Raw genomic sequence first — 115,343 nt, forward strand, 5'->3', positions numbered from 1 at the left:
ATCTCATTTAATCAAATTCTCCAATTTAATAAAGCTATTTATGAACCAGAAGAATATCCATATCTAAAGGAATTTTACAGCATAATTATACAAAATCAAAAGATTAATTTATTATTAAAAAATATTAGGTAATGGTAAAATTAATTGGTTTTATTTTATTCTTTTTATCTTCATTATCAGGCTTTACACAAGATAATTATGATTCGGATTTAATTCCTTCAACGCTTAAAAATCGGGCAAATGCAGTTATTAGAAATGAAGAAACTATGGTTGATATGCGTTCTACCGATAATGTTTTACGCTCTGTTAAGCAAGCAATTACCGTACTAAATAAAAATGGGGAAGATAATGCCAGGTTAGTGTTGTTTTATGATAGAAATACAGCGATAAAAAGTATTAAAGGAGAGGTTTATAATGCATCTGGAATATTAACCAAAAAATTTTCTCAAAGTAATTTCAGAGATGAAAGCACTGCAGATGGATTTTCGCTTTTTGTAGATAGTAGGGTGAAGCATTACCTTCCTAACGAGAGCACTTACCCCTACACTGTTGTATATACGTATGAAATTAAATACAAACAAAATTTAATTATTCCCGATTGGGTTCCGAAAACTGCAGATGACATATCTGTAGAAAAAAGTACCTATACATTTATTTGCAAACCTGGTGATGAGCTAAGAATTAAAACTCAAAGTTATACCGGTAAGCCCGAAGAAATTATAAATGATAAGCAAAAAACAATTTTTTGGAAAGTGAATAATTTACTTGCTGTAAAATCCGAACCCTATAGTCCGAATGCAGAAACTTACCAAACAAATGTTAAAATAGCACCAAAACAGTTTGATTATTACAATTACAAGGGAAGTTATACAAATTGGAATCAATTGGGTAAATGGGTTTATGATGATTTACTTAAAGGACGTTCTGCTCTAAGCCATTCAACAATAGAAACGATTAAAGAGTTGGTTAAAAATGAAACTACCGCCAAAGCCAAGGCAAAAAAGATTTATGAATACATGCAAAATAAAACCCGATACATCAGTGTTCAAATTGGTATCGGAGGGTTTCAGCCTGTAACTGCAGCAGAAGTAGATCGACTTGGTTACGGAGATTGCAAAGCTCTAGTAAACTACACACAAAGTTTATTAAGTGTAGCCGGAATAGAATCTTATTATTGCGTTGTACAGGCTGGTAGTGAAAAAATAAGCCTCGATCCTAGTTTTGCCAGTATGATACAAGGTAATCATGTAATTTTGTGTATGCCATTAAAAGGTGATACCACCTGGCTTGAATGTACAAGTCAAAAAATACCCTTTGGTTTTTTAAGTGATTTTACTGATGATAGAATTGTTCTTGCTTGTACAGCTGAAGGTGGGAAATTATTAAGAACGCCTAAATTATCAAGTCAAGATAATCGTCAAATTCGTTATGCAGAACTAACAATTCTATCAAACGGAGATGCAAATGGTAAAATAAAAACGGTTTTTTCAGGATTACAATACAATACTAATGAAGATATTATTGGCAAGCCTCTTGCCGAGCAGCAAAAACTATTAAATAATATCTATAATGTTGATAACATTAATTTTAGCTCTGTTGATTATGTTCAAAAGAAAGGTATTTATCCTGAAATTGATGAAAATATTACATTAAATATAAGAAGTTATGCATCAATTAATAACCATAAAATGCTGTTACAACTTAATGCTTTTAATGTAAAAAGTAGCATATCAGAATTAAGAAACAGAATACAACCCGTTTACATCAATCGGGGCTTTGTTGAAGAAGACACAATTACTTACAATCTTCCTGAAGAGATTTTAACAGATTTGCTTCCTGAAAACGATAAAAATATAAAAACTCCTTTTGGCGAATATATTTGTAAAACAACCTTAAATGGAAAGAAATTAACCTATTATCGAAAATTTATTATTAATGACGGTACTTTTCCGCCGCAGGCTTATTCAAATTTTTCTAAGTTTATTAATGATGTAAACTCAGCAGATAATTACAAAGTGATACTTAGCTTAAAAAAATAATACCGAGGGTTATTCCTACAATCATTATTAAATACATTAAAATTTCTGTAGAGGCAAAGCGTTTGTACTTTGTCCAAAACGAATAATCTTTATCTTGATTGGGCATGATTTAAAGTTGATGCACAAAAATAGGAATTTAGATTTAAATATTTTGTTGTTTAAAGGTTGTGATTTGTTTCGCCATACCTTTAAAAAGAACAATATGGAATGGCCACATTGCATACCAGTACATTCTGCCCCATAAACCTTTCGGTCTGAATGTGGCAATTTGCGATAAAAATGCTTTGCCGTGAAGCTCTACCAATTTTAGTTCCAGCCATGCTTCGCCAGGAACCTTCATTTCAGCAAACAAAAGCAACCTTTTATTTTTTTTATCGGCTAAAAGTACACGCCAGAAATCGAGTACATCACCTGCCTGAATATCTACATTACTTGTTCTTCCACGCCTTGCACCTACACCACCAAACATTTTATCTAAAAAGCCTCTAAAATGCCAGAGCCAGTCCATATAATACCATCCTCTATTGCCGCCGATACTCCAGATATTTTCAAAAACCTCTTCTGCTTTACGCTCAAAAGGCATTTTTACTTTATATTCTAATGTTCCATTTTGAGGAACTTTTATTTGATCCATAAAATTCGTATCCAAGTAGCCACGATTTAATGCATCTTTCCAACTTGAAACAATAGAATTTTGGTCAATTTTTTCGAAAGCCAAATGCAGCGATTCTGCATAAGTTAAGCACTCGCGAGGAACAACATCATGTATTCTATCATCTTTACACACCACCTCATTCTTCATGCTGTCAACTAAGCTTCGTGCCAGCGAATAAGGAACAGGCGTTATCATATTAAGCCATAAGGAAGATAATCTTGGTGTTAAAACAGGTACAGTAAAAATCCATCTTTTTAAAGCACGCTCTTTAGCATAGCCCATCATCATTTCCCGGTAAGTTAAAATATCAGGCCCACCGATATCGAAGGTTTCATCGTATGCTTTCTCATTATGTAGAACGCCTATTAAATAAGCTAATACATCACGAATAGCAATTGGCTGGCATCTTGTTTTTACCCATTTCGGCGTGATCATAACAGGTATTTTTTCTGTTAAATCCCTAATAATTTCAAAAGAAGCACTCCCAGACCCAATAATTATTGCAGCACGCAGAATAGTGCATGAAATTTCTGATAATTTTAACTGTTCCTCAACAGCCAGTCTAGAACCTAAATGTTTGGATAAGTGTTCATCATTTGCAATTCCCGTAAGGTAAATGATTTGCTTACAGTTTGTATTTTTTAATGTTGAAGAAAAATTTTCTGAAGATTTCTTCTCCATATCATCAAAGCCCGAACCACTTGAAGACATAGAGTGAACAAGGTAATATGCAGCATCAATATCGTTAGGAATTTCATTTAGGCTTTCGGCATCTAAGAGATTGCCAGTTATTATGGTAACCTGCCCACTCAAATCTGATTGATTAATAAATCGTCTTTTATCGCGAACCATACATACAACCTCATGATTTTGCTCTAAAAGGAGTGGTAATAATCTAGTTCCGATATAGCCGTTTGCTCCAGTTAATAATACTTTCATTTTTAATGATATTGATAGTAACAGATATGTGCTGTGCTTTGTTGTAAGTTAAGCGTAAATGATTTATTATCAATACTTCAGCAAGCTATAAAACTCAGCAAAAGTGTCATATTACTGTAAAGGGATATGGCAATAATTACTATGTAACCGCCACGTTACAATAATAATCATATTTGAGCGTAAATATTCTTGATATTCAAATAAACATCCCTGAATGAAAAAAAATATAATGGGCTTTGTTATGACCTTAATATTAGGAATTAGCATAGTTGGAACGGGCTTTAAAGTGGTGGAGCATCCACAAAAAAACCAAACATTTTTTATTAAAAATAATTCTGATACTGATAGTTTGTACACGCAGTATATATCTGAAATTTATCGCAGCATTCACTTAGATTCTGTAGGATTAAATTTCAATGTTTTTGAGAAAGCATTGACCGGTTACTACAACATTAAATCTCAAGGATTGTTAAATACAAAATCTATATTAACAATTGCCGATTTTGACCAGGAAAGCATCAAAAAGCGACTTTACATTATCGATTTAAATAAAAAAGAATTGATTTTGAATACTTGGGTTGCACACGGACAAAATAGTGGTGGAGATAAACCAGATTATTTTTCTAACGCTGTAAATTCCAATACCAGCAGTTTGGGTTTCTATTTAACCGGCGAAGTTTATTTCGGTAAACATGGCCGCTCTTTAAAATTGGATGGTATGGATTTTGGATTTAACAATAATGCCCGCGAACGTGCTATTGTGGTGCATGGTGCAGATTATGTATGCCAAAACAGTATAAACCAATTGGGCAGATTAGGTAGAAGTCAGGGTTGCCCTGCAGTTGCAACTAAACTTGCAAATACCGTTATTAATGCAATTGCTGATAAAACAATTTTATTTATCAATAGCACTGCTCAACCCTATACTTCTCAATATTTAAACGAAACATTGGCCGCCGGCATTGCGCTAAATCAGAACCAGTTTTTTGCTTCTAATTTTAATTTATTGGATTAAACGCAGGTTTCAACGTTTTTGAAATAGGCATTGATTAAAGAAATCGTTGTTTACGTTTTTATTGATTTGGAAATGAGTGCTTCGGTAATACTTGGGGAGCTGTAGTCCTGCTGTACCTCCAAGCCCGATGAAAAATCGGGGCTTTCCGTCCCATCAGGTTTAGAAATTAAATTTGATGCTTTTGGGAAAATCATTAGAAAACAGAAAATTGTTCATGATTTACGAATGCTAATTCAGGTTTTTAAGTTTCTTTTTCCTAAATTTTTGGGAAATATCCATATTGTAAAATTAACGAAGCGTCCAACAAAATCCCAAAGCCATCGATTGCTATCTAAATGTTTCTCTCCGCAGTCGATTATTTCAGCTCGTTCGATGCCTTTTTGAACAAGCTTTTTTATCCACGATATATTGATATGCTTCTTTATTACCAATCCAATATAATCACTAAAGATATGAGCCCAAATTTCTACAACGAATGATTTGTTGTTAATATCTAATGATTTACCAATGACTTCTTTATAATCGGCCTTAATAGTTTCAACAAGTTTAAATGTTCTTAATTTAACATCTTCGTTTAAATAATTCCATAGATTTTTATCGCTATACAAACGCACAATACCTTTATCAAGGCTAACTTTAATTTCGAAGTTTTCTAAATTGTAAATCTTATCCATTTGATAATTAATGATTGTTAGACAAATAAGTTGTATAAATGTTAGTTTTCGATTTGAATTTTTATATAACAATGCAATCCCTTCGGAATTTTTGTGAATAATTTTTTAAACGCTGCTCGAATAATTTTAATCATCTTTGAGGTTTTAAAAGCTAAACCTATTAATGAAAATTGTTATTGCAGAAAAGCCATCTGTTGGTCGCGAACTTGCCAAAGTTTTTGGAGCAACCACCAGAAAAGACGGATATATAGAAGGAAAAGGATATTCTTTTACCTGGGCTTTCGGGCATTTGCTGCAATTGGCACCACCACAAGATTATGGTTTTATTGGCTGGCGAAAACAGCATTTACCCATGTTGCCTGCTAAATTTAAACTCGCCATTAGAAAGATAAAAACGAAAGATGGTTTTGTTGAAGATCCTGCCGTTAGAAAGCAGCTTGATACCATTAAAAAACTTTTTGATGAAGCTACGGAAATCATCGTAGCTACCGATGCGGGACGAGAGGGCGAATTAATCTTTAGGTATATTTATTACTATTTAAAATGTAAAAAGCCTTTTAAACGCCTTTGGATTTCATCGCAAACAGATGAAGCCATTAAAGATGGATTTAGGAATTTAAAACCAGGGACAGATTACGATACATTATTTAATTCAGCACACTGCCGCTCAGAGTCTGATTGGCTAGTGGGTATGAATGCAACACAAGCGCTCAGTATATCTGCGGGAAACAGAACTGTGCTATCGCTTGGTCGGGTGCAAACGCCTACCCTAGCCATGATATGTGCTCGCTTTTTGGAGATAAAGAATTTTGTACCACAAACGTATTTTCAAATTAGCATACAACTTATTAAAGATGAGCAGACCTTTAAAGCAGTTTCTGTAACAAATTACAAAGATAAAAGCGAAGTTGAGGGTATTTTTAAACTCGTTGAAGATGTCGCATCAGGTTTTCCTATTGGCGGAAATATTATTGCGGTTGAGGCAAAACCAAGAAAAGAGCCACCACCCCTTTTGCATGATTTAAGTTCATTGCAACAAGAAGCAAATAAGAAAAAAGGTTTTACTGCCGATCAAACTTTAAATATTTTACAAAATCTTTATGAGAGTAAATTGGTTTCCTATCCGCGTACAGGAAGCCGATACATTGGCGATGATGTTTTTGCCGGTGTACCAGCGCTGATAGATAAATTTATAAATCATCCTGAATTTGGTAAACAAGCTCAGTTTTTACAAACTGTATCCTTAAATAAAAGGAGTGTAAATGCTAAGAAAGTAACCGATCACCATGCTGTTCTTCCTACTGGCGAAGAAGCTTATGGTTTAAACGCCGACAAACAAGCTGTTTATGATATGGTTGTAGGTAGGATGCTCGAAGCTTTTCATCAGGAGTGTTTAAAAGAAGTAACAAAAATCACCATTCAATCTGCAACTACTTTTATGGCCAATGGAACTGTAATTCGATCGGCAGGTTGGCGTTCTGTTTACAACGAAACAGAAGATGATAAAAAAGATGAAGACAACGTTGCTTTACCAAAAGTTGCTGTTGGCGAACAATTGCCAATCGTTGAAAAAACACTTTTAGAAAAACAAACTAAGCCTAAATCAATGTTTAATGAAGCTTCTTTACTTAAAGCACTTGAAACTTCAGGTAAAGAAATAGAAGATGAAGAATTGCGTTATGCAATGAAAGATAGTGGCTTAGGAACTCCTGCCACCAGGGCATCGATTATTGAAACATTAATTGCAAGAGAATATATTATCCGTGAAAAGAGAAATCTGCTACCAACAAATAAAGGCCTTGCCGTTTACGAAGTGGTTAAGAATAAGCAAATAGCGCAACCAGAATTAACAGGGCAATGGGAGAAACGTTTGGAAGAAATCCGTACGGGGGCTTCTGTTAAAGATTTTAAGGCAGAAATAACGGAATATACAAAAGCAATTACGAGCGAGCTACTAATTGCGGGTGCAGGTATTTTAGGAAAGCTAGAAGAAAGAAAACCTGAGAAAGTTAGTTAGAGCAGGGTTTCGATAATTTCTTTTGCGTAAGTATTCATGTGCTCATCTTTTTGTATAAAGCCAATTGCCCCTGCAGCTAAATATGCAGGTCCTAAAGTTTTTTTATCATTTCCACTAAACATTATAATCTTTAAGCTGGGGTGTTCTTTAATAAAATCAATAATCGTTTGAGGGGAACTATCACCATTAGGCATATTTATATCTAGCAAAAGTAAATCAAATTTTTCTTCGCGAAGTAAGTTTTGAGTATCTAATAGATTGGTAGTTTGCTTGATATGCGGGCTAACTAAATACTTTACAAAAAAGCCTCGCATTACCATTCGCATTAATTCATTGTCGTCGGCAATTAGAATTTTAAGATTTTCTTTCATTCAGGGGATGATTTTTGAGTCTTTGTTTAAAATCATTTAACTATTATCAAACACCAATTCAATATTAATAAACAAAATTAATAATGCAAATAGTATTGTGTTAAATATTAACAAGATATAAGAATGGGATGATTAATCAAAAATAGTAAATTTATTCTGTTCAGGATAAAAAAGGAATAATGTTAACGAATTTGCTTTTAAGTTTCTATAAATTCCCATGCGCTGTGGTAAGCATTAAAGTCTTCAGCGTATTTCATAAAATCATTGTAAAATACAGACCTGGATAATGTGCTACCGTCGCCAATGATAACAAGCTTCTTTTTAGCCCTGGTCATGGCTACATTCATTCTGCGAATATCTTGTAAAAACCCAATAATACCATCTGTATTGCTCCTGGTTAAACTGATATAAACAATATCTCTTTCCTGACCCTGAAAACTATCAATGGTATTAATTGAAATTTTATCTGCTTGCTTTATTAAATCAGGATTAGCAAGCATCAATTCTTTGAGCAGATGAACCTGTTGTTTGTAAGGAGAAATTACGGCAATGCTAGGGAATTTATTTAAAGAAGCATTATTTTGTATATTTTCTACAAGTGTATTTAGGTGTTTTAATAAAAAAACAGCTTCTTCAGGATTTGTTGTACTTGTTCCGTCAGCTTTCTCATCAAACCCACATCCCGATGTATCTATAAACATCAATGGTGCTTCGCCGCTAAATAACACTCGATTGGTAACAGCAGAATTCGCAATTAATTTATTGCCATAAAAAACCTTAGATGAATAACCCATAATCTGACAATTCATTCGGTATTGCTCATTTAGTAAAATAACTGCTTCAGGATGAAGATTAATCATTTTTTCTAATAAAGTTGTGCCTAAACCCGATTTTGCTGCCTCATTTGATTTTATTGTTGGAGATAATTGAAAATGATCTCCGGCAAAAATCACTTTTTCTGCTTTTAAAATAGGAATCCAACAGGCTGGTTCTAATGCCTGACCTGCTTCATCAATAACAACTGTATTATAATTTAAATTTTTAACAGTATAATGATTTGAGCCAACAAGTGTTGCTGTTATAATCTGTGCGCTATTAAATAAATTATTAATAATATATTGCTCAGAATTTTCTATCTCCCGTCCAATTTTATGTGCTTCATCGAACAATGCTTTTCTTTGGTCGCGTTCTGCTTTACCAAAACTTCGCTTGTATTTATGAGCCATATTTTTATACTCATTTGCTTGTTTTTTTAAAGCTTTAATAGATTTCATTTCAGGATGCTCAGCCATTTTAAAATCGAGCGTAGCATGAACCAATCTTTCGGATACACGAGCAGGATTACCTACACGAATAACATTTAGTCCTTCCTCTGATAATTTTTCAGTTAATAAATCCACGGCGGTATTACTTGGTGCAACAACCAATATTTTCTGTCCATCTTGTTTACTCAAAGCCTTTATCGCTTGTACAAGAGTAGTTGTTTTTCCGGTTCCGGGTGGGCCATGAATAACTGCAAGTTGCTTCGCTGAAAGAATTTTATTAACGGCTTCCTGCTGAGAAGAATTTAATTCACTGGATGTAAAATCTACGCTGTTGTTAAACTCAGGTTTTTCTCCTGAAGTTAAAACCCCGATTAATTTATTTGCAGAATCGTTTTCAGAAAGCAAAACAGCCTGCTTTAAAGCATTTTGCATTTCATCATAACTATTATTATCAAAAAGTAAATCGATGCCTAGTTTACCATTTCTTGTCCAATCTGGTAATTCATCCAACCGCAAGCTAATTTTCATTTTATTGCGATTTAAATGTGTTATAACCCCATCTATCCTATCGGCTTTTGCATCATGATTGGAAAATAAAACAACCGAAGAACCAAAACGAAATTGTTGAGATAAATCCTGATGCGTTGTTCTTTCTACCTCAATAGTAAGATAATCTCCCCTTCCCATTTCAGTATTTCTTATTGCAATAGGATACCATGTTAAACCTAAAGTACGTCTATCAGCGGCAGAGGTATTTTCAGTTAATTTTAAATAAGCTTGATGATCAGCTTTACGTTCGATATTAAGTAAATCCTGAAGTTTTTTGAAATAATCTTTTATCAATGAATGAGCATGTTAGTTAGGTAATTTTTATTAGAAAGTTGTACCATTAAAGTACCAGTTGTTGAAATAATTTTAAAAGTGTTTGCTCCGCGTTTAAGCAAAAACCCGGATGTACTTTTGAACATTGAATAACTGTACTTCTGGTAGCGGTTAGCCATCGAAAGCGTGAGGCCATATCATATTGTCCGATAGTACCTGAACCTTTTGAACCTGAACTAATTTTTTCAAAGGCAACTAAATTTTCTTTAACAACCTCTATATCCAAATCAGATGAAAAAGTATTTATTCGATTTTTATTTAGTTCAAAAACACACTTTAAAAAGTTCTGTTTTGCGCAATATAAAACAATACCAACATTAATAAACTCCTCGCGTTCTACCCTTGGCATAACACGAATTACAGCATACTCAAATAAGAATGTCTCTCGCATGCTGTGCTTCTTTTAAAAATATTTCTGAATGCGCTAACCTGGTTTCTAAAAACTTAACATAAGCCTGACGATGTTCTTTTTTTGTATCAAAAACATCGTCTCCCTCTAACCATTCATCAGGAATTAATGATACAATTAAATGAAAATCTTCAGGTTTTAAAATTGAACGAAATTCTTTATCTACCATTTCCAGTTCGGTTGCCCAAGGTAATAAAACGTGATCTTTAATTAGAAAGAAAGGCTTCTTTGCCTGCTCTTCCCAGTTTTGCCATGAATGATGAAAATATAAAGCAGCACCATGATCTATTAACCAAAGCTCTTTATGCCATAAAAGCATATTCGTATTGCGACAAGTTCTATCCATGTTGGTTAACAAACAATCTAACCAAACAATTTGTGAAGCTAACTTTGAATCAACATTGGTAACTGTTGGGTCAAATGTTATTGCACCAGAAAGGTAATGCAGCGCTAGGTTTAACCCAACACTTGCCTTCAATAAGTCTTGAATCTCCTCATCAGGCTCTGTGCGACCAAAGGCTTCATCTAAATTTGCAAAAACCAATTCAGGAACGCGAAAACCTAAAATCCTTGCAATTTCACCACCAATTAATTCAGCAATTAATGCTCTTGGACCTTGGCCAGCCCCACGGAATTTTAATACATATAAAAAACCATCATCAGCCTCTGCGATGGCTGGCATAGAACCTCCTTCTCGTAAGGGTGTAACATACCTAGTTACATTAACTGTTCTGAGTTGAATATTGTTCATAAATTATACTGACAAATTTAGAAGAATTATGTCATATAATTGGATTAAGAAAATTATGTATAGATTACCTTTTGTATTGAATTATTAAGATTAGTTTGAAATTCAAACATTTTCAAATACCATACCAGCCTAAAAAGAATTTCGATTAATCCTTATCGTATTCATTCAAAAAGTTCATACCTAAGTTTGTAATAGACGATGACCATTGCACAGCTTCACGATTTATTTTAATGTAGCCAAGGTTTTCAAGATCTTCATATTTTTCGTCCATTCCACCAAGAATTGCTGAACTAACCTGTTGATCAATAACCTCTAATAGAGATTTTATTTCTGCTCTTTCCATTATAAAATAGTTTATTCTTTTAAACATTTACCTATTAATAATGTTTTAATCTATTGTTAACCATTAATTTACAATACTTTAGGTTAAAACCTTTAATTGATTTATCGGTTATAAAGATATCTTTTATACTTAATCTATGATTAATCATATTTACTACATATTTATTTTGGCTTTACCGGTTGCCTGCATAGCATGGACGGTTACCAAAGAAGAGATTTTTAAAGAAGCAAGGGAATTTTGTGTAAATAAATCAAATCATTGTAACCACTTAGTAAAAAGGAAATTCTTTTACGTTTTTACATGTGAATATTGTTTTAGCCATTATGTTACTATCCTTGTACTTACAATAACAAACTTTACTTTAATTTATCCAGATTGGCGTGGTTACATTATTGCAGGTTTTTCTATTGTGTGGATTGCAAATGTTTATATGAGTTTATATAGCCTAATTAGAATTGACTTAAAAAAAGAAAAAATAAGGATAGCAAAAGAAGAATCTGAATTAGAAGCTTAAACAATTTTGATTGTTTAATTTTGGAAGAAGCAGAAATAAATTTATTATTAATCAAAAAAAAGTAAAGAAATTACTAAAAATTTTCTAATTATCAGAACTAAGTATATATTTGCCCTTGAGAGCGTTAATTTAGATGCGGGTATACGACGAAAGTTGTATGCCCGTTTTTTGTTTTAAGATAAAAATCGTGCTTCTATAACCATTTCGAGGCATATTTTAAGCCAAGGAGTAAATAAATCGGGGCTATTTTTAATTTGAAATTTGAGTGCTTCTATGCTTATATATTTATAAGATTCAACCTCTAACTTATTTATTTCAGGAAGTTTATCAGAAAAGCCAAAAAAAACATGATCGAATTCGTGCTCTACTAGGCCTTCGGCAAATTCTGCTTTATAGGTAAAACTGAAACCATATTGCAGTTTGCAATCCATTCCCATTTCTTCTTTTAGTCTTCTGGTTGCTGCATCTAAGTTATTTTCACCCCATCGTGGATGGCTGCAGCAAGTATTAGTCCACAATCCCCCCGAATGGTATTTACTTTTTGCTCTTTGCTGCAAAAGCAATTCATCATTAGAATTAAAAATAAAAACAGAAAAAGCACGATGAAGTACCCCTTTTTCATGGGCTTCCATTTTTTCCATTTGCCCGGTTGGCAAATCGTTATCATCTACAAGTATTACTTGCTCATTCATTACTGTTTAAAGTCTATGGAAACAATGTATTTTATGAAAATAGTATACGTTTTATATTGCATTTAGTTTATAACGAATCAAAGTATCGAACATTAAGCCAATTTTTCTATGATTTGAAATTCTTATACGTTCATTCATTATACGTTCAGCAGTTAAACCTTTTATTTTAGTAAAAAGTTTCTTATAATAAATGTATGAAAGGTAAACACCATTTCTTGATGATAATGGTAACATTTTTATGCCAACCAATGCCTGTTTAAATTCCTCCTCTATCTCAGCCTCAATAGCCTGTTTTTGTTTATCGCAAAATTGAGCAAGATTAACATTTGGAAAATAGCTTCGATTCAAAGCCTGGTGATCTGCTTTTAAATCTCTTAAAAAATTAACTTTCTGAAATGCAGAACCCAATTTCATAGCAAACGGCTTTAGTCGTTGATATTCAGCTTCATCGCCATTAACAAATACCTTTAAACACATTAAACCAACAACTTCCGCAGAACCTAATATATAAGTATCATAAAGTTCTGACGTGTATTTTTGTTCTTCCAAATCCATCTCCATGCTATTCAGAAATAAATGAATTAAATCATGGCTTATTTGATATTCATTTACAATTTTCTGAAAAGAATTGAGTACCGGATTTAAGCTAATGCCAAAGTCAATGGCTTCAAAAGTGTCTGCTCTAAATTTATTTAAAAGATATTTTTTATCAAATTCATGAAAACTATCAACAATTTCGTCGGCCAATCTAACAAAACCATAAATGGAGTAAATGGGCATTCGAAGGCTTTTATTTAAAAAATATATACCAAAAGAAAAACTAGTGCTATACATTTTAGTGGTGACTTTACTACAATCAGCGGATAATTTGTCAAATATTTCTTTCATTTGGATGTATTTTTAATATTATCTTCAAACTCTTCTAAAGAGTTAAATCTATTTGTGTTTTTACTTAATATTAGTTGATCGATAATCTGATTATTACCAGCTATGTGAATATTAATTTTTTTACAAATTTTTTGTAAATCATCAATATATTTTTGAGCGACTTTCAATGGTCTAGGTTTTATCATAAAAAATAGAACATTGTCAATTTTAATATCATTAAGTACCTTTTCTATAGATTCCAGCGGAACTTTAGTACCTAAGAATATGACTTTATTATTATTTACCTTTAAAACATAGTGAGCAAACATTAATCCAATATCATGCTCTTCATCCTCAGGTAAAAATAGAAGCCATGTTTTATCATTTGAGTCGTGGTATAAATCTAAAGAATCAATTGCAGTGAATATCTTTCTTCTAATAATATTGGATAGGAAATGCTCTTGTGCCGGGCAAATATCATCTTTACGCCACATTAAACCCAATCGAATTAAGATTGGATACATTATATTTTTGTAAAGCTCAATAATTCCGAACTTTTCAATGCAAGCTGATAATAATAATTCAAAAGAAAATTCATCGTAAGATAACCCGAATTTTAATAATTGGTTTACGTAATAATCGAATTTTGCGACACGAGGAATTTCTTGTATTTCTTTTTCCAGCAACTTATCTACATCTTGCTCTGAAAGACTGCATATTTTAGAAATTTTTAATCCTGTTTGATTGAGACTAACAATATTTAAAAGTCTAACTAGCTGCTTATCATCATAAAAACGAGTATTCCCTTCAGACCTCATTGGTTTTAAAGCATTGTATCTCTGCTCCCAAATTCTTATGGTATGAGACTGAACGCCCGATAATTGTTCGAGATCTGATATAGAATAAATCATTTTGTTTAAATATATTAAATAAAATTTAAACAAGAATACAATTAAAAAGTTTTTCTTCAAAAAATTATGATTCTTTAATTAAAAAATAAGTAAAGCAGAACATACAATTCTGCACGGTTTTAATATATTTTACCCTATTTAGTTGAAGAAAATTGTATGATATAAAGCTATATAATTATACAAACAAAGTAAAAACCGTTACCAACGATACTAAAACCTTTACGGAAACATTTTTTTTCTTAATTTAGATATGTTGACTTAGTTTTGCAGTCGTTTTAGCCGCTACCAAATATGAAATTTACGTGTATTGTTATTGATGATGAAATCCATGCTATAAATGGTATAAAATCTTATATAAATACACTAAGCAATTTAGAATTGGTAAAAGTTTATTCTGATCCACTACAAGCACTCACAGAAATTGGGTCTGGCCCAGATGTAGATATTATTTTTATGGATGTTGATATGCCGATGATATCAGGCATAGAACTCGCGAAGGCTTTGCGTCATAAAACTGATAAGCTTATTTTTACAACTTCCCACAGTAAGTATGCGTATGAGGCGTTTGAAATTTTCGCAGGTGCCTTTTTATTGAAGCCATATACTTTCGCACGTTTTGCAGAAACAATTAACCGATTATTTCCGAAATCAACAAATTTGCCGAGTGTTAATATAAAAAAGGAAGAAGATTATTTTTTTATACGCAATAAAAACGAAAATAATAACCTGATAAAAGTTCGATATCATAGTATTATTGCTGTTGAAAGCTTACAAAACTATGTACGTATTTACACACAACAGGAAATAATCGTTTCCTATATTGGACTTGCTGAGATCAGAGAGATTTTGAAAGAAAATTCCAACTTTACTCAGGCACATCGATCCTTTATTATTTCTAAAAACCATATAGAAAAAGTAGAAGCAAATACGTTGAAAATGACTAATAATCTGATTGTAAATTTGGGCAATAATTATCGTGATGAAATACTTGCATACATAAAAGATAAAACAATTAAAACAGGTCGTTCTTAACAAGATTAATTTTTATGCTCTCAAAAAATGATATCAGAAATAGATAATAATTACCCTCAACAAAATAAAATTTTGAGGTGGTTATCAATAAATAAATACCACTTTATAGGATGGGCCGCTTTTTTGTTTTATGAAATTATAGTTGTTGGCTTTTATACAGGAAAATTTGGTGTGCTTGGTGCTTATATTTTTCATTATGCGCTTAATATCTCCATTTTTTATGTTCATTCACTGCTAGTTTTAAGGTATGGATTAATTTGTAAAAAGCAAATTATCTGGAGAATACCATTGTTTTTAATATTGGAAATAGCTGTTTACTTATTTATAATGTATTTTGCCTATGCGTTTATAAATAAGGATACGCACATTATAAACACTAAAGAACCGTTAATCGACTTACCATTTTTTTTGGGCGGGATTTTCAGGGCAGGTTATTTTATAATTTTTGGCACAGCATATTATTTTCTAATAACTTTTATTAAGGAGCGGAAAAAAACTGAAGGATTAGAACAACAAAGGTTAAATAACATTATTCAAATTGCTAAATCAGAAAATGCTTTTTTGAGAGCACAAATTCAACCACATCTTCTTTTCAATACACTTGATTTTATATATCAAAACGCAAAAGAAAATTCTCCTGTTGCTGCCGAAACAATAATAGCGATTTCAGCTATGATGAGATATGCTGTTGATAGTAAACACAAAGAAGAATTTATTGAGCTTGGCGATGAAATAGATCAGGTTGAAAATTTATTAAACTTACATCAACTAAGGGCAAACCATACTTTACAAATACGTTTTTGGTATGATGATGAAGTGAGATCAGAAAAAATTATACCTATGATTTTAATAACCTTAGTTGAAAACATATTTAAACATGGAAATTTAACCGAACAATCTAAACCTGCTAATATAACTGTTGCTATACACGAAAATACTTTTATAATTGAAACAAGTAATGCTTATAAAATTAACAATTCGGTAATTAAGCGAGCGGGTACTGGAATTGAAAATATTAAAAAAAGATTAGAGTACAGTTATGGCACTAGCGCCGAACTAAAATACTATTTCGATGATAATGAACACTTTAATGTAAAAATTACTATAAAAAAGTAAATTTATCTGAAAGATATTAGCTAAATTAGCTCAATATATTTTCAGAAAAAGCAGCAAAAATTCTTTGTGAGCAAAAGCAATTCAGGAATAATCTTGTAATCTTTTTACAAAGGCCAATAATTTAAATTACAAATCTCAAAACCCTACATATGCCGATTAATTGTATAGCTATAGATGATGATCAAAATTCTTTGGAGAATCTAAATGCCTATTTAACCAAATTGCCCGATTTGCAATTAGTTAAAAGCTTTACAGATCCGTTAAAAGCACTTACTCATATCTCTGTTTCTGAAAAAGTTGATATCATTTTCATGGACATAGAAATGCCTGCGCTTTCAGGAATCGAGTTAGCTTCTTTATTAAGACAAAAAACCAAACACCTCATTTTTACAACTGCGCATCCTAAATATGCTATTGATGCATTTGGAGTTGATGCCGATGCTTATCTGTTAAAGCCATATTCTATGTTGCACTTCACAAAAACGATAAGTAATCTTTATCCTAGTGAAGGTTTAGATAATAGTTGTATTGAGGAAGATTTTTTCTTCGTACCACTTAATGATGAACCCAATGATTTAGTGAAAATAGAATTCAGCGATTTAGTACTATTTGAGCAAATAAATGAAATGGTTTATTTCAGAACTATGAAGCAAAATTACGTAAACTTTAAACTGAGTTTTGGTAAGATATCTAATATGCTAAAAAAACATCCTGCTTTTATTCAGGTTAATTCATCAGCAATTATTTCAAAATTGCATATTAAAAGCTTTTTGGGTGATCAAATTGTATTAACTGGAGGATTATCAATCCAGCTTGCGAATAAATATAAAAATTCGTTTCTCTTATTTTTGAAAGAAAACCTTTTAAAAAGCAATTTTGTTAACGATAACTAGATTAAAATTAATTTTAATGCAATAGAAAGGCTTTGGTAGAAAAATTACTAAAGCCTTTTTATATCAACTAGCTTCTAGAGTTATACTTTTAATAATTAATCTATTCTGTGTTTCTTTCTTATTTGCTTTAAAAATGATATATAAATTGTGGAACTTTTTATCTGTTATGGCTTCATTTAGCATAATAGATTTGGATTCATTTAAATTGCCTATTAACTGGCCATCTACCTTATCTAGCCTTAATTCAACATCACAATCATTATTCAAGTATGGCGTTATATTCATTGATTTTATATCTGTTAAATCAATTGAATTTAGCTTTAGCCAACCTAAATTTTTTGATAATTCAAACGAATTATTTGATTTACGGATAAACCCTAAAAATTCTTTGATATCCTCAGAGTTGATAATATTGCCTCGTAAATTGTAGGTATTTGTAGTGGTTAATGGTCTTAGACCTTTTGCCCCCAAATCGGTATAACTGGCTTTTAAAGTAAGTACGGGTTTATTTTTATTAATATTTTCTGGAGGTGTTATGGTTCCAACAGTGGGTAAAGAAGCAGTAGCACTTCCCTTTGCAGAGAGACTTAAAACCCATTCAACAATTTGTTTAACTTCCGATTCTTTCATTGATGGATGGGCCGGCATTGGAACTTCTCCCCAAACACCGCTACTACCCTTAATTACTTTGGAAGCTAAATATTCTATTGCTTTTGGATCTTGCTGATACTTAGCAGATATTTTATCAAAAGCTGGTCCGATGGAAGTCGAAGAAACTTTGTGGCAGGTGCTGCAATCAGAATTTGCCATTAATGTTTTCCCTACCATTGTTTGCGCTGCTTGTTGATGGCCAAGCTGCGCTCCAGCCAAATCACTTCCTTCTGTGTAAGCACTAGAAATATAAATTTGCTCTTTATTTACAATGGCTCCCTTATCTGAAACCAAAACCTTATAATTAATTGCCTTACCAGGGAAATAAAAGAATTTGTTGCCAGTAAAAACGACATCCACTTTAGGATGCTCATTGCCAGCAAAAACGGAAATAACCTGACTTTTTGATGCTGCCTTCTCGCTATCTATCACCTGAACACTTATCGGATATTCACCAATTTTTGTAAAAGTATACTGTATTTCTGGTACTGTAGTTGTTTTCTTTAAACCACCACCTAAATTCCAAATGTAGGTTAGTTTTCCCCCATCAGCATCAGTTGCTTTAACTTTGGCAATCATTTTATATGGAAGTAACCCACTTGGCTTTTCTATTTCTAAACTAGAAACCACTGGTGGTCGGTTACCTTTTAAATAATCAATTCTTACAATTCCGGCATCAGGATTTTTCGAAAACCAACCTTTTCCATATTCCAGGATATAGATTTTACCATCAGGGCCAAGTTCCATATCAATTGGTGCAGCTAGTGAAATGTTTGGCATAAAAGGCTCCATGCTTACATAATCACCATTCGGCGCCATTGTAACAGCTTTTACCCAACCACGCACCCATTCATAAATTATCAGTTTGCCGTTGTAATATGCTGGGTAAGGCGATGTACTTGCAGCAGTGTATAAAACAGGGCCAGCCATAGCGGTTCTTCCACCAGAGCCTACTTGAGGAAAATCTTTAGATTCTCCATAAGGATACCAAATAAAAGCAGGCTGTGCAGCCGGGACGGTGCCTAAACCGGTATTGTTAGGTGAATTATTTGTTGCACCAGCAGGGTCAAACGCTGGTCCGTTGGTTCCATTAGTAAAATCATAAGCCTTGTACGGATAGTTATTGCCAATAAAATATGGCCACCCAAAATTGCCTGCACTTCTGGCTTGATTTACTTCATCATAACCTCTGGGCCCTCTTAGTTCATCATCATTTGATGCATCTGGTCCAACTTCACCCCAATACAAAAAGCCTGTTTTCTTATCAACTGATATTCGGTATGGATTTCTATTACCCATTACATATATCTCTGGTTTGGTTTTAGCTGTTCCTTTTGGAAACAAATTGCCATCAGGTATGGTGTAGGTTCCATTTTCTTCAATTTTGATACGAAGCACTTTACCCCTTAAATCGTTGGTATTACCAGCTGATCTTCTCGAGTCATATTGCTCTAAACCAGGTCGATTATCTAACGGCGCATAACCCTTATTTACGAATTGCTGTTTTGGAACATTAAAAGGTGTAGAATTGTCTCCTGTAGAAATATATAAAAGTTTATCTGCACCGAAAGCAAGCGAACCACCTGTATGACAGCATATTTCGCGTTGTGAATAAAATTCTAGAATTATTTTTTCGGATGACATGCTTAACATATCATTTACCATTTTAAATCTCGATAATCGATTTACTGACTTTCCGGTTGGACTGTAAAAAAGATAAACATATTGATTTGATGCATATTGCGGGTCGATAGTTAAACCTAACAAACCTTCTTCGGCATTAATATCGGCAACGCTGGTTTTCGAATAAACATCTAGCTTGGCAACCTGAACCAGTTTTTTGGTTTGACTTTTATAAAGCATCAACTCTCCTCTTCTTTGCGCAACTAAAATATCAAGATTTGGCAATACCGACATTTCGGTTGGCTCTGTAAATTCTCCCTGAACCAAATTAACTTTTACAAATCGATCTTGATCTGGTGTATCTATTTTTAAAATTTTATCGTTACTTAAATTTACTTTATCAGTTGAATTTAAATCATTATTAAAAAAAATTGAGGATAGAAATAATGTGAATGCAATGCCCGAAAGCAATATGGTGGAAACGGTTTTCATTAGTTTTGGTTAGGACTTTATTATTTTATAAATATAAACGATTGTTTTATAAAGCATAAACATCAATCAATTTTTTAAAGTAATATTATTATTGATGTTATTCATTTAATTTTTAACAGGAGATTAACAGTATTTCATTATCTGCTTTCCTATATTTGAAGCAAAATCATTCCAAAATGAAAAAATTATTTCTGATTATCTGCCTGTTAACATTGGGCTTCTTTGCTAAAAGTCAAACTTTAGTTTTGGCTAAAGATGTTGCTCAATACGTTGGTAAAAATGTTACGGTTTGCGATTCTGTTTTTAGTACTAAAGCTTTAGAAAAATTAACGCTAATCAATCTTGGAGGTGTATATCCAAAAGAACTTTTAACAGTAGTTATTAATAAAGAAGATGTTATAAAGTTTTCTTCAGAGCCTGCAAGTATGTTTTTAGGCAATAATTTATATGTAACAGGAACAATTACAGAATTTAAAGGGAAATTTCAAATTATTGTTTCAGAGCCAAAACAAATTGTTGTAAAGTAAAATAATTTAGTTAAATAAATAATCAGTAAGCAAAACACCCTTTTCACCACTACTCGTTTCAATTGTATGAATGTGTTTGTAGGAATGAGAAAACCTGTCATACGCTCTTTTAACTGAACTAACCATTACGTCTTTTAAAGGATAGCTATTATTATTTTGCATACAAAGCAAAAACTTTTCTCCTATTAAAAGAAAGTCGAAGTTATACCCCTTATCGTGTAACTCAATAACTTTTTTGGTCATAGATTCATTTACTTCTAATTTTCCTTTTTGATAATTCATAAAAAATAAATTAAGGTAATTAACAACACAATTTAATGAGAACATCCATTAGTACCGATTAACATAAGTAATTAACTATATTACAATTAATTACATAAAAAGTTTTACAACTTATTGATTTGTATCTTAATAAGATTTTAAAGTTTTTTAAAAACAACAACAATTTAAGACGATAAACATTAAAAATTAATTCTTCATTATTTTATTTCACTTTTTAACTTTCAAGACTTGTCTCCATACCATAGATCGGCAAACTTTTCAGGATGTCTTTTGAATTGTAAACGAACACAAGGGCAAACTGGAACAAATTTTAATGAATGCTTTCGGGAATAATCAACCCCTGCATCTAAAAACTTTCCTACAAAACCTTGTGTTTCGGGTCGATATGCAACTTAGGCATGATATACGGTTAGCTTTGTAGGCGATAAACCAAAAACCATCTCGGCTACCCTTTCCTCACCTTCCTTTATAAAAAACATGTCTTCCTTTTCTTCATTTACTGATAATTGGATTCAGTCTTATTACTTCTAATAATATTAAATTGTTTATTCAATGTTAATAAATCAGATGAGAAATTACGAGTAATTTTGAAATCATTTTAACCCTTCCTTTTTCGGGAAGGGTGAAATGATGAGCGTGATAGACGTAAGGGCCGTAACGATTTAATTGATTTATATTTTAGCTATAAATAATTTGGTTGCTTTAGCAGTCGACAAGGAGGTAGCCCTGCCGACTGTTTAAGCTTAGATTTCCTATAATCTGATTCGAAGATTGTAAACGAATTATATATCTCCTAATAACTTACACAGAAAGCCATAAATCCGTGATAGAAAGGTTAATTTCCGTGATGAAAGTATAACTTAAAAAGATTTTAGTTTTCTCAACTTTTTTAAGATGAATTTGTTTTTAATTTGAATTAAATCTACCATTCATAAAAATGGCCAAAGCCAACAAATCTATTTACAGTGCATTAGCAGCAAATCTTCTTATAGCTATAACTAAATTTATAGCGGGAGCTTTTACAAATAGCTCGTCAATGATAGCAGAAGGAATTCACTCAGCAGTTGATACAAGCAATCAGTTATTATTACTTTATGGATTAAAAAGAAGTAAAAAACCAGCTGATAAATATCATCCGTTTGGGTATGGAAAAGAACTTTATTTTTGGTCGTTTATAGTTTCCATAATGATTTTTGGTTTAGGCGGTTTACTTTCAATTTCACAGGGTATTATAAATATGCGCAATCCCGAAGAATTGCAAAATCCTGGCTGGAATTACTTAGTTCTTACATTATCATTTGTCTTTGAAGGCGCATCTCTAATTATAGCCATTAAAGAATTTAATAAAACAAGAAACGGAATTAGCTGGTGGAAAGCAATTATTAAGAGTAAAGACCCTTCGGGATTTTTAGTTCTATTTGAAGATGGAGCCGCGGTTTTAGGACTATTAATCGTTTTCATTTTGATGATTTTTAGTCATAATTTTAACATGCCATCTCTTGACGGTTTAGCTTCAATTTTGGTTGGATTGTTATTAGTTTTCGTTTCATTTATATTAGCTAGGGAAAGTAGAAGTTTGCTTATGGGTGAAGGATTTACACTTGAAACGCAACAAAAAATACTAACTTTTGTAGGGCAAGATAAGGATGTAGTAAGCCTGATAAGCCAAATGTCAACCTACCAATCACCCAAAGAAGTATTATTAATGTTAATTATAGAGTTTAAAGAAGAACTAAATACAAAAGATATTACTTCAGCAATTGAGCGTTTAAGCGAAAATATAAAAATAGTATTTCCATTAGTTAAATTCGTAATAATACAACCTCAGCAAATAGGTAAAATACAAAAAATTTAATCAGAATTTAATTGCCTTATATATGTTTTTTTTAGTTTTGATTTTCTTTTAAAGATTATAAATAAAATGTCTAAAAATTTGAGGTTTTTAATTTTACTGCTCGCTACATTTTTAATAAGTTTCACAATACTCAGCATATTTATTGCTCATCATCCTATTCTTCCTTTCGATATTAAGATTTCATTAGCCATTCAGAAATATCATTCAGAATGGCTAGATAAATTAATGTTAGCGATAAGTTTTTTTGGTGAACTGCCTTGGTCGCTATTGTGCGTTTTGATTGTATCCACAATTTTTTATTTTAACAAATTTAAAAGAGAGGCTTACTTTATTGCCCTTGTATTATTTTCAGGTTTGATAATTCTTGGAGTAAAAAATATAATTAACAGACCAAGACCAACAACTTTTTACGTTCGCCTTGTCGAAGTTAACAGATTTCAAAGCTATCCGAGCGGGCACGTTTTATCTTATGTATTGTTTTTCGGTTTCTTGATAATTATAATTAACAACCTGAAAACCATAACTCCAGTCTGGAGGAATATTATAACATACCTCTCTATTTTCTTAATTATTATGATTGCACCATCTAGGATTTATCTTGGGGCACATTGGTTTACTGATACTTTAGGCGGATTTTTGTTAGGTTTAATTTGCCTGTTCCCACTTAGTTATTTCTATTTTAAAAGGAAGGGAATGTAAATTGATTTGCCAAGATAAAAAATGTTAGTACAGACTAATTTATCTCAATAATGAATCAACAATAATTAGTTTTTATGAACAAAAAATTTAGTACATAAATTAGAACACGATTATTATCAATGGTAGAAAAAAGATAATTATAAAATTTTCACCTTATGATAAACTACTTATTCTACAACGTATAAATACTTAATTTATAAATCAATTTATGGTAAATCAACTTAGGTTTATAGCTTAATTTATTTTAATGGCTATTTATGAACCGTAGTTAAAATTAGTCCATTCCCATTAAAAATTAACCATGGTATAGGTTTTGTTAAAATAATTTCGACATCATAATCCTATTAACATGACAACATTTGAATTTAATCACTTAATTAATTCCCATTCAGTTTCATTGAAATCACATGCATTGAAATTTACAAATGATGTAGAAGATGCAAATGATTTGGTTCAGGATACTCTTGTAAAAGCTATCAGGTTTTACGAGAATTTTCAAGAAGGAACAAATATTAAAGGCTGGTTATTTGTTATAATGAGAAATACTTTTATTAATAACTATCGCAAACTTGCAAAAACCAGAACTTTAATTATACAAACTGATGAAATTTCTGCTGTAAATCTAATGCATAGTGCAACAAGAAATCAAGCGGAGGAAAAATTTGTAATTGGTGATATTGGCAAAGCACTTGCAAGTTTACCTGAAGCCTATCACACACCATTTATTCGCTATTTTGAAGGTTATAAGTATCATGAAATTGCCGAAATACTTCATATTCCTTTAGGAACAGTTAAAACTAGAATATTTGTTGCCAGAGAAATGTTAAAGAAATATTTAAAAACTTATGCTAAAGATAATAATCTAGAATAAATCATTTTCTAATTTCTATAGCTTTTTCTGATACAACATATTTAAAAAGCATATCCATTCCAATGTTCTTTAATTTAATATAGTCACTCTATAAATTTAATCCTTTCGGGGTTTACACCTTGTATTATTATTATCACTTGGTGTGAATCCCTTTTTTTTGCTTTGAGTTTATTTTTAGCATAAGTATATTATATCTAAAACCATTAAAAATTTTATCGGTCTTTTCAAATTTCATATCAAGGTGAAAGATTTTTTCTGGAGTTTTCTATCATCTTCATACTTTTTATCTTTCCAAAGCAATAAATAAGTATAAGAGTTTTTTACATTTACGTTTTAAAATTAATTATGCAATTTATACCAAAAGCCTTAATTTTCGACCTCAATGGTACCATGATTGATGACATGGAATTTCATAATAAAGCCTGGCATATTATATTAAATGATTTGGGTGCAAAAATTAGTTATGCTGACGTTAAAAAGCAGATGTATGGTAAAAACGAGGAGCTGCTAGTAAGAGTTTTTGGAGAAGGATATTTTATTCAAAAACAGATGGATGAAATATCAATTGAAAAGGAAAAAATTTATCAAAAAGACTATCTTCCGCATCTAAAATTGGTGGCAGGATTAGATAAAATTTTAAAAATAGCTAACAAATCAAATATCCCGATGGCTATCGGTTCAGCAGCAATTCCTTTTAATATAGATTATGTATTAGATGGTTTAAACATTCGTAATTATTTTAAAGCAATTGTAAGCGCAAATGATGTAAAAACAAGCAAGCCAAATCCTGAAACATTTTTAAAGGGAGCAAAAATTATTGGCATAGATCCTACAGAATGTTTAGTTTTTGAAGATGCTCCAAAAGGTGTAGAAGCTGCTCTAAATGCTAATATGCCTTGTATCGTTTTAAATACAACGCATCATGCTGAAGATTTCAATAACTACCCCAATGTTATAAAGGTAGTTTCTGATTACAACGACCCAATTTTTGATAATCTTATTAGATAATTAAAATTACTTTGGTAACGGCTTAATGACATTCTTTTAAATTTACGGTAAGCAATTAACTTTGCTGAATATTTAAAATACATATGAATTATCGTTTCCCTATCGCAACATTAACCATTATAGTCTGTTTAATTTTAATTTCCTGGGGTTATACAGGACACAGAACTATAGGCCAGTTAACAGAAAATTATTTAAGTCCAAATGCTAAGGCTTCGGTTAAAGAATTATTAGGCGATACCAGTATTGCAGAAGCTTGCACCTGGGCAGACGAGGCAAGAAAATATCCAGAACTTAAAGAAACCGCTAACTGGCATTTTCTAAACGTACCATTAGGATTGAGTTTTAAAGAATTTAAAAACATGGTAGATACTTTAAAGCAAGCCAACGTTTACAGCGCATTGTTAAAAGCAGAGGAAACACTTAAGCAAAAAAGCATAACTAAAAAGCAAAAGACTGAAGCTTTAAAATTTTTGCTTCATTTTGTTGGTGATATACACCAGCCAATGCATGTTAGCAGAGCGGAAGATAAAGGTGGTAACACGATACAATTAAACTATGAAGGTAAAGGAACAAACCTACACAGCCTTATCGACACCAAATTACTAGAACATGGTGGGTTAAAATTTGATAGCCTTGCTTTAAAATTCAGTAAAATATCTAAACGAAAAGTTAGAAGATGGCAGCGAGACGAACCTATTATTTGGGCTTGGGAAAGTTATAAAATAAGTTCAGAACTTTATGCAGAAGTAGATGAGATGAAAACACGTAATATTGGTGATGAATATTATCAAAAGCATATCTCAATGATAGAATTAAGGATTCAACAAGCATCGATTCGGTTAGCAGGAGTTTTAAATGAAATTTTTAAAGATGTTAACTCAAATGAATTATCAAAATGAGCATTTATTAAAACTTATGATTTAGACTAAAATGAAAGTTATTAACACTTTTCCACAGGTGTTTATAAATATTTTAGGTAAAAAACCTTTCATTGCATAACTTGTTATCATTAAAAGAAACAACCGAAAAATAAGTCCTGTGAGTGGGGAATCCGCGAAGGGCAGGCACACCATAACAAATTAGAAATTAAACCAAAAAGGAAAACCATACAAAAGTAGGGTTTTCCTTTTTTTATGAAAAATTATTTAGCAATAAAAATAGTTCCGTCGTTCTTTAATTTATAAAAATATTGCTTTTTCCCTCTTGCACATATAATTTGTATTTTAACAACTTCGCCAGATTTTCCATTAGGCTGTCTGATTGTATCTCCCTCACGAATATTATCTAACTCGTGAATAGATGTATTTTGATTAACTTCTTTCATGTTAGTTGAGATGCTAATAATTAACAAAGTTGATTATAGAATAATCATGTTTAGAATATAAAAAATTGCAGGTCACTAAATAACCTGCAATCCTCTAAATTAATCATTGCTATCAATCCTGATAAGCTACTTATGATTTAAGCCAAATTAAGTAAAATGAAAAAATTATTCGCCTTCTGAATAAAGTGAATAGATTTAAAAAGTAATTGTGAATAATTATTTCGGAAAAATGAATAAGAAAATAATCTGATTGTATGAGCGGCTGGCTGTGTAAAAAACCATTTTATATATGCTAACCAGCAGAATTAGTTAAAATTAAGCTAATATCAAATAACATCTTTGAAAAGTAAATTAAAAGAAATTTTTTCTTTTATTAAATAGCTGTAAGAAAAATTGAAAACACTTGCATTTTATTTTGGAATTTCAATGTAAAAGGTACTTCCTTGATGTTCTACGCTATTAAACCATATTTTGCCATGATGCAATTCTATTATGGTTTTAATAATAGACATTCCTAAGCCCCAGGAATGTTCCCCATGCAAACCTTCTCTCATTGCAATGCTAAATCGTTCAAAAAGATATGGCTGAAGATGCTGTGGGATACCAATACCATTATCACTCACACAAATTAAAACAGTATTACCCCTATCCTGAACCTCTATTTTAATGGATCCGTTTGCAGGTGTAAATTTAATCGAGTTGGATATGAGGTTATTAATTACCTGCATAAATTTCATGCTATCAATCATAGCATAAAGCTTCTTTTCGCTACTAATAAATTCAAAACTTCTAAAAAGATTTAACTCTGCATATTGGTAAAAACCAATTACATCTTTAATCTCGCATATTAAATCAGCCCTTTCTTTTCTAATTTCTATTTCAGAAGAGCTTAGAAATTCATGGTTAATTAAGTTTCTGATAAGCAAAACATTACGCTCACACATATCTTTAATAAATGTTAACGATTTTAAAATTCTATCCTGACCATCGAACAAACTGTTGCTTAATAAATCAGAGACGGCAAGACCAATCATTGCTAATGGTTCTTTCAAATCATGAGATACAATTTCAAGCGTTGTATTTTTACGGGCATTAATTTTTTCAATATGGAAATTATTGGTTTTAGCGATGCTAACGTCCTCAACTATACCTGTTAGCTGTTTTAAATTCCCTTGTGATAAAACAGGATAAACACTAACTCTAATGTATTTAATAAATTCATCTTTACAAACAATTCTAAACTCATACTTACGGGCTATTTTTTTGCCAGTACATTCTTTAAAGCAGTTGATAACAAGCCCTTTATCTTCGCTATGAACACAATTTAATAATAAATTTGGGTTATTCAGAACTGATTCTGCACTCAATTCAAAAACATCTTCGAACGAAGAATTTAAATATTTAAAGGTTTGTTCTTCAAAGTTGTAAACAAAGTAAACATCTTTGGATTGATTGCCAATTTGATAGAAAATATCATTATTTAGTTCGGTGGTCATTTTTTTTTGTAGAAATTATTATTTACTATCGTTTACTTCAAGCCAATGCCCATCAATATCCTTAAAGTAAATTTGTTTTACACCATCAATCCTTAAATTTACCTCACCTTCTTTACCTGCCCAATCTTCAAAAATGATATTTTTTGATTTTAACTTGTTTATGAAAACATCAATTGATGGAACGCTAAAGCATAAATGTTCATTCTTATCGTACAATTCTTTTGATTTTGCACCCTGAATTAAATGTAGCTGCCCAGCATTACCAAGACTAAACCAAGTATGTTTTCCATCATGGAAAGGTTCAGGAATTTGAGGTAAATTGAAAATACTTTCATAAAAATCAGTGGCAACTTTTAAATCTGCAACATAAACAGCAATATGATTTAAAACAGCGGGCCTTTGTTTCTCATTGGTTTGTGCCATAGATTTCTGAAAAGGATTTAAAGCAATTAAGCTTATAATAAACAATGCAAATATTCTCATAATGATTTACTATTTAAAACAATGCAAAATGAATAAAATTATCAAATTATTCTACGCTTAATTTAAAAGGAAGCATTTATTCGCTTTAAGAACTTTTACGTTCATTTTAAAATAATTTTATAATTAAACTACTCTGCGAGTAAAGCAAGTTTTGTTTCTGTTAATTTTTCTTGCTCATTTTCTTCTAAAACGGGGAATTTAAGGTTTAAACTCTTTAGTTTATCCTCAATAATTTCGCTTATTGCCAAACGGGCAAACCATTTTTTATCCGCAGGGATAATGTGCCAAGGCGAATTTGTTGTCGATGTTTCATTTATTGCGTCTTCATAAGCTTTCATATAATCGTCCCATAAAGCTCTTTCTTTAATATCACCAGAAGAAAATTTCCAGTTTTTTGTAGTGTCTCCTATTCTTTCCAGAAATCGCTGTTTTTGTTCATCTTTACTAACATTTAAAAAGAATTTCAAGATTACAGTTCCATTTGCAGTTAAATGCTCTTCAAAATTGCGAATGCTTTGATAACGTTGCTTCCAAAAATCTTTATTTATTTTTTTTTCATTAGCAAAACCAGGAATTTTCTCACTCAAAATATATTCAGGATGAACCTTACAAACTAAAACATTTTCATAATGCGAACGGTTATGAATACCTATTCTACCTCTTTCTGGTAAGGCTTTATAATGGCGCCACAAAAAATCATGTGCATATTCTTCTGAAGTGGGCACTTTAAAATTAAAAACCTGGCAACCTTGAGGATTTAAACCACTCATTACGTGTTCTATTGCGCTGTCTTTCCCTGCGGCATCCATTGCCTGAAAAATAATTAATAATGAATATGTGCCTGATGCATAAAGTTTTTCTTGTAAATGGTCTATTTCAATTTTAGAATTTATTAGTGCATCCTTTGCTTTTTCCTTGTTATACACTCCAATATAATCAGTTTTAGTATTTTTTATCGAAAATTTTTTATCTCCTTGTATTATCAAGCTTTTAAATTCGTTCTTCATATTTGTAATGTATGCTATAAATCCAGTAATCAATTAGTTAAATATAGACTAAAAAATAAGTAAATTAAATACGTTAATTTGCATTTAGAGTTTTTTATATTTAGCGTCAAAGCATTTACCAAATACATCATCTTAACCAATATGTTTAAAGAGATAAAAAACAAGTACTTACGTTATTCTGCAATTAGTATTTTTTTTATAATAATATTCTTCTCTGCACTTCAACTTAACTTTTTATGGCTATTTGGTTATTCGCCAAGTTATCATGACATTAAAATTCCAACATTAAGAGTAGGTTCAGAACTATATACTTCTGATGGAAAGTTAATTGGAAGGTATTTTAAAGAAAATAGAACACCAGTTAATTACAATGAAATTTCTCCCAGTGTTTTAAATGCTTTAGTTGCTACAGAAGATGTTCGTTTTTATAAACATTGGGGAATCGATCTTCAGGCAGTTGGCCGTGCGGTTATCGGTTTCGGTAAAGATGGCGGAGCAAGCACAATTACACAGCAATTAGCTAAGAATTTATATCGTACACGTTACAATAAATCGCAAGGGTTTTTAGTGAAAATTCCGCTGGTTAGAACCTTAATTGTGAAGCTAAAAGAGTGGATGACAGCTGTTAAGTTAGAATCTAATTATTCTAAAAACGATATTATAACTATGTATTTAAACACCGTATCATTCGGAAATAATACCTATGGTATAAAAACAGCAAGCAGAATTTATTTTGATAAAGAAGCTAAAGACTTATCAACTACAGATGGCGCACTACTTGTTGGAATGCTTAAAGGTACCACGCTTTACAACCCGACTAAGAATCCTGAAAAGGCCTTAGTGCGGAGAAATACGGTATTAAGCCAAATGAATAAGTATAAATATTTAAGTAAAGATAGTCTGGAGGAATTATCAAAAGAGCCAATAAAACTAAAGGAAGGTAAGTTAGAAGATGGAAGCGATGGCGATTCTTACTTACGCGCTGCCGTATCTAAATATCTTGAAAAATGGTGCAAAGATAATGGGTACGATTTATACGAAGACGGTTTGAAAATTTATACAACAATTGATTCAAAACTTCAGAAATATGCAGAAGAAGCCGTTCAGGAGCAGATGAAAACTTTGCAACGTAGGTTTTACAGTGTATGGGGAAATGAAGATCCATGGTACGATTCTGAGAAAAACAAAGTAGATTATCCAGATAGGGCAATGAAAAATTTGCCAATTTACAGTTTGCTTCAAAAGAAATTTGTAAATAATCCTGATTCTGTTACTGCTTACTTTAATAAAAAGAAAAAGATGCAAATCTTCGCCTACAAAGGCGATAGAGATACATTATTTTCTACTTTAGATTCCATCCGCTATTATGGAAAAATCATGAATACGGGTATGATGACTATGGAACCTGCAAGTGGAAAAATTAAAGTTTGGGTTGGTGGTATTGATCATAAATTTTTCAAGTACGACCATGTAAATCAATCGAAACGCCAGGCTGGTTCTACCTTTAAACCATTCGCATATTTAACTGCACTTGAACAAGGCATGAGTCCATGCGATAAGTTTACTGATAAACCTGTAAAAATTGCTTATCAGGATAAAGGCGAAACCAAATACTGGGAACCTAAAAATGCAGATTATAGCGTTACTTATCGGGAAATGAGTTTGCGTTGGGCAATGGCAAAATCGGTAAATACGATTACTGCTCAGGTTACCGAAAAAGTTGGTTGGGATAATGTTGTTAAATGGGCACACGAATGCGGTATTGATAGTCATTTAGAATCTGTTCCTTCTGTAAGTTTAGGCTCTAACGATGTTTCTGTTTTCGAAATGGTTAAGGCATACAGCACTTTCTTGAATAAAGGTGTTAAAACCGATCCTATTTTAGTTGAAAAAATTACAGATCAGGATAATAATGTTATCGATGATTTTAAACCCAAAATAAAAAGAGTATTAACTGAAGAAATTGCCTGGTTAATGTTATACATGTTCCGTGGTGGTATGGAAGAACCGGGTGGTACTTCTCAGGCTTTATGGGAATGGGATTTATGGAAAAAGAACAATCAAATTGGTGGTAAAACCGGTACTTCATCTGATTATGTTGATGCTTGGTATATGGGTATCACCAAAGATTTAGTTACAGGTGTTTGGGTAGGTTGCGATGAACGCACAGCTCATTTTAAAAATGGCGAACAGGGTGAAGGTTCAAGAACTGCACTACCTATTTTTGCCAAATTTATGGAGAAAGTTTATCATGATCCTAATTCTGGATATACTTATGGTCCTTTTCCTAAAGCTACGGTAGAAATTACCAGAACAATTAATTGTCCGAGCCCAAGAATTGTTGAAGATACCACTTCAACGGATAGTGTTTTAATAGATTCTACTGATATTGCAGATCCAATGAGTCCTGAAACAACAACGCCAACAACCACTACAGAATCTGAGATAAAAAAAGAAGAGAAAAAAACTGAACCTATACCTATTCAGCCTGCGGTAGTTGCCCCATTAACCAAGAAAGAAGAGCGAGAGCTTAAAAGAAAACAACGACAAGAAGAACGAGAAAAGAATAAAAATGGCAATAACTAATTAACATTTATTCTTTTAAAAAATATTTACTACTAAAACCAAACGTATGAAAATAAGCTCTACTATTTTAAAGCAGTTTTTACCAGCTTTGCTTCTAATCATATTATCTTTTTCTGCTCAGGCACAGTACTTCGGCCAAAACAAAGTAAGGTATAAAAATCTTGATTTTAAGGTTTTACAAACACCTCATTTCGAAATCTACTATTACATCAAAAATGAAAGTTTATTGAAGAAATTTTCTCAGGATGCAGAAACCTGGTATAAAATGCATCAGGAAGTTTTTAGAGACACATTTATGAAGAAAAACCCAATAATTCTTTATAATAATCATCCTGATTTTCAACAAACTACAGCACTTAACGGTGAAATTGGCATAGGAACCGGTGGTGTTACTGAAGCTTTAAAAAATCGCGTAATTATGCCTATAATGGAACTAAATAGCCAAACAAGGCATGTGTTAGGTCATGAGTTGGTTCACGCTTTTCAGTATCATTTATTGCTAGAAAAAGATTCTATCAGTTTAGAAAACGTTGGGCAAACCCCATTGTGGATGGTTGAAGGAATGGCTGAATATTTATCTATCGGTAAACGGGATGCATTTACATCAATGTGGATGCGTGATGCAATGCTAAATCGCGATATACCATCTTTAAAAGATCTAACTAACTCAAACAAGTATTTCCCTTATCGCTACGGACAAGCATTTTGGACTTATATTGGCTCTCAATATGGCGATACTACAATTGTACCCCTATTTAAAAACACGGCAAAGTATGGTTATGAAAATGCCATAAGATATACGTTTGGCTATGATGATAAAACATTATCGGGTTTATGGAAAAATGCAATTGATGGCCATTATAAACCCATGTTAAAGGCAGATAGCTCTCAAATAAAAATTACTGGAACAAAAATAATCGACAATAAAAATGCAGGGAATATGAACGTTGCTCCTGCTATCAGTCCTGACGGGAAATTTGTGGCCTTCATGTCGGAAAAAGATTTGTTTGGAATCGACTTATTTCTTGCCGATGCTAAAACTGGCAGAATAATTAGAAAGCTAACAAGTCAAATTTCAAACGGACATATTGACGACTTTAACTTTATAGAATCGGCAGGTGCATGGTCGCCTGATAGTAAACAATTTGCATTTAGTATTTTTAGTCATGGTAAAAATCAAATGTTAATAATTGATGTAGCTAATGGCTCTACTATTTCGCAAACAGCCATGGGCGATGTTTCGCAATTCGGCAATTTAACATGGGCTCCAAACGGAAAAGATATTGCGTTCTCAGGAATGGTTGAAGGGCAAAGTGATATATTTTCTTACAACTTAGATACTAAACAGGTTACCCAAATTACAAACGATATTTTTTCTGATTACGCACCAAGTTACTCGCCGGATGGAAAAAAATTAGTTTTCTCATCGGATAGAGGCGCAATTCAGAACAAAAATATAGCTGCAGTAAATCCGATAAATCTTGCAATTTTCGATATTGTATCTAAAACTGTGAACAATATAGATGTTTTTTCAGGTGCAAATAACTTAAATGCACAATTCTCTCCAGATAGCAAAAACATATATTTCTTATCCAACAGAGATGGTTTTAGAAATTTATATAAATATACTTTTGATGATAATTCTGTTGATCAATTAACAGATTATTTTACAGGAATAAGTGGTATTACTGAATTTTCTCCTGCCATTTCAGTGTCTAAAACTAATGATATCGTTTACAGCTATTATCGCTACCAGCGATATACTTTATATAATGCAAATCTTAACAGCTTCAAGCCAAAAAGAATCAGCAATCAAGATGAAAATTTTGATGCAGCAATTCTTCCTCCAATGGAAAATATTGGTGTTAATATTATAAATTCAAACTTAAATAATTTCGACAGGTTTGAGAAGATAATTGCAGATTCAATGAAAACTGTTCCTTATAAACCTAAATTTCGATTAGATTATTTGGCGAATAGTGGTGTTGGGGTTTCTACAAGTAGATTTGGAACAGGTGTACAAGGTGGCATTATTGGAATGTTTAGTGATATTTTGGGTACAAATCAAATTATCGCAAACTTATCTGTTAACGGAGAAATTTACGATTTCGGCGGTCTTGTAGGTTATATCAATCAAAAAAGCAGAATAAACTGGGGTGCAGCAGTATCTCATATACCTTATGTTTCAGGCTTCAGCTCTTACGGCTTTGAAAAAATTCCAAGTGGAAATACAACAATTGACGCAATTAATTATCGCACTGATATTATAAGAACATTTGAAGATCAATTTCAATTGTTTGGTTCTTATCCATTCAGCAAAATTCATCGTTTTGAATTAGGGGGTGCATTTTCACATTACAGCTACCGAATTGACCGTTACAGTAATTATTACAGTACAGATGGTTATTACCTAGGCTCAGACAGAAGCAAAGTTTCAAATGAACAAGCTTCTACAGACTATGGTGTACCGTTTAATTCATTTACTTTATACCAATTAAATGCAGGTTTTATAGGTGATAATTCGATTTTTGGTTTAACAGCTCCATTAGATGGTTTCAGGTATCGCGTAAGTGGAGAGCTATATTTCGGAACCTATAAGTTTTATGGTATTACTGCAGACTTACGTAAATACTGGAGGATTAAGCCAATCACCTTGGCAGCACGTTCTTATAATATATTGAGAATTGGAACAGATGCTGATAGATTATATCCAATGTATGTTGGTTATCCATATTTAATAAGAGGTTACGAAGCTAATTCTATTTATAAAAATAGTTCTGCTACCATTGGTGATAACTATAATATTAATCAATTAAGTGGTAGCAAATTGGCAGTTTTTAATTTCGAGGTTCGTTTACCTTTTACTGGTCCAAAGAAATTAACTGCAATTCCCTCTAAATTTTTATTTACAGATTTAAACTTATTCTTTGATGCAGGTGTTGCATGGACGAACAACACTAATGTTGTATTTAAAAAAGAACCAACGTATACCACTACACCAATTTTAGATGAAAATGGACAAGTTGTTGGAGCCAATCAAACAACAAATGAAAGAGTTCCGGTAATGAGTGTTGGTATTTCTTTGCGTGTAAATGTATTTAACTACTTTGTGCTAGAACCATATTATGCAATTCCATTTCAACGTAAAGATGTTAAAACTGGCGTATTTGGGTTAACATTTGCACCTGGTTGGTAAAAGAATAATTTTTTAAATGATAGAGTGTTGTTATAATAACATTCTATCATTTAAAAAGGGTCAACATTTATGATCATAATAAATCAATTTTAATAAATTAAGATAGGCTGCTGAATGATAATTTAACCTGGTTGGTTAAATTTCTATGAAGTAAGATATTTTCAAAATCCAATCCTACAGTCAAGTCTATCCAATCTGGATTGCATGATCTTACTAAACGCTCTTTTTGCATACGGGTAAATCTGCTAACCAATTTAAAGCGACTTAATGCTTGTGCTTCAGTTTTAAATTCTTCAAAATAAACTAAACGGGTTAACTGCTTTCCATTATCAAAAAACAAGTTTGGCATCTGCTTGTAAAAATCTAATGTTTTAATTAAATCAGAACTCATGCCAACATGCATGCTTGTACGATTTCTGTCGGTAACGATGTAAACAAACTTTTTCATAATAACGCATTTAAAATTTAAACTAAACTATTTAGTATACCTTCTTGCAAATCAAAATAATATTACTAACTTTATGAGCATAAAATTACTAACTATTTTAGTAATTCCAAATTTATTTTAAAATTTATTTTTATGTCAAATATTTCAAATAATTTAAAGTACCTAAGGAAGAAAAAAGGCCATACACAGCAGGCATTTGCATATGTAATGGAAATAAAGAGATCTCTTATTGGTGCTTATGAGGAAGACAGAGCCGAACCAAAGTATGATTTGCTAAAAAAAATAGCTGAATATTTTGATTTAACTATCGATGAGTTCATCAATGAAAAAATATCAGATAGTTGGAAGCCTAAACTAAAAAGTTCGGGTTCTAATTTAAGGGTACTAAGTATTTCTGTGGATACAAATGACAGAGAAAATATAGAATTAGTTCCTGTTAAGGCAAGTGCTGGTTATTTAAATGGTTTTTCAGATCCGCAGTATATAAGCGACCTCCCTAAATTTCAACTACCTATCCCCGCTTTACGCCAGGGAACTTTTCGTGCTTTTGAAATTATGGGCGATAGTATGTTGCCGGTTCAACCAGGAAGTGTAATTATTGGCGAATACTTAGATAATTGGAACGAGGTTAAAACAGGAGAAACGTATGTTGTTATCAGCAAGAATGAAGGTGTGGTGTATAAAAGAGCAGGTAATCGTTTCAGGGAAAACAAAAATTTGAAATTGATTTCGGATAATAAAGTTTATGATGCCTACACAATTGCCGCAGATGATATTTTAGAAATTTGGAAAGCAAAGGCATATATATCTACATCATTACCCGAACCAACGCCCGATCCAACTATGGAAACCTTGACACAAATGATGTCTCAAATGCAGAAATCAATTTCTCAATTAAATAAGAATTAACATATTTTAACAAACCTAGATTAAACCCATTAGCCATTTTCATATCTATTAGTTAAAAACACATACATAAGATGAAAAAACTAATTTTAACAATGGCAATTGCAGTAATGGGTTTTACTGCAGTATTTGCACAAGATTCTACTAAGAGAGCAAAAAGACAAATGCCTAAACTTACAGCAGAACAAAGAGCTGAAAAAACAACAGGCATGATGGAAAAAAAATTAAACTTAACTGCGGATCAGAAGCAAAAAATTTATGCAATAGAATTGGATAAAGCTAAAAAGATGGATGCTTTTCGTACAGAAGATAGAGCTGCAATAAAAGGAAAGATGAAAGATAGAAAAGCAGATTTAGAAAAAAGTAAAGCCGACCTTGATAAAATTTTAACCACCGACCAAAAAAGCAAGCTGGATGCATTTAGAGCAGAAGCTAAAGAAAAAGGTGGCAAAATGAGAAAAGGCATGGGAAGAGGCAAACAAGATAAAGCTCCAGTAGTTTCTAACCCGCCGGCACAGGGTTAAACTTAAATTATTTGAAATATTTAGAAAGCGTTCCAATTATTGGGACGCTTTCTTTATTTTTGGCTTAATGAATAATGTAGAACAATTTATTACAGATAAGCTGAAGGCAAGAAAACAAGATCTTTCTATACGAAACTTAAGTACATGCTTCCCTCCTGTTGATTTTTGTTCAAATGATTATTTAGGTTTTGCTCTTTCGGTAGAGCTTAAAAAGCTTATTGAAGATTATCTTTACCAAGTAAATGATTATAAAAATGGCTCTGGTGGCTCGCGTTTATTAAGTGGCAATACTACTTATATAGAAGAAACTGAACAATACATTGCCGATTTTCATAAGGCTGAAAGTGGGTTGATTTTTAATTCAGGATATGATGCCAACGTTGGTTTACTTTCAAGCATGCCGCAGCGTGGTGATACAATTATTACAGATGAACTGATCCATGCAAGTTTAATTGATGGCTGCAGGTTAAGTTATGCAACTAGATATAAATTTCTTCACAACAATTTACAAGATTTAGAAAATAAACTAAAAATATCCAAAGGAAACACTTTTGTTGTGGTAGAAAGTGTATATTCTATGGATGGTGATTTAGCACCTTTATCTGAAATTTCATTGTTATGTGAAAAATATAATGCTGCGCTGATAATTGATGAAGCTCATGCAACGGGTATTTTTGGAGAACATGGCAAGGGTTTGGTTAACCAACTTAATTTAGAAAAGAAGGTTTTTGCAAGAATTATAACTTTTGGTAAAGCGCTTGGTACTCATGGAGCCATTATTTTGGGCAGTAAAAACCTTCGCCACTATTTAATAAATTTTGCTCGTTCATTTATTTACACAACCGCAGCTCCTATTCATAACATCATCTCAGTAAAGTGTGCATACCTACTAATAGGCAAAATAAATCCATCAACAATATTAAATAAGATTGAACTTTTCAGAAGTTTAGTTAAACAAAATGACATTACAGCCTTAGATAGCAAAAGTGCCATTCAGGGTGTTTTATTTTCATCGAATGTAGAAACTAAAAATGCTGCTTCTTTATTGCAGTTGAATGGATTTGATGTAAGGGCAATTTTAAGTCCAACAGTCTCCGTAGGAAAAGAGCGTTTGAGAATATGCCTTCACAGCTACAATACTGATGAAGAAATTATATTACTAGTTAAAAATTTAAAAAATATACAGAAAAATGGCTAAATATTTTGTTGCAGGAATTGGAACGGGAATTGGCAAAACTTTAGTTAGTGCAGTGCTTACTGAAAAACTTAATGCCGATTACTGGAAGCCAATTCAATCTGGTGACTTAGACGTTAGCGATAGCCTTACGATAAAAAATTTAATTAGCAATAAGAAAACATTTATTCATCCGGAAAGCTATCGCTTAACAAATCCTTTATCACCCCATTTATCAGCAAAGTTAGATAATGTAGAAATCAACCTTAACCAAATCAAAATACCTGCTACCGAAAATAATCTGATTATTGAAGGTGCCGGAGGCTTGATGGTTCCTTTAAATGAAAAGCAACTTTTGATAGATTTGATAAAAGATTTTAATATTGAAGTAATTCTAGCTTCTCAAAATTATTTAGGAAGCATAAACCACACATTACTTTCAATTAATCTACTTCAACAATATCAAATTAAAATCAAAGGTATAATTTTTAATGGCGATGAAAATCATGAAACGCAAAGCTATATTCTACAATATTCTAAAGTAAAATACCTAGGAAATATCCCTCAAATGGAAATTATAAATAAGGAAAGTGTTAAACAAGCTGGCAAATTTCTATCACTTTAAATAATCATTTGCCTTAAGATATTCGGCCCAAACTTTATAACCTTGTGGGATGAGGTGCAAACCATCTTTAGTGAGTTCGGCTTTTAAACGTTTGTTATCATCAACGAAAACTGGATATAAGTCTACAACAGTTACTTTTTTCGATTCGAACTTTCTGATTTCATCATTTAACCAAAGGATGTGATTATCCTTACCATAATGGTTTTTAAATTTTTCAAAGGTGCTGTTAACAGGTAAAAGCGTGGTGAAATAGATATGTGTTTTTTTCGACCCTTGATTAATCCTGCTGATCATTAATTTATAATTACGCAAAATTATGCTATCAGGGATATTTCTTGAGACATCATTTATACCAATTAAAATAAAGACTTTATCCGGTTTCCTATCAATAACCTCCTGTAATCTTTCTAAAACACCGAAGGTTATATCACCAGAAATACCTCTGTTTTTTGCCTGAGGTAAATTTAAAAGTTTAGCCCAATCGGTGCCTGCAGTAATGCTATTGCCTAAAAATATGAAATCTTTCTTCGATTTTGGGTCAGCCTTAAATTTTTCAACTTGCTCAACATATTTAGCAGGTCGATAAGTACTATCCCACTTTACAATTTGAGCATTAGTATTGGATAAACTTAGCGATACAGTTAAGCAGGTTAGTAAGAAGATTTTGTTAAGAAAAGGCTTCATATCTTATATTTTAGTTAAAGATAATTATTTTGATTGAACCAGTATATCAGGATAATCAGAAATAATACCATCTACGCCTAATGCTCTCAAAGCATTCATATCTTCTAACTTATTTGCTGTCCATGGGATAACTTTTACATTATCTGAATGTGCTTTTTTAATTAATTCTTCATTAACCATTTGCCAAACCGGACTTAAAATAAAAGGCTTATAACCTAAATCAGCAATGTTTTCTTCGTAAGTTTTCTTGTTTGCCACCAAAAATGAAGTTTTTACATTTGGATATTTCTCATGTATGATTTGAATAGTCCTTTTGTCGAAAGATTGGATAACAACATAGGGCATTATCTTTTTCTTTTCGATGATATCCATCAACAATTTAACAAAAATAGCAGGTTCAGGATTTACTATTCCATCACCTTTTGCATCGCATTTAGTTTCAATATTATAAAAGAATTGTTTTGTTTTATTAACTTTAATATCCTTTTGAACGGCATCAATTAAATCTTCAAGTAATGAAATATGGGTTTTAATTTTCTGCTGATGGGGAAATCCTTCTAATGGTTTTGTACCTAAATCAAAAGCTTTTACATCCTTATAATCCATTTGGAAAATTGGATATTTTTTGGAATCTGTGGCAGGAATTTCTTTTCCATCCGGCGTAAGCATAAAACCCGGACTTAAATAATCATCGTGGGTTACCACAACTTTACCATCTTTAGTAATATGCGTATCCATTTCAAGCGTTGTAATGCCATCAATTTTCATGGCGTTTTGCATAGCTAAGATGGTGTTTTCCGGCCATAAACCTCTCCCACCGCGATGAGCTTCGGCACTAAAAGCTGGGAATTTTGCAACCTGAGCATTTGCGTGAAATGTAATTGCAGTCATAAAAATCACAACTAAGTATTTTGAAATCTTCATAATTTATTTTTTAATTTAAGCAGTAAAATTAGCCTCAAATTTTTCACCAAATCTATCAGTTGCTACAACTTTTACCTTTTTAGTTGATGGTTCGAAATGTGCAACAAATAGATGATCAGTTTTACTTGGCTCCGGAAATGTTCTTCCCGTCGGCAAGGTATCACCCTTATATAAACTTACTGATAAGGGATCGTAACCTTTTTGCTGCTCTAAAATCCCCATGGCTTTACCATCCAGAAAATATTCTATTTTCCACATTGGATCCCAGTTCCAAACATTAGCAATTAGCCTTTTTTGGTTAGTCAATTCATCAACATAAATATGAATTTGTTCCTTTTTAGATAATCCAGTTGGCTGATAGAACCACTTCAATTCAGTTCCATTTACCTCATAAACGCCATAACCACGTGGAGTTCCATCTTCGCAGATTGGGCCAGTCCACCAGGCACCGCATACTGCACCATGATTATGTTCAAATATATTATCAGTAATTACATTTCTGTTGTAATGCGTATGGCCAGACATGATGTGAACATTCGAAAACCCATTTAAAATAGCATAAAAATCTGTATTGTTTTTTACAGCGTTATGTACCGGAATGTGAAGATTGATGATAAGCAAACCATCTTTTGCTACAAATTTTAAATCTTTTGCTAACCAATCTAATTGAGTCTGTGAAATAAATCCGTCATAATTTCTTTCGGTACCTAAATATCGAACATCATCTAAAACCACATAATGTGCTTTTCCACGATTAAATGAATAATATGTTGGACCATAGTGTTCCTGGAAAGTTTTGTCTGATGTCTCATCACCACCCATTCTGTAATCCATATCGTGATTTCCCAGAGCCTGGAAAAAAGGGATAGACATTTTAGCAACAGCTGTGTTATAATCTGTAAACAATTCGTGGTTATCCCAAACTATATCACCAACTGTAATTCCATGCACAGGAATTTTTGGATCCATCGATTTAATCATTTTAATGGTATCAGGAACTGAGGTTTCCATCATTTGGACTACATCCTTTTTATTTTTTACCTGAGGATCTGCCCAAATGATAAAATTATGCCGATTATCATTTTGCTTCAAAGCCATTAATTCGAAATTCAAATTAGTTTTACCAATTGCACTTTCATAGTGTTTAGCTATATGACTTTCGGTTTTAAACTCAAAACCCGAAGGCGTGCTAATCCATACAAACTTGGCTAGCGGATTTATTTCAATGATATAATTTCCTGATTTATCCGTTTGAACGACATTATAACCATCAGAGACTACAACATTAGCAACTCCTTTTCCTTTACTGGTTATTTTGCCAGAAACTTTATTATCTAACAGGCTGGTAAACGAAAACGATTTTAAACTTACGAAAAGTGTTGTTCCTAGTAAAGTTGATTTTTGAATAAATGATCTTCTATTCATTTTTTTGGCTGAAGGATGATTTGAATTGATTAAATAATAAGCTTGTCGAGTTTATTCGACAAGCTTAAAATAACATATGTTGTAATTTAATTAACTATTGTTGTAAAACCTGCTGGCGTTTCAATAACTGATAGCGGAGAAGTTGGCGTTAGCGTAATAAATTGAGCTACTCTGCCTGTACTCCATAATCCTGTTTTAGCATCGTAAACACCACCAAGGATGGTAAACATGCCTGTTGTACTTGGAAATCCGAATTTGCTTGTATTGGTGCCTGCACCATAAAATGCTACAGTTTTCCGATTTTGAATGGTGCTATATTTATCAGTATTTGTAATTCTATATCCCGCTTCTGGAGGCCCTGCAGAATAAACGGCGCCATTACCACCATACATAATTACATCTAATGGAACACTATTACCATCTACCTTAATACCTTCAAATACGGCAACACCAGCTACATTTCCACTATTTGCTAATAAATTAGCAGTTGCAGTACCAAAATCGACACTATTTACATTTGAATATTGTGTACTACTTATCCAAACCGCAGAACTAATATTCGTCGACCCAGCACCCCAAATGTTTTTAGTACCGCCAACATAACAGAACTGACCTTTTCTCACCGTACCAGAAGTAATGTTTATTTTGTAGGTTCTAACGCCACCTAAAGCCCAGCCAGTTGCTGGCGCAGCTAAAATACCTGCGTTATTACAAGTAACAATCGAATAAGGAGTTGCAGCAAAATCAATATCCCTTGTCGCTTTAAACTGGATGTATTCATAATTATTGTCAGCACCAGTTGGATCGGTTAAGTAACCTGTAATTACTAAGGCCGAAGGCTTAATTACTGCCAGCGGAAAAATATCATCAAAGGTTCGTGGCCAAACCTGCGGTCCAGTTGCTGTTGTAAAAACAATTCCGGTAAAATCTGCAAATTGGGTCAAATCTTGATTGGCAAAAGTGGCACCTGCTTCTGTATGCACAATAGCGGAACCAAAACCATCATTTATAGTTTTGTTACCGACTACTTTTTCACCCGTTGCTGGAACCGGATCTACATTTCCTTTGCTAATAGTAATCAATGTACTTTCGTAAAATTGCGGTCTGCTGGTTAATGAAGCAGTGTTAACAGCTCTGATTATTATATTTCTTCCAGTTGCTTTCTTCTCTATATTAGTTGGAGAAACGCCTGTTATTTGCAAAATTCCACTAATTCTCGTTAATGTAGAACCCGAAACTTTTACATGTACAGAATCACCAGGAATGTATTTTGAAGCCTCAGAACCAATATTAATTGCTATTCCTCGTAACGAATCAATTCCGCTACCAGCAATACGACTATTTTGAATTATCAATAAACCTGCAGGTGTATTACTACCAGTGTAATTAGAAATTACGACACCTTTAATAAAATCGGCACCACCTAGATTTTCGGTATTAAGAGATAAATCGGCGTTTTTAAAAAGCTTACGCAAATCGAAATTGGAAATGTAAGGGCTTACTGATACTTTAACATAATCAGATTCGCGTTTACATCCTAACCAAATGCTGCAAAATAAAATCAGCGCACTGGTATAAATAAGTATCTTTTTCATATTATTTTTAGATATGATTAAGGTTTTTGCCACCAAACTAATGTGTTAATATCATCTGCACCTTGTGAGGCAACAGCATTTTTATAACTAGTTGGGTTGGTTGATTGTGTAACTAAAGGGTAATTTAAACGAGCAGGCATTCTGCCACCATTTGCCAAGCCGGTTCCTTTCGGTAGAAAAGGATGACCCGTTCTACGATATTCAATCCACTGCTGTAAATCGACTAAGAACATAGCGTAATATTTTTGCAAATGGATTAATTGCATTTTACTTGCAGCATTATTCGTAGTATTTTCTAAAGGGAGATTGTTATTCCAGTTAATATCTGCTGCAACAACATAACTCGCTAAAGCAGGATCTGATACAGAGGTAAATCTTGTTGGCAACCAATAATTGATGGCATCAGCAATTCCTTTTAAATAATAACTTTCGCCAGTACCTGTAATCCATCCTTTAGCTGCTGCTTCTGCTAAAATGAAATCTACCTCCGCACAGTTCATTATTATGCCGGTGTTAGGATCCGTTTGCAAAGTAATGCCGGCATTTTGCGCATCTGAATAAAAATAAGATTGTTTGGTTATAGAAGTTCCCGCATCGTAGCCACTTGGTACACCAATTAATCCGGCTGGCCCAGGTGCAATTCCAAATCTACTTACCCCATTAACCCCGAAAGTTGTATTAACACGAGGATCAGCCCAATTTGCCAGGTTACCAAGAAAGAAACTTGTTATAGCAGGTGTCCTAAAATCAACAGCCCTTACACTTATCATAAATGGTGAAGAATACACAGCTGTACTGCTATTTGTACCATTCCACAATATTTTAGCGGTATGGGTATTGTTTTCCATTATAGGATAAGTTGCCTTATTGGTATCAGCTATTTCTTTAATTTTTGCAATAACCTGAGTACTAACATCGGCTTTGCCTGAAATACGCATTAACAATCTTAAATATAATGAATTGCCAAATCTACGCCACTTACTAATATCACCTTGATAAACTGGGTCGCTGCTTACAACTATAGATTTTCCTTCGGCTAATAACTTATTTGCTTCCTCAAGTTTGGTAAACAAATCCAGATAAATATCTTTTTGCTTATCAAATACCGGCTCGTAAACACCATCTTTTCCTTGATTGGCCTGAGTGTAAGGTACATCTCCATAAACATCGGTAAGCAATTGGAATATCCAAGCCTGTGCAATTAGTGAAATGCCTTTGTATGATGCATTTAATGATTCTGGTTTATTGGCTATCGTATAAATATCACGGAAATTAGTTAATTCCGGGTACCATGCATTCCAGGTGTAATCTGCCAAGTTTCGTCTTAAATCGTATCTAAAAACTTTTCCTTCCGAATCGCTAATATCAACAGTTACCTGCATCAACTCATTATTGAAATTTCGGTTTCGAACTAAGTTTGCACTTAATACATTAACTAAAGCTGGTGCCAAAAGCTGACTAGCATTAACAGAAGATTTACCTATTGGATCGGTATTTACTTCATTAAAATCTTTTTTGCAGGAGAATGTCGAAACGCTCACAACTGCTAATAATATATAGTTGGTTATTTTCTTTATCGTTTTCATATTTTACTCTTTTATAACCCCACAACTAAACGTACACCATAAGTTCTGGTAGATGGTAACTGCCCGGTTTCAAAACCCTGCACAATATCAGATCCTGATAAAGTACCGAATTCTGGATCGAAGGCCGGCCAAGGCGACCATATAAATAAATTACGCCCATAAGCACCAATGGTTACTTTTGTAAAACCAATTCGCTTTAAAAAATTTTGTCCGAATGCAAAGGTTACGTTAGCTTCTCTAAACTTTAAATAATCTGTACGAAAAACACTTCCTTCTGCTTGGTCTGAACCATAAAGCGATGTGTAAAAGCTTTCTAGATTTGTAGCAACCACATCATTTGGGCGGTAAGTTCCATTGGTATTTTGAACAACACCATCACCTATAACGCCATTGTATCGGCCAGGTAATGTCAAATCAAGCTTACCTAAGGAAGCCATTCTAGAGAACGTTAACGAATGCGCCACAGCACCAAGTTGAGCATCGAACAATCCATTTATGCTAACCCGTCCATAAGTTAATGTGGTACCGAAACTAAATCTGAATTTAGGCATAGTGTTACCCAAGTAAACCAGACTTGTTGATGTTTTGGCATTACCTGTAACTGCATCATAAACAATCTGACCATCTGGTGAACGCAAATATCCATTTCCATATAAATCGCCCATGCTACCACCAACATTTGCCACAATTTGGCCACCACCTAAAGCACCTGTTCTTAATACTACAGAACTATCGGCCAACTCAACAATTTTATTTCGGTTAGCAGAGAATGTTCCTGTTAATTCCCATTTAAATTTTCCGGCTTGTATTGGTGTTCCATTTACGGCCAACTCTATACCTCTGTTTTCTACTTTACCCACGTTAAATACAGCAACATTGTAACCTGTTGCTCTATCTACAATACGGCTTAAAATTTGATTTTTCGTGTTACCTAAATATGCAGCGAAATCAAAATTTAAACGGTTTTTAAATAAACGTAATTCCGTTCCAACCTCTATAGTTGTCGTTTTAAGTGGTTTTAAATTTGGGTTTGGTAATACCGTTGGATTAGACATTGCACTATCTGGATAAATCCCATTTGAAGCCAAATTATAATTGTAAGCCGTACGATAAGGTGTTGTACCACCGCTACCAACTTGCGAAACCGAAGCCCTTAATTTTAAGAAACTGATTTGAGATGGCAATTTCCAAAAATCTGAAAGAATAAATGAAGCACTTGCCGATGGATAGAAAAAGCCAACATTATCCGTTCTAAATGGTGTAGCCAAAGTACTGCTCCAATCCTGTCTACCGGTTAAATCAAGGTATAAATAATTTTTAAAGCTAAATGAAATTGCAGTGTAGAAACTATTAATTCTATACCGAGCTGTATCTGGTACAGAAACTAAAGGACTAGCATTATTGGTTAAGCTATAAACAGCAGGCACTACCAATCCATCAGCACGAAGTTCTGATTTACTGTATTGATTGCGCATTTGGCTACCACCAACATTGGCAGTCATTCTGAAAGATTCGGTTATTTTTTTATCATAACGCAATAAGAAATCAGCATTTACTTCGTAAGAATTAATATCCTGAATGCGGTAAGAACCTTGGGCAAATTTATTTCCGGCAGCATCCCATGGACGCTGCGTTTCACGAATATCGTGATTGTAATCTATCGATCCACGAACCAGCAAGCTAAGCTCATCAGTAAACTTATAATTGGCTTGTAAACTACTTAGAACACCATTTCTGCGTTGCTTATTTAGGTATTGCTCTGAAATGGCATACGGACTTTCAGGATTCGTTGTAGTAATGTTCACAAACTGCCTGTTTACTAATCCTGGTGCCCAATAATCTCGGTACCAATCTGTATTAACATTGGGTTGAGCAAACATGAACCAATACATTAAAGATTGATTGCCGTAACCTGTTGCAGGTAAATTATCGCTAAACCTATTATTATATGTTGCTTTAAAGGCAATATTTAATTTCTTGGTAACATCTGCATTGGCAGAAAATGAAGCTGATGTTCTTTCTAAACCTGTATTTGGAACAATCCAATCGTTATTGCCGTGACTTGCAGAAAAGCGCATTGCAACTTTTTTGTAAGCTCCATCTAAACTAATCGAGTTAGAGGATTCAAAACCGGTTTTAAAAAATGCATCAACCGGGTTTTCATAAGCCATCCATGGTGTTCTGGTTAAACCTCTTGTTTTGGTAACCGGGTCGTATTGATAAAACATACCACCATTGCTAAATGGAGCACCCCAGCTTGCACTTGTTCCGTTTGTACTTGGTCCATCTTCAGTTGTTCCGTAAGAGAAATATGAAACACCAAACTGACCTTGACCATATTGATTTTGCACAGCTGGCCCTCTGCTTATTTCCTCCCAGGTACTATTTGATGTGAATGTTATATTTAATTTCTTGCTGGTTTTGCTTCCTGATTTTGTAGTGATGATAACTGCACCATTTGCACCCCGCTGACCATAAAGTGCTGATGCACCAGGGCCTTTTAGTACGGTCACACTTTCTATATCATCAGGACTTAAGTCGTTTAATGCAGAACCAAAATCTGTAGGCAAAATATCTCCTGAAGTACCATAAACCCCACCTGAAGCCCCTGCTGTACGACGGGCAGAACTACTGGCTACTACCCCATCAATTACGATTAATGCTTCGTTATCGCCTGTTAGGTTATTCTCACCACGTAAAATAATTTTATTAGAAGCAGCCGGCCCGCTATTGCGAACTAAATTTAAACCGGCTACTTTTCCCGATAGTGCATCAGTCCAGTTGCTAGATACTGCATTTGTAAATGCACTACTATCTACTTTGGTAGTGGCATAACCTAATGATTTTTCTTCACGCTTAATACCTAAAGCCGTAACTACCACATCGTTTAATTGGCTTGAAGAAGATTTTAAACGGATAGCGATATTGTTCTCACTTTTATCAAAAACTCTACTAATGGCGGTGTATCCTAGCATATTAAAAACAACAGTAGTACCCTTCGGTACAGAAATTGAGTAGTTACCATCGTTGTTGGTTACACCTAATATTTTTTTATTAATATCAGTAATTGTTATTCCGATTAAAGGTTGGTTGTCATCTTCGTCTAAAACCGTTCCTTTTACAGTAATGCTTTGAGCAGGTTGCTGAGCGAATGCATTTTTAGCATATAATGGTAAAGCCAAAAATATCATTACAAAAACCTTAATCCAATTAACAGTGGGAATTAAATTTTTAATTTTCTTTCGATGATTATCAGGGTTGTTTTCATTTACTGGCCACACGCACTGAAATCCGAATTTCTGTTGGGTAGAAATTTTATTCATAGTTGTTTATATCCGGTTAGTATTATAGGAAATAGTTAAATTTTATTTTGTTCCGGAATACCGGCAAAATAACTCTGTCCATATTAAATCTATATTAACTAATCGTTAAAATTATGAAAGCAAGGCAAACATGATTTCGATTTATTATTTTTATATTGTTTAATATTTCGTTAAATAAAATTAGCAAAACAAATCGAAAGTAAAAACAATTTAAATCAGTCAATACACTGATTGATTAGTTTGGGATATTGATTAAACAAAATTGAAGCAAATTTTACTCAAAAGCATATATAGTATGCCCTTAAGGCACATTATAATGGTATAAAGGAATTTTATTAATGGATTTATTTTGCAGTAATAATGTTGTTACCACAAATTAAAAAATATAAATACGATTTGAGTATGCTTATGTAACAATAATACATTCATATCAAACCGAAAGGTAAAGAAACATTAACTGTTAATATTGTGGTGCTTTAAAACGTATTTTAAGTATAAATCACTTAATGAAAATGCTCTTTCCAAAAAGATTAAAAGCAATACGGGGATGATTAAAAATTCTAAAATATTAAATTCATAAAAAATATAACCAAAAACTAGAATTAGTCTGAAGCATTCTAGGTAGTAAATCCATTTACGTTGCTCCAATAAAGCTCCAATATTTATCAATGTTAATAGAAGAAAAATAGTAATTGCAATACTAGTACCATTCGAAATTGAGGTAAAAAACATAGTAATAAATGTTAATATTGCAACCACCAACACAAACTGAAAATTTAGATATCCTTTAAATTTAATTTCACTAGTATGGCCTTTTTCTTGAAAATATTTCTTTTCTAATTCAGGGCGGATATTTTGATTCATCAAAGCAGGGCTACCAAACAATGCATTCCATTTATCTTTGATTGTGTTCGCTCTTTTGTAAGCCTCTCTTATTTCCAAATAATAATGAAAATGCTGCCATAAGAAACTATAACTTTTAATAGGATGAGTTAAACCGTATTTTGGAGCCTCTTCTTCGCTTTGAAAAGTGCCAAAAATTTTATCCCAAAAAACAAAAACATCACCATAGTTTTTATCAAGATATTTATCATCAGAGGCATGATGAACACCATGAAGCGAAGGTGTAATAAACACATGCTCTAGCCAACCTATTTTTCCAATCAATTGCGTATGTGTAAAGAAAGAATATGCACCATGAACAAGTAGAATCGTAATTATCATATTTGGATGAAAACCAAGTAATGGTAATGCACACCAAAACACGTTTCTAAAAACCGCTTGTATAGTTGTAATTCTGGCAGCTGCCGATAGATTAAATTCTTCACTTTGATGATGTACAATATGAGCAGCCCAAAGAAAATTAATCTCATGTCCTAATCTATGGTACCAGTACCATACAAAATCGGTAGTAAGTAGTAACAATAGCCATATATACCATTTATTGGGGATATCAAACAAAGCATAATTTTGATAAACCCAATTGTAAACTTGATAGAAACTTGCTGCTATGAATAAATTCAGCAATCTTTCGGCAATTCCTACACTAAAATTAGCAATAGAGCTTTCATATTTAAATACATCTGATCTATTTCTATTCTGTGCAAATTTATACTCTACAAATACGAAAAGGAAAAAAGCAGGAATAGCAAATGCAAGGTAATTTATATCAGTCATAGCAAATTTTATTAGGATAGCGGGGCAAATTTAAAAATATTCTATTAAATACATAGATTATATAGTTTAAATTATTACACATTTATTACTTCCATATTCATTTTGTGTTTGTTGTTTTAATTTATTTGTAGAACTTCGATCCTTTAAAAAGTATAATTATGGCAACAAAGAAACAAGCTGAAAATACCAATGTTTTATCAATAGATATTGGCGGTACTAGTATTAAGACGGTTCTTTTAGATGAAGATGGTAACATGCTATCTGAATATTTAAAGTTAAAAACGCCAGAAGGTGCAACACCAAAAGATATTGTTTCAGGAATTGTTGAGTTGATAAAGCCTTTTCCGCTAACTTATGATAGAGTTTCGGTAGGATTTCCAGGTTATGTTAAAAATGGTATAGTTAAGACCGCACCAAATCTTGCTAAAAATAAATGGGAAGATATTGATTTAGGCCAACGTATTGCTGATGCTTTAGATAAATCTGTTCGTTTGGTAAATGATGCAGACCAACAAGGCTTGGGTGTTGTAGCGGGTAAAGGCTTTGAAATTGTATTCACCGTTGGTACAGGTTTCGGAACAGCACTTTTATTTGATGGCGTTTTACTTCCACATTTAGAACTAGCACACTTCCCTATTAGTAAAGAGGAAGATTACGATGACTACATTGGCAATAAGACCTATGAAAAAATTGGTTCTGAACGCTGGAATAAGCGTTTAAAGAAAGTTATTGAAATTTATAAAACAGTATTTAATTACGACACCTTATATATTGGTGGCGGAAATTCAAAACAAATTGATTTTAAATTGGAAGATAACATTAAAGTGGTTTCGAACAGAGATGGAATTAAAGGTGGTGCAAAACTTTGGAAACTATCTGATGGGAACAACATAACAACCATTAAACCAAAAAAATAGACTTATCATTGGCATTTTATTACAATGATTTAACACCCTACAGTGATATATTAATTTGTAAATCCTAATTTTGGATGTACATTAAAAAACAAAAAATGGCAAATAACGATTCGAATCAATATAAATTGGGGATGATTGGTTTAGGCACAATGGGTCGCAACCTTTTATTAAACATGGCTGATAAAGGCTTTTCAGTAACAGGTTATGATAAAGATCATAAAATGATTGCAAAGCTCGAAGAAGAAGGCAAAAATCATAATCTTAAAGGTTTTGATAATATAAATGATTTTATTAACAGCCTTGCAACCCCGAGAACTTTAGTAATGTTAGTCCCTGCAGGTCCTATTGTTGATAGCGTTATTGCCGAATTGAAGCCGCTTTTAAGCAAAGGTGATATTATAATCGATAGTGGAAATTCACATTTTACAGATACAAATCGTAGAGTTGATGAGTTAGAAAAAGATGGTTTACACTTCTTTGGAATGGGAATTTCGGGTGGCGAAGAAGGTGCACGATTTGGCCCAAGTATGATGCCTGGTGGCGATAAACAGGCATACAATGTTGTAAAAGATATTTTTGATGCAATTGCCGCAAAGGTTAATAACGATCCTTGCGTAACTTATATTGGTCCTGGTGCTTCAGGCCACTTCGTTAAAATGGTACATAATGGTATTGAATATGCCATTATGGAACTTATTGCTGAAGTTTATGGAATCCTTAAAAATGGACTTGGTTATTCTAATGATGATATTTACAAAGTATTTAAAAAATGGAATGATGGCAAACTGCAATCTTTCCTTTTAGAAATTACCACAGAGATTTTTGTTTTTAAAGATGGTGATACAAATATTGATTTATTAGACCAGATTAAAGATGAAGCTCGCTCTAAAGGAACTGGAAAATGGACTTCAGAAGTTTCTATGGAATTACAATTACCAATTCCAACAATTAATGAAGCTGTTTCTAACCGAGATTTATCAAAATTTAAGCAATTAAGGGTTTCCCTTGAAGATGCATTCGGTAAAAAAGATACTAAAATTGAGGTTACAATTGAAGAATTAGAAAATGCATTTTATTTCTCCATGATAAGTGCTTATGCACAAGGAATGCATTTATTGGTTCAGGCTTCAAAAGAATATCAATATGATTTAAAATTGCAGGAAATTGCCAAAATATGGCGTGGTGGCTGTATTATCAGAGCTAAATTTTTGGAAGATATTTATCAAGCTTACGAAAAAAATAATAGTCTTGAGCATCTTTTCGGAGATTCAGGCATTCAAAAAATTATTACAAGCACATTAAGTGGCATACGCAAAACAGTTTCAGCATGTGTAAATGCTGGCTTAGGAATACCAGCTTTTGCTTCTACCCTAACCTATTTTGATACCATTACCACAGGTCGCATGCCATCGAACTTAATTCAGGCGCAAAGAGATTTCTTTGGTGCGCACACTTTCGAACGCATTGATCAGGAAGGCGTATTCCATGCCGATTGGAATAAATTATCGTAAATAAATCGATTTTTAAAAAAAAATAAATGAAATCAAATACCGCATTAAATCCAACAATATTTGTAATATTTGGAGGTACAGGCGATTTAAATAAACGTAAGCTTGCTCCTGCACTTTACAACCTATTTGTTGAAGGCTATATGCCAGAAAAATTTGCTATTATTGGTACTGGAAGAACAGAATTTACTGACGAAAGCTACAAATCAGCCTTGGAAGGCGCTGTAAATGAATTTTCTCGTTCAGGCAAGGTTAAAAAAGAAAAATGGGCGGATTTTGGAAATACTATTCATTATTGCCCAACAGATTTTGCTCAACCTAAAACTTTCGAAAACTTAAAAGCTGCAGTAGAAAAATATCAAAAAGAATACGGAGCCAATACACAAGTTATTTTCTACCTAGCCGTTGCGCCAAACTTTTTCCCAATTATTGCAGAATGTTTGCAAAAATATAAGCTAACACAAAACGAAGATAATAGTCGTATTGTAATTGAGAAACCTTTCGGACATGATTTAGAATCTGCTAAAGAGTTAAATAAACTTTTAAGCACAATCTTCACAGAGAAACAAATTTATCGTATAGATCATTATTTAGGTAAAGAAACCGTTCAAAATATGATGGCCTTCCGTTTCGCAAATTCATTATTCGAACCTTTATGGAATAGATCTTATATCGACCACGTTCAAATATCGGTTACCGAGCAATTAGGTGTCCAAGATCGTGGAGGTTATTATGAAGGTGCTGGTGCACTAAGAGATATGATTCAAAATCATTTATTGCAGTTGCTTTGCTTAATTGGCATGGAAGCACCAATAACTTTTGATGCTGATGAAATCAGGAATAGAAAAGTTGAAGTCTTAAAAGCAATGCGACCTTTTTCTTCAGAAGATATTCGTTTTGGAACCGTTCGCGGCCAATACAGTAAAGGTTGGGTTGAAGGTAAAGAAGTACCGGGATATCGCCAGGAAAAAGGTGTTGATAAACACTCAAATACAGAAACATTTGCTGCAGTTAAATTCCATATTGATAATTGGAGATGGCAGGGAATTCCTTTCTATCTAAGAACAGGCAAAAGATTAAATCAAACTTCATCATTAATTACCATTCAATTCAGAGACGTACCTCACCAGATATTTTCATCTGATGTGACTGAAAATTGGGTACAAAACAGATTGGTAATTAGCATACAGCCGGAAATGAGTATCCGTTTACAAGTACAGGCAAAAAGACCTGGTTTAGATATGGTATTAAATCCTGTTGACATGGTTTTTGATTACAAGGGTACTTATGATGGTGATACACCAGAAGCTTACGAAACTTTATTGCTTGATACCATGATGGGCGATCAAACTTTATTTATGCGTGGCGACCAGGTAGAAACAGCCTGGGAATTGGTTATGCCAATTTTAAATACTTGGGAAAGTAAAAAATCAATTAACTTCCCTAACTACCCTGCAGATAGCTGGGGACCTGAAGAAGCTGAAGCACTAATTGCAAGAGATGGTTTTCACTGGTTTAATTTGCCGTTGAAGAATAAAGAATAATTAAACTTTTATCGTTATGGCTTCGTACCTAGCAATTACGATTAATTAAAAAAAAATGAATCTACTAATTTACAAAACGCTCGAAGAATTAAATCAAGATTTGGCTGATTATGTTATCAAAATTGCAGAAATGGCAATTGAAGATAACGATCGTTTTAACTTCGTTTTAACTGGAGGTAATTCTCCAAAAGAGTTATACAAAATTTTATCAACCAATTGTAAAGATAGAATTGATTGGGAGAAAGTTTATTTCTTTTTTGGTGATGAGCGTAATGTTCCGTCGGATGATGAAAATTACAATGGTTTAATGGCAAAGAAAAATTTCTTTGATAACTTAAACGTTGCCGCTGATCATATCTTTTATGTTGACACAACATTAGCACCAGAAAAGGCAGCTATAGAATACAAAAAAGCTATAGATGAACATTTTAAAGGCAATGATATTGTTTTTGATTTAATTTTGCTAGGTATGGGTGATGATGCACATACAGCTTCAATTTTCCCGCATACAACATTAGTTAAAAACCAACAAGTTGATGTAGACTCTGTTTTTGTAGAAAAATTAAACACTTATCGCATCAGCTTAACAGCACCATTAATAAACAAAGCTGAAAATGTAGCATTTATTGCCTTTGGAGAGAATAAAGCAGAAGCTTTAAAGCATGTTATTGGCGATGAAAAAAAGAATTTTGATACTTACCCTGCGCAATTAATTAACCCGGTTGATGGAAAATTAACCTGGTTTGTTGACGAAGCTGCAGTAAAATTACTTAAGAATAAAAAATATGTCTAAAATGCAAATAACAGACTTTTTAAATAAAAAAACGGACTATACTCTTGAGTTATTCCTTTTTTTTATTGATGAATTTAATGAGATTGGTGAGGTAGAATTGCGTCCCTTAAAATCGATGATAGCAATACAAAGCAATCATAATTTGGCTTACATCACTCAGCTTGGGGAAAACTTTGTTCACATTGTATTTCCTTTCAATCAGCCTTTTAATGATAATTTCTGCTTTACTAAAATAGCACAGGTTCCTGGTATAAGTCAATATAATCACCATCTACGTCTTTATTATAAAGAAGATATAAATGATGAAGTTAGAAGTTTTATGAAGATGGCTTATCAAGCTAAAAACTAATCAAGTTTTTCTTCAATAAGTAATTTGATAATCCCGTCAGCCATACCAACTTTTGGCACGTAAATCTGCTTTATTCCGGTCCACTTCATCAATGTTAAATAAATCTCGCAAGCTGGGATAATAACATCTGCCCTATCGGGATTTAAACCTAAAACATGAATACGTTCTTTTAAAGAATAACTCGTTAATTTATTATATAAAGAATTTAACTTCTGTAATGACATTGGTGCATTTTCTTTCTCATCAGCCATGCGGAAAAGCTTGTTAATATTACCACCGGTTCCAATACCTGCCAGGCTTTTATAAGCTTTTGTATTATCCTTAACCCAGGTTTTCATTTCTTCCCATGTTTCTTCTTTATCCTGATTATCAAGCATTCGTATAGTACCAATATTGAAAGATTTGGATGCTTCGGGTGCTCCGTTAACAAAAACAGAAAGCTCAGTACTACCGCCACCAACATCTATGTATAAATATGTTTTACTTTGATCTAAATCCTGTTCAATGTGGTTTGCATAAATGATATTCGCCTCCCTTTGACCTTCAATAATTTCTAACGTAAGGTTAGTTTCATCCTTAATTAGCTTAACAATTTCTTCTCCATTTTCAGCCTCACGCATAGCAGATGTTGCGCAAGCTAAGTATTCTGTAACGTGGTAAACATCCATTAAATTTTTAAAAGCAGTCATCGTTTTAACCAAATCACCAACTTTTTTAGGAGATATTTTTTGGTCTAAGAACGCATCATCGCCCAAACGCAAAGGCACACGAATAAGGGTATTTTTTTTATACTTGTATAAACCATCTTGTTTACTAATATCTGCGATAAGTAACCTAACCGCGTTTGAGCCGATATCTATTGCTGCGTATCTTAACATGTTATTGATGCTTGGTTTTCAAATAATTATAAATATCTACTTGTGCCCTGGTTTTTTTAGTTAATCTGTTTTTATGATATTTATTATTATTCAATGCATTAATTTGCCTAGCTTTTGTATTATCCTGAAGCTGCAAATCAATCATATCCTGAATTTCCTGCTTAACATCAGGATCTAAAACCGGAAAACCAACTTCAACCCGATGCTCAAAATTCCTGCTCATTAAATCAGCAGAAGATAGATACATATCGTTTTTACCGTTATTGCTAAAAATATAAACCCTAGCGTGTTCTAAAAACTTATCAATAATACTAATTGCTGTAATATTTTCACTAAAACCCTTAACACCAGGCACTAAGCAACAAATGCCACGAATAATTAATTGTATTTTTACGCCTGCATTACTTGCTTCATATAATTTGGTTATAATACCTTCATCAGCTAAGCTATTAACTTTTAACAGAATATAGGCTAGTTTTCCTGCCTTGGCATTTCTAATTTCTCGGTTTATAAAATTGGTAAGTTTAGACCTGCTTTCTAAAGGAGATACGATTAAATGTTTGAAACCTTTAGTTACCGTTCTTTTACTTAAGGCATCAAAAAGTTTAACTAAATCGTTGGTAATTTCTTTTTTAGATGTAAAAATACTATGATCGCAATATAAACCAGCTGTTTTTTCGTTGAAATTTCCTGTTGCTAAGTTGGCATAATAAACAGGCTTTTCTTTTTCAATTCGTTTAATCAAACAAATTTTAGAGTGAACTTTATAATCTGTTAAACCATAATTAACCTTTACACCTTCTTCCATTAACCTGCTTGTCCAGAAAATATTAGCCTGTTCATCAAATCTAGCTTTCAATTCTAATAAAACAGATACATTTTTGCCGTTTTTAGCTGCATTTATTAAAGCGTTTATAACTTTAGAATTTTCTGCAAGGCGATATAAAGTAATTTGAATATCAGTAACTTTTGGATCAATTGCTGCCTCACGAAGGAAGAGAATGATGTAATCATAAGATTGATAAGGTAGATTTACCAAATAATCTCTGTTTGCAATTTTAGCAAATACACTTTCCGTCCGATGCAAATTGTGAACCTTTAATGGCACATTTGGTGCATATTCTAATTCCTTTTTTCCAACATTAGGAAAAGCAATAAAATCTCCAAATTTATGATAACGATTGCCTGGAATTAAACTTTCTGCTTCGAGCTTTAATTTATTTACTAAAACTGTAAGCATATTTAGCGGCATTGCCGAATCATAAAGCAAACGCATCGGTTTACCTTTTTTACGCTTTTCTAAACTGCTTTTTAAGTCTTCAATAAATTTATCGTTAATATTTTTATCAATATCCAATTCTGCATCGCGAGTAAGCTGAATAGAATAAGCCTCTAAATTATCGTAGGTAAAAACATAAAAAATATCATCAAGGCAATACCTGATAATATCTTCAGCAAGAATAATAAACTTTAAATCATTAGTTTCTGGGAGTACAAGAAAACGTGATAAATTAGGTGGTATTTCGATTAAGGCATATTTCTCTCTTATTTTTGTATCCTTTTTAGATAGCTTAACGAAAAAGTACAAAAATCTATCCCTTAACTCTGGAAATGGTTTATCCATATCGAGCATAATGGGTACTACGTTCGATAAAATTTTGTCTCTGAAATGATTTTTAACAAACTCACCCCTACTTACATTCAATTGAGTATCATTTAAAATGAAGATTCTATTTTGAGCGAGTTCGTTAATTAGCGTTGCCTGGAAAAGTTGATCAAATTTTCGTTCTTGTTTTACTACAATATTTTTAATCTCATTAAGGATTTTTTTAGGATTAAAACCTAAAAGTGCCTTTGCTTTTTCATTAAGGTTGGTTAGCCTTGTCATAGTTGCTACCCTAACCCTATAAAACTCTTCCAGATTTGAAGAAAATATAGATAAAAATTTTATGCGCTCAATTAATGGAACAGTTTCGTCGGCTGCTTCCTGAAGTACGCGTTCATTAAAATATAACCAGCTGATTTCTCGATTTAAAAAAGGTATCTTCTTCTTGCTCATTTAAAAAAGTAAAAAATCCCTGCAAAGCAGGGAAGCTCAAAACTGCAAATTAATTTGTTAAGTCGATGTTAATTCGTTACGATATTAATGTTAACAAATTATTTAGTCGTTGTAGTTTTGGTTATTTTTTTTACCGCAGGTGTTGCTTTTTTTGCAACAGTCGAAGCAGTTTTTGTAACAACAGCTTTGGCTGGTGCAGCTTTAGTTTCAATAGCCTCAATGGCCTTCGTTGCAGCCTTTTTAACTGGAGCAGTTTTAGCAGCTGCAGAAACTACATTTTTTTTAACTTCATTAGCAGCCTTCTTCACGTCAATAACTGTTTTAGTTATTGCTTTTTCTGCTTTTTCTTCAGTAGCAATTGTACCTACCTTTACACTCTGAACTACTGGTTTAGCTTTTGATACCGCTTTTTTAACAACTTTCTCTGCTTTGGCAGCAGCTTTAGAAATAGGCTTTTTTAGCTCTTCTTTTACTTTTTTATTAGATTTTACGAGCTCCTCTATCTTATGTCCAACATCTGCTTTTATAACGGTGAACTTTTTCGTTAGTTTTTTAGCCACACGCTTACTCGCTTTTCCTACTTCTGCACTAATCTCAGAAACATCGTGACCTAAACTTTTTATTACTTCTAAAAATTTATCAGTTATAGATTCTTCTAACTGTTTCTTAACTTCTTTTTTAGTTGTTTTTTTTAGCGACTTTGGTTTAGTGGTTTTCATATTATTTTTCGTTTTTTTGTGGTGTAAGATAATTTCAATTAAATCTACTTATTTTTTTACTTTAAAGCTAAAACCATGCCTTCTTTTGATATAGTAAGTAAAGTTGATGCGCAAACTTTAGATAATGCGATTAACAACGCCAAAAAAGAAATTTTAAACCGTTTCGATTTTAATGGCTCAAAAAGCACCATCGATTTGGATAAAAAAACCAATGTTGTAACCATTGTTACTGAAGATGATATGCGTTTAAAAGCAATCGAAGGTTCTATAATTTCAAGAATGATGAAACAGAATTTAGACCCAAAAAGTTTAGATTTTGGCGACGAACATCAAGCATCAGGTAATATGATTCGTAAAGAAATTACCATTAAGGAAGGTTTGGATAAAGAAGCTGCTAAAAAAGTGGTTGCAAAAATTAAAGCAAGTGGTTTAAAAGTACAAGCATCAATAATGGATGACCAGGTTAGGGTTACTGCAAAAAAAATTGATGATTTACAGGCCGTCATCAGTTTTTGCAGAGGTGAAGATTTCGGACAACCACTACAATACATCAATATGCGTAATTAATTTTAAAGGTTAGTTGGTTAAGGGGTTAGTTGTTTTTTATTATCTGCAATTCACTCATGCTATCATTCAAATTCAATCATTATTAACATGGAAATAAGTGAAAACGGATTTATATTCTCTGATAATAAGAACCTTATAAAAACAGGTGCTGTTCATTATTATTTAAGCACTGAATCTTATTGGGCAAAAAACATCCCGTTAAAAACGGTAGCAAAATCTATTAAAAATTCGCTTTGCTTTGGTATTTATAAAAACAATAACCAAGTAGGTTTCGCCCGTTGGGTAACCGATAAAGCAACTTTTGCTTATTTATGTGATGTTTATGTAGAACAAGAATATCGTGGATTGGGTTTATCTAAAAAACTGATTTCTTTTATGATTTTTCACCCTGATTTGCAAGGATTGAGACGTTACCAATTAGCAACTTTAGATGCTCATGAATTGTATCGTCAATTCGGCTTTACAGAATTAAAAAATCCAGAAAGGCAAATGGCGATTGTAATAGAAAATATCTAAACCTCCAAAAGCAATTAAAGTTAAGTTTTATGAGAAAAAAACCTTTTGCAAACTTTCTTGTTTTCTAATCAATAAAATAAAAAACAAATGAAAAAAATATTTTTAGGTTTAGCCATTTATGCAACAATTACTTTTCAGTCATGTCAAAGTGCAGATAAGAAATCATCAACAATGAAAGATAGTGTTTCTGGCGATACCACAATGGTTAATGGAAATCACGTTACAGGAGCCGAAAGTACAGAATCATCCGTTGATGAAGAAGGTGCAACATTTTTGAAGAAAGCCGTTGTTGGTGGAATTATTCAAATTGAAGCTGCAAAAATTGCTATTGAAAATGCAAAAAGTACTGAAGTTAAAAACTTCGCGCAACAAATGTTAACTGACCATGTTAAGGCTTTAAAAGAAATAAAAGATTTAGCAATTAAAAAGAAAATTATTACGCCTGATGCATTACCAGCAGAGGAACAAATACATATTGATGCAATGAAAAAAATTACAGGTAGTGAATTCGACAAACATTATATTGATATGATGGTTAACGATCACGATAAGGTAGTTACGATATTTAAACAAGGTGAACAAAACAAAGATTCTGATTTAAAGAAATTGGCTAATAAAACTTTATCAGTAATTGAAGGCCATACTGAAAAAGCAAAGGAAATAGCACTAAAGATTAAATAAAAAATAAGAAAATAATAGAAAGCAGAATTCAATTAAAACGAATTCTGCTTTTTCATTTGAGAAATTTTAAAACTGTTAATAAAACATTTTTAATTTCAACTTTCCATTAAAGAAAATTAAACTTATATTTTGCCGTTAATTAAAAAAACATAAATGAATACGAATAGAATTTTTAAAAAATTACTGAATATCGCAGTAATAAGTTCAATACCTTTTCTTGCCAATGCTCAAAAAGCAAACTGGCAAAATCTCGATTTAAAAGCAGATTCTGTATTTGGAATTGGAACCGAAAAAGCATATAAAGAGCTATTGAAAGGTAAGAAATCAACCAGGGTTATTGTTGCAGTTAACGATGGCGGTGTAGATGCTGAACATGAAGATTTAAAACGAATAATGTGGATGAATAGGAATGAGGTTGCTGGAAATGGAAAAGATGATGATAAAAATGGCTATGCAGATGATATTCATGGATGGAACTTTATTGGTGGCTTAAAGGGTTCAGTTGACCATGAAACTTTAGAATTAACCCGTTTAGTTCGTCGTGATCAAGTAAGGTTCGCAAACACGACTGATGCAAATGTAACGGAGAAAGACAAAAAAGATTATGAAGCTTTTAAAGTTGAGCGTTCTGATTTAGAAAAGCAATTAGGAGAAGCTAATGCAAATTTAGCAGGATTAATGGGCTTTAAAAATGCATTAGATGCCGTAATAAAAAAAATTGGTAAAGAAAATCCAACTTTAGAGGATATCGCAAGTTTTAAGCCGGCAACAAACGCCGATGTTCGCATTCAAGAAATTTTAGGAGAAGAGTTAAAAAAAGGAAGCTTTACAAATTTTTATGCTGAACAAATTACTGAAGGAGTTAAATATTACAGTGAGCAGGTTAATTATAACTTAAATTTAGAATATAATCCTCGGGATATAGTTGGCGACGACCCAAACAATGATAAAGAAAAGTTTTATGGCAATAATGATGTAGCTGGTCCGGATGCAATGCATGGCTCTCACGTAGCAGGTATTATCGCTGCTGATAGAACAAATAAATTAGGCATTATGGGTGTTGCAGATAATGTGGTAATTATGGGCGTTCGTTGTACACCAAATGGCGATGAACGAGACAAAGATGTTGCAAACTCTATTCGCTATGCAGTTGATAATGGTGCAAAAGTAATTAACATGAGCTTTGGTAAGGCATACAGCTGGGATAAAACAATTGTTAATGAGGCTATGAAATATGCTGCATCGAAAGATGTATTAATTGTACAAGCTGCAGGAAATGAGAATAAAGACATTGATACTGAAAATAACTTTCCCAACCATAAAGATTTAGATGAAAAAACCATCGCATCATGGATTACAGTCGGTGCTTCAGGCCCAAAAGATGATGAATCGTTAAAAGCGAGTTTCTCGAACTTTGGCAAAACTCAGGTTGATGTTTTTGCACCTGGTGTTCAAATTTATTCCACAATACCTGGCTCTAAATATAAGAATCTAGATGGAACAAGCATGGCCTCACCTGTAGTTGCTGGTTTAGCCGGATTAATTCGTTCTTATTATCCAAAATTAACAGCTGCGCAGGTTAAAGAAATTATTGTGAAATCGGTAGTTAAGGTTAATCACAACGTTTCCTACAAAAAAGGAGAAGGTGAAGATGCACCTAAAGTATCTGTTCCATTCTCTGACTTATCTATCAGTGGTGGAATTGTTAATGCTTATAATGCATTAAAGTTAGCCGCTACATACGATGGCAAATCTGCAGCTAATTAATTCAGTTTTCAGTTTATATAAAATGCCGAATTTCAAATTGAAATTCGGCATTTTTATTTCTTTAAGTATCGTAAAGCAAGCCTTATATTGAATTTATTTCAGCGCCTTTTAACTAGTTGCCAAAATCTTATCTGGCGTAATCGGTAATGTTCTAATCCTTTTACCAGTAGCATTAAAAACGGCATTTGCCACTGCCGCTGAAAAACCAATTAAGGCAATTTCTCCCATACCTTTCGCGCCCATTGGATTGATATAAGGATCTGGCTTGTTTATAAAATGGACTTCAATTTCTGGAATGTCTGCATTCACCGGAACATGGTAATCGGCAAAATTATTATTGATATATCTTCCGTAACGATGGTCTAAAATTGATTCTTCTGTTAAAGCCATTCCTACTCCACCAACTGCACCTCCAACCATTTGGCTTCGGGCAGTTTTCGGACTAACAATCGTACCTGAATCTCCAACAGATACAATTTTATCAACTTTAACAACTCCGGTTAAACTATGCACTTTAACTTTCACAAAGTGGATAGAAAATGAATACATAGAATAATCATCCCTTTCTTTCCCTGCCTGACTTTGTTTGGTTACTTCAATTGATGGCAGGTTATTTTTTTTCAAAACATCAATAAAATTTGAAGTAGCATCCATATTTGAATTCGCCGCCAGCTCAGCGATGGTAGACTTTAATGAAACACAAACGTCGTTTACAGCCGAACCTACAGTAGACAATGTGGCCGAACCACCTTGACTTGGTGCAGGTGGCAGAGAAGAATCTCCCAATTCAAACTTAATTTTATTTACAGGAATACCTAATAATTTACTGGCAATCAATGTCATACCTGTTCCTGTTCCAGGGCCAATATCGCTCGTTGCACTTTGCAAAATCAGACTTCCATCGGCTTTTAATGTTCCTTTTACACTTGCTCTGCCTCTATTTGCATTAAAAACGCCAATACTTACACCATAGCCAGTTTTCAATTGGCCATCAACCAAACTTCCCGGCTTATTTTTACGCTCGCTCCAACCAATTTTTTGAGAACCTACACGATAAGCTTCCTTAATATTTTTATCTGAAAATGGTTTATTTCGCTGCTGATCTCTTTCAGGGTCATTTTTAATCCTGAATTCTAAAGGATCCATGTTTAAGGCGTGAGCCATTTCATCAATTGCACTTTCCAGTGCAAATGCCCCGGTTGCTTCTCCTGGTCCACGCATCCAAATCGGCACACCTAAATCAACAGGAACAACAGTATATTGCGTGTTCACATTATCGCATTGATACATAAACTTAGCCATGTTTACAACACCTTCCGTAAAGTTCTCGTAAACAGAAGTTTCGCCAAAAGCTCTGTGTGTTATGCCTGTTAAGGTTCCGTCTTTATTTGCGCCTAAACCAATAGTTTGTATAGCAGCCGGTCGATTACCAACCATAGTAAACATCTGCATTCTGGTAATCATAATCTTTACCGGCTTACCAATATGTTTCGATGCCATAACTGTAGCAATTTCTAAAGGCCAAGTCCTCAACGCCATACCAAACCCGCCTCCAACAAACTCAGACTTTACTTGAATATTTTCAATAGGGATTTTAAAAACATTTGCAATAGTACCTTGAGTAGCTTTTACACCCTGGGTTTTTGCATATACAGTAACCTGATTATTTGGATGCCAATCGGCAATAATGCCATGCAATTCCATCGGATTATGTGTTTCTATTGGCAAATGATATTTTTGTTCAACAACGACCTCAGCAGTTTTATAGGCATTTTCTACACCTCGTTTATAATCGGGCTGACCTTGCAATTTCTTTGATTCTGTATCATTTACTGCTTTTTCAAAATCGGTATTAAATTCTTCCTTTGCGTAAGTTGCCTTAACTAATGATGCTGCATAAGTTGCCCTTTCAAAAGTATTGGCAACAACTATAGCTATTGGTTGACCGTTAAAAAATATTTTATCGGTATAAAAAATCTTCATTGCTGGTCCGCCTTCTTGCTCGTAAGCAGGTGCAGAAGGTTTGTTTAAATGTGATAACACAGAAATTACTCCAGGTGCCTTTTCTGCGGCTTTTGTATCTAATGATAAAATTTTCCCTTTTGTAATTGTACTGGTTACCAAAACACCATAAGTTAATCCAGGCAATTCATATTCAGCAAAATACTTAGCTTTTCCGGTAACCTTGTAAACACCATCTACACGGTCGTTTTCATCTTTTAAAATTTGATTATTCATGATTACGCTTTAGATTTTGCAACATTTAACGCCTCTATAATTGTGTTTGGAGCCATTTGAAGCTTAAAGTTATTCTCTCCGTAACCTTTAGCATCTGCCATGGCTAATTTTGCAGCTTGCTCAAAGTTTTCTATTGTAGCTTTTTTTCCTTTAAGGAAATTTTCTGATGCAGTTAATCTCCATGGCTTATGCGCTACCCCACCCATTGCCAAACGAATATCAGTGATTTTATTATTTGAAATTTCCATTCCGGCAGCCACAGATACTAATGCAAAAGCGTAAGATGCCCTATCCCTTACTTTTAAATAATGAGAATTTTTAGCTAAATTATTAACAGGTATTTCTAAACGAATTATCATTTCATCTGCCTTTAAGTTGTTATCTAACTGTGGAGTATCTCCTGCCAGACGATGAAAATCTTTAAATGATATTTTGCGTTCGCCTTTCGAATTTGCCAGAACAACTACCGCATCTAAAGCAACTAGTGCAATGCACATATCACTTGGGTGAACAGCAATACACTTATCTGACGTTCCAAAGATTGCATGCATTCTGTTAAAACCACCAACAGCGCCGCAACCCGAACCAGGCTGGCGTTTATTGCACGGCATTTCGGTATCGTAAAAATAGCCACAACGGGTACGCTGCATCATATTTCCACCAACAGTAGCCACATTTCGAAGTTGAGCAGACGCTCCTGCATTTAATGCCATTGCTAATAAAGGAAGTTTGTCTTTTATTAAAGCATTTTCTGCAACAGCCGTATTTGATGCTAAAGCACCGATAACTATATTATTCCCTACAAGTTCGATTTGCTTAAGCGGAACATGATTAATATCTATAAGTTTTTCAGGTGCCGAAACGCCCCTTTTCATTAAATCGATAAGGTTTGTTCCACCAGCAATAAACTTAGAATTTTTATCTTTTAACAATAAAGCTATTGCTGATTTTACCGATGTTGTTCGGAGGTATTGGAAATTTATCATGCTTCGGTTCCTCCTTTCGATACTTCAACTATTGCATCAACTATATTTGGGTAAGCACCACATCTACAAATATTTCCACTCATATATTCACTAATCTCTCCTCTTGAATTTGTATGTCCTTCGTTTACGCAAGCCACTGCCGACATGATTTGTCCTGGTGTACAGTAACCGCATTGGAAACCATCGTGTTTGATGAAGGCAGCCTGCATGGCATGCAATTCATCACCATTAGATAAGCCTTCAATTGTGGTGATTTTCTTACCCTCATTCATCACCGCTAAACTCAAACACGAGTTTACCCTTTCTCCATTAACATGAACAGTACAAGCTCCACACTGTCCATGGTCACAGCCTTTTTTAGTTCCTGTTAGATGAAGTTCTTCACGCAGGTAATCTAAAAGTGTAACTCTTGGCTCGATAGAAGTTTTACATGCTTTATTATTAACCGTAAGATTTAGTGGTATTTTTTCGAAAAGTTCGGCAAAACGTTCATCGGCTTGGTTTTCTGCAGCTTTAACGGCAACAGATGGAGTTAAAGCGATGGCAGTTATCAGCGAGCTTTTCTTAAGAAAATCCCTTCTGCTGTCGCTCTGATTAGTTTTCTTATCAGATGATTGCATAAATATGTCTTGATGATTTTATACCTAAAGTTCGTTAATCTAAACCTTAAAATACAGTGATTTGGAAATTTAGAATAATTCTAATGAGCTGGAAGTTGAAGGTTTAGCATAATACAGGCCTTGAAAATTTTTAAGATTTCTACCTGCGTGAAAATGACGACCCATGCATCAATCGGAAGAATTGACAATACAGACAAAATAATTTCGAAAATGTAAACTCAATTTCTATTTTTATCAAATGGAAGATATTAAACCCTTACCCGATTTATCAGCAGAAGAACAACGCATATTAGGCTCGTTAATTGAAAAAAGCAGAACTACACCAGATTATTACCCAATGACTTTAAATAGTTTAACAGCTGCTTGCAATCAAAAAAGCTCAAGAAATCCTGTTGTAAACTATGATGAAGAAACAGTTACATTAACTTTAAATTCCTTAAAAATAAAAGGTTTAATTTCCACTGCTACAGGTGGTTCCAGTAGAGTAATTAAATATAAACATAATTTAGGAATCGTTTACCCGTTAGTACCTTCAGAACTTTCTATTCTGTGTCTATTACTTTTACGTGGAGCACTTACACCAGGAGAAATTAACAGTAATTCAGGAAGACTTTATGAGTTTGAAAGCATCGAAGAAGTATTAGAACAACTAAAAAAACTATCAGAAGAAGAGCCTGCATTTGTAAAATTACTTCCAAAAAAGCTTGGTCAAAAAGAAGCTAGATTTGTTCATTTGTTAGGTGGACAGAGTGATGTTCAGGAAGCAGAATCGCAAGTAGAGCAAACAACAATTTTCCAACCCAATGAAGAGCTAGAAAATCGAATATCTAAACTTGAACAGGAACTTGAAGAATTAAAAGAGCTAGTCAATCTTTTGATGGATAAGTAAACTAAACCTCATAATTTTAAAAACTCCAGTTGCAACATTTGAATTTTGTAACTTTGCTTATGAGTAAGCCAGAATCCATAGAAGAATTTTATCAAAATAAATTTGATTTCTTGCCAAATAACCTACAAAAAGACATTGGGCACTTTAATGTTTTTAAAATGGAAGATTGTCTTGGTGATGATAAACCACCACTGAACTATAGTAGAAGAGATTTCTATAAAATAGCATTAAACCGAGGCCATAATATTTATCATTACGCAGATAAAAGCATTGAAATTAATGGAACAGTGTTAATGTTTTTCAACCCGTATGTACCGTATACATGGGAACTGGCAAGTGGCAAAATAAGCGATGTAAGGGGATATTTCTGTATTTTTACTGAAGCATTTTTTAATAAGAAAATTAGAGGTAATATTGGCGACCTACCAATGTTCGCTGTAGGTGGAAAACCAGCCTATATTTTAAATGAGCAACAGGATTTACATATTTCATCTATTTTCACAAAAATGCTAGATGAAATTAATAGCGATTACATGTACAAATATGACTTGTTAAGAAACTATATAACTGAAATTACGCATTTCGCTCTTAAAACTGACCCATCGGAAGTTTTGTATAAACATCCTAATGCAAACTCCCGCATCACTTCTGTTTTTACTGAACTGCTCGAACGCCAATTCCCTATCGAAAATCCTTCACAAAGATTTACCATGCGCTCGGCAAAAGATTATGCATCACAGCTTTCTGTGCATGTAAACCATTTAAACAGAGCCATAAAGGAAACAACAGGAAAAACCACCACGCATTATATTACCGAAAGATTGTTGAGCGAAGCAATGGCTTTACTTAAACATACCGATTGGAATATATCGGAAATTGGCTACTGCTTGGGCTTTGAGGAACCAACTCATTTTAATAATTTCTTTAAGAAATTAACTAACCGCACCCCTAGTTCTTATCGTATTGTTTGAATTTCGTAATTTCCAGTTTGATTAACGTAATGCTTAACTTTAATTCCAATTGTAATTTTGTCTTAATAAAAAGAATAAAATATGGTACTTAAAAAAAGTTTTGTTCCGATTAAATTTACTTTTATGCTCTCATGCTTACCATGTGGCAAAATGCAAAAATTAATGACGTGCAATAAGATATGAATAACTGAAAAGCAATAGCAACAGCAAAATTGTCATTCTAAGCATCGCAAAGAATCTTCAAGCGAAGAAAAACAAACTTAAGCTATACCCAAACAAATTGCAAAAACTTTTAAGACAATGCTAATGGCTCGGTATTCTTAATTGCATTCAGAATGAAAAACATCTAAAAGGGATAAGCGATTATCCCTTTTTCCATTTTATACTACATCCAACGGCTTTAGTTGCTGATATTGTAGGTTTTTTACCAACTGATAATTCATTAATCGCATTTTGAACATAATTAACTTTTGCGGGATTTTCACCCTCCGAATCATTATCAATTGCTCCAATATATTCAACTACATTTCCTTTATCCGTTTTACTTAATACAAAAACATGAGGCGTTTTTAAAGCGCCAAACTGTTTTGTTACCAAATGGTTTGGATCTAATAAGTATGGAAAACTGAAGTTCTTTTCTTTAGCTAAAGCCTGCATTTTCTCAAAACTTTCATCAGATACGGCACCAGCATCGTTGGGATTGATTGCCACAACAGGATAACCTTTGCTTGCGTAAGATGCATTTAAGGCCGAAACTCTTTCCTGATAAACTTTCGCCACAGGGCAAGTATTGCAAGTAAATACTATGATATATCCTCTAGCATCTTTGTAATCTGCAAGCGAAACTGTTTTCAAATCAACATTTTTTAATGTAAAATCTTTCACCACATCGCCAACTTTATAACCCTCATTTTGGGCAAAGCCAAAGCTCGAAACCAGCATAAAACCAATTAGAAATAAATTTTTCATGATAATCTATTTTAAGTTCAACAAAGTGTTTTTCAGTTCCATTTCTGTAAATTCCTTTTCATAAAAGCGCCTAACTTTCTTGTTTACAAACAAAGTTGCAGGTATTGCTCCCGACCATTTCTTGTCAATCCGTTCGATATATTGTTGTTGGTCTGGCTCGTTTAAAAGAAAAACCTCTGCTTTAATATTGTTATTTTGAACAAATGGAATAACTTCTTTCTGCAATTTTGATTTAAAGTCCAAGCTAACCAAGAGCACTTTCACAGGTTTTTTGAGATTAGCCAAATGAAATGTTTCAAAATCCGGCAACTCTGCTACACATGGCGAACACCAAGTCGCCCAGAAATTAATTACATAAGTAGTATCTTTTCCTTGAGCAATACGTTTATCCAAATCGTCAAGCGTAAGTAGTTTAACTTGTGCATTAATTGAATAAGTAATTAAATATAAGCAAATTATAAAAAATATGCGCATAATTTTATAACGAATATTAGTGAGTTTAGTTTGATTATTTTACCATATAACACATATTTAGAGTATTTAAGCTAATACGGTCTTATATGTCTTTTATAGGTTGAATCTTATTCGGATGTTTAGTAAAAAGACTATTAATTAACCGAACCCGATTTCACTAAAACCCTTTGATAGGCAGGCAAATTCAAATCATCAACAATTACTCCTCTATTGGTACTCGCATGAACAAAAAAGCCATTATTGAGATAAACGCCAACATGGTCAACATTATTTCCTCCAAAAGAAAAGAAGACCAAATCTCCTTCTTTCAAATTACCAATACTTTTTTTATTAACAGCTTTCGCCTGGTCGCGGGAAATGCGGGGTAGTGTAACGCCATAAATTTCTTTCTCTAATAAAAACGCAAAACCCGAACAATCAATACCGTTTTTATCCAATCCTCCAAAACGATATTTAACACCTGTCCAATCGATAATGAATTTGTAAAGTTGTTTGCTTTTTAAGTTCGCCATCGCGTCAGCTGCTTTTGATGCCTTAGTATCGCTTTTAACAGTATATTTCTTAGAACCGCAAGCAGTTAAAATTAGCGAGAACATTAAAATTAGCCAAAAAAAATATTTCGTTTTTATCATCTCTATATTTTATCGCCACGGAAACACTGAATACACAGAATTGATTCCTTGTTTCCGTGGCAAATTTAATCTGCGAATCTGCAGCTATCCTAATTTTTTATCAACCTTTGTATCTCATCCAATTTCAGTAACGCCTCTACGGGAGTTAATGTGTTTACATCCAAATTATTCAGATTATCTCTAATTTTAACTAAAACTGGGTCGTCAATGGCGAACATTTGCAACTGATAAGCCTGATTTTGAACTTTCTTGATGCTATCTTTTATACTCTGCCCCTCTGTCCTATCAATTTCTAGTTTCTTCAAAATCTCATTCGCTCTACTAATTAGTTTTAGTGGCATTCCAGCCATTTTTGCCACGTGAATGCCAAAACTATGCTCACTTCCGCCAGGAACCAATTTTCTTAAAAAAATAACTTTATTCGTCATTTCCTTAACTGATACATTGAAGTTTTTGATACGCGGCATAGTATTAGCCAGTTCATTCAATTCGTGGTAATGCGTTGCAAACAACGTTTTCGGACGAGAAGTTGGATGCTGATGCAAAAATTCTGCAATGGCCCAAGCGATGGAAATACCATCATAAGTGCTTGTTCCACGCCCGATTTCATCCAGCAAAATTAAACTATCATCAGAAATATTATTTAAAATACTAGCGGTTTCATTCATCTCGACCATGAACGTACTTTCGCCTGAAGAAATATTATCTGATGCACCAACACGAGTAAAAATCTTATCTACCAAACCAACATCAGCAGCTTTCGCAGGCACAAAACTTCCCATTTGAGCCATCAAAACGATCAAAGCCGTTTGCCTTAAAATAGCAGATTTACCCGCCATGTTAGGGCCAGTAATCATGATTATCTGTTGCGAATCTGTATCTAGGTAAACATCATTCGTTATGTATTCTTGTCCAACAGGCAATTGCTTCTCTATTACAGGGTGACGGCCGCCTTTAATATCAAGCACCTTATCTTTGTTTACTTTTGGCTTAACATAATGATTTTTCTCTGCTAATTGAGCAAAACACAATAAGCAATCTAGCTGTGCTATTAAAAACGAATCTAGCTGAATCGGCTTTATATAACTTGCGGTTTCGTACATCAATTCATTATACAAGCGGATTTCTATAGCTTGAATTTTCTCCTCAGCACCTAAAATCTGCTCTTCATATTCTTTAAGTTCAGGTGTGATGTATCGCTCTGCGTTAACTAAAGTTTGTTTTCTAATCCATCCTTCAGGAACTTTGTCTTTATGCGTATGTGTGACCTCCAAATAATAACCAAAAACATTATTAAAGGAGATTTTTAAAGATGGAATCCCAGTTGCTTCGGCCTCACGTTTCTGAATTTGCACCAAATAATCTTTTCCACCGAAAGCAATTTTACGTAAGCGATCTAAATCTTCGTCGATGCCATCATTAATTACATTTCCTTTAATCAACAATGCGGGCGGTTCTGATTGAAGCTCTCTTTCAATCCTTTCACGAATGGCCAAACAAGGATTTAGCTGGTCAGCAATTTTTATTAAAAAAGGATTTTTAGAATTTGCAGCTAAATTCTTAACCGACTCAATGTGTGTTAATGCTCTTTTCAAAGCCACCAATTCCCTTGGACCAACGCGTTGCAAGCCAACCTTAGAAATCAATCTTTCTATATCACCAATTTGCTTAATATGTACTAAAAATTCTTGTTGAATCTCTTCGTTTTTCACAAAAAAATCAACCATTTCTAAACGCTCTTCAATTGGTTTAAGCTCCTTAAGCGGCATAATAATCCACTTCTGCAATAAACGAGCACCCATCGGTGTACAAGTATGGTCTAAAATATCGAATAGGGTTACGGCATTATCATTTGCAGAATGTACCAGTTCTAAATTGCGAATCGTAAACCTATCCAACCACATATAGCGGTCTTCCTCAATTCTACTAATCGAGGTAATATGCTGCAAATTGCGATGTTCAGTTTCTCCCAAATAATGCAGAATAACGCCTGCGGCAATGATTCCACTTTGCAAACGCTCAACTCCAAAACCTTTTAACGAGGCAACATCAAAATGTTTAGTTAAAGTTTCCTCTGCATAATCTGTGGTGTATGGCCATTCATCCAAACCAAAAGTGTAAAATCTATCACCAAAATTCTCGGTAAAAACCTGTCGTTTAGATTTTTGAAAAATAACTTCTGTAGGTTTAAAACCCTGCAAAAGTTTATCAATATAATCGCTGTTTCCCTGAGCGATCATAAATTCACCGGTCGAAATATCTAAAAACGAAACCCCGATTTGTGTTTTATCAAAGAAAATGGAAGCCAAATAGTTATTCGATTTCTGGTTTAAAATATTATCGCCATAAGCTACGCCAGGCGTAACCAATTCAGTAACACCGCGTTTAACAATATTCTTGGTCAGTTTCGGATCTTCTAACTGGTCGCAGATAGCGACACGCTGCCCTGCCCTAACCAATTTCGATAAATAGTTATCTAAAGAATGATGCGGAAAACCAGCCAACTCTAAAGCGCCGCCATTCGGACCAGTACCTCTTCTGGTTAAAACGATACCAAGAATTTGTGCCGTTTTTATGGCATCTTCTCCAAATGTTTCGTAAAAATCTCCAACTCTAAAAAGTAAAAGTGCACCAGGATACTTCGCCTTAATCGCGTTGTATTGTTGCATTAACGGGGTTTCTTTATTCGTTTCTTTAGCCAAAACTGAAATTAATTTGCAAAAGCTATAAAGATAACATCATTCATCATTCCACGGCTGTTTTGTTGAAAAGTTAAACAATTGTTGAAGAAAGATAATTCCGATTCTATTTTTGAAATTTTGTTTATTTGAAAATGAGCGACTCAATACCTTTCGAATGCTGTAATCTGCGATACCCTTTAATTAGTTGTTAGCCGCGAAGGCTAACACTATGTGTTCGTTCCTACCAAGTTTAGAAACAAAATTGGCTCATATCCAATCGCTTAATAATTAAACATAAAAATTCAAAAACGTTTCTTCATCTTGGCTGTTGTTGTATATATAATTCACCTAATATTTTCATTATGACGATTCATTTAAATACTGACAAAAATTTAACCATACATCAAGAATACGAAGATAAAATTCAAACTCAAATTACAGATGCTTTGAGCAGATTTAGTGATTTAATTACTCGTGTTGATGTTCATTTATCTGATGAAAATGGCAGCAAGGATGGTTTGGAAGACAAACGTTGTTTAATAGAAGCAAAAATTACAGGTAAAGAACCAATTGCAGTTACAAATTTTGGAAACAATTATGATTTGGCAATTGCAGGATCGTTATCTAAAATGAAAAGCGCACTTGAAAAAATCGCAGGAAAAATGAAAGCACATTAAAAAATAATAAGAGGTAGTATCATTAATTGAACAATCTGTTGATTATGTCTCGTTGGGCTTGTTGAAACGTTTTAAATACATTTTCAACAAGCTCAGGAAGAGAAATTTGACATTTAACGCTATATTTAGCTAGTTTCCATTTTTAAAAAGATTTCGGCAACATCAACAAAAAAGGTAACGCCTTATTATAATCCAATTCCTCATACTCCAAACCTAAAGCTTTTAAATTTTGATAGTACCTAAGATGATTTTCGTAATACATCTTTTATGAAGTTTGTAAGGAGAAATAGCAAAATATTCTATACTTCCATCAGGTGTAGATACATACATATTGCTATTTCTAAAATTATCTTGATAATTTTTCGCAACAATATGCTTACTTAACAATTGATGAGTAGTTGAAAGATTTTCCTGGTTTAAAAAATTACCTCTAACGAAATCATAAGCAGAATACAAATCATCAATTTTCTTTGTGTAGTCAGGTAAAAATTCAATCCCAAACTTTTTATGTTTGATATAAGAATCAAGTTCAATATCTTCTCCCTCTATCTCGCTCGAATACACCGAAGAAACTGAAGTATAAAAACTAAATTCCTTTGTAGAAATTACAGCATCCTGTAAATTATCAAACTTTGTTTGCAAATCATCATCAACTTGCAAGCAATAATCTTCAAGTAATTGTACAGGTATAATTTTCAGTCCATCAAACATTATTGAAAATAGATTTCGGGCTAATTTAACATTAGATTTTGTAAAAACTATTCCGATTAAAGCTTCTCAATATAGCCCAAAAACATTTTTAAAGATTTCTTTCGATCCTCAGTAACTTCAAATTGAAGTTTGTTATACAGATAATCCTCTAAATCAAAATTTGGGGTTTTGGGTAAATCTTGTAAAACGTCCATTCTGTGCGCTAAACCAAATTTCAAAGCTGCATTAAATTCATCTTTAAATTCCTGTGAAATTTCTTTATTGGCCACCCAGGCTGCATACATAAATGGCAGGCCAGTAAAGTTTTTCCATTCTTCGCCCATGTCGTAAATAAAAGCATAGTCATCTTTTTTACCAAAAGTTCTATCACCGATTAATACGATTGCATCTGTTTTAGCTGAAGATTCAATAGTAAATTCTACTTCCTGTTCCCAGTAAAACTTTAATAAAACTTTGGCCAGGTTATTTGAAGTTCTGGAATGGGAATCAAGTCTTAAGGTTTTAATTTCTTCTATCGGAACATCGCTAAAAATAAACACAGAATTTACTGCACCATCGCTACCGATACAATAATCAGCAACAATATTAGCATTAGGCACCAAAGGAATTGCGGCTACAGGCATTAAGCCCAAATCAACTTCGCCACTAATTACTTTAGCAGCACAATCAGAAGGAATATCCAGACTTAAATCTATTTTATTGATGATTTCTGAATGTTCTAAACCGTAAATGAATGCTTTTGTATTGGTATAGGCAACAGCCGATATTTTAATCTTATTCAAGGTGATATTATTTTTTTGCGCTTTACGCATTGCGTTAAGCGAATTAACCGATTGTTAAACCATCCAGATGAACGGCACTGTTAAATTCAAGTATGCTAAACTTTCCATCCTCAAAACCCATTTTGTATAAAACAGTATTTTGATGCGGAAATTCAGTCATTTCGCTTAACGGTTTATCGAGTAATAAGCAAAGAAAAACACGCATTGCTCTGCCATGCATGCAAAGTAAAACCGTTTCTTCTTCTGGTCTGGTAGATAAAAATCTCATTGGCTGTTTTAAGCGTTCGTAAACATCCTGAACACTTTCGCCGCCCTCGAAATGAGCTGTATAATTGCCGTCTTCCCAAGATTTTAACATTTCGCGGAAAGCATCACGAGCAGCTTCCGAATTTGTTTTGCCCTCCCAAACACCCCATGCCAACTCATCTAATCCTGAAAGTTTTTCCCAGGGTAAGCCCGAATCGATAAACTTTTGAACGGTTTGCCAGGTGCGTTTTAAATCAGAAGTATAAATTTTATCAAATGAAATGTCTTTATATTTTTGATAAAAAGCTTCTGCTTGAGCCCTTCCATTATCATTTAAGTCAGAATTTATACCTCTACCTTGTACTATACCTTGTCTATTAAGTTCCGTTTCGCCGTGGCGGATAATATAAATACTTTTCATTTTTAAAATTATTGAATGATTGATTTTTGAATGATTGAATGTTAATAAGCGTTTTTGAGATGATTCACTCATTCTATCATTCACTCATTCAAAATTAATTTACGACTGGTAATTTATAATATTGCGGTTTCTTTTCTTCTTCAAAAACAACGTTTTCAAAATCAGTAACTACATTATATAAAGTGTCGCGTTCTATTGCTTTTCGGCCAACTTGTTTAATCAAGTTAACCAATTCGCGAGTACTCATTGCAGGTGTCTGTTCTTCAGCGCCAGCCATTGAGTAAATTTTAGTCGTATCATCCAAAGTCCCATCAATATCATCAACACCATAATTTAGAGATAATTGAGCTGTTTCTCTACTGATCATTGCCCAATACGCTTTAATATGGTCGAAGTTATCCATATATATACGTGCAATAGCATAATTTCTTAAATCCTCAATAACTGAAGATTCAGCCACATTGCTCATTTGATTGTTTTGGTTTCTAAATTTCAAAGGAATAAAAGTTTGGAATCCTCCAGTTTTATCCTGCAAATCACGAAGTTTTTCCATGTGGTCCACACGATGCCAAAACTTTTCGATATGACCATAAAGCATCGTTGCATTACTTCTCATCCCCAATTTATGCCATTCCTTGTGTATCGCCAGCCATTGTTCGCCAGTACATTTATCTTTCGCAATTTGCTCACGGATTTCAGGATGAAAAATTTCTGCACCACCACCCGGCATCGATTGCAATCCAGCATCTTTCATTAACTTCATGCCCGTAGCATAATCAATTTTAGCTTTTTTGAAAATGTAATGATATTCAACAGGCGTTAAAGCTTTCACATGTAAATCAGGACGATGTTCTCTGATAGCTGTAAATAGCGCTGAGTAAAAAGCTACATCGTATTGCGGTAAAACACCACCAACAATATGAACTTCAGTTACGGGTTCATCATCGTATTTTTTAACAATATCGAGCATTTGCTCCATAGTTAGTTGCCATCCCTCCTCTTTCTGCTTAATTAGACGAGAATATGAACAGAATTTACAATCGTAAACGCAAAGATTTGTAGGTTCTAAGTGGAAATTGCGATTGAAATAAGTTTTATCGCCATGCTTTTCTTCGCGAATAAAGTTAGCCAAAACACCCAGATAGCCTAATTCTGCATGCTCGTAAAGGTAAACGCCTTCATCAAAAGATATACGTTCTTTTTGAAGAACCTTTTTTGCTATGTTTTGTAATTCAGTTGATAATGAAGTATCAGCCAATATTTTTTCAACTTGCTCAGTTGTATTCATTCCTGATTTATTTTGAGCAAAAATACAATATTGAAGGGATTTGAAAATCATTTTCTTGTAACAAACGAATAGTTCAGTAGCTTATTGGTTCATTAGTCATTGGTTCATTGGTCATTTGGGTTAAGCGCCATAGCCAATGATACAAATGAACTACTGTACAAATTAACCAAAAAAAAGCACTTCTTTTCAGAAGTGCTCTTCGCCTTATATTTCATAGGTAAATGAAATTATCTTGCTGCAGGTACGAAGGTTAAAATTATGTTTGCTGTTTTACCACCAAATTCAATTGGAGATTTCATAACCATTTGTGTACTAGAAAGTTCAGTTAACACTAAACGATAACCTTCAGTAACGTTTTTAGCTTTGTCGCCTTCAAATATTTTTTTAAATTGGAAGGTTTCTTCTTTAGGTGCAGCAGACCAAAAAATAGTTTGCATTACCGAACCACAAGCGCTAGATGCTGGTAAAGTGTATGAACCGTTTCCGCTATTTGTTAAATTCCAGGTACTACCTTGAAAACATTTGTAGGATTTTTCGCCAAATAAACCTTGTACAGCACCATCAGGTAAACCATCTAAAGTTACATTACTAACCACCCAATCGCGAACGACTGTACCTCTGCTACCTGTTACACCTGCAGTTACCCTTTTCGCAGTGTTACAACTTTGTAACATTACTAAAGTAGAACATGCAATTGCGATAGCTATAAATAATCTTTTCATTTTTGTTTAATTTAATTTTCGCTTAATTGGTTACATAAATCTTGCCAAAACAATTTTGAACCTTAAATTAGCACCAAATTATTAAATTGCATCGCGATTAACCTGCAAAAACTTAAATCATCATGAAACCCGAAACCCTTGCTATTCACGCTTCTAATCTTATTAAAAATGCAACAGGTGATGTTACGCCTCCAATAAATTTATCGACAACTTTTTTTCGAGATGAAGATGGCGGTTATCCGGGTGGGCACATGTACAGTCGTGTGAGTAACCCAAACAGGTCTGCTTTAGAAAACACTTTAGCTAAATTAGAATATGGCGAAGATGCGGCAGCATTTGCTTCTGGGAATAATTGCGGTATGAGTTTATTTCAAGCTTTAAAACCTGGTAGCCATATAATTGCACCAGATGATATGTATTGGGGAATTAAAAAGCAGCTTTTAACAATATTTAACGATACTCTTAAATTTGATTTTGTTGACCAAACCGATTTGGATTTGATAAATTCAAGTATAAAACCAAACACAAAATTAATCTGGATTGAAACGCCCTCCAACCCATTATTAAAGGTTACAGATATTGAAGAGATTGGTAAAATTGCGAAAGCCAATAATATCACTTTAGCTTGCGATAGTACCTTCGCCTCTCCTATTTTACAGAATCCAATTTTGCTAGGTGCTGATATTGTAATGCACAGCAGTACAAAATATCTTGGTGGACATAGCGATATTTTGGGCGGAATTTTAGTCACGGCTAAAAAGGATGAACTTTGGGAAAGAATTAAAAATATACAACAAACTGGTGGTGCCGTTCCATCTCCTTTTGATTGTTTTTTGCTTTGCAGAAGTATAAAAACGCTCGCTTACCGCATGAAAGGTCATTGCGAAAATGGGAAATTAGTTGCCCAATACCTGGTTAATCATCCAAAAGTTGAGGCGGTTTTTTTCCCCGGATTAGAAACGCACCCTCAACACGAAATTGCAAAAAAACAGATGAAAGATTTTGGTGGGATGATGTCGTTTTTAGTTAAAGGCAATGTTGAAGAAACTAATAAAGTAGTTAACAAAGTAAAGCTGTTTGCACAGGCAACGAGTTTAGGTGGTGTAGAAAGCTTAATAGAACATCGCTATTCCATTGAGGGACCAGATAGTAAAACACCTAAAAACCTACTAAGAATTTCTGTCGGTTTGGAACATGTTGATGATATAATCGCTGATTTAGAACAAGCGCTGGGGTAAAACCGTTTGTCAATCCTGAGCCTGTTGAAATAAGTCGTTATTTTTGAAAGCTGTGGACAACCACAAAGTACTCAGTGAAGTTAAATCTTTGAATTTAAAGCAACCCTGAATATACTATCATTCTGAGGCACGAAGAATCTACAACATATTAAACAGATTCTTCGTGCCTCAGAATGACAAAAATATTAATCTTATTTAGGATTGCAAACCGTAACCAATTTAGCAGAATAATTGGCATTTAATGGCTCATTGGTTTGCGCCAAACGTTGCGAACCCGTATTTGCAGGACAAGCAATGTCGCCTGCTGCATCATAAATCAATTTATTTCCATTGGTCAATAAATCTTTCGGCACATAAACCTGAACTTTAGTTATTGAATAACCCGAAGGGAAATAGCGAACATAATAGCCATCGGGATGTTTTGTCCAGATGCCGCTTGGCACATCACTTCGTGGTGGCGCCATTCCTGCAATGATTGCATATTTCTCCATATCGGCATAAGTGTAATTACCAGAAGAAACCAGCTGACGGATGTTATTTTCTGCTTCGAAAACTGCTTTTACACCAGAAGGAAGCTGATCTTTTGCCTTTTCCATTACATCGAATGGTAAAACGCCCAATGCACCACCCTCCAATTGAGTTAATTGTTTAGGTGTTAAAAGTTTAACTGCAGTTAATTTTATGGTTCCATTAAAATCAGAAAATTTTGTTCTCGCTATAATTGCCCAAAGCAGTGCTTGTATATCGTGCTGCTCAACATCCTGATGTTTCTCTGCACTTTTTAAAACTGAAACCACAACCTCTTCCTTCGGACCTAAAACTGGTGCAAACATATAGCCATCTCCTTTTGAGGGTGCAAAAGTTCCTGCTTTTAAGCAATAACTTTTATTAGTCATTTCGTAAAAACCTTCACACAAAACATAACCACCATCAGGATTTTTCGGCAATAAGTACAAAGGTTGAAATTTTGCATTTATATTAAAATCAGGCATTTTTTCGCCTTCACGATTTACATCTTCAAATGCTGTCGTAATTGCAGCCGGTTGTTTCAAAAATTTATCAACACCAAGTGCCTTAGCACCTTGAGCTGTACCAACTTTTAGTAATTTGTCTTTTAATCCACCGAATTGCGCTTGAGCTGTTGATACTGAAACTGAAAGTAGCAAAACCAGATAAATAGATTTTATTTTTTCCATAATGATTAGATAGATAATACAAACATAAAGTTTTGACATTAAATTTATGTTAGTTACTATTTGTTTTTCAAAATAAAATTTTGAATTTGATTTACAAGCAGTTGACAAAAATTCAAAATTTTATTTTGTTGTTTGGAATTTAATTCAGACATTTGAAACATTATTTGGTAGATAACTAAATAAAAGTCAATCTTGATCGGATTGATTTATAAAGAAGTGGCGAGAGACTGGCTCCGTGACCCACTGGCAACCCTCAGAAAGAGAAGGTGCCAATTCCTGACCGAATAACATGGTGTTATTTGGAGATATAAATTAAAACAGATGAAAACATTAAATCTTCAATCGCAAAGCGAAACACGTCGAAAGTTGAAACAGGTAGAAACTTCTTCTATTTTGTTCATTTGTTACGACATGCAGGAAATTGCTTGTATGTGCTGTTGCATACATTAATTTAAAAATCTTCCTTTTTTGTTTATTTTCAAATTGGAAGGCCCTTATAGCTGAGGGTACACCCTACTAGGACTTTAAGGTTTATCTAATATCAGGATTATCCTAAGGCCAACTCAATCATTCAAACATTCACTCAATCAATCATTAAGAAAATGTCAACATCATATAAATTTGAGACGCTGCAATTACACGCCGGACAAGAAATAGACCCAACAACTGGTTCAAGAGCCGTTCCTATATATCAAACTACATCTTACGGATTTAAAAATGCCGAACATGGAGCGAATCTATTTGCATTAAAAGAATTTGGCAACATATACACTCGTTTAATGAACCCTACTACCGATGTTTTCGAAAAGAGAATCGCTGCTTTAGAAGGTGGCGTTGCTGCCTTAGCAGTTGCATCGGGTCAGGCGGCACAATTTATCGCACTGCATAACATTTTAGAGGCTGGAGATAGCATTGTTTCCTCAACCCATATTTATGGTGGAACATATAATCAATTCAAAGTTGCCTTTAAACGTTTAGGCATTCATGTTGATTTTGCTAATCCCGATGCACCGGAAGAATTTGAACAAAAAATTACGGAGAAAACAAAAGCCATTTATCTTGAAACAATTGGAAATCCTGCATTCAGTGTTCCTGATTTTGAGAAAATAGCCGCTATCGCAAAGAAATACGACATCCCTTTTATTGTAGATAATACTTTTGGTGCCGGAGGATATTTGTTTAAACCACTTGAGCATGGCGCAAATATCGTTGTAGAATCTGCCACAAAGTGGATTGGAGGACATGGAACCAGTATTGGAGGTGTAATTGTTGATGGTGGAAACTACAATTGGGGCAATGGAAAATTCCCTCAATTTACTGAACCATCAGAAGGTTATCATGGACTTGTTTTTAATGATGTTTTCGGTATTGGCGGGCCATTTGGCAATATTCAGTTTATTATTCGTGCTCGTGTAGAAGGCTTAAGAGATTTGGGCCCTGCCCTTTCACCTTTTAATTCATTCCTTTTGTTACAAGGTTTAGAAACATTATCACTTCGGGTTCAACGCCATGTAGATAATGCGTTGGAATTAGCAACATGGTTGGAAAATCATCCATTAGTAAAAGAAGTGCATTATCCTGGTTTAGCGAGTAGTAAATATAATAATTTAGCTAAAAAATACTTGAGTAATGGTTTTGGCGGAGTCTTATCTTTCGAGTTAAACGGTACTAAAGAAAACGCGACCCAAGTTATTGATAGTTTAAAACTGGTTTCTCACTTGGCAAATGTTGGAGATGCAAAAACACTGATAATTCAGCCGTCGGCAACAACTCACCAGCAATTAAGCGATACAGAACAATTAGCGGCCGGCGTAAAGCCAAATGCATTACGAGTTTCTGTAGGTATTGAGCATATTGATGATATTAAAGCAGATTTTGAACAGGCATTTGCAGCAATTATAGTTAAAGCTTAATAATTCTTAAAACACACAGCAAGTTATAATATGCAGAAGAGTAAAAATGATAGTAATACATCCCAAACAAAAAAATCGGAATATATATACCATTACCCTAAGCAGTTTAAATTAGAAAACGGAAAAAAAATTCGTAATCTGCAAATTGCCTTTCAAACTTATGGAAAGCTTAATGCAAGTAAAGATAATGTAATTTGGGTTTGCCATGCACTAACGGCGAATGCCGATGTTTTTGAATGGTGGGAAGGTTTATTTGGAGAAAATGCATTATTCAATCCAAACGATCACTATATTGTTTGTGCTAATGTTTTGGGGTCTAATTATGGAACTACAAGCCCTTTGAGTACAAATCCCGTAAATGGTTTGCCATATTATTTATCTTTTCCACAATTTACCATTCGCGATTTTGTTTCAGCGCACCAGTTGCTTGCAAATCATTTAGGTATTGAGGAAATTAAACTTTTAATCGGTGGTTCCTTAGGTGGTCAACAAGCAATCGAATGGGGAATTATTGAACCAAATAGAATTGAAAACTTGATTTTGGTTGCTACAAATGCGGTTCATTCTCCGTGGGGAATTGCTTTTAACGAGAGCCAGCGTTTGGCAATTACAACCGATAGAACTTTCTATGCAAACCAGCCAGACGGCGGTAGCAAAGGTTTGAAAACCGCTCGTAGTATTGCGCTTTTAAGTTACAGAACTTACAATGCCTATGGCAATACACAAGTAGAGAGTGTAAATGATAAAATCGATAATTTTAGGGCATCATCTTATCAAAACTATCAGGGAAAAAAATTGATAAATCGCTTTAATGCTTATAGTTATTATTATTTAACCAAAGCGATGGATAGCCATAACGTTGGTCGAAATCGCAAATCAATTGCAGAAGCTTTGAAGTTGATTAAAGCAAATACTTTGGTTATCGGTATTGAAAATGATTTCTTATTCCCAATTTCGGAACAGAAATATTTAGCTGATAATATTAAAGATGCAGAATTTGCGGGAATCCATTCTGAATATGGTCACGATGGATTTTTAATTGAGACAAATGCTTTAACGAACATCATCGGAAATTTCATTAAAGAAAGCAGAAACAAAAAAATTATTAAGCTGCAACACACTGCTTGATAAGATAGAAGGTTAAAATGCGGAAGGTTTAAGGTGAAAACCCACACCAAAAGACTTAAAAAATAATTAATCGACCACGGAAGCACTAAATCAAGGAAAATATTGAATTTAATTCCATTAAAATTTATGTTTCAGTAGCAAACAGAAATTAATACACACAAATGGTAGCGGAAGGTTATTTGAGCATCCAATCTTGATACTTGATACTCGTTACTTGATACTATAAAACACCATGAGTAAAAATTTAAAAATAGGACTATTTGGTTTCGGCGTTGTAGGACAAGGTTTGTTAGACATCATCCAAAGCCAGAATTTGAATCTTGAAATTATTAAAATTGTAATTAAAGATCCTAAGAAGAGGCGTACCCTTAATAAAGATTTGTTTACAAACGATAAAAATGAAATTCTGAATAACTCGGAAATCAATACTGTTGTAGAATTAATAAATGATGCTGATGCAGCTTATGAAATTGTAACAACCGCACTAAAAAATGGTAAAAATGTAGTTTCGGCAAACAAAAAAATGATTGCTACACATTTGAAAGAGTTGGTAGATTTGCAGCAAAAATATGGCACTTCGCTACTGTATGAAGGCGCTGTTTGTGGAAGTATTCCAATCATTAGAAACCTGGAAGAATATTATGATAATGAGCTTTTCCATGCATTAAGCGGTATTTTTAATGGTTCATCAAATTATATTTTATCAAAGATATTTAACGAAAACCAGAGTTATGATTCGGCACTAAAAGAAGCGCAAGACTTAGGTTTTGCAGAAACCGACCCAATTTTAGACGTTGGAGGTTACGATCCGAAATATAAATTGGCAATTGCTACGGCCCATGCTTACGGCTTGTTTGTAAATCCTGATGCAATTTTAAATATTGGCATTCAGAACCTTTCTCAACACGATATCAAATATGCCCGGGAGAAAAACTTCAAAATTAAATTAGTTCCTACAGCACGTAAGGTTAATAAAAAAGACATCGTTACTTACGTATTACCAAAGCTGGTTGCAAAAGATGATTTCCTTTACAATGTTGAAAATGAATACAATGCTGTAACTGTTCAGGCGGCTTTTGCGGATAAACAATTCTTCTTTGGTAAGGGTGCTGGCGGTCATCCAACAGGTGCTGCAGTACTTTCTGATATTGCTGCTTTACGTTACGATTATCGCTATGAATATAAAAAATACCATTCAGAAAATGGCGTAAAACATACTGAAGATATTTTATTAGAAATTTATTTACGTTATGCCGATGAAGATTTAGTTAGCTTATTGGAATTCGATAACATTAGCGAACGTTATTCCGCTAGTGAGTATAAATATGTAATAGGAACTGTTAAATTAGAAAATCTAATTAAAAATCGTGATTTACTATTAGATAAAAATGTATTTATAGCCTATACCGGAAGACAAATATATAAGCAAGAGCAAGTCGCCGAAAATGTATATGCAGAAGAATTATCTGCACTTTAATAATTTTTTAAGATTAATTTTTTTATTTGTTTTGTTGTTTAGCATAAAGGTTGGAGCGAGTCCGACCTTTTGCGTTATTTGAAATTTTATATTATCTGCTACTTGTCTTCATTTTCATATCATTTTTATGATAAAACTATATGAAAATTATTTTTTTATGGTCAGGAAAATAAGCATAAATTAACTTTGATCCGGAACGCACAACTTTCACTTTTTATGACTTATCTGCCATTTTTTTATTTTTGTTACACATGTCATTAAACCTAAATTACCCTCCGTGAAGCTAAATGGAGGTCGTTGACTTGGTATGGCGTTGATGGTCATATTTAACACTTCCAAATCATCACCTAATGTTTTATATTTTTTTAGTAAAATTTTAAATGGCTGTCTGAAATTCATTAGTTATCAGCCTCTTCCCGCCATTTCTGTTAACTTCTGAGCCAAATCTTTACCTAAATAACGATCAATAATTATATGAACAAGATATAAAATTGGTGTCATTAATATTGCAACAATAAATTTATAAGTATAATTAACCAAACCAATTGCTGCAACCATTTGCCAGCTATAATGATATTGAGGATTTAAGTAAAAAGCGATGAATATAACTACAAAACTATCAATAAGTTGAGAAACCACGGTTGAGCCAGTTGCTCTTAACCATAAAGATTTTTCTCCAGTAAATTTCTTTATTCGATGAAAGATTATCACATCTGCAAGCTGCCCAACAATAAATGCAATAATAGAACCTGCAATAATCCACATTCCCTGGCCAAAAATGCCAGCAAAAGCATTGTTCATATTAAGATCTTCTCCATTTATATTTTGATGCACCCAGAAATCGGCAGCACTTAAATGCATCGAACCCCAAACAACCATAAATGCAAAAGCAATTAAAATAGAAGTTAAAATTGATAAGAACCGAACTTGTTGTATGCCAAAATATTCGTTTATTATATCTGTCATGATAAAAATAATTGGCCAGGTAAGCACACCAGCCGACATTACAAACGATAGATTAGGTACCCCAAATAAATCGATATCAAATTTCTTAAAACCCAACGTTTCTTCAACACTGAATAATTTAACACCAATAAATTCTGATAATATTGCATTTGCCACAAAAAAACTTCCCAGAACGAGAAGTAAACGGCTTTCTTTAGTTTTAAAAGTCATAGCGTATAAATCTAAATATAAATCAAATCAGAATTACTTTTTTTAACTGTTAAATTTTAAAATCTAAACCTTTTTACAATCATTCGACCTTAAAAATAGTTTAAGAACTTAAATCTCTCAATCTTTGCGGCTTCAAAAAATCGGAAATCTTCTTATGGCTAAGAAACAGCACTTCTATCTTATTTTAATTTTAGGCTCATTAGCAGCGCTGGGGCCCTTTTCGATTGACATGTATTTGCCTGGTTTTGTAGACATAGCTCAGGATCTAAAAAGTACAGAATCTACAGTCGCATTATCTTTATCTAGTTTTTTTATCGGAATTTCTGCAGGTCAATTGTTATACGGTCCATTACTCGATAAATACGGACGAAAAAAACCTTTATATTTCGGATTGGCACTTTATATTTTATCATCTTTTTTGTGTTTAGCCGTAACCGATGTAAACCAATTAATTGTTCTTCGTTTTGTACAAGCAATTGGAAGCTGCGCTACTGCAGTTGCCTCGGTTGCTATGGTTCGCGATTTATTCTCTGTTGAGGAAAGTCCGAAAGTATTTGCATCCCTAATGTTGGTTATTGCGGTTTCACCAATGTTGGCGCCAACTGCCGGTGGCTATTTAATTTCTGCATTAGGCTGGAAATATGTTTTTGTATTTTTAGGATTTATGGCAATATTGATGTTGTTGGCATCTATTTTCAAACTTCCTGAAAGTTATAAACCCGATCCCAATTATTCTTTAAAACCAAAACCAATTTTAAATAGCTTTTTAACCGTTATTAAAGAATCTCAATTTTCTACCTATGCATTAATCAGTTCGATAACTTTTTCTGGCTTATTTGCATACGTTTCATCTTCACCAACGGTTTTTATGAAAATTTATGAAGTTAGCAAAACCGGTTATGGATGGATTTTCGCTCTATTATCAGTTTCTTTTATTGGTGCAAGTCAGGTTAACAGCTTAATTTTAAAATGGTTTAGTAGCAAAAAAATTGTTAAATGGGCACTTTTAGCTCAATGTATTTTCAGTTTAATATTTTTAATTTTCGCTTTAAATGAGTGGTTGAGTTTATATTTAACTATTGGATTTATTGCGCTATTCTTATGTTGCTTAGGGTTTATTAATCCAAATGCAGCAGCTTTATCTTTGGCGCCATTTAGTAAAAATGCGGGAAGTGCGTCGGCATTGATGGGTGCGTTGCAAATGGGTTTAGGTGCTTTGGCCTCAGTTATGGTTAGTTTATTTAGTGAACATTCGGTTGTTCCAATGCCTTTAGTAATGACAGCTGCAGCATTTATTGCATTGATTTGTTTATTAGTAGGAAAAAGATTTATCAAAACAGAAACAGAGGCATCGGCTGATGCTACTGTAATTGGGCATTAGAACAGTTTTTGTAGTATGAAAGCCAGAATTTGAGGTAATATCTTGTAGATAAGAGATATATGCACATCAAAGCTCAGCGTTTCTTAAATGCCTTAGTTCTTAAAAATTCATATTAACATTATAACCATTAAATTAATTTAAAGGATATCAGCGGAAATGCTATTAATTGTACTAGTTAGTAAAATTTATGATATCCAAAATGCAAGTAATATAGGGTTTATGCAAGTTTAGATTTCTTATGTGTTAAATCTTAATAATAAATACTCTGGCTATAAAAAAGTATAACGACAGTGATGATAAAACTATTCGACTTGTAAATTAGACTTTAATCTTTCGAGCTTTTTTTGCTATTTTCGCTTATAACATGTTGAATATACAATCAAAACTTCCTGGCGTGAGTACTACCATTTTTTCGGTAATGTCTAAACTCGCTGCAGAACATAATGCAATTAATTTATCTCAAGGTTTTCCTGATTATCCTTGCGATCCAAAATTAACTGAACTGGTAAATAAGGCCATGAATAATGGTTTTAATCAATATGCACCAATGCCTGGCAATAATTTCTTAAAGGAAAGAATTGCCGAAAAGGTGAAAAATCTTTACAGTGTAAAATACAATCCCGATACCGAAATCACTGTTACAGCAGGTGGAACCCAGGCAATTTTCACTGCTTTGACTGCCATCATTAATCCTGGCGATGAAGTGATTATTTTCGAGCCTGCATACGATTGTTATGCGCCTACAATTAAACTTTTAGGCGGCTTAGTAAAAACTTATGAACTTGCCCCACCCGATTACAGCATCGATTGGGATATGGTGAAAAAGCTTTTTACCTCAAGTACGAGGATGATTATTTTAAATTCTCCACAAAACCCAACAGGAAGCATTTTATCGGAAGATGATATGAAATCGCTGGTTAAATTAATTAGTGGAACAGACATTTTAATTTTAAGTGATGAAGTTTACGAGCATTTAATTTACGATGGACAGGAACATAAAAGTGTAATGCTTTTTCCTGAGTTAAGAAAAAGAAGTTTCATAATTGCATCGTTTGGCAAGCTTTTGCATGCTACAGGTTGGAAGTTAGGTTACTGCCTCGCCCCTGAACAATTAACCAAAGAATTTAGAAAAGTACACCAATTTAATGTTTTTAGCGTTAATAGTCCGATGCAACAAGCTATTGCCGATTACATTCAAGAACCAAGCAATTATACTGGAATAACCAATTTCTTCGAGAACAAACGCAATTATTTTAGGGGGCTTTTAGCTGAGAGCCGATTTGAGTTACTACCTTGTAATGGCTCATATTTTCAATGTGCGAGTTATAGTAAAATAAGCAATGAAAAAGATACAGATTTCAGTATGAGGCTGATAAAAGAATTTGGAGTTGCAACCATTCCTGTTTCGGCATTTTATCAAAAAGCAACCGACCATAAAATTATAAGATTTTGTTTTGCTAAGGAGAATTTAACACTTCAACTAGCAGCAGAGAAATTAAAAAATGTTTAATAATTCCTTAAACTTAAATATATGGAAGTACCTGTTTACACTCAAATAGAAAACCTGAAAGTCACCATTTTTCAGGCATATCTTTTTTGGGAAAACATAGAGAAAAACCTTTTAAATCTGGCGCTCCGATTATCAATGGGCGTTCGTGAAAAAACTGATTTAATTGTTTTACCGGAAATGTTTAACAGTGGTTTCAGTATGAATTCGGAAACTTTGGCCGAAGAAATGGGTGGAAAAACCATGCAATGGATGCAAAAAATGGCCCACCAGTATAATTGTGTAGTTACCGGAAGTTTAATCATAAAAGATAACGAAAATTACTATAATCGCCTGGTTTGGATGGAACAAAATGGCGACCATAAATATTATGATAAACGCCATTTATTCGGTTTAGGCGATGAAGACAGAAACTTTAGTCCTGGAAAAGATAAACTCATAGTTGAACTCAAAGGGTGGAAAATAAGATTAGCTGTTTGTTACGATTTACGTTTTCCGGTTTGGTTGCGCAACGTAAACGAAGAGTACGACATTTTACTTTTAGTTGCCAGTTGGCCCGATAAACGCTCTGCACATTGGCGTGCTTTAATTCCTGCAAGAGCAATTGAAAACCAAAGTTACGTGATAGCAGTTAATCGTGTTGGACATGATGGCAATCAGGTATACCATGGTGGTCATTCGATGGTTATTGACCCCTACGGAAGTACTGTTTATTATAAACCCGAAGACGAGGATATGTACACAGTAACGATCAACTATGAGGAACTGGTTAAAATAAGACGTCAGTTTCCTTTTTTAAAAGATGCTGATAAGTTTCAAATAGAATAATCTGTAGATAAATAAACAATTGTTCAATAGAAATTTTCAAACCAGTGACTTAATAATCAAGTATAATTAACCAGATAACCAATTCAAACAATTAACCAAACAGATGTTTAACCGTCGTAAATTTATAAAAGCCTCTGCCCTTTCTGCAGGATTATTAGCCATTGATAAAACCAGCATGGCTGATGCTATTTCAGTTCACTCTAACAAAGCTGCAAATTTTCCTATCGTAATTTCTACATGGGATTTCGGTATTGCAGCAAACGCTGATGCCTGGAAAGTGCTTTCTAAAGGAGGAAGATCTTTAGATGCTGTTGAGCAGGGTGTTTGGGTTCCTGAGGCTGATGAAACAAACCAATCTGTTGGCTATGGTGGCTTGCCAGACAGAGATGGTAAAGTAACCTTGGATGCCTGCATAATGGACGAAAACGGAAATTGTGGTGCTGTTTTAGGTTTAGAACACATTAAACATCCTATTTCTGTTGCGCGAAAGGTGATGGAAAAAACGCCTCATGTAATGTTAGCTGGAGATGGTGCTCTACAATTTGCTTTAGAGCAAGGCTTTATAAAAGAAAACTTACTTACACCATCTAGTGAAAAGGCTTGGAAAGAATGGCTTAAAACAGCAAAATACGAACCTGTTATGAATATTGAAAATAAGCTTTATGATAAGGCTGCACCTCAAAAACTGCCTGGCAATCAATATAACCATGATACGATTGGTATGTTAGCTATTGATGCTAAAGGAAATATTTCTGGCGCATGCACAACAAGCGGAATGGCTTATAAACTTCATGGCAGAATTGGCGATAGCCCTATTATCGGTGCAGGTTTATTTGTTGATAATGAAATTGGTGGCGCAACATCAACAGGTGTTGGCGAAGAAGTAGTTCGGAATGTAGGTTCTTTCTTAGTTGTTGAACTTATGCGACAAGGTTATACGCCAGAAGCCGCTTGTAAGGAAGCAGTTATGCGTATTATTAAAAAGAAACCAGAAACTGCAAAAAATATTCAGGTAGGCTTTTTAGCCATCAATAAAAAAGGCGAATATGGCGCTTATGCTATTCAGCAAGGTTTTAGCTATGCAGTTTGCAATGCAGAAAAGCAAGATTTGCTGATTAAAGGAAAGAGTTATTATTAAGCCCACAATGTCATCAACTTAAGCAAAAAACATAAAAATACTGTCATCCTGAGCCAGCTTGCACGGAGCGAAGTCGACGTGAAGGATAGATATCTTTCTGTTTTTTCATCAAATGATCTTCGACAAGCTCAGACTGACAACGACGGTGCTTAAGTTAATAATTGCCCTAGCTCCTTAAGCGGGAATTACGAACAAGATTAAATATCAAACAATATGCACACTGAAAATTTAAGTTCACCTTTAGGAAGTTTGGGGTTAGAAATCTGCGCAAACGGATATGAATCTGCACTAGCTGCTCAAATTGGTGGTGCTAAACGTGTAGAGTTTTGCGATAATTTAGCTGAAGGTGGAACTACACCAAGTTACGGTCAGATTGCATTAGCTAAGAAAAATTTAAATATCGAAGTTTGGCCAATTATTCGTCCACGTGGAGGAGATTTTTTATATTCGGATATTGAATTTGAATTAATAAAAGAAGACATAAAAATCTGTAAATCATTAATTTGTGATGGAATAGTTATTGGAATACTTCAATCTAACGGAAGCATTGATAAAGCTCGTTGTGCAAGGTTAGTTGAATTGGCAAAACCGCTACCAGTGGCATTCCATAGAGCATTTGATATGACTAACGACATAGAAAAGGCACTGGAAGATTTAATAGATTTGGGAATTGTTCGAGTACTTTCTTCTGGAGGAGCAAACTCAGCTATTGAAGGTGTAGAAACTTTAGCAAAGTTGATTAAACAAGCAAATGGAAGAATTTCGATAATGCCAGGAGCAGGAATTAACGAAAATAATATTCAGGAACTTATTGATAAAACTGGTGCAACGGAATTTCATGCTTCAGCAAAAGCATCTGTTTTAAGTAAAATGGTTTTTCGCAATACAGAAACCAAAATGGGTATTATTGACGATGAATATAAATACGAAGTAACTTCAGTTGAAAAGGTTAAAGCTTTGGTTAAAATAATAGATAGAATTTAAAATGGTAATTGCTTTTAAGCCTTACAATTTTTTAGTTTTAGTCGCTACATCATTTCTTGTTGCTTCATTTTTCGTTACTAAAAAAACAATTGAAGTGAACTTATCAGATACCTATTATTTAATTAGTTTGTTCAGTTTTTAAGATTGGTATCTGTGTCCCTATTTATCTTCAGCGCATTTTATAAAATATTAAACAGCTATTTATGCGTAATTATATTAAGCTATCTACATATAAGAATTATGCTTATGATAATTGGAACTTTCATTCTTACAGCTGATTCATTCGGAAATATCTTGAATTGGGTTAGGCTAATTTTTGGTTTAAGTCAAATACTTTTCTTAGTTAACATTTGCTTCGGTATTTTCAAAAAACCATAACATTGCCTTAAATCAGATACTATTTTAGTTCAATTTTAAGCTGGCTCAATTCCTTAAAAGAAATATGAACAATTTAATTATTTAGTTTTCAGATGATTAAGTATATTTATTTAAACAAATGATCTAAAACTAAAAATCATGAAAAAACTCTCTATTCTATTTTCTCTAATTGTACTTTTTGCGGCTTGCCAAAATAAAGAAGTAAAAACAACTGATTCTGCAACTTCAGACACAACAAAATATCCATACGCAGTTAAAAAAGTTCAAAACTGGGCCATGAATCCAGATAGTAAAAATCTGATCACTGCAATGACATTAATCAAAACATTCGAAAATTTAGATACATCGAGCATGGGTAAAGTTTTGGCAGATAGCGTATGGTTCGACTTAGACGGTTATCAATTTAAGGGTACAAAAGCTGAGTTTTTAAAACAAATACAAAGTGAATTTAATAAAATGAGTGGCTTTAAAATTCAGATGGAAGATGCTGAATCGGTTATCAATAAAGATAAAAGTGAAGAATGGGTAAGTTTATGGTATAGTCAGATTTCTACCACAAAAACTGGAAAAGCTGATACCGTTAATCTTTTTAACGATATAAAATTGAAAGGCGGAAAGGTTTCAGGCTTATCAGAATACATCCAGCATCCGATGAAGAAATGATGTTAAGTCTTGATGAAAATCGAAACTTTTTATTTTTTATCTCCGCTACCCGGAACATAACCCAAGCCTGGTGTTAACCAATGTAAAAGAATAACCCTGGAATAACGATAATTTATTGGCGAAAGCAATAAAACGCCAAATAGTATCAATCCAACATAATACCAAAGGTTCTCATAAACCAGCGCTAAGCCTAATACATAAGATGCAACCCCAATTGTGATAATTTCGGCAACATTCATGGCATAACTTACAAACATCGCTACATAAAAAAAGCCTGGTTCTCTTTCAAACTTCAAATTACAAACCGGGCAATTTATATTTGTTTTTTGAAGCCTGAAAGCGTAGGCGCTGCCTGTAAAAATGTCGCCTTTGCGGCAACGTGGACATTTACATTTTAATACAGCCTGAAATTTAGAAAGCTCTGCCATGATTATATAAAGTTATTGATGCAAAGCTAAACTTTGAAAGATTGATTAATTATGACCTAAATCATAAGTTTAAACAGCATAAAATTTAAATGGTTGCTAAATGTTTTAAATCTTTACAATCTTCCCTTTATTAATGATTATCAATCCCTTATTAGCAAGTAATTTAACGCCTCTTATTACAGTTTCTACCCGTAAACCTGTCATATCAGCTAAATTTTGTCGGGTAACTTTTAAGCTTTCTCCTTTAGCAATATCTAAAAACAAATAATTAATAATGGTTTTCAGCCTATGTTCAGCTTTTTCATTGGCCAACTCTTCAAGCATCATTGACTTATAAAAAAGCCTGTTACTTAAAACTTTAATTAAACTCATGCTAAATTCAGGATCATCTTTCAAAAGATTGAAAAAATCATTTCCTCCTACAGGAATTATTTCCGAATTTTTACTGGCAATTGTATAGGCCAAATAGGGTCGATTTGTTAATAATGCAGGCTCACCAAAATATTGTCCGGCTTTAAAAACGCCCTGAATAAATTCTTTACCATCTTCGCTAACCGTTACCATCCTTACTTCACCACTTTTGATAAAGTAAACGAATCTTGGCTGCATACCTGGCTCGTAAATTATCGAATCTTTAAGGATTTTTTTAAAGGAATAACCCTTATTTAAAAGTTTTTGAATATATATTTCATGCATTCCTAATAGAAATAATTGATTAACCTAAAGTTTCTTTCATCAAACGGGTATAAAACTCCTTCAGCGATAAACCCATTGCAGCAACCTGTTGCGGAATAAAACTCGTAGCTGTTTGTCCGGGTATAGTATTTATCTCTATAAAATAGAACTTACCAGTTTCGTGTTCCAAAAAATAATCTATACGAACAACGCCTCTGCAGTTTAGTTTTTTGTAAACATCTTTAATGATTTGATGAACCCTAGCGTATTCTTCATTATTCATATCACCTGGTGTAATTTCTTTTGTAGCACCTGGTGTATACTTTGCTTCAAAATCAAAAAATTCATTAGCAGGAATAACCTCGGTGGTTGGCAAAACAGAAACTTCACCTTTAGCGCTGTAAACGCCAATAGAAAATTCTCTACCACTAACAAATTCTTCAATCAAAACCTGCGTATCTTCTTTAAAAGCTTTTTCTACTGCACTTTCTAAATCATCAGCGTGTTTAACTTTACTCATTCCGATACTACTGCCTCCACTGTTAGGCTTAACGAAATATGGCAATCTTAAATCTTGCTTAATCTGACTCGTATTATAATTCCCGTTCTTAAATATCTGGATAGATTTTGCGGTGTACAAATTATCAATTCCCTCGACAATTGCTTTGGTATATCCTTTATTCATGGTTATGGATGAGGTCAAAGCATCACAAGTAGTGTAGGGAATGTTGAGAATATCAAAATAACCTTGCAGTTTGCCATCTTCGCCAGGAGAGCCATGGATAGCTATAAAAACACCATCAAATTTTATTTTACGACCATCAAAGTTTAGTGAAAAATCATTTTTATCAATTTCTATTTTAACAGAATCAGCGGGTTCGTAAAACCAACCCTTATCGTTAAGCATAATTTTATAAACATCATACAAATCAGTATCAATATTTTGAGCAATTGTTGCAGCGCTTTTTACTGAAATAACCCATTCGCCTGTGGTACCGCCAGTTAACAATGCAATCGTTTTTTTCATGTGAAAATTCCTTTATTTTAAAATAGAAATTGAATGTAAATATTGCTCAAAAATATAAATATCTTTGAGCAATATTTAATTTTGAATTAGAGAATTATTAATTGATGGTATTGTATTTGCTTAAAGCAGAGAATTCAATAATTCAAAAATCGCTTATTCAATTATGAAAATAACTACATTTGAGTTTGCAGCATTAACCCCAGAATTTAAGATTCATGTCTAAATTTATAGATTATTTAAAAACCAAATCATTTAGAAAGACCATAATAGCCGCCATTTTAACGGTATTTGTGCTACTACTCATCGCATTTTTTAGTTTGCGTTTTTACACTAAACATGGCGAAGGATTGAATGTACCTATGGTTAAGGGACTTTCTTTTGATGATGCGGTTGTAAAACTTGAAGAAGCAGGACTTAAATATGAAGTAGATTCTGTTTTCATTTTAGATCAACCCGCAGGAATAGTTATCGATCAGGATCCTGATCCCAATACTTTTGTTAAAGATAACAGAACGATTTATTTGACCATAAATGCAGGTAAAATACCGAACACGAAATTTCCTGATATTGCTTTTAAAACTTTAAGAGAAGCCCAGGCGATTATAGAAAGTTCCCGACTTAAGCTTGGTGATACCACATACAAAGCCGATGTTAGCCGCGATGTTGTTTTGGAAGCAAGCTTTGGTGGTCAGCCAATTCAAGTTGGGCAAACCATTCCTGTTGGTTCCAGAATTAATTTGGTTTTAGGCGACGGTCGGGGAAATCAAGATGTAGATATTCCGCAATTAATTGGTTTAACAATTGATGAAGCAAAGTTTAGCTTAAAAGGTTCTGCATTAACTTTAGGTAACATTATGTTCGAAGGCGCAATTACTGATACTGCAAATGCTGTAATTACAAAGCAAGACCCAATGCCGGCAGATTCACTAACTAAAGTTACCATTGGTACAAAAATTAATGTTACCCTATCTAACAAGCAACTATAAAATACGCACATTACAATAATGACTGAAGTAGAAAAAAATAAAATGAGTAACGGAAAAAAAGCCGCTTTAATTATGGCTGCTTTAATTATTCTAATTGGCGGATATTTTGGATTAAACTTTTATAAGGTTTACTTTGCCCCTAATGTTACCGAGAATCAAAAATATTTATACATAAAAACCGGTGCTAATTATGATGCTTTAGTAGATAATTTAAAAAATAAAGAAATTATTAAAAGTATTTCTTCTTTTGCTACTGCGGCAGAAAAAATGAATTTACCCGCTAACGTTAAGCCTGGTCGTTATCTTTTGAAAAAAGGAATGACGAATCGTATTTTAATTAATATGATAAAAGCAGGCAATCAGGAACCTGTAAAACTGAAGTTTCAAAACATACGCAAAAAAGAAAACTTTGCTGCTTACCTGGCAAGCAACTTAGAAGCCGATTCCATTAGTTTCATAAGTATTCTAGATTCTACTCCTTTAATAAGCAAATATGGATTTAATCAGGATAACGTTTATGCCATGTTTATCCCCAACACTTATGAAATGTACTGGAATGTTTCGCCAACAGATTTTTTTGATAGAATGCATAACGAATATGAAAAATTCTGGAATGCAGGTCGTAAACAAAAGGCTGCGAGCTTAAACCTAAGTCCTGCACAAGTTTATACTCTAGCATCAATTGTAGATGCTGAGGCACTTTACGATAAAGAAATGCCAATTATTGCAGGCTTATATCTTAATAGGTTAAACAAAGGTGTTTTATTGCAAGCAGACCCTACAGTAATTTTCGCAAATAATGATTTTACTGTTAAACGAGTAACCAATAAACTTTTGCAAGTGCAATCCTTATATAATACCTACAAGTATGCTGGATTGCCACCAGGACCTATTATCATGCCAAGTATTAATGCAATTGATGCGGTTTTAAATCGCGATAAAAACGATTATATCTACATGTGTGCTAAAGAAGATTTTTCGGGATACCATAATTTTGCAGTTACCAAAGAACAGCATGAAATTAATGCCAAAAAATATCGTGAAGCTTTAAACAAACGGAACATTTTTAAGTAATGTATAGCCATTCTACAAAAATAAGGGTTCGCTACGGCGAAACCGACCAAATGGGATACATGTACTATGGTAACTATGCCCAATATTATGAAGTTGGACGCGTAGAAATGTTGCGAAGCCTGGGCATGAGTTATAGCTCTATGGAAGCCGAGGGAATTATGATGCCTGTTTTAGAATTAAGGTGCAAGTACATTAAGCCTGCGTTTTATGACCAAGAAATTATGGTAAAAACCATTATTAAAACTTTGCCAGGCATTCGTATTTTTTTTGAATATGAATTGTATAACGAAAAGAATGAACTTATAAATCTTGGTGCCACAACACTTGTTTTTGTTGATATGAAAAAGAATAAGCCAACAAATCCACCAGAAAATTTTATGGAGAAGTTATCGGTTTTTTTTAATTAATAATTATAATGGAATGGCTGCATAAGCAATTATTACATCTTAAAATCTATTCAAATTTTATTGAATGGACTAAACATTGCGTATTACCAGGATTTAGTCCACTTCCACTTTATACAGTTGCTACCTTTTTTTTTAAAGAGATAGGTAAAGAATCATTGGTTAATAAATCCTCTTCACTTGCTTACAGTTTTATGCTTGCTGTTTTCCCCAGCATCATCTTCCTGTTTACATTAATACCTTTTATTCCAATTTCAGGCTTTCAGGATAAGTTATTAAGTTTAATTGAACTTATACTTCCACATAATGCTTTCGAAGCCTTTGAAACAACCTTAAAAGACATTGTTAAAAATCAGAATAAAGGTTTGCTTTCCTTTGGTTTTTTATCAGCAATATTCTTTGCAACAAATGGTGTTAAAAATTTAATGAAAGCTTTTAACAAGGCATCATTAATCATCGAAACCAGAAGCTGGCTAAAACAGCGTTTAATAGCGCTGATTTTAACAATGATTATATTTCTATCCGTTGTGTTATGCATTAGTGCGATGGCAATTGGAGAATTATTGCTAAACTATATTAAAACAGAACTTCATATAAAAGATAGTTTAGCCGTATATGCCATACAATTTACGCGATGGACACTTTTAACTGTATTATATTTTATTACCATATCGATTTTATATCGTTACGGCCCATCACATGCAAAAAAATGGAAGCTTTTTAGTGCCGGTTCATGGCTTGCAACAATTTTGGCTTTTTTAACTATTTGGGGCTTCTCGTTTTACATTAATAATTTCGGTTCTTACAACAAAGTTTACGGCTCTATAGGTACTTTAATTGTTGTTATGATATGGCTTTATTTAAATTCTTTAATATTATTAATCGGATTTGAGCTGAATGCAAGCGTTGATGTAAGCAAAAGAAGCGTTAAAATCATCCGTCCAACTTTCAATTTGTTCAAGGAAACAGCCGAAATTGATGAGAATATCGCAAAGAAATAATTTTTTCTATCTCTGTGTTAAGTAATTATCAACTTTTTATAAAAAAAACTCAATCACTATTTGTAGAATTAAATCGGATTTGTACTTTTGTCGCGGAGAGTTGGCAGAGTGGTCGATTGCGGCAGTCTTGAAAACTGTTGACTTGTTAAAGGGTCCGCGGGTTCGAATCCCCCACTCTCCGCCAATGTATAATCAAAATACATCAAAACGCTTTAAACTATATGTTTAAAGCGTTTTTTGTTTTAAGGATATTCTCAAAATATATGTTAATTATCCTAATTTTTATCAATTACGGATAAGTAATTTGAAAAATAGAATATTAAATCAGTCTAAAAACATTCACCTAAGGTTCTATATTATCTGCAATTCTGCTGTGTTTATCCTTTCTATTGTACCTGACATTGGAATAATACCTTTTAATATTTAGCCGAAATACATCATATAATAAGATGAAGCATAGTATTAATACGGGTATCAAAAAAGAGTGGAAGCTAATGCAGGTATAAAGATATGCACCCGATAAAGCGCCCAACATAAAGAAAAGGATTATAGAAACCCGTAGTTTAATTCTGGAAAGTAAATCCTCCTGTGAATTATAATTATCTGTTCTTAATTGAGCCAGTTCTATACCCAGATCGGTAAATGTTCCGGTGAGGTGGGTGGTTCTAACTACAGAACCAGAAATTACTGATACCAATGCGTTCTGCATACCCATTGCAAATAAGAGACTTCCAGCAAAAAAATTACTTGAAAAGCCAAAATCCTTCATGGAGGCAGAAACAACACAAAATAGCAGAATTACAATTTCAATAATAATAGGAATTGCAAATGAAAAACGTTCGTTATGGCCAATCTTAGTTACAATTAAACTGCTGGTAAAAGCTCCTGCCAAAAAAAGCATCATCCACATAGCTATCAATCTGGCCATCGCCCAATCTTGTCTGGCAATGCCTTCAGCAAAAAGAGCAGCATGCCCGGTAACATTTGTTGTAAGTGCAGAAAACCCCAAAAACCCTGCTGCGTTTACAAAACCTGCGGTTAAGCTTAGCAGCACGGCCACTTTCAGATTGTGTGCATAAGTTCTTTTAACTCCAAAATGTCTTAGCATAATTGGCTGTACTTTTCTTCTTAAAAGCGAAAGTTTTTATTGTATTCTATCTTCCTGAGCTCGAATTTTGCATAAGGATGCACTATTCCGTTAAGTTTCCAGCAGGCCTCTGCCAGAGTGGGGATATTGATATTATTGATTTCGTGATAACTGGAAAGATTAATAATCCATGTTTCCAGCGTTTCTTCCATATATCTTTTGGTTGCCAATGTTTCAATCTCACCCTTTTCATTAAAAGAGACAAGGTAGTTTAAAACTAATCCTTCCACTTCCATCTTAAGCCTTGCATTTTTTGAGTCGATAGCGTACCATCGCTTATTTTTATCTGGCAGTAAATTTGTAGGAAACCATACACTTTCTGACAACCACCGCAGCAATTCACCTTGATTTAATTTTTTGCCACTACTATTTACGATCTTCAGTGCAGAAAATAGAAAAACTTCTAATTTCCCCTTAGTTCCGATATACATATCCCTTGCGCTGAATAGACTTGTATTGCCTTTCCAGATAAAACCAGCTGGAATTGAAGTAAAATATTGCTCACCAAGTATCGGTATCCAAGGTTTATTTAAAGCCATTTTAAAGTAACCTCCATGTTTTAATCGGGTACTTATAGGGTAGGCTTGACCTTCCTTTAGTACCAGCCTGAAATATTTCTCAACAGGCAAGGGAAGACTAGAGACCTCTGCGATGCTAAAGACCTTTGGAGCAGATTTATCAACAAGGGAAAAAAGGCTTTTAACCTGCCTCTTAAAGCGCAAATTAGAAAGTAATATTAACACACCAAATAGCACTAAAATAAGTAATATAATGAAAGCAGCAGTAATCATATTATGTCATTATTTTCTTAAAACTAAAGCCTTATTATACTGATAATTCATACGTCCGATGTGTAACACAGATATCTCCTGTGGGCATTCTACCTCGCATGCTTCTGTGTTAGAACAATGTCCAAAACCTTCTGCATCCATTTGATTGACCATTTTGATAACCCTATTAGCTGCCTCCAGCTTTCCTTGGGGCAAAAGCACAAGATGAGATACCTTTGCTGAAGTAAAAAGGGCAGCACTCGAATTTTTACATGTGGCCACACAGGCTCCACACCCAATACAAGCTGCAGCATCAAAAGCCGCTTCTGTAACTTCATGCGCAATTGGAATGCTGTTAGATTCTGGTGCCTGTCCGGTTGATGCTGAAATATAGCCTCCCGACTGTATAATATGATCAAAAGCAGATCGATCTATTTTCAAATCTCTTAAAACTGGAAAAGCAGCAGCCCGGAAAGGCTCAATATAGACAGTTTCTCCATCTTTAAAACTTCTCATATGCAGTTGGCAGGTTGTTGTTCCTGTCAATGGACCATGTGCCCTCCCGTTAATCATCATGCCGCATGCACCGCAAATGCCCTCTCTACAATCATGGTCAAATTCAATAACCCGCTCCCCTTTTTGTATTAGCCGCTCATTTAATAAATCAAGCATTTCTAAAAAAGACATATGCACGGAAATACCATCAACATCATAGCTGACCATATCCCCTTTTGCTTCTCTATTTTCCTGACGCCAGACTTTCAGATATAATTTCATAATAAATTCTTTAATAATTAATTATTTGTAACTTCTAACAGTAAGCTTTACGGACTCAAAAACCAATGGCTCTTTATGTAATTCGGGCTCTTCAGCTTCACCTTTCCATTCCCAAGCCGATACAAAGCAAAAGTCCTTGTCATTACGAACTGCTTCACCATCAGGTGTTTGATATTCTTCCCTAAAATGTGCTCCGCATGATTCTTCACGTTGCAGGGCATCATAACACATCAACTCGCCCAGTTCTAAAAAATCAGAAACCCGTCCCGCTTTTTCGAGCTCTGAATTCACCTGGTCATCCCCGGTAATTTTCAGTTCTTGATCAAATGATTTTTTTAGTGCTTTGATATCCAATATCGCCTGTTTTAAGCTTTCCTCAGTTCTGGATAGGCCGCATTTATCGTAAAGCAACTTGCCTAGGGTTTTATGAAAATGATCTGCTGAAAGATGTCCTTTAAGGCTTAAAAATCTACTTAGCTGTTCCCTGACTGTATTTTCCGCTTCTTCAAAAGCTGAATGATCTGTTGTTACCTTTTCCGCTTTAAGTTCACCAGAAAGATAATTTGGAATAGTATATGGTGCAATGAAATAACCATCTACGCAGGACTGAAGCAGTGAATTCGCACCCAGTCTGTTGGCGCCGTGATCTGAGAAGTTAGCTTCACCTAAAGCAAAAAGCCCTGGAATAGTTGTCATCAGATCATAATCTACCCAGAGTCCACCCATTGTAAAGTGAGCAGCAGGAGAAATCAACATTGGCTCCTTATAGGCATCAACGCCATTTATCTTATCGTACATTCGAAACAGGTTTCCATACTTCTCCTCTATCTTGTCTCTTCCCTGCTCCTTAATTGCTTTTGAAAAATCAAGGCAGACTGCATTTTTCATTGGCCCAACACCACAACCTGCATCAATCCTTTCTTTTGCAGCCCTTGAGGAAATATCCCTTGGGGAAAGATTTCCGAAAGTTGGGTAACGTCTTTCCAGGTAATAATCTCTTTCCTCTTCAGGTATATTGTTTGGTATCCGCTCATCGCCTGCTTTTTTTGGCACCCAAATCCTTCCATCATTGCGGAGCGATTCGGACATTAAGGTGAGTTTGGACTGGGTTTCGCCAATCTGTGGCAAACAAGTTGGATGAAACTGGATCCAGCTTACTCCCGACATATAAGCGCCCTTTTTATGCGCCCTCCAGATCGCTGAACTATTACAGCCCATGGCCAGTGTAGATAGGTAGTAAACCTTTCCATAGCCACCTGTGGCAAGTACAACCGCATTTGCAGCATATCGCTCTATTTCTCCTGTCTCCAGGTTACGGGCAATAATTCCCCTGGCTTTTCCATCTACTAAAACAAGATCAAGCATTTCATGGCGTGTATAAGTTTGCACTTTACCTTCCGAAACTTGTCGCATTAAAGCCTGATAGGCACCCATCATAAGCTGTTGCCCGGTTTGACCACGAGCATAAAATGTACGTGAAACCTGCACACCGCCAAAAGATCGATTATTTAAATATCCTCCATATTCTCTTGCAAATGGAACACCTTGTGCTACAGCCTGATCAATAAGTGATAATGAGCATTCTGCCAATCGATAAACGTTAGCTTCCCGAGAGCGAAAATCTCCTCCTTTTATGGTATCATAAAACATACGGTAAACACTGTCTCCATCATTTTTATAGTTCTTCGCGGCATTTACTCCTCCTTGTGCTGCAACTGAATGAGCTCTACGGGCAGAATCCTGAAAACAAAAAGACTTAACATTATAGCCCTGTTCTGCCAACGTTGCAGCACATGATGAGCCTGCAAGTCCCGTACCCACGACAATAATATCCAATTTTTTACGATTGGCTGGATTTATGAGCTTTGAGTTATCTTTATAGTTCTTCCATTTATCGGCAAGTTGGCCGACAGGAATTTTAGCGTCTATCATAATGCGTTGAGATTAAAATAAATATAAATGGGTATCAGCATGAAGCCTAAAGTGATCAATATGGAATAAACCCACCCGAAGAACCGAACAACCCTGGCGTATTTAGGATGATAAAGTCCAAGCGTTCTTGATGCGCTGAAAAAGCCATGCAAAAGATGGAATCCGAGTGCTAAAAAAGAAAGCTCATAAATGATTATGTACCAGCCTTGCTGAAATGAACTGATCACAATTGAATAAAGATCTTTATTCCCTTTTGCATCAAGTGGAAGACTTCCAAATTTATACTCATACCAGTAATCCTTAAAATGGATAATTAGAAAAATCAGGATGATCGTTCCAAGTATGCCCATGTTCCTGCTGTTCCATGAACTAACCTGACTGCGCTTATCATAAACATAACTACTGCCATTCGCTTTTATATTTTTTTTGGTGATGACTAGTGCATAAAAGGCATGTCCGATTAGCGATAGATAAAGAACATAAGAGATTATTTTGATTAGGATATTTCCCGAAAGCAGGTGGGAATACCAATTGAACTGTTCCCGCGCTTCAGATTCAGGCAACAAGAGCTGCAGGTTTCCCAGCAGATGAATCACCAGAAAGAAGCAGAGGAAAAGCCCCGTTGCGGCCATCACTAGTTTATATGTTAAAGTAGTTTGTTTCATATTATAAATTTAAATAGATGAACATTTAAGTTTCTTACCAAAGTCCGATGACTTTCCACCATAAGCCGCCTACCAGAAACCAAATGAGCAAGAAAAGTACGCTCATAAAGAAGCCTTGTTTCCACCAGTCCTTTAAATCGACATAGGTGCTTCCAAAAAATATCGGCGCCGGACCGTGTCCGTAATGCGTTAAAGACCCCATCAATGAAGCGCAGGCACCCAGGAAAATGGCAAGCATTGTTCCGGGAACACCAACTGCAATACCAACAGCCAAAAAGACAGAGTACATCGCCGCTACCTGCGCTGTTGCACTTGCAAACATGTAATGGCAATAAGAATAAACGAGTATAATTACCGGAAAAGCCAATTGCCAGCTTAAATGCGCCATTTGACCACCTATCAGATGACCAAACCAACCGATAAAACCTAATGAATTTAGGAATGACCCCATCATCACCAATGATGAAAACCAAACAATTGTATCCCATGCACCTTTTTCTGATTTAACATCTTCCCAGGTCAATACGCCGCATAAAAGGAGGATACAAAGGCCGATTAGTGCACCTGTAGTTGCATCAATAGAAAATAGGTTGCCAAAAATCCAAAGCACGAGCAGAATGAAAAATGTTGCAACCATAAGCCATTCCTTAACAGTCATTGGACCCATTTCCTTTAATTGTTTAGCTGCAATGGCGGGTGCTTCCTTAGTCTCCTTTAGTTCAGGCGGAAATACCTTATAAAGAAATATCGGAACAAGCAAGAAGCAAACTAAACCCGGAACGAGTGCAGCAATCGCCCAGCTTCCCCATGTTATGGTTACACCTAAATCTCTGGCAAATTTTTGCGCCATAGGATTACTAGCTGTTGCGGTAAGAAACATAACCGATGTAATCATATTCGCATTGTAGCTACTTAGCGTTAAAAAGGCACCAATTTTTCTATGCGTTTCTGCCTTTTCAGGGACAGATCCCATGTTCACAGCAATGGACTTCATGATGGGAAAGATTACTCCTCCTGCTCTTGCGGTATTACTTGGAATTGCAGGAGCTAATATTAGATCTGCAGTGTTAAGTCCATAAGCTAAGCCCAAAGGACTTTTACCAAAAATTTTGATGAAACTATAGGCAATCCTTGTTCCAAGGCCGGTTTTGATAAACCCTCTTGCAATAAAAAAGGCTAATCCGATAAGCCAAATGGTTGAGTTACCAAAACCACTTAATGCATTTAGTATTGATTTGGTAGGATCTCCTGGTGCTAAAACTTGCGTAGTGGCACAAAGAGTGATACCAATGATTGCCATGGTACCCATAGTTGCAGCTTTGGAAATAATACCGACAATCGTTGCCACAAAAATAGCAAGCAAATGCCAGGCGTTGGGCTTTACCCCATCGGGTACAGGAATAAACCAGATGGCCACACCAACCACAAGGGTGATGATAAGCGATTTAAAATTGATCTCTTTCATAATATTGTTTTAAAAGCGTATTTGTAACTGGACATATCCTAAGCTATGGTCGTAAGTCGTGCTTAAGGGTACCTGATTTTTAAATCTGTCTATCGCTACTCCAACCTGAACGGCGGCATAAAAATCATCGGCAAAAATTAGAGAAATATTGGGAATAAGGGTCTGGCGGGGATTACTAGCCAGTTTGTAGTTTTCATCAAAATATTCATACCTGCAGGAGAACTCTACCGCCCTAAGCCTTCGGCTTTCGTGATTATAGCGAAGTGTTGGGAAAAAATAAAACCCCTGCATTTGGTATAAGCTTATATCCGGACGGATGATCTGTTTATCAGCGTTATAGGCTAAAAAATTTGCACCTGTTTTATATTCAGCCATTAAAAGCAGGTCGAATTTTTTTGATAATGGAACCTTAGCCGTTGCATCAGCGCCATAAGCCTTTCCTATACTACTAGATGCCATACTGCCTGAACCAGCATTGATGCCAATGGTAAAATCCTTTAAAAAATCAGCTTCCAGCCTTCCATAAAGATTTTTGGTATTGTTGTCATCTGAAGACTGGTTCTTGTTATTTCCGTTATAAGCACCTGCAAAATAGCGTACTTTGCCTCCCGGAATAACATTACCCAGCACAGAAATTCCGGTTTGAAAACTCTGCCATCCGTTTTTCCCAAAGGCATAGTACTGGTTGGAAAAATCAAGGGTACGGATAATGTCGACTGCCATCGCATCCTCTATCCCGAAAAATGGACGAAACTGCCCTGCCTGAATATGAAAATATTCATTGAGGGAATATTTAATGTAGGCGTTTTCAAGTACTTTGTTGGTCGGATCGCTGTTAAACTCAGCCAGGTTCGCCAGGATGTTCGCTGAAAAATGATCATTGATATCCCCTTTCACCATCACCCTAGCCCGTTTTACCAGAAAAGTATTTGATATTGCTTTTGAGCTTCCTGGATCGAAGTTCTTACCATTGATGTCAGCATTCTCATTCAGAGCAATTACATACCTGGTCTGCAGCACTCCTGCAAATGCTAGCTTTCTCTTGTAAGCAGAATAGTTTTTAAGGGTATCGCTCAGTCTTGTCCGGTCCTTTTGTTGCGCCTTGGCTACAAATAGGCTAGCCATAAAGATTATAATAAGTATGTAAAAGTGTTTCACGATTTGGGTATTTTGTTTTAATAATTCTTTAAATAAAAACTACTATTTGATAGTTCCAATCATATCTTCAGGACGAACCCATTCACTAAATTGTTCATCGGTAACCAGTCCAAGACCTATTGCAGATTCCCTTAATGATTTGTTATCTTTCAATGCAGCTTTTGCAATCTTTGCAGAATTATCATAACCAATGTGGGGATTCAGTGCGGTTACAAGCATAAGTGAAGATTCCAAGTGTTTTTTGATACCATCATAATTAGGCTCAATACCTAATGCGCAATGTTCGTTGAATGAACAGCATGCATCGCCAATCAACCTAGCGGATTGAAGAAAATTAGCAGCCATTACTGGCTTAAATACATTAAGCTGAAACTGCCCGTTAGAACCAGCAACGGTAATGGCAACATCATTACCCATAACCTGAGCGGCAACCATTGTTACTGCTTCATTCTGGGTAGGATTGACTTTTCCGGGCATGATGGAAGAACCTGGTTCATTCTCTGGCAAGTGAAGCTCACCTATGCTACATCTCGGCCCAGAGGCCAGCATGCGGATATTATTTGCAATATGCATTAGCGAAACTGCTATCTGTTTTAATGCACCGTGACTTTCCACTAGGGCATCATGAGCAGATAGCGCCTCAAATTTATTGTCAGCTGTCCGAAAAGGTAACCCGGTAAAATCCGCAATGTATTTTGCAACGGCAAGGTCATAGCCTTCTGGCGTATTCATTCCAGTACCAACAGCTGTTCCGCCGAGAGCCAGTTCAGAAAGGTGATCCAAAGTGTGTCGCAAAGCTTTTAATCCATGGTCCAGTTGTGAAACATAACCGGATATTTCCTGTCCAAGTGTTAAGGGCGTTGCATCCATTAAATGGGTGCGGCCAATCTTAACCACGTTTTTAAAGGTTTCTGATTTTACCCTTAAAGTATCCCTGAGTTTTTCAATTCCGGGAATCGTTACATCAATTAATATCTTGTAGGCCGCTATATGCATCGCTGTTGGAAAAGTATCGTTTGAAGACTGCGATTTGTTTACATCATCATTTGGGTGAACATACAGTTTACCCTCACCCATCTCATTACCCTGCAGCACATGGATACGGTTGGAGATCACTTCGTTTGCATTCATGTTCGACTGCGTTCCTGATCCAGTTTGCCAGATTACGAGCGGGAATTCAGCGAAAAGTTTTCCCTCTATAATTTCATCACATACCTTTGCAATCAGATCTCTTTTATCTGCAGTTAGAACATTCAGATCTTTATTTGCGAAAGCGGCTGCCTTCTTCAGGAAGCCGAAAGCCTCAATAATCTCTTCGGGCATTGATGCCTTTGGGCCGATCTTAAAGTTGTTTCTTGAGCGTTCAGTCTGTGCTCCCCAGTAGCTATTAATAGGCACTTGGACATCACCCATGCTATCGTGTTCGGTTCTTGATTCGGAAAGGTCTGTATGATTTATTTCTTTTAAAATAGACATATTGCTTTGTTTAGGATATGCCGTAAAGGTGCAGAAGGTTAGGTAACTGAGCCATGACCGCAATCAAGTCGAAAGGTGACGTAAATCAGTAGAAATCATATACAAATACGCCTACCTTGTAAATCAGATAAACCAATTCAGGTGTATCAATATTAAACAATAAAATCATGCCTTATCTTCAACTCGAAGTCATCAGGAACTACCCGTATGCTACTAAAAAATTATTGGCCAAAAGAATCGGGGAAACCTATTCAAGGATTATGAAATCAGATCAAAACCGTATTACAGTAAGCATCCGTGAACTGGGAGAAGGCTCTATCTGGCGCTGTGGTGATGGGGAGCCAATGCCAGCAGCAATTATGATGTGTGATATCCGAAAAGGTAGAGATGCAAATATCAGAACTGAGCTTTGCAAGGCACTTATTGATATGTGCAATGAAGTACTTGGGCTAGAGAACCGCCAGCTCAACATTGAATTTACTCAGCATGATGGAAATGAAATGTATCATCAGCGCCTTGGAAACTTTAGCGCGGAATGGACTGCTGAAGAGGGTTCTATATAGGGGTTCATTTAAAAACTTCTCGCCTTGAGTTGATTTTCTTATCAGATGCTAATAATCTTTCATAACCGTACATCGCCATCTCTAGCGCTCTATCCTGCGTGTAAATATCGGGATAAATAATTAAGCGGCTATCAATCATTTCACAAGTTAAATAGGTTATCTTGATGGAAAGAGATTTGTTAAACTTAAAATCAATGGTCTTATCATTTACAATGGCAGCATGCATTAAAGCTATTTTTGCTGATGATCCATCCTGTGTAAATATCAGTCCGGCAAGCTTTTCTGCCTTTTCAATCTGGATACAGCCAGTACTTACAGCTCTATTGGAGAGGAGCATCCATTTTGGTCGAGGCGTATCATGAAGATAGATATTAGAATTATTAGCAAAATGGAAGGCGATTTTACCCATAGCATTACCGCAAGCCAAAGATTGTTTGGCAATATAAAGTTGGGGCTGCGCTTTTATCTGTAGGAGTTTCCTGCCTGTTATATCTATCATCTTACCCCTTATATCGTAAATGGCATAATGGTTGTCAGCCAGATAACTCGCATCATTTATGGCATTAGGTAAAAGCTCACCAATGAATATTTTAGCCGGCATTTTGATATCCGGAATGGAGGTTAAACTTGTAAGCCGACTTTCTATAAGTGGCGTTGGTGAAGAGGGTTGCCCGACGATAACTTTGAAAACATACACAGAATCATTTAATTTCAGTTTTGCAGAATAGGCAGGGATATTGATGAGCAGACCAGGATTTTGACTGGCTGAAAGCCAACGCAATCGCTCCATGTTAATGGTCATTTTGCGTACACTTTTTTCAGGAAATTCATAACTGTCCTCCAGATACTGTCCACGAACCAAATGCAGATATTTCTGAAGGTCAGTGTATTCTTTTGATGAAGGCTGAACTCTGGCAATTTCATTATAAAAATCGTTACTTTCCATCAACTTTGATAAAGCAAGCACAGCGTTGAAATCGCCATATTCCCCTTCATCTATTTTTACTGGGGTTAACTCGGCATTGAATTTCCCATAATGGAGGTGATTCATGAAGGTAATCATTGCATCTGTCAACAGTACATCAAATATAGCACGCTGTGCTCCACCAAGCATGTCGGGTTGCTCGGAAAGCACATGAACCTGCTGATAAACAAGTTCGCTGCTATGAAAATCATCGCGATTTAGCCCAAATTGAGCAACGCAGTCTAATATCATCATAGCTGGAGCAACCTGCCTGCTATGATTTCCTTTCTCCACCCAGGGCAATTTATAGCCTTTATCTCTGTAAAAGCGTTCTACAGATTTTGGATAATTTAAAATGCTTTTACAGGCTAAAAGCTGTGCTTTTGTTTGTTCAGAAATAAAGCTATTGAGTTTCTCTCCCTCCTTGTTAAAAGTAATTGTGGGATTCTGTGCCATCAAATTAAAAGAAATGTGCAATAGCAGGCAGATCATCCAAATGATGAAGGTTGTTTTATGGCTTATTAAATAGTGAATAGACCTCAATATAGTTTTCATATTTAGTTTATTTAAGTGTGCTCGATTAATATTTATTTGTTCTACTTTGCCTAGTGAACTGGATTGCTCCAACATTTATTTTCTTACATATTTGTGAACTGACCTTAATGCATTAAAATAAAAAAGACTAAATTGAACTTGTTTTTTAACATCCTATATGGTATCCTGTTGTGCTTTTATAACTTGTTGAATCAAAAAGAAAAGCTCTTTCTTTAGGTCTCTGTACGTTTTATTTAGATGTGTCATCGCCTTTTCCATCTGCTCATGTGTGTCTGCCAGAAATTCTCCACGGGCAAAAACCAGATCCTCGGTCTGCCCCTCGAGGTTTTTTAAATGTTCTATCAGGTGAATATCGGTGCTATACTTATCCTTTTCGAGCTGCAGGAGTTTTTTGCCAATACTTTTTAAACCCTCAACATATTTAGGGCCGGAAAGACGGATAAAATAATCATCCAAAAGGTGATGCAGAAAAACGGTTTCGATTTTAAAAAAATCTACATCGGATGCCCAGTGCCGTGCTATGGCGTGATATTGACGATACTCTGCGGAGGTGCTGTTTATGCCATTCATATTTAGAATATTTTAGTTGAAAGTATTAAGATGGAAAGATTAGCAATGGCACAGGCTTATAGAGTGCACATTTGTCTTTGAAATATTGTTTGGTTAGGGTATTGAAATGAAAATGCTGGTTAACCATAACCAACAGATCGGCCTGTGTACCACTTACCATAATTTCCAGGGTGTTCAGTTCATCGTTTTTGTCCAGCATATTCAAGAACAGTTTTGTGTATCCTACGTTCAGGCTCACTTCCTGGTTAAAAATGTTCTCCGCCTCTTTCATTTCAATTTCAGGAAGCCCGCTTGCGGAGTTGTGTGCAATTACCAAGTTAGCTTTCCAGCATCCTGCAAGTCCAGCCAGACACCTAACGGTTTCGATTCCGCAGAAACGCAGATCGGTCAGATAGACCAGTCGGGTAAATTCGTTTTCTGACCATGAAGATGGAACGAGCAGTAAGGGAATCTGAAGCTGATTTAGCAAATTATTGATGGCTAAATTCACATTAAGCAGTGCCTGGGGAAGAAACTCATCCATTCCCTTAACGACCATATAAATATCATTTCTTAAGGGAAGAAGAGAAAGTCCTTGCATATCAACCTCAACCTCCTGAATCAGGGGACTGAAGCCGGGATGCAGTTTTTTTCTCCTGAGCAGCTTTTTCATCAAAGGGGTATGGATTGGTTCTGCAATGGTTTCGTCATGAGAACTTCCTGCCCATTCGTAATCACGCGAATCATGCTTTGGCTCCGGATTGCTGGCAAGAATGATATTTGCACTCAAGCGCTGGGCGAGTATAAGCGCAAATACCGCTGCATGTTCTGCTTCAGGAGTATTATCGTTAATGATAAGTATCGTTTTCATTTGGAATATTGTTTAGCTAATCTGCTAACCGTAAAAGTCGGTATAGCTTTAAACAACCTAAATGACGGCAATCATGTTATATATTGTTTATCATCACCAACCAAAAAATCAATTATTTGCCCCCTAATCTTTTCAGAAACTTCAAACCCGCAACTGGCATTTTAAAGAGCAGAAAGTTTACCCTCTTTTCTTAATTTTTGCATAATAAAACTTTTGGCATAGGGTTTAAATCCATTACGATATCAAGATTAATCAGACATTTCCTCCACAAAGCTAATCTACCATTGATCTTGATAAGGGTTGAGTAAATTACAGGTTTGGAAGTTGTGCTGCTGAAACTTTAGATCTGATGAAGAACTTTAAGCCTTCCAGCCAGATAACAGAAATGAAACCGGCCATAAAACACAATAATAACTGTACGGAGTTTAAGTGGAAAAAGCCGAAGAAAAGGCTTAACGGGGTGATATAGATCATGGCCAAAGTAAGGAAAATCGTGATGGCTATAATAATTGGAACCAGATTGTTTTTATATTTTATCGTTTCCAGAATGGAGTAAAAGAATGATCGATTAACCAAGGTTAGAAAGATATTTGATACCACCAGAACGGTAAATGTCATGGTGCGGACGACACTTTCATTAAAACTGCATGCAATGGCATATCTATATATTAGTAATGCAGCAAGGGCTATGCAAATGCCCTGCATGATACTAAGCGATAACTCATTAATGTTAAAAAATGTATCTGCAGGCAACCTTGGTTTCCGGGACATTGCGTTTTTTTCCATGGGTTCATTTTCATAAATGATTGAACAGGTAGGTCCCATGATAAGTTCCAGAAAGATAATGTGAATTGGAGAAAACAGGTTTGGATAACGCCATCCAAATGCCAGAGGAATAAAAACACAGAGAATAATGGGAATGTGGATCGAAATGATGTATTGAATTGCCTTTTTTAAGTTGGCATAAATTTTTCGTCCCATCGCTACTGCTTCTATCATTTTCGAGAGGTCATCTTCCGGCAGAATCAAAGAGGCGGCCTGCTTGGCAATTTCGGTTCCTTTTTTTCCCATTGCAATCCCGATGTTTGCGGCCTTGAGCGCGGGCCCGTCATTAACACCATCACCAGTCATAGCGACAACTTCACCGTTTGCTTTAAGCGCATTAATGATTCTAAGCTTTGCTTCGGGGAACATCCTGGTAAAAATCTGTGTCTCTTTGACTTGGTTCTGAAGCTCGGAATCACTCAGTTTCATCAGCTCATCACCATTCATACCGTGTCCGGCTCCCCTAAAGCCAATTTCCTGAGCTATAAAACCAGTGGTCTGGGCATTATCGCCGGTTATGATTTTAACAACTATCCCTGCCCGATAAAAATCTTTCATCACTGACCGGATATTCTTCTTGGGCGGGTCGGTAAAAGCGATAAGCCCGCTAAAAACCATAGGTAATTCCTGCTGTGTTTTGGGGAAGACTGTACCCTGAAAATCTGCCGAGGCAACGCCAAGAACACGACACCCGCTTGAGGATAAGGTTTCGATTGCTTTCAAAACTACCTTTTTTTGATCCTTTTCGAGATGGCAGACCTCAATGATCGCCTCGGGAGCACCTTTGGCCGCAACAACCCTATTGCCGTTTCTATCTTCAAGAATATGGGTCATCATTGGAGGCTTCCCGCTTAAAGGATACTCATGCCGCATTGAAAATCTTGTTCTTTTATCATTGGTACAATACTTTATGTATTTCTCAACGATGGAAATTTCCATGATATCGAACGGGATAGGTTCGCTGGCCCACATGGCGGTTTCCATCAGCAAAAGCAGCTCTGTATCTGGAGTAACATTAAGATCGGTAAACTTCCCTGAATGCGGCAAATAAGCACGATCGAGACTCATACGGTTTTCTGTCAATGTGCCTGTTTTATCAGTACATATTACCGTTGCACTTCCCAGCGTCTCAACGGTTTTCATCTGTTTGACGATAATGCCCAACTTCATCAGCCGCCAGGCACCAAGTGCCATAAAACTAGCGAAGGCTACTGGGATTTCTTCGGGAATAATACTCATGGCCAAAGTGAGGGATTTAAGCAAACTGTCTAGAAACAGATGGCCATGTAGAAAATTGATAACCCAAACCATCAGAAATACAATGGCGCCGACAATTACCATTTTTTTTACAAAACTATTGATCTGTAGTTCAAGAGGTGTCTTTTGTTCTTTTATCATTGAGAGGCTTGTACCTATTTTGCCAAGACGGGTTTCGAGCCCGATAGCAGTTACAGTTGCAACAGCAAGCCCAGTTTCAGCGATGGTTCCGCTATAAATTCCCCTATCTGCAGATTCAGTATTCTTAAAAACGGGCAATGACTCTCCGGTTAGCAGGGATTCATTTATAGAGAAATCGTTGGAATGGAAAATTATGCCATCAGCAGGAACGGAGGAGCCTTCCTCAATGAGCATGCTGTCTCCAACTACAAGAGATTCTGTCTGGATATCGCTCACCATACCCTTTCGGATGACCTTGCAAGTAGGCTTATTATATGATTGGAGTTTCTTCAGAGCATTTCGGCTCCTGGAATCCTGAAACAAAGTGATAAGGCAAAGAAACAAGATGGAGATTGATAAGAATATGCCGTTTGAAAAATCTCCGCTAAAGAAATAAATAGAGGAAGCTATTAAAAGAATAATGATCATAGGCTCTTTTAAGAGCTTTAGCAGTACAGAAAAAATACCGCCTTCTGAATCATAAGTTAAAACATTTAGTCCATATTTTTCCTGCGATTCCTTGACCTGGACATCCGATAAACCTTCAGTTCCAAAATTGTTCATAGTCATCTGTGCTTTAATAATCCGGTAAGTTTATGTTTTCGAATTCTTGAATATGCTTTTAAGAAAATGCAATAGCGGTTGGTAAGGCCAAAGGTTCATTTGTTTTGAAATTTCAATCAGTAGATAACGGGTGGATATCCAATTCAAAACAACAAACCTTGAGTGGAGGTAAAGCCGTGCAAGGTCAAAAGAATGGTTTTCTGGCTTATTTTTTTCAAATGGTTGCATGGTCGATAAGCAATTCGTTGTGAACATTCCATACGCCCGGTGCATTCCAGGCAATGCGTTCGGCCTCATCCTTTTGATAAATTGATTTTACTTTACCACTCAGGGTAACCCTATTGCCAAAAACGTTCACTGCAATTTCATTAGTGTCGACTGCCCAGCTCCGTAGTAATGCATTTTCGATGGCTACCTTTTCTACATCATCTGAAGTTTCTGATTTTACCTGTATAGCATTGGTTAAGTTTTTTACCCCTTTAAGCCCTTCAACTAATTTTTGGATATCCTCTTTAAGTGTATACCATTTCACTTCTCCCTCAATAGTAACCAAACCATTCTCAACCTTTATTATGATTTTATTTGCGGGAATTTCGGGGTTTAGCTTTAGTGCTTCAAGGATTTCCCCGGCCAGATCGAGGTCTTTCTTCTTTTCCATGCTGCCAAAATCAACTTCTATCTTTTCTATAATAGCCTTAACCCCTACAACAGTTTTTGCTGCATGTTCCGCTCCAGTTTTCTTCGCATAGCTATCCACTGTACCACTTAGGGTAATAATTCCATCCTGTGCGATAACGCCAATTTCTGCGGCCTGAAGTAAGGCTTCCCACTTGATGGCTTGCAGTACATCAAGCTGTAATTTTTCATTGTTTCTCATTTTGATAATTCTTAAAATATTTGAACTAAACTTTATTGATCTCATCATGACAGGCTGATTTTGTCATGCTCCAATATTTTCTTGTTTCGTTCATACTCCTTTAGATCGATTGCGCCATTTGCAAAACGCTCCTGAAGAATATGCATAGCTGAACGCTTCTTATTT

At 34.3% G+C, this 115,343-nt stretch carries 105 protein-coding genes, 1 tRNA gene, 1 pseudogene and 1 riboswitch (1 of these 108 running past the window's edge); of the genes and pseudogenes, 49 read left to right on the forward strand and 58 right to left on the reverse strand.

Annotated elements, in window-relative coordinates:
- Both IEV50_RS11075 and IEV50_RS11080 read left to right on the forward strand, forming a co-directional pair.
- Nucleotides 1-132 carry the 3' portion of a DUF3858 domain-containing protein gene (locus IEV50_RS11075; RefSeq protein ID WP_188414137.1) on the forward strand. It extends 1,842 nt beyond the left edge of the window, so the window shows 132 of its 1,974 coding nt (coding positions 1,843-1,974); the start codon falls outside the window, past its left edge; it ends in the stop codon at nucleotides 130-132.
- Complete coding sequence (locus tag IEV50_RS11080; RefSeq protein ID WP_188414139.1) at nucleotides 132-2,039, forward strand: DUF3857 domain-containing protein; 1,908 nt, start codon at nucleotides 132-134, stop codon at nucleotides 2,037-2,039. Before IEV50_RS11075 ends, IEV50_RS11080 begins: the two co-directional genes overlap by 1 nt.
- A 142-nt stretch (nucleotides 2,040-2,181) precedes the next feature.
- On the opposite strand, the gene IEV50_RS11085 is transcribed toward IEV50_RS11080, so the two are convergent.
- Nucleotides 2,182-3,633 carry an SDR family oxidoreductase gene (locus IEV50_RS11085; protein ID WP_188414141.1) on the reverse strand — a complete coding sequence of 484 codons (1,452 nt, stop codon included), beginning with the start codon at nucleotides 3,631-3,633 and terminating at the stop codon, nucleotides 2,182-2,184.
- Nucleotides 3,634-3,847: 214 nt separating this feature from the next.
- Here IEV50_RS11085 and IEV50_RS11090 point away from each other — a divergent pair, with 214 nt between their 5' ends.
- On the forward strand, nucleotides 3,848-4,648 hold the full coding sequence (locus IEV50_RS11090; protein WP_229746704.1) for a murein L,D-transpeptidase catalytic domain family protein: 801 nt from the start codon (nucleotides 3,848-3,850) through the stop codon (nucleotides 4,646-4,648).
- Between the two features lie 233 nt (nucleotides 4,649-4,881).
- Here the strand turns inward: IEV50_RS11090 and IEV50_RS11095 are convergent, their stop codons facing one another.
- On the reverse strand, nucleotides 4,882-5,322 hold the full coding sequence (locus IEV50_RS11095; RefSeq protein ID WP_188414143.1) for a hypothetical protein: 441 nt from the start codon (nucleotides 5,320-5,322) through the stop codon (nucleotides 4,882-4,884).
- A gap of 163 nt (nucleotides 5,323-5,485) precedes the next feature.
- On the opposite strand from IEV50_RS11095, the gene topB reads away from it, so the two are divergent.
- The gene (gene topB / locus IEV50_RS11100) at nucleotides 5,486-7,339 is read left to right on the forward strand and encodes a DNA topoisomerase III (protein WP_188414145.1); all 1,854 of its coding nucleotides are present in this window, start codon (nucleotides 5,486-5,488) and stop codon (nucleotides 7,337-7,339) included.
- Here the strand turns inward: topB and IEV50_RS11105 are convergent.
- From IEV50_RS11105 to IEV50_RS11125, 5 genes are all read right to left on the reverse strand, one after another.
- Entirely contained in the window at nucleotides 7,336-7,710 is a 375-nt protein-coding gene (locus IEV50_RS11105) for a response regulator (RefSeq protein ID WP_188414147.1), read from the reverse strand. The two genes, topB and IEV50_RS11105, sit on opposite strands and share 4 nt — an antisense overlap.
- Before the next feature lie 197 nt (nucleotides 7,711-7,907).
- On the reverse strand, nucleotides 7,908-9,818 hold the full coding sequence (locus IEV50_RS11110; protein ID WP_188414149.1) for an AAA domain-containing protein: 1,911 nt from the start codon (nucleotides 9,816-9,818) through the stop codon (nucleotides 7,908-7,910).
- Nucleotides 9,819-9,864: 46 nt separating this feature from the next.
- Entirely contained in the window at nucleotides 9,865-10,248 is a 384-nt protein-coding gene (locus tag IEV50_RS11115) for a DUF3037 domain-containing protein (protein WP_188414151.1), read from the reverse strand.
- Nucleotides 10,226-11,017 carry a HipA family kinase gene (locus IEV50_RS11120; RefSeq protein ID WP_188414153.1) on the reverse strand — a complete coding sequence of 264 codons (792 nt, stop codon included), beginning with the start codon at nucleotides 11,015-11,017 and terminating at the stop codon, nucleotides 10,226-10,228. Before IEV50_RS11120 ends, IEV50_RS11115 begins: the two co-directional genes overlap by 23 nt.
- Nucleotides 11,018-11,162: 145 nt before the next feature.
- Nucleotides 11,163-11,360 carry a hypothetical protein gene (locus tag IEV50_RS11125; protein WP_188414155.1) on the reverse strand — a complete coding sequence of 66 codons (198 nt, stop codon included), beginning with the start codon at nucleotides 11,358-11,360 and terminating at the stop codon, nucleotides 11,163-11,165.
- A 136-nt stretch (nucleotides 11,361-11,496) separates the two neighbouring features.
- On the opposite strand from IEV50_RS11125, the gene IEV50_RS11130 reads away from it, so the two are divergent.
- A complete protein-coding gene (locus IEV50_RS11130; RefSeq protein WP_188414157.1) occupies nucleotides 11,497-11,874 on the forward strand; it encodes a hypothetical protein in 378 nt (125 codons plus the stop codon).
- A 173-nt stretch (nucleotides 11,875-12,047) separates the two neighbouring features.
- On the opposite strand, the gene idi is transcribed toward IEV50_RS11130, so the two are convergent.
- Genes idi through IEV50_RS11145 form a run of 3 tightly spaced genes read right to left on the reverse strand, consistent with a single transcriptional unit; the run spans nucleotide 12,048 to nucleotide 14,344 of the window.
- The gene (gene idi, locus IEV50_RS11135) at nucleotides 12,048-12,566 is read right to left on the reverse strand and encodes an isopentenyl-diphosphate Delta-isomerase (RefSeq protein WP_188414159.1); all 519 of its coding nucleotides are present in this window, start codon (nucleotides 12,564-12,566) and stop codon (nucleotides 12,048-12,050) included.
- 51 nt (nucleotides 12,567-12,617) lie between these two features.
- Complete coding sequence (locus tag IEV50_RS11140; RefSeq protein ID WP_188414161.1) at nucleotides 12,618-13,454, reverse strand: phytoene/squalene synthase family protein; 837 nt, start codon at nucleotides 13,452-13,454, stop codon at nucleotides 12,618-12,620.
- Nucleotides 13,451-14,344, reverse strand: a complete 894-nt coding sequence (locus tag IEV50_RS11145; RefSeq protein WP_188414163.1) for a MerR family transcriptional regulator — start codon at nucleotides 14,342-14,344, stop codon at nucleotides 13,451-13,453. Before IEV50_RS11145 ends, IEV50_RS11140 begins: the two co-directional genes overlap by 4 nt.
- Nucleotides 14,345-14,635: 291 nt before the next feature.
- Here IEV50_RS11145 and IEV50_RS11150 point away from each other — a divergent pair, with 291 nt between their 5' ends.
- From IEV50_RS11150 to IEV50_RS11160, 3 genes are all read left to right on the forward strand, one after another.
- Nucleotides 14,636-15,376, forward strand: coding sequence for a LytR/AlgR family response regulator transcription factor (locus tag IEV50_RS11150; RefSeq protein ID WP_188414165.1), 741 nt, complete (start codon nucleotides 14,636-14,638; stop codon nucleotides 15,374-15,376).
- Between the two features lie 27 nt (nucleotides 15,377-15,403).
- Complete coding sequence (locus IEV50_RS11155; RefSeq protein WP_188414167.1) at nucleotides 15,404-16,492, forward strand: sensor histidine kinase; 1,089 nt, start codon at nucleotides 15,404-15,406, stop codon at nucleotides 16,490-16,492.
- 149 nt (nucleotides 16,493-16,641) lie between these two features.
- The gene (locus IEV50_RS11160) at nucleotides 16,642-17,385 is read left to right on the forward strand and encodes a LytR/AlgR family response regulator transcription factor (RefSeq protein ID WP_188414169.1); all 744 of its coding nucleotides are present in this window, start codon (nucleotides 16,642-16,644) and stop codon (nucleotides 17,383-17,385) included.
- 63 nt (nucleotides 17,386-17,448) lie between these two features.
- Here IEV50_RS11160 and IEV50_RS11165 read toward each other — a convergent pair whose 3' ends face one another.
- A complete protein-coding gene (locus tag IEV50_RS11165) occupies nucleotides 17,449-20,151 on the reverse strand; it encodes a PQQ-dependent sugar dehydrogenase (RefSeq protein ID WP_188414171.1) in 2,703 nt (900 codons plus the stop codon).
- A gap of 176 nt (nucleotides 20,152-20,327) precedes the next feature.
- On the opposite strand from IEV50_RS11165, the gene IEV50_RS11170 reads away from it, so the two are divergent.
- Nucleotides 20,328-20,678: a hypothetical protein gene (locus IEV50_RS11170; protein WP_188414173.1), complete on the forward strand. Its 351-nt coding sequence runs from the start codon at nucleotides 20,328-20,330 to the stop codon at nucleotides 20,676-20,678.
- 6 nt (nucleotides 20,679-20,684) lie between these two features.
- Here the strand turns inward: IEV50_RS11170 and IEV50_RS11175 are convergent, their stop codons facing one another.
- Entirely contained in the window at nucleotides 20,685-20,960 is a 276-nt protein-coding gene (locus tag IEV50_RS11175; RefSeq protein WP_188414175.1) for a hypothetical protein, read from the reverse strand.
- 221 nt (nucleotides 20,961-21,181) lie between these two features.
- Nucleotides 21,182-21,322: pseudogene (locus tag IEV50_RS19935) on the reverse strand (GNAT family N-acetyltransferase); the annotation flags it as partial.
- A 575-nt stretch (nucleotides 21,323-21,897) separates the two neighbouring features.
- Between IEV50_RS19935 and IEV50_RS11180 the strand changes: the two are divergent.
- The 5 genes from IEV50_RS11180 to IEV50_RS11200 all read left to right on the forward strand — a co-directional run bounded on the left by IEV50_RS11180 (nucleotide 21,898) and on the right by IEV50_RS11200 (nucleotide 26,292).
- Nucleotides 21,898-22,815, forward strand: coding sequence for a cation diffusion facilitator family transporter (locus IEV50_RS11180; protein WP_188414177.1), 918 nt, complete (start codon nucleotides 21,898-21,900; stop codon nucleotides 22,813-22,815).
- Between the two features lie 66 nt (nucleotides 22,816-22,881).
- Complete coding sequence (locus tag IEV50_RS11185) at nucleotides 22,882-23,514, forward strand: phosphatase PAP2 family protein (RefSeq protein WP_188414179.1); 633 nt, start codon at nucleotides 22,882-22,884, stop codon at nucleotides 23,512-23,514.
- A gap of 349 nt (nucleotides 23,515-23,863) precedes the next feature.
- Nucleotides 23,864-24,385: an RNA polymerase sigma factor gene (locus IEV50_RS11190; protein WP_188414181.1), complete on the forward strand. Its 522-nt coding sequence runs from the start codon at nucleotides 23,864-23,866 to the stop codon at nucleotides 24,383-24,385.
- A gap of 345 nt (nucleotides 24,386-24,730) precedes the next feature.
- Nucleotides 24,731-25,393 (forward strand): HAD family hydrolase, encoded by a 663-nt coding sequence (locus IEV50_RS11195; RefSeq protein ID WP_188414184.1) that lies wholly within the window; start codon nucleotides 24,731-24,733, stop codon nucleotides 25,391-25,393.
- A gap of 83 nt (nucleotides 25,394-25,476) precedes the next feature.
- The gene (locus tag IEV50_RS11200; RefSeq protein ID WP_188414186.1) at nucleotides 25,477-26,292 is read left to right on the forward strand and encodes a S1/P1 nuclease; all 816 of its coding nucleotides are present in this window, start codon (nucleotides 25,477-25,479) and stop codon (nucleotides 26,290-26,292) included.
- A gap of 242 nt (nucleotides 26,293-26,534) precedes the next feature.
- Here IEV50_RS11200 and IEV50_RS11205 read toward each other — a convergent pair whose 3' ends face one another.
- The 4 genes from IEV50_RS11205 to IEV50_RS11220 all read right to left on the reverse strand — a co-directional run bounded on the left by IEV50_RS11205 (nucleotide 26,535) and on the right by IEV50_RS11220 (nucleotide 29,703).
- Nucleotides 26,535-26,717 carry a hypothetical protein gene (locus IEV50_RS11205; protein ID WP_188414188.1) on the reverse strand — a complete coding sequence of 61 codons (183 nt, stop codon included), beginning with the start codon at nucleotides 26,715-26,717 and terminating at the stop codon, nucleotides 26,535-26,537.
- Nucleotides 26,718-27,127: 410 nt separating this feature from the next.
- Nucleotides 27,128-28,213 carry a PAS domain-containing sensor histidine kinase gene (locus IEV50_RS11210; RefSeq protein WP_188414190.1) on the reverse strand — a complete coding sequence of 362 codons (1,086 nt, stop codon included), beginning with the start codon at nucleotides 28,211-28,213 and terminating at the stop codon, nucleotides 27,128-27,130.
- Nucleotides 28,214-28,231: 18 nt separating this feature from the next.
- Nucleotides 28,232-28,696 carry a VOC family protein gene (locus IEV50_RS11215; RefSeq protein WP_229746705.1) on the reverse strand — a complete coding sequence of 155 codons (465 nt, stop codon included), beginning with the start codon at nucleotides 28,694-28,696 and terminating at the stop codon, nucleotides 28,232-28,234.
- Between the two features lie 128 nt (nucleotides 28,697-28,824).
- On the reverse strand, nucleotides 28,825-29,703 hold the full coding sequence (locus IEV50_RS11220) for a polyphosphate kinase 2 family protein (RefSeq protein ID WP_188414192.1): 879 nt from the start codon (nucleotides 29,701-29,703) through the stop codon (nucleotides 28,825-28,827).
- A 141-nt stretch (nucleotides 29,704-29,844) separates the two neighbouring features.
- On the opposite strand from IEV50_RS11220, the gene IEV50_RS11225 reads away from it, so the two are divergent.
- Both IEV50_RS11225 and IEV50_RS11230 read left to right on the forward strand, forming a co-directional pair.
- Nucleotides 29,845-32,289: a transglycosylase domain-containing protein gene (locus IEV50_RS11225; protein WP_188414194.1), complete on the forward strand. Its 2,445-nt coding sequence runs from the start codon at nucleotides 29,845-29,847 to the stop codon at nucleotides 32,287-32,289.
- A gap of 46 nt (nucleotides 32,290-32,335) precedes the next feature.
- Complete coding sequence (locus IEV50_RS11230) at nucleotides 32,336-35,485, forward strand: peptidase MA family metallohydrolase (RefSeq protein ID WP_188414196.1); 3,150 nt, start codon at nucleotides 32,336-32,338, stop codon at nucleotides 35,483-35,485.
- Between the two features lie 97 nt (nucleotides 35,486-35,582).
- On the opposite strand, the gene IEV50_RS11235 is transcribed toward IEV50_RS11230, so the two are convergent.
- Nucleotides 35,583-35,933, reverse strand: a complete 351-nt coding sequence (locus tag IEV50_RS11235) for a GIY-YIG nuclease family protein (RefSeq protein WP_188414198.1) — start codon at nucleotides 35,931-35,933, stop codon at nucleotides 35,583-35,585.
- Nucleotides 35,934-36,065: 132 nt separating this feature from the next.
- Here IEV50_RS11235 and IEV50_RS11240 point away from each other — a divergent pair, with 132 nt between their 5' ends.
- From IEV50_RS11240 to bioD, 4 genes are all read left to right on the forward strand, one after another.
- Nucleotides 36,066-36,842, forward strand: a complete 777-nt coding sequence (locus IEV50_RS11240) for an XRE family transcriptional regulator (RefSeq protein WP_188414200.1) — start codon at nucleotides 36,066-36,068, stop codon at nucleotides 36,840-36,842.
- A gap of 71 nt (nucleotides 36,843-36,913) precedes the next feature.
- Nucleotides 36,914-37,363, forward strand: a complete 450-nt coding sequence (locus tag IEV50_RS11245) for a DUF4890 domain-containing protein (RefSeq protein WP_188414202.1) — start codon at nucleotides 36,914-36,916, stop codon at nucleotides 37,361-37,363.
- 67 nt (nucleotides 37,364-37,430) lie between these two features.
- Entirely contained in the window at nucleotides 37,431-38,561 is a 1,131-nt protein-coding gene (locus IEV50_RS11250; protein WP_188414204.1) for an aminotransferase class I/II-fold pyridoxal phosphate-dependent enzyme, read from the forward strand.
- Nucleotides 38,554-39,162, forward strand: coding sequence for a dethiobiotin synthase (bioD, locus tag IEV50_RS11255; RefSeq protein ID WP_188414206.1), 609 nt, complete (start codon nucleotides 38,554-38,556; stop codon nucleotides 39,160-39,162). Before IEV50_RS11250 ends, bioD begins: the two co-directional genes overlap by 8 nt.
- Here the strand turns inward: bioD and IEV50_RS11260 are convergent.
- From IEV50_RS11260 to IEV50_RS11290, 7 genes are all read right to left on the reverse strand, one after another.
- Nucleotides 39,154-39,846: a GDSL-type esterase/lipase family protein gene (locus IEV50_RS11260; RefSeq protein WP_188414208.1), complete on the reverse strand. Its 693-nt coding sequence runs from the start codon at nucleotides 39,844-39,846 to the stop codon at nucleotides 39,154-39,156. The two genes, bioD and IEV50_RS11260, sit on opposite strands and share 9 nt — an antisense overlap.
- A gap of 24 nt (nucleotides 39,847-39,870) precedes the next feature.
- Nucleotides 39,871-40,770, reverse strand: coding sequence for a glycerophosphodiester phosphodiesterase family protein (locus IEV50_RS11265; RefSeq protein ID WP_188414211.1), 900 nt, complete (start codon nucleotides 40,768-40,770; stop codon nucleotides 39,871-39,873).
- A gap of 15 nt (nucleotides 40,771-40,785) precedes the next feature.
- Nucleotides 40,786-42,195, reverse strand: coding sequence for a calcineurin-like phosphoesterase C-terminal domain-containing protein (locus IEV50_RS11270; protein WP_188414212.1), 1,410 nt, complete (start codon nucleotides 42,193-42,195; stop codon nucleotides 40,786-40,788).
- An 86-nt stretch (nucleotides 42,196-42,281) separates the two neighbouring features.
- Nucleotides 42,282-43,790 carry a DUF5689 domain-containing protein gene (locus IEV50_RS11275; RefSeq protein WP_188414214.1) on the reverse strand — a complete coding sequence of 503 codons (1,509 nt, stop codon included), beginning with the start codon at nucleotides 43,788-43,790 and terminating at the stop codon, nucleotides 42,282-42,284.
- A 17-nt stretch (nucleotides 43,791-43,807) separates the two neighbouring features.
- On the reverse strand, nucleotides 43,808-45,376 hold the full coding sequence (locus tag IEV50_RS11280; RefSeq protein WP_188414216.1) for a SusD/RagB family nutrient-binding outer membrane lipoprotein: 1,569 nt from the start codon (nucleotides 45,374-45,376) through the stop codon (nucleotides 43,808-43,810).
- A gap of 11 nt (nucleotides 45,377-45,387) precedes the next feature.
- The gene (locus IEV50_RS11285; protein WP_229746706.1) at nucleotides 45,388-48,699 is read right to left on the reverse strand and encodes a SusC/RagA family TonB-linked outer membrane protein; all 3,312 of its coding nucleotides are present in this window, start codon (nucleotides 48,697-48,699) and stop codon (nucleotides 45,388-45,390) included.
- A gap of 453 nt (nucleotides 48,700-49,152) precedes the next feature.
- Entirely contained in the window at nucleotides 49,153-50,376 is a 1,224-nt protein-coding gene (locus tag IEV50_RS11290; protein WP_188414218.1) for a sterol desaturase family protein, read from the reverse strand.
- Between the two features lie 158 nt (nucleotides 50,377-50,534).
- Here IEV50_RS11290 and IEV50_RS11295 point away from each other — a divergent pair, with 158 nt between their 5' ends.
- The 5 genes from IEV50_RS11295 (at nucleotide 50,535) to IEV50_RS11315 (ending at nucleotide 55,487) form a co-directional block, all read left to right on the forward strand.
- The gene (locus tag IEV50_RS11295) at nucleotides 50,535-51,293 is read left to right on the forward strand and encodes an ROK family protein (protein WP_188414220.1); all 759 of its coding nucleotides are present in this window, start codon (nucleotides 50,535-50,537) and stop codon (nucleotides 51,291-51,293) included.
- 95 nt (nucleotides 51,294-51,388) lie between these two features.
- Nucleotides 51,389-52,804 (forward strand): NADP-dependent phosphogluconate dehydrogenase, encoded by a 1,416-nt coding sequence (gene gnd, locus IEV50_RS11300; RefSeq protein WP_188414222.1) that lies wholly within the window; start codon nucleotides 51,389-51,391, stop codon nucleotides 52,802-52,804.
- Between the two features lie 26 nt (nucleotides 52,805-52,830).
- The gene (zwf, locus tag IEV50_RS11305) at nucleotides 52,831-54,345 is read left to right on the forward strand and encodes a glucose-6-phosphate dehydrogenase (protein WP_188414225.1); all 1,515 of its coding nucleotides are present in this window, start codon (nucleotides 52,831-52,833) and stop codon (nucleotides 54,343-54,345) included.
- 55 nt (nucleotides 54,346-54,400) lie between these two features.
- The gene (gene pgl, locus IEV50_RS11310; RefSeq protein WP_188414227.1) at nucleotides 54,401-55,138 is read left to right on the forward strand and encodes a 6-phosphogluconolactonase; all 738 of its coding nucleotides are present in this window, start codon (nucleotides 54,401-54,403) and stop codon (nucleotides 55,136-55,138) included.
- Nucleotides 55,131-55,487, forward strand: a complete 357-nt coding sequence (locus IEV50_RS11315) for a DUF5655 domain-containing protein (RefSeq protein ID WP_188414229.1) — start codon at nucleotides 55,131-55,133, stop codon at nucleotides 55,485-55,487. The genes pgl and IEV50_RS11315 overlap by 8 nt, the downstream gene beginning before the upstream one ends.
- On the opposite strand, the gene IEV50_RS11320 is transcribed toward IEV50_RS11315, so the two are convergent.
- From IEV50_RS11320 to IEV50_RS11330, 3 genes are all read right to left on the reverse strand, one after another.
- On the reverse strand, nucleotides 55,484-56,365 hold the full coding sequence (locus tag IEV50_RS11320) for a Ppx/GppA phosphatase family protein (protein WP_188414232.1): 882 nt from the start codon (nucleotides 56,363-56,365) through the stop codon (nucleotides 55,484-55,486). The two genes, IEV50_RS11315 and IEV50_RS11320, sit on opposite strands and share 4 nt — an antisense overlap.
- A gap of 1 nt (nucleotide 56,366) precedes the next feature.
- On the reverse strand, nucleotides 56,367-58,424 hold the full coding sequence (gene ppk1, locus IEV50_RS11325) for a polyphosphate kinase 1 (protein ID WP_188414241.1): 2,058 nt from the start codon (nucleotides 58,422-58,424) through the stop codon (nucleotides 56,367-56,369).
- A gap of 98 nt (nucleotides 58,425-58,522) precedes the next feature.
- Nucleotides 58,523-59,143, reverse strand: coding sequence for an SPFH domain-containing protein (locus IEV50_RS11330; RefSeq protein WP_188414243.1), 621 nt, complete (start codon nucleotides 59,141-59,143; stop codon nucleotides 58,523-58,525).
- Between the two features lie 75 nt (nucleotides 59,144-59,218).
- On the opposite strand from IEV50_RS11330, the gene IEV50_RS11335 reads away from it, so the two are divergent.
- The 4 genes from IEV50_RS11335 to IEV50_RS11350 all read left to right on the forward strand — a co-directional run bounded on the left by IEV50_RS11335 (nucleotide 59,219) and on the right by IEV50_RS11350 (nucleotide 62,674).
- Nucleotides 59,219-59,710: a YajQ family cyclic di-GMP-binding protein gene (locus IEV50_RS11335; protein ID WP_188414245.1), complete on the forward strand. Its 492-nt coding sequence runs from the start codon at nucleotides 59,219-59,221 to the stop codon at nucleotides 59,708-59,710.
- An 87-nt stretch (nucleotides 59,711-59,797) separates the two neighbouring features.
- A complete protein-coding gene (locus IEV50_RS11340; protein WP_188414247.1) occupies nucleotides 59,798-60,226 on the forward strand; it encodes a GNAT family N-acetyltransferase in 429 nt (142 codons plus the stop codon).
- 87 nt (nucleotides 60,227-60,313) lie between these two features.
- The gene (locus IEV50_RS11345; protein WP_188414249.1) at nucleotides 60,314-60,907 is read left to right on the forward strand and encodes a DUF4142 domain-containing protein; all 594 of its coding nucleotides are present in this window, start codon (nucleotides 60,314-60,316) and stop codon (nucleotides 60,905-60,907) included.
- A 153-nt stretch (nucleotides 60,908-61,060) separates the two neighbouring features.
- A complete protein-coding gene (locus IEV50_RS11350) occupies nucleotides 61,061-62,674 on the forward strand; it encodes a S8 family peptidase (protein WP_188414251.1) in 1,614 nt (537 codons plus the stop codon).
- A gap of 108 nt (nucleotides 62,675-62,782) precedes the next feature.
- Here IEV50_RS11350 and IEV50_RS11355 read toward each other — a convergent pair whose 3' ends face one another.
- From IEV50_RS11355 to IEV50_RS11365, 3 genes are read right to left on the reverse strand one after another with little or no spacing between them, the layout of a single operon-like run.
- Nucleotides 62,783-64,912 carry a xanthine dehydrogenase family protein molybdopterin-binding subunit gene (locus tag IEV50_RS11355; protein WP_188414253.1) on the reverse strand — a complete coding sequence of 710 codons (2,130 nt, stop codon included), beginning with the start codon at nucleotides 64,910-64,912 and terminating at the stop codon, nucleotides 62,783-62,785.
- 2 nt (nucleotides 64,913-64,914) lie between these two features.
- On the reverse strand, nucleotides 64,915-65,898 hold the full coding sequence (locus IEV50_RS11360) for an FAD binding domain-containing protein (RefSeq protein WP_188414255.1): 984 nt from the start codon (nucleotides 65,896-65,898) through the stop codon (nucleotides 64,915-64,917).
- On the reverse strand, nucleotides 65,895-66,518 hold the full coding sequence (locus IEV50_RS11365; protein WP_188414257.1) for a (2Fe-2S)-binding protein: 624 nt from the start codon (nucleotides 66,516-66,518) through the stop codon (nucleotides 65,895-65,897). Before IEV50_RS11365 ends, IEV50_RS11360 begins: the two co-directional genes overlap by 4 nt.
- A gap of 238 nt (nucleotides 66,519-66,756) precedes the next feature.
- Here IEV50_RS11365 and IEV50_RS11370 point away from each other — a divergent pair, with 238 nt between their 5' ends.
- Complete coding sequence (locus IEV50_RS11370) at nucleotides 66,757-67,407, forward strand: YceH family protein (RefSeq protein WP_188414259.1); 651 nt, start codon at nucleotides 66,757-66,759, stop codon at nucleotides 67,405-67,407.
- Between the two features lie 59 nt (nucleotides 67,408-67,466).
- A complete protein-coding gene (locus IEV50_RS11375; RefSeq protein WP_188414261.1) occupies nucleotides 67,467-68,378 on the forward strand; it encodes a helix-turn-helix domain-containing protein in 912 nt (303 codons plus the stop codon).
- Between the two features lie 363 nt (nucleotides 68,379-68,741).
- Here IEV50_RS11375 and IEV50_RS11380 read toward each other — a convergent pair whose 3' ends face one another.
- From IEV50_RS11380 to mutS, 4 genes are all read right to left on the reverse strand, one after another.
- Nucleotides 68,742-69,347, reverse strand: a complete 606-nt coding sequence (locus IEV50_RS11380) for a thioredoxin family protein (protein WP_188414263.1) — start codon at nucleotides 69,345-69,347, stop codon at nucleotides 68,742-68,744.
- 6 nt (nucleotides 69,348-69,353) lie between these two features.
- Nucleotides 69,354-69,821: a TlpA disulfide reductase family protein gene (locus IEV50_RS11385; protein WP_188414265.1), complete on the reverse strand. Its 468-nt coding sequence runs from the start codon at nucleotides 69,819-69,821 to the stop codon at nucleotides 69,354-69,356.
- A gap of 134 nt (nucleotides 69,822-69,955) precedes the next feature.
- Entirely contained in the window at nucleotides 69,956-70,453 is a 498-nt protein-coding gene (locus tag IEV50_RS11390) for a C40 family peptidase (protein WP_188414267.1), read from the reverse strand.
- An 89-nt stretch (nucleotides 70,454-70,542) separates the two neighbouring features.
- On the reverse strand, nucleotides 70,543-73,122 hold the full coding sequence (gene mutS / locus IEV50_RS11395; protein ID WP_188414269.1) for a DNA mismatch repair protein MutS: 2,580 nt from the start codon (nucleotides 73,120-73,122) through the stop codon (nucleotides 70,543-70,545).
- Between the two features lie 374 nt (nucleotides 73,123-73,496).
- Here mutS and IEV50_RS11400 point away from each other — a divergent pair, with 374 nt between their 5' ends.
- Nucleotides 73,497-73,811 carry an HPF/RaiA family ribosome-associated protein gene (locus tag IEV50_RS11400; RefSeq protein WP_188414271.1) on the forward strand — a complete coding sequence of 105 codons (315 nt, stop codon included), beginning with the start codon at nucleotides 73,497-73,499 and terminating at the stop codon, nucleotides 73,809-73,811.
- 222 nt (nucleotides 73,812-74,033) lie between these two features.
- Here IEV50_RS11400 and IEV50_RS11405 read toward each other — a convergent pair whose 3' ends face one another.
- The 5 genes from IEV50_RS11405 to IEV50_RS11425 all read right to left on the reverse strand — a co-directional run bounded on the left by IEV50_RS11405 (nucleotide 74,034) and on the right by IEV50_RS11425 (nucleotide 77,981).
- Entirely contained in the window at nucleotides 74,034-74,522 is a 489-nt protein-coding gene (locus tag IEV50_RS11405; protein WP_229746708.1) for a hypothetical protein, read from the reverse strand.
- Nucleotides 74,523-74,578: 56 nt separating this feature from the next.
- Complete coding sequence (locus IEV50_RS11410; RefSeq protein ID WP_188414427.1) at nucleotides 74,579-75,304, reverse strand: menaquinone biosynthetic enzyme MqnA/MqnD family protein; 726 nt, start codon at nucleotides 75,302-75,304, stop codon at nucleotides 74,579-74,581.
- Nucleotides 75,305-75,347: 43 nt separating this feature from the next.
- Nucleotides 75,348-75,971 (reverse strand): histidine phosphatase family protein, encoded by a 624-nt coding sequence (locus IEV50_RS11415; RefSeq protein WP_188414274.1) that lies wholly within the window; start codon nucleotides 75,969-75,971, stop codon nucleotides 75,348-75,350.
- A 94-nt stretch (nucleotides 75,972-76,065) separates the two neighbouring features.
- On the reverse strand, nucleotides 76,066-77,259 hold the full coding sequence (gene mqnE, locus IEV50_RS11420) for an aminofutalosine synthase MqnE (RefSeq protein WP_188414429.1): 1,194 nt from the start codon (nucleotides 77,257-77,259) through the stop codon (nucleotides 76,066-76,068).
- 227 nt (nucleotides 77,260-77,486) lie between these two features.
- On the reverse strand, nucleotides 77,487-77,981 hold the full coding sequence (locus tag IEV50_RS11425; RefSeq protein WP_229746709.1) for a hypothetical protein: 495 nt from the start codon (nucleotides 77,979-77,981) through the stop codon (nucleotides 77,487-77,489).
- Nucleotides 77,982-78,103: 122 nt separating this feature from the next.
- Between IEV50_RS11425 and IEV50_RS11430 the strand changes: the two genes are divergently transcribed.
- Nucleotides 78,104-79,219: a trans-sulfuration enzyme family protein gene (locus tag IEV50_RS11430; protein ID WP_188414276.1), complete on the forward strand. Its 1,116-nt coding sequence runs from the start codon at nucleotides 78,104-78,106 to the stop codon at nucleotides 79,217-79,219.
- A gap of 191 nt (nucleotides 79,220-79,410) precedes the next feature.
- Here IEV50_RS11430 and IEV50_RS11435 read toward each other — a convergent pair whose 3' ends face one another.
- Entirely contained in the window at nucleotides 79,411-80,415 is a 1,005-nt protein-coding gene (locus IEV50_RS11435; protein ID WP_188414278.1) for a hypothetical protein, read from the reverse strand.
- 203 nt (nucleotides 80,416-80,618) lie between these two features.
- Nucleotides 80,619-80,729: riboswitch (SAM riboswitch) on the forward strand.
- A gap of 7 nt (nucleotides 80,730-80,736) precedes the next feature.
- Here IEV50_RS11435 and IEV50_RS19755 point away from each other — a divergent pair.
- From IEV50_RS19755 to IEV50_RS11450, 4 genes are all read left to right on the forward strand, one after another.
- On the forward strand, nucleotides 80,737-80,865 hold the full coding sequence (locus IEV50_RS19755) for a hypothetical protein (protein ID WP_262890409.1): 129 nt from the start codon (nucleotides 80,737-80,739) through the stop codon (nucleotides 80,863-80,865).
- A 152-nt stretch (nucleotides 80,866-81,017) separates the two neighbouring features.
- Nucleotides 81,018-82,328 (forward strand): O-acetylhomoserine aminocarboxypropyltransferase/cysteine synthase family protein, encoded by a 1,311-nt coding sequence (locus tag IEV50_RS11440; RefSeq protein ID WP_188414280.1) that lies wholly within the window; start codon nucleotides 81,018-81,020, stop codon nucleotides 82,326-82,328.
- A 30-nt stretch (nucleotides 82,329-82,358) separates the two neighbouring features.
- A complete protein-coding gene (locus IEV50_RS11445) occupies nucleotides 82,359-83,456 on the forward strand; it encodes a homoserine O-acetyltransferase family protein (protein ID WP_229746710.1) in 1,098 nt (365 codons plus the stop codon).
- A 232-nt stretch (nucleotides 83,457-83,688) separates the two neighbouring features.
- A complete protein-coding gene (locus IEV50_RS11450; protein WP_188414282.1) occupies nucleotides 83,689-84,933 on the forward strand; it encodes a homoserine dehydrogenase in 1,245 nt (414 codons plus the stop codon).
- Nucleotides 84,934-85,338: 405 nt separating this feature from the next.
- On the opposite strand, the gene IEV50_RS11455 is transcribed toward IEV50_RS11450, so the two are convergent.
- Nucleotides 85,339-86,109, reverse strand: coding sequence for a queuosine precursor transporter (locus tag IEV50_RS11455; RefSeq protein WP_188414284.1), 771 nt, complete (start codon nucleotides 86,107-86,109; stop codon nucleotides 85,339-85,341).
- Between the two features lie 154 nt (nucleotides 86,110-86,263).
- Here IEV50_RS11455 and IEV50_RS11460 point away from each other — a divergent pair, with 154 nt between their 5' ends.
- The 6 genes from IEV50_RS11460 to IEV50_RS11485 all read left to right on the forward strand — a co-directional run bounded on the left by IEV50_RS11460 (nucleotide 86,264) and on the right by IEV50_RS11485 (nucleotide 92,988).
- Nucleotides 86,264-87,490, forward strand: a complete 1,227-nt coding sequence (locus tag IEV50_RS11460; RefSeq protein WP_188414285.1) for a multidrug effflux MFS transporter — start codon at nucleotides 86,264-86,266, stop codon at nucleotides 87,488-87,490.
- 364 nt (nucleotides 87,491-87,854) lie between these two features.
- Nucleotides 87,855-89,000: a methionine aminotransferase gene (locus tag IEV50_RS11465; RefSeq protein ID WP_188414288.1), complete on the forward strand. Its 1,146-nt coding sequence runs from the start codon at nucleotides 87,855-87,857 to the stop codon at nucleotides 88,998-89,000.
- Between the two features lie 21 nt (nucleotides 89,001-89,021).
- A complete protein-coding gene (locus tag IEV50_RS11470) occupies nucleotides 89,022-89,825 on the forward strand; it encodes a nitrilase family protein (RefSeq protein ID WP_188414290.1) in 804 nt (267 codons plus the stop codon).
- Nucleotides 89,826-89,928: 103 nt separating this feature from the next.
- The gene (locus tag IEV50_RS11475) at nucleotides 89,929-90,963 is read left to right on the forward strand and encodes a glycosylasparaginase (RefSeq protein ID WP_188414293.1); all 1,035 of its coding nucleotides are present in this window, start codon (nucleotides 89,929-89,931) and stop codon (nucleotides 90,961-90,963) included.
- Nucleotides 90,964-91,176: 213 nt separating this feature from the next.
- Nucleotides 91,177-91,947, forward strand: a complete 771-nt coding sequence (locus IEV50_RS11480) for a copper homeostasis protein CutC (RefSeq protein WP_188414295.1) — start codon at nucleotides 91,177-91,179, stop codon at nucleotides 91,945-91,947.
- A gap of 516 nt (nucleotides 91,948-92,463) precedes the next feature.
- A complete protein-coding gene (locus tag IEV50_RS11485) occupies nucleotides 92,464-92,988 on the forward strand; it encodes a hypothetical protein (protein WP_188414297.1) in 525 nt (174 codons plus the stop codon).
- A 29-nt stretch (nucleotides 92,989-93,017) separates the two neighbouring features.
- Here IEV50_RS11485 and IEV50_RS11490 read toward each other — a convergent pair whose 3' ends face one another.
- From IEV50_RS11490 to IEV50_RS11500, 3 genes are all read right to left on the reverse strand, one after another.
- Nucleotides 93,018-93,416, reverse strand: coding sequence for a DUF983 domain-containing protein (locus IEV50_RS11490; protein WP_188414299.1), 399 nt, complete (start codon nucleotides 93,414-93,416; stop codon nucleotides 93,018-93,020).
- A 105-nt stretch (nucleotides 93,417-93,521) separates the two neighbouring features.
- Complete coding sequence (locus IEV50_RS11495; protein ID WP_229746711.1) at nucleotides 93,522-94,112, reverse strand: Crp/Fnr family transcriptional regulator; 591 nt, start codon at nucleotides 94,110-94,112, stop codon at nucleotides 93,522-93,524.
- Between the two features lie 19 nt (nucleotides 94,113-94,131).
- Complete coding sequence (locus tag IEV50_RS11500; protein WP_188414301.1) at nucleotides 94,132-95,118, reverse strand: D-alanine--D-alanine ligase; 987 nt, start codon at nucleotides 95,116-95,118, stop codon at nucleotides 94,132-94,134.
- A gap of 215 nt (nucleotides 95,119-95,333) precedes the next feature.
- Here IEV50_RS11500 and IEV50_RS11505 point away from each other — a divergent pair, with 215 nt between their 5' ends.
- The 5 genes from IEV50_RS11505 to IEV50_RS11525 all read left to right on the forward strand — a co-directional run bounded on the left by IEV50_RS11505 (nucleotide 95,334) and on the right by IEV50_RS11525 (nucleotide 98,767).
- The gene (locus IEV50_RS11505; RefSeq protein ID WP_188414303.1) at nucleotides 95,334-96,104 is read left to right on the forward strand and encodes a PASTA domain-containing protein; all 771 of its coding nucleotides are present in this window, start codon (nucleotides 95,334-95,336) and stop codon (nucleotides 96,102-96,104) included.
- A gap of 18 nt (nucleotides 96,105-96,122) precedes the next feature.
- Nucleotides 96,123-97,178 (forward strand): endolytic transglycosylase MltG, encoded by a 1,056-nt coding sequence (mltG, locus tag IEV50_RS11510; RefSeq protein WP_188414305.1) that lies wholly within the window; start codon nucleotides 96,123-96,125, stop codon nucleotides 97,176-97,178.
- Nucleotides 97,178-97,585, forward strand: coding sequence for an acyl-CoA thioesterase (locus tag IEV50_RS11515; protein ID WP_188414307.1), 408 nt, complete (start codon nucleotides 97,178-97,180; stop codon nucleotides 97,583-97,585). The genes mltG and IEV50_RS11515 overlap by 1 nt, the downstream gene beginning before the upstream one ends.
- Nucleotides 97,586-97,593: 8 nt before the next feature.
- Nucleotides 97,594-98,583 (forward strand): YihY/virulence factor BrkB family protein, encoded by a 990-nt coding sequence (locus tag IEV50_RS11520; protein ID WP_188414309.1) that lies wholly within the window; start codon nucleotides 97,594-97,596, stop codon nucleotides 98,581-98,583.
- Nucleotides 98,584-98,677: 94 nt separating this feature from the next.
- Nucleotides 98,678-98,767, forward strand: a tRNA-Ser gene (locus IEV50_RS11525).
- Between the two features lie 159 nt (nucleotides 98,768-98,926).
- Here IEV50_RS11525 and IEV50_RS11530 read toward each other — a convergent pair.
- From IEV50_RS11530 to fumC, 8 genes are all read right to left on the reverse strand, one after another.
- Complete coding sequence (locus IEV50_RS11530; RefSeq protein ID WP_188414311.1) at nucleotides 98,927-99,691, reverse strand: YoaK family protein; 765 nt, start codon at nucleotides 99,689-99,691, stop codon at nucleotides 98,927-98,929.
- 20 nt (nucleotides 99,692-99,711) lie between these two features.
- Nucleotides 99,712-100,521, reverse strand: coding sequence for a DUF6544 family protein (locus IEV50_RS11535; RefSeq protein WP_188414313.1), 810 nt, complete (start codon nucleotides 100,519-100,521; stop codon nucleotides 99,712-99,714).
- A gap of 9 nt (nucleotides 100,522-100,530) precedes the next feature.
- Nucleotides 100,531-101,277: a succinate dehydrogenase/fumarate reductase iron-sulfur subunit gene (locus IEV50_RS11540; protein ID WP_188414315.1), complete on the reverse strand. Its 747-nt coding sequence runs from the start codon at nucleotides 101,275-101,277 to the stop codon at nucleotides 100,531-100,533.
- 21 nt (nucleotides 101,278-101,298) lie between these two features.
- The gene (locus tag IEV50_RS11545) at nucleotides 101,299-103,209 is read right to left on the reverse strand and encodes a fumarate reductase/succinate dehydrogenase flavoprotein subunit (protein ID WP_229746712.1); all 1,911 of its coding nucleotides are present in this window, start codon (nucleotides 103,207-103,209) and stop codon (nucleotides 101,299-101,301) included.
- Nucleotides 103,206-103,874 (reverse strand): succinate dehydrogenase cytochrome b subunit, encoded by a 669-nt coding sequence (locus IEV50_RS11550; protein WP_188414317.1) that lies wholly within the window; start codon nucleotides 103,872-103,874, stop codon nucleotides 103,206-103,208. The genes IEV50_RS11545 and IEV50_RS11550 overlap by 4 nt, the downstream gene beginning before the upstream one ends.
- Nucleotides 103,875-103,908: 34 nt before the next feature.
- Nucleotides 103,909-105,339 (reverse strand): anion permease, encoded by a 1,431-nt coding sequence (locus tag IEV50_RS11555; protein WP_188414319.1) that lies wholly within the window; start codon nucleotides 105,337-105,339, stop codon nucleotides 103,909-103,911.
- 9 nt (nucleotides 105,340-105,348) lie between these two features.
- Nucleotides 105,349-106,464 (reverse strand): porin, encoded by a 1,116-nt coding sequence (locus IEV50_RS11560; protein ID WP_188414321.1) that lies wholly within the window; start codon nucleotides 106,462-106,464, stop codon nucleotides 105,349-105,351.
- A gap of 75 nt (nucleotides 106,465-106,539) precedes the next feature.
- A complete protein-coding gene (gene fumC, locus IEV50_RS11565) occupies nucleotides 106,540-107,973 on the reverse strand; it encodes a class II fumarate hydratase (RefSeq protein ID WP_188414439.1) in 1,434 nt (477 codons plus the stop codon).
- A gap of 167 nt (nucleotides 107,974-108,140) precedes the next feature.
- Between fumC and IEV50_RS11570 the strand changes: the two genes are divergently transcribed.
- Complete coding sequence (locus IEV50_RS11570; protein ID WP_188414323.1) at nucleotides 108,141-108,536, forward strand: tautomerase family protein; 396 nt, start codon at nucleotides 108,141-108,143, stop codon at nucleotides 108,534-108,536.
- A 4-nt stretch (nucleotides 108,537-108,540) separates the two neighbouring features.
- On the opposite strand, the gene IEV50_RS11575 is transcribed toward IEV50_RS11570, so the two are convergent.
- From IEV50_RS11575 to IEV50_RS11595, 5 genes are all read right to left on the reverse strand, one after another.
- On the reverse strand, nucleotides 108,541-110,055 hold the full coding sequence (locus tag IEV50_RS11575; RefSeq protein ID WP_188414332.1) for a L,D-transpeptidase scaffold domain-containing protein: 1,515 nt from the start codon (nucleotides 110,053-110,055) through the stop codon (nucleotides 108,541-108,543).
- 153 nt (nucleotides 110,056-110,208) lie between these two features.
- On the reverse strand, nucleotides 110,209-110,625 hold the full coding sequence (locus tag IEV50_RS11580; protein ID WP_188414340.1) for a hypothetical protein: 417 nt from the start codon (nucleotides 110,623-110,625) through the stop codon (nucleotides 110,209-110,211).
- 25 nt (nucleotides 110,626-110,650) lie between these two features.
- The gene (locus tag IEV50_RS11585) at nucleotides 110,651-111,475 is read right to left on the reverse strand and encodes a hypothetical protein (RefSeq protein ID WP_188414342.1); all 825 of its coding nucleotides are present in this window, start codon (nucleotides 111,473-111,475) and stop codon (nucleotides 110,651-110,653) included.
- A 309-nt stretch (nucleotides 111,476-111,784) separates the two neighbouring features.
- Nucleotides 111,785-114,301, reverse strand: a complete 2,517-nt coding sequence (locus IEV50_RS11590; protein WP_229746713.1) for a cation-translocating P-type ATPase — start codon at nucleotides 114,299-114,301, stop codon at nucleotides 111,785-111,787.
- A 214-nt stretch (nucleotides 114,302-114,515) separates the two neighbouring features.
- Nucleotides 114,516-115,178, reverse strand: coding sequence for a BON domain-containing protein (locus IEV50_RS11595; RefSeq protein WP_188414346.1), 663 nt, complete (start codon nucleotides 115,176-115,178; stop codon nucleotides 114,516-114,518).
- Nucleotides 115,179-115,343 lie beyond the last annotated feature (165 nt).

The sequence above is a fragment of the Pedobacter mendelii genome (assembly GCF_014635725.1).
GTDB classification, from domain to species: Bacteria; Bacteroidota; Bacteroidia; order Sphingobacteriales; family Sphingobacteriaceae; genus Pedobacter; species Pedobacter mendelii.

Coding starts and splice junctions, on each gene's coding strand:
- IEV50_RS11215 (WP_229746705.1), bottom strand. CDS start 28,696: ATGAGAATATTTGCATTGTTTATTATAAGCTTAATTGCTTTAAATCCT.
- IEV50_RS11280 (WP_188414216.1), bottom strand. CDS start 45,376: ATGAAAACGATAAAGAAAATAACCAACTATATATTATTAGCAGTTGTG.
- IEV50_RS11495 (WP_229746711.1), bottom strand. CDS start 94,112: ATGCATGAAATATATATTCAAAAACTTTTAAATAAGGGTTATTCCTTT.
- IEV50_RS11520 (WP_188414309.1), top strand. CDS start 97,594: ATGGAATGGCTGCATAAGCAATTATTACATCTTAAAATCTATTCAAAT.
- IEV50_RS11400 (WP_188414271.1), top strand. CDS start 73,497: ATGACGATTCATTTAAATACTGACAAAAATTTAACCATACATCAAGAA.
- IEV50_RS11475 (WP_188414293.1), top strand. CDS start 89,929: ATGTTTAACCGTCGTAAATTTATAAAAGCCTCTGCCCTTTCTGCAGGA.
- idi (WP_188414159.1), bottom strand. CDS start 12,566: ATGAATGAGCAAGTAATACTTGTAGATGATAACGATTTGCCAACCGGG.
- bioD (WP_188414206.1), top strand. CDS start 38,554: ATGGCTAAATATTTTGTTGCAGGAATTGGAACGGGAATTGGCAAAACT.
- IEV50_RS11490 (WP_188414299.1), bottom strand. CDS start 93,416: ATGGCAGAGCTTTCTAAATTTCAGGCTGTATTAAAATGTAAATGTCCA.
- IEV50_RS11265 (WP_188414211.1), bottom strand. CDS start 40,770: ATGAAGATTTCAAAATACTTAGTTGTGATTTTTATGACTGCAATTACA.
- IEV50_RS11230 (WP_188414196.1), top strand. CDS start 32,336: ATGAAAATAAGCTCTACTATTTTAAAGCAGTTTTTACCAGCTTTGCTT.
- IEV50_RS11175 (WP_188414175.1), bottom strand. CDS start 20,960: ATGAATTATCAAAAAGGAAAATTAGAAGTAAATGAATCTATGACCAAA.
- IEV50_RS11360 (WP_188414255.1), bottom strand. CDS start 65,898: ATGATAAATTTCCAATACCTCCGAACAACATCGGTAAAATCAGCAATA.
- IEV50_RS11505 (WP_188414303.1), top strand. CDS start 95,334: ATGTCTAAATTTATAGATTATTTAAAAACCAAATCATTTAGAAAGACC.
- IEV50_RS11560 (WP_188414321.1), bottom strand. CDS start 106,464: ATGGCTAGCCTATTTGTAGCCAAGGCGCAACAAAAGGACCGGACAAGA.
- IEV50_RS11220 (WP_188414192.1), bottom strand. CDS start 29,703: ATGAAGAACGAATTTAAAAGCTTGATAATACAAGGAGATAAAAAATTT.
- IEV50_RS11130 (WP_188414157.1), top strand. CDS start 11,497: ATGATTAATCATATTTACTACATATTTATTTTGGCTTTACCGGTTGCC.
- IEV50_RS11545 (WP_229746712.1), bottom strand. CDS start 103,209: ATGATAGACGCTAAAATTCCTGTCGGCCAACTTGCCGATAAATGGAAG.
- IEV50_RS11290 (WP_188414218.1), bottom strand. CDS start 50,376: ATGACTGATATAAATTACCTTGCATTTGCTATTCCTGCTTTTTTCCTT.
- IEV50_RS11580 (WP_188414340.1), bottom strand. CDS start 110,625: ATGAATGGCATAAACAGCACCTCCGCAGAGTATCGTCAATATCACGCC.
- IEV50_RS11435 (WP_188414278.1), bottom strand. CDS start 80,415: ATGGAAAAAATAAAATCTATTTATCTGGTTTTGCTACTTTCAGTTTCA.
- IEV50_RS11540 (WP_188414315.1), bottom strand. CDS start 101,277: ATGAAATTATATCTGAAAGTCTGGCGTCAGGAAAATAGAGAAGCAAAA.
- IEV50_RS11445 (WP_229746710.1), top strand. CDS start 82,359: ATGCAGAAGAGTAAAAATGATAGTAATACATCCCAAACAAAAAAATCG.
- IEV50_RS11450 (WP_188414282.1), top strand. CDS start 83,689: ATGAGTAAAAATTTAAAAATAGGACTATTTGGTTTCGGCGTTGTAGGA.
- mltG (WP_188414305.1), top strand. CDS start 96,123: ATGACTGAAGTAGAAAAAAATAAAATGAGTAACGGAAAAAAAGCCGCT.
- IEV50_RS11430 (WP_188414276.1), top strand. CDS start 78,104: ATGAAACCCGAAACCCTTGCTATTCACGCTTCTAATCTTATTAAAAAT.
- IEV50_RS11285 (WP_229746706.1), bottom strand. CDS start 48,699: ATGAATAAAATTTCTACCCAACAGAAATTCGGATTTCAGTGCGTGTGG.
- IEV50_RS11460 (WP_188414285.1), top strand. CDS start 86,264: ATGGCTAAGAAACAGCACTTCTATCTTATTTTAATTTTAGGCTCATTA.
- IEV50_RS11080 (WP_188414139.1), top strand. CDS start 132: ATGGTAAAATTAATTGGTTTTATTTTATTCTTTTTATCTTCATTATCA.
- IEV50_RS11355 (WP_188414253.1), bottom strand. CDS start 64,912: ATGAATAATCAAATTTTAAAAGATGAAAACGACCGTGTAGATGGTGTT.
- IEV50_RS11575 (WP_188414332.1), bottom strand. CDS start 110,055: ATGAAAACTATATTGAGGTCTATTCACTATTTAATAAGCCATAAAACA.
- IEV50_RS11590 (WP_229746713.1), bottom strand. CDS start 114,301: ATGAACAATTTTGGAACTGAAGGTTTATCGGATGTCCAGGTCAAGGAA.
- IEV50_RS11105 (WP_188414147.1), bottom strand. CDS start 7,710: ATGAAAGAAAATCTTAAAATTCTAATTGCCGACGACAATGAATTAATG.
- IEV50_RS11115 (WP_188414151.1), bottom strand. CDS start 10,248: ATGCGAGAGACATTCTTATTTGAGTATGCTGTAATTCGTGTTATGCCA.
- IEV50_RS11200 (WP_188414186.1), top strand. CDS start 25,477: ATGAATTATCGTTTCCCTATCGCAACATTAACCATTATAGTCTGTTTA.
- IEV50_RS11250 (WP_188414204.1), top strand. CDS start 37,431: ATGAATAATGTAGAACAATTTATTACAGATAAGCTGAAGGCAAGAAAA.
- IEV50_RS11155 (WP_188414167.1), top strand. CDS start 15,404: ATGATATCAGAAATAGATAATAATTACCCTCAACAAAATAAAATTTTG.
- IEV50_RS11240 (WP_188414200.1), top strand. CDS start 36,066: ATGTCAAATATTTCAAATAATTTAAAGTACCTAAGGAAGAAAAAAGGC.
- IEV50_RS11315 (WP_188414229.1), top strand. CDS start 55,131: ATGTCTAAAATGCAAATAACAGACTTTTTAAATAAAAAAACGGACTAT.
- zwf (WP_188414225.1), top strand. CDS start 52,831: ATGAAATCAAATACCGCATTAAATCCAACAATATTTGTAATATTTGGA.
- IEV50_RS11345 (WP_188414249.1), top strand. CDS start 60,314: ATGAAAAAAATATTTTTAGGTTTAGCCATTTATGCAACAATTACTTTT.
- IEV50_RS11170 (WP_188414173.1), top strand. CDS start 20,328: ATGAAAAAATTATTTCTGATTATCTGCCTGTTAACATTGGGCTTCTTT.
- IEV50_RS11145 (WP_188414163.1), bottom strand. CDS start 14,344: ATGATTTATTCTATATCAGATCTCGAACAATTATCGGGCGTTCAGTCT.
- IEV50_RS11425 (WP_229746709.1), bottom strand. CDS start 77,981: ATGAAAAGATTATTTATAGCTATCGCAATTGCATGTTCTACTTTAGTA.
- IEV50_RS11090 (WP_229746704.1), top strand. CDS start 3,848: ATGAAAAAAAATATAATGGGCTTTGTTATGACCTTAATATTAGGAATT.
- IEV50_RS11440 (WP_188414280.1), top strand. CDS start 81,018: ATGTCAACATCATATAAATTTGAGACGCTGCAATTACACGCCGGACAA.
- IEV50_RS11405 (WP_229746708.1), bottom strand. CDS start 74,522: ATGTTTGATGGACTGAAAATTATACCTGTACAATTACTTGAAGATTAT.
- IEV50_RS11205 (WP_188414188.1), bottom strand. CDS start 26,717: ATGAAAGAAGTTAATCAAAATACATCTATTCACGAGTTAGATAATATT.
- IEV50_RS11555 (WP_188414319.1), bottom strand. CDS start 105,339: ATGAAAGAGATCAATTTTAAATCGCTTATCATCACCCTTGTGGTTGGT.
- topB (WP_188414145.1), top strand. CDS start 5,486: ATGAAAATTGTTATTGCAGAAAAGCCATCTGTTGGTCGCGAACTTGCC.
- IEV50_RS11165 (WP_188414171.1), bottom strand. CDS start 20,151: ATGAAAACCGTTTCCACCATATTGCTTTCGGGCATTGCATTCACATTA.
- IEV50_RS11120 (WP_188414153.1), bottom strand. CDS start 11,017: ATGAACAATATTCAACTCAGAACAGTTAATGTAACTAGGTATGTTACA.
- IEV50_RS11095 (WP_188414143.1), bottom strand. CDS start 5,322: ATGGATAAGATTTACAATTTAGAAAACTTCGAAATTAAAGTTAGCCTT.
- IEV50_RS11375 (WP_188414261.1), top strand. CDS start 67,467: ATGAGTAAGCCAGAATCCATAGAAGAATTTTATCAAAATAAATTTGAT.
- gnd (WP_188414222.1), top strand. CDS start 51,389: ATGGCAAATAACGATTCGAATCAATATAAATTGGGGATGATTGGTTTA.
- IEV50_RS11320 (WP_188414232.1), bottom strand. CDS start 56,365: ATGTTAAGATACGCAGCAATAGATATCGGCTCAAACGCGGTTAGGTTA.
- IEV50_RS11085 (WP_188414141.1), bottom strand. CDS start 3,633: ATGAAAGTATTATTAACTGGAGCAAACGGCTATATCGGAACTAGATTA.
- IEV50_RS11415 (WP_188414274.1), bottom strand. CDS start 75,971: ATGAAAAGTATTTATATTATCCGCCACGGCGAAACGGAACTTAATAGA.
- ppk1 (WP_188414241.1), bottom strand. CDS start 58,424: ATGAGCAAGAAGAAGATACCTTTTTTAAATCGAGAAATCAGCTGGTTA.
- IEV50_RS11455 (WP_188414284.1), bottom strand. CDS start 86,109: ATGACTTTTAAAACTAAAGAAAGCCGTTTACTTCTCGTTCTGGGAAGT.
- IEV50_RS11535 (WP_188414313.1), bottom strand. CDS start 100,521: ATGATTACTGCTGCTTTCATTATATTACTTATTTTAGTGCTATTTGGT.
- IEV50_RS11370 (WP_188414259.1), top strand. CDS start 66,757: ATGGAAGATATTAAACCCTTACCCGATTTATCAGCAGAAGAACAACGC.
- IEV50_RS11275 (WP_188414214.1), bottom strand. CDS start 43,790: ATGAAAAAGATACTTATTTATACCAGTGCGCTGATTTTATTTTGCAGC.
- IEV50_RS19755 (WP_262890409.1), top strand. CDS start 80,737: ATGAAAACATTAAATCTTCAATCGCAAAGCGAAACACGTCGAAAGTTG.
- pgl (WP_188414227.1), top strand. CDS start 54,401: ATGAATCTACTAATTTACAAAACGCTCGAAGAATTAAATCAAGATTTG.
- IEV50_RS11340 (WP_188414247.1), top strand. CDS start 59,798: ATGGAAATAAGTGAAAACGGATTTATATTCTCTGATAATAAGAACCTT.
- IEV50_RS11245 (WP_188414202.1), top strand. CDS start 36,914: ATGAAAAAACTAATTTTAACAATGGCAATTGCAGTAATGGGTTTTACT.
- IEV50_RS11150 (WP_188414165.1), top strand. CDS start 14,636: ATGAAATTTACGTGTATTGTTATTGATGATGAAATCCATGCTATAAAT.
- IEV50_RS11160 (WP_188414169.1), top strand. CDS start 16,642: ATGCCGATTAATTGTATAGCTATAGATGATGATCAAAATTCTTTGGAG.
- IEV50_RS11225 (WP_188414194.1), top strand. CDS start 29,845: ATGTTTAAAGAGATAAAAAACAAGTACTTACGTTATTCTGCAATTAGT.
- IEV50_RS11235 (WP_188414198.1), bottom strand. CDS start 35,933: ATGAAAAAGTTTGTTTACATCGTTACCGACAGAAATCGTACAAGCATG.
- IEV50_RS11260 (WP_188414208.1), bottom strand. CDS start 39,846: ATGAAGCCTTTTCTTAACAAAATCTTCTTACTAACCTGCTTAACTGTA.
- IEV50_RS11485 (WP_188414297.1), top strand. CDS start 92,464: ATGAAAAAACTCTCTATTCTATTTTCTCTAATTGTACTTTTTGCGGCT.
- IEV50_RS11210 (WP_188414190.1), bottom strand. CDS start 28,213: ATGACCACCGAACTAAATAATGATATTTTCTATCAAATTGGCAATCAA.
- IEV50_RS11295 (WP_188414220.1), top strand. CDS start 50,535: ATGGCAACAAAGAAACAAGCTGAAAATACCAATGTTTTATCAATAGAT.
- IEV50_RS11335 (WP_188414245.1), top strand. CDS start 59,219: ATGCCTTCTTTTGATATAGTAAGTAAAGTTGATGCGCAAACTTTAGAT.
- IEV50_RS11595 (WP_188414346.1), bottom strand. CDS start 115,178: ATGAGAAACAATGAAAAATTACAGCTTGATGTACTGCAAGCCATCAAG.
- IEV50_RS11190 (WP_188414181.1), top strand. CDS start 23,864: ATGACAACATTTGAATTTAATCACTTAATTAATTCCCATTCAGTTTCA.
- IEV50_RS11270 (WP_188414212.1), bottom strand. CDS start 42,195: ATGAATAGAAGATCATTTATTCAAAAATCAACTTTACTAGGAACAACA.
- IEV50_RS11385 (WP_188414265.1), bottom strand. CDS start 69,821: ATGCGCATATTTTTTATAATTTGCTTATATTTAATTACTTATTCAATT.
- IEV50_RS11365 (WP_188414257.1), bottom strand. CDS start 66,518: ATGCAATCATCTGATAAGAAAACTAATCAGAGCGACAGCAGAAGGGAT.
- IEV50_RS11550 (WP_188414317.1), bottom strand. CDS start 103,874: ATGAAACAAACTACTTTAACATATAAACTAGTGATGGCCGCAACGGGG.
- mqnE (WP_188414429.1), bottom strand. CDS start 77,259: ATGAATACAACTGAGCAAGTTGAAAAAATATTGGCTGATACTTCATTA.
- IEV50_RS11380 (WP_188414263.1), bottom strand. CDS start 69,347: ATGAAAAATTTATTTCTAATTGGTTTTATGCTGGTTTCGAGCTTTGGC.
- IEV50_RS11470 (WP_188414290.1), top strand. CDS start 89,022: ATGGAAGTACCTGTTTACACTCAAATAGAAAACCTGAAAGTCACCATT.
- IEV50_RS11515 (WP_188414307.1), top strand. CDS start 97,178: ATGTATAGCCATTCTACAAAAATAAGGGTTCGCTACGGCGAAACCGAC.
- IEV50_RS11140 (WP_188414161.1), bottom strand. CDS start 13,454: ATGAAAGAAATATTTGACAAATTATCCGCTGATTGTAGTAAAGTCACC.
- IEV50_RS11350 (WP_188414251.1), top strand. CDS start 61,061: ATGAATACGAATAGAATTTTTAAAAAATTACTGAATATCGCAGTAATA.
- IEV50_RS11585 (WP_188414342.1), bottom strand. CDS start 111,475: ATGAAAACGATACTTATCATTAACGATAATACTCCTGAAGCAGAACAT.
- IEV50_RS11125 (WP_188414155.1), bottom strand. CDS start 11,360: ATGGAAAGAGCAGAAATAAAATCTCTATTAGAGGTTATTGATCAACAG.
- IEV50_RS11195 (WP_188414184.1), top strand. CDS start 24,731: ATGCAATTTATACCAAAAGCCTTAATTTTCGACCTCAATGGTACCATG.
- IEV50_RS11465 (WP_188414288.1), top strand. CDS start 87,855: ATGTTGAATATACAATCAAAACTTCCTGGCGTGAGTACTACCATTTTT.
- IEV50_RS11480 (WP_188414295.1), top strand. CDS start 91,177: ATGCACACTGAAAATTTAAGTTCACCTTTAGGAAGTTTGGGGTTAGAA.
- IEV50_RS11530 (WP_188414311.1), bottom strand. CDS start 99,691: ATGCTAAGACATTTTGGAGTTAAAAGAACTTATGCACACAATCTGAAA.
- IEV50_RS11180 (WP_188414177.1), top strand. CDS start 21,898: ATGGCCAAAGCCAACAAATCTATTTACAGTGCATTAGCAGCAAATCTT.
- IEV50_RS11570 (WP_188414323.1), top strand. CDS start 108,141: ATGCCTTATCTTCAACTCGAAGTCATCAGGAACTACCCGTATGCTACT.
- IEV50_RS11330 (WP_188414243.1), bottom strand. CDS start 59,143: ATGAAAACCACTAAACCAAAGTCGCTAAAAAAAACAACTAAAAAAGAA.
- IEV50_RS11500 (WP_188414301.1), bottom strand. CDS start 95,118: ATGAAAAAAACGATTGCATTGTTAACTGGCGGTACCACAGGCGAATGG.
- mutS (WP_188414269.1), bottom strand. CDS start 73,122: ATGCAACAATACAACGCGATTAAGGCGAAGTATCCTGGTGCACTTTTA.
- IEV50_RS11185 (WP_188414179.1), top strand. CDS start 22,882: ATGTCTAAAAATTTGAGGTTTTTAATTTTACTGCTCGCTACATTTTTA.
- fumC (WP_188414439.1), bottom strand. CDS start 107,973: ATGTCTATTTTAAAAGAAATAAATCATACAGACCTTTCCGAATCAAGA.
- IEV50_RS11390 (WP_188414267.1), bottom strand. CDS start 70,453: ATGATAAAAACGAAATATTTTTTTTGGCTAATTTTAATGTTCTCGCTA.